This window comes from Streptomyces sp. NPDC007929 (assembly GCF_042959065.1).
In the GTDB taxonomy this organism is placed as follows: Bacteria; Actinomycetota; Actinomycetes; order Streptomycetales; family Streptomycetaceae; genus Streptomyces.
Genome location: NZ_JBIBKD010000007.1, coordinates 230686 through 345231 on the forward strand (window position 1 = coordinate 230686; position 114546 = coordinate 345231).

Annotated in this window: 97 protein-coding genes and 2 pseudogenes (2 of these 99 cut by a window edge); 45 read left to right on the plus strand and 54 right to left on the minus strand. The window is 72.7% G+C overall.

Annotation, left to right across the window (positions count from 1 at the left end):
- The 3 genes in view from ACFZDE_RS24460 to ACFZDE_RS24470 are tightly spaced (at most 37 nt apart) and all read left to right on the plus strand, a layout consistent with a single transcriptional unit that may run on beyond the window.
- Window positions 1–715, plus strand: partial view of an aldehyde dehydrogenase family protein gene (locus ACFZDE_RS24460; RefSeq protein ID WP_391202982.1) — the 3' end only. The gene continues 752 nt to the left of window position 1, outside the view; only the last 715 of its 1467 coding nucleotides appear in the window; its start codon lies beyond the left edge, outside the window; its stop codon occupies window positions 713–715.
- A gap of 37 nt (window positions 716–752) precedes the next feature.
- Complete coding sequence (locus ACFZDE_RS24465; protein WP_391202985.1) at window positions 753–2309, plus strand: GMC oxidoreductase; 1557 nt, start codon at window positions 753–755, stop codon at window positions 2307–2309.
- Window positions 2306–3802: an amino acid permease gene (locus ACFZDE_RS24470; protein ID WP_391202988.1), complete on the plus strand. Its 1497-nt coding sequence runs from the start codon at window positions 2306–2308 to the stop codon at window positions 3800–3802. Before ACFZDE_RS24465 ends, ACFZDE_RS24470 begins: the two co-directional genes overlap by 4 nt.
- 64 nt (window positions 3803–3866) lie before the next feature.
- On the opposite strand, the gene ACFZDE_RS24475 is transcribed toward ACFZDE_RS24470, so the two are convergent.
- Window positions 3867–5333 carry a DUF692 family multinuclear iron-containing protein gene (locus ACFZDE_RS24475; protein WP_391202991.1) on the minus strand — a complete coding sequence of 489 codons (1467 nt, stop codon included), beginning with the start codon at window positions 5331–5333 and terminating at the stop codon, window positions 3867–3869.
- 182 nt (window positions 5334–5515) lie between these two features.
- Here ACFZDE_RS24475 and ACFZDE_RS24480 point away from each other — a divergent pair, with 182 nt between their 5' ends.
- On the plus strand, window positions 5516–6127 hold the full coding sequence (locus ACFZDE_RS24480) for an ion channel (RefSeq protein WP_391202994.1): 612 nt from the start codon (window positions 5516–5518) through the stop codon (window positions 6125–6127).
- On the opposite strand, the gene ACFZDE_RS24485 is transcribed toward ACFZDE_RS24480, so the two are convergent.
- The 9 genes from ACFZDE_RS24485 to zapE form a co-directional block, all read right to left on the minus strand.
- Window positions 6099–6557, minus strand: coding sequence for a hypothetical protein (locus ACFZDE_RS24485; protein WP_390994149.1), 459 nt, complete (start codon window positions 6555–6557; stop codon window positions 6099–6101). The genes ACFZDE_RS24480 and ACFZDE_RS24485 overlap by 29 nt on opposite strands.
- A 69-nt stretch (window positions 6558–6626) precedes the next feature.
- Window positions 6627–7394 (minus strand): peptidyl-tRNA hydrolase, encoded by a 768-nt coding sequence (locus ACFZDE_RS24490; RefSeq protein ID WP_391202997.1) that lies wholly within the window; start codon window positions 7392–7394, stop codon window positions 6627–6629.
- A gap of 384 nt (window positions 7395–7778) precedes the next feature.
- Window positions 7779–9299 carry an FAD-dependent oxidoreductase gene (locus ACFZDE_RS24495; RefSeq protein ID WP_390994146.1) on the minus strand — a complete coding sequence of 507 codons (1521 nt, stop codon included), beginning with the start codon at window positions 9297–9299 and terminating at the stop codon, window positions 7779–7781.
- Window positions 9300–9393: 94 nt separating this feature from the next.
- On the minus strand, window positions 9394–10800 hold the full coding sequence (locus tag ACFZDE_RS24500; protein WP_391203000.1) for an alkaline phosphatase PhoX: 1407 nt from the start codon (window positions 10798–10800) through the stop codon (window positions 9394–9396).
- Between the two features lie 90 nt (window positions 10801–10890).
- A complete protein-coding gene (locus tag ACFZDE_RS24505; protein ID WP_391203003.1) occupies window positions 10891–11847 on the minus strand; it encodes an SPFH domain-containing protein in 957 nt (318 codons plus the stop codon).
- Between the two features lie 184 nt (window positions 11848–12031).
- A complete protein-coding gene (locus ACFZDE_RS24510; protein ID WP_391203006.1) occupies window positions 12032–13516 on the minus strand; it encodes a SulP family inorganic anion transporter in 1485 nt (494 codons plus the stop codon).
- 8 nt (window positions 13517–13524) lie between these two features.
- Window positions 13525–14106 carry a carbonic anhydrase gene (locus ACFZDE_RS24515; RefSeq protein ID WP_391203009.1) on the minus strand — a complete coding sequence of 194 codons (582 nt, stop codon included), beginning with the start codon at window positions 14104–14106 and terminating at the stop codon, window positions 13525–13527.
- 83 nt (window positions 14107–14189) lie between these two features.
- Window positions 14190–14618, minus strand: a complete 429-nt coding sequence (locus ACFZDE_RS24520; protein ID WP_391203012.1) for a hypothetical protein — start codon at window positions 14616–14618, stop codon at window positions 14190–14192.
- A 199-nt stretch (window positions 14619–14817) separates the two neighbouring features.
- Entirely contained in the window at window positions 14818–15921 is a 1104-nt protein-coding gene (zapE, locus tag ACFZDE_RS24525; protein WP_391203015.1) for a cell division protein ZapE, read from the minus strand.
- Between the two features lie 37 nt (window positions 15922–15958).
- Here zapE and ACFZDE_RS24530 point away from each other — a divergent pair, with 37 nt between their 5' ends.
- From ACFZDE_RS24530 to msrB, 4 genes are all read left to right on the plus strand, one after another.
- On the plus strand, window positions 15959–16774 hold the full coding sequence (locus ACFZDE_RS24530; protein ID WP_391203018.1) for a pyrimidine reductase family protein: 816 nt from the start codon (window positions 15959–15961) through the stop codon (window positions 16772–16774).
- 248 nt (window positions 16775–17022) lie between these two features.
- The gene (locus ACFZDE_RS24535) at window positions 17023–17496 is read left to right on the plus strand and encodes an indole-3-glycerol phosphate synthase (RefSeq protein ID WP_390994139.1); all 474 of its coding nucleotides are present in this window, start codon (window positions 17023–17025) and stop codon (window positions 17494–17496) included.
- A 146-nt stretch (window positions 17497–17642) separates the two neighbouring features.
- Window positions 17643–19034 carry a UDP-N-acetylmuramate--L-alanine ligase gene (gene murC / locus ACFZDE_RS24540; protein ID WP_391203021.1) on the plus strand — a complete coding sequence of 464 codons (1392 nt, stop codon included), beginning with the start codon at window positions 17643–17645 and terminating at the stop codon, window positions 19032–19034.
- Between the two features lie 14 nt (window positions 19035–19048).
- Complete coding sequence (gene msrB, locus ACFZDE_RS24545) at window positions 19049–19456, plus strand: peptide-methionine (R)-S-oxide reductase MsrB (protein ID WP_390994137.1); 408 nt, start codon at window positions 19049–19051, stop codon at window positions 19454–19456.
- Here the strand turns inward: msrB and ACFZDE_RS24550 are convergent.
- Genes ACFZDE_RS24550 through ACFZDE_RS24585 form a run of 8 tightly spaced genes read right to left on the minus strand, consistent with a single transcriptional unit; the run spans window position 19437 to window position 33195 of the window.
- A complete protein-coding gene (locus ACFZDE_RS24550) occupies window positions 19437–23651 on the minus strand; it encodes a hypothetical protein (RefSeq protein WP_391203024.1) in 4215 nt (1404 codons plus the stop codon). The two genes, msrB and ACFZDE_RS24550, sit on opposite strands and share 20 nt — an antisense overlap.
- Window positions 23648–25375: a TIR domain-containing protein gene (locus tag ACFZDE_RS24555; RefSeq protein ID WP_391203027.1), complete on the minus strand. Its 1728-nt coding sequence runs from the start codon at window positions 25373–25375 to the stop codon at window positions 23648–23650. Before ACFZDE_RS24555 ends, ACFZDE_RS24550 begins: the two co-directional genes overlap by 4 nt.
- On the minus strand, window positions 25372–27297 hold the full coding sequence (locus tag ACFZDE_RS24560) for a hypothetical protein (protein ID WP_391203030.1): 1926 nt from the start codon (window positions 27295–27297) through the stop codon (window positions 25372–25374). Before ACFZDE_RS24560 ends, ACFZDE_RS24555 begins: the two co-directional genes overlap by 4 nt.
- Entirely contained in the window at window positions 27294–27623 is a 330-nt protein-coding gene (locus ACFZDE_RS24565) for a hypothetical protein (protein ID WP_391203033.1), read from the minus strand. Before ACFZDE_RS24565 ends, ACFZDE_RS24560 begins: the two co-directional genes overlap by 4 nt.
- The gene (locus ACFZDE_RS24570; RefSeq protein WP_391203036.1) at window positions 27604–29154 is read right to left on the minus strand and encodes a hypothetical protein; all 1551 of its coding nucleotides are present in this window, start codon (window positions 29152–29154) and stop codon (window positions 27604–27606) included. The genes ACFZDE_RS24565 and ACFZDE_RS24570 overlap by 20 nt, the downstream gene beginning before the upstream one ends.
- Complete coding sequence (locus ACFZDE_RS24575) at window positions 29151–30650, minus strand: hypothetical protein (protein ID WP_391203039.1); 1500 nt, start codon at window positions 30648–30650, stop codon at window positions 29151–29153. Before ACFZDE_RS24575 ends, ACFZDE_RS24570 begins: the two co-directional genes overlap by 4 nt.
- Complete coding sequence (locus ACFZDE_RS24580; protein WP_391203042.1) at window positions 30647–32770, minus strand: Hsp70 family protein; 2124 nt, start codon at window positions 32768–32770, stop codon at window positions 30647–30649. The genes ACFZDE_RS24575 and ACFZDE_RS24580 overlap by 4 nt, the downstream gene beginning before the upstream one ends.
- A gap of 17 nt (window positions 32771–32787) precedes the next feature.
- The gene (locus ACFZDE_RS24585; RefSeq protein WP_391203045.1) at window positions 32788–33195 is read right to left on the minus strand and encodes a hypothetical protein; all 408 of its coding nucleotides are present in this window, start codon (window positions 33193–33195) and stop codon (window positions 32788–32790) included.
- A 360-nt stretch (window positions 33196–33555) separates the two neighbouring features.
- Between ACFZDE_RS24585 and ACFZDE_RS24590 the strand changes: the two genes are divergently transcribed.
- Together ACFZDE_RS24590 and ACFZDE_RS24595 are read left to right on the plus strand one after the other, a co-directional pair.
- On the plus strand, window positions 33556–34041 hold the full coding sequence (locus tag ACFZDE_RS24590) for a hypothetical protein (protein ID WP_391203684.1): 486 nt from the start codon (window positions 33556–33558) through the stop codon (window positions 34039–34041).
- 52 nt (window positions 34042–34093) lie between these two features.
- Entirely contained in the window at window positions 34094–34606 is a 513-nt protein-coding gene (locus tag ACFZDE_RS24595) for a hypothetical protein (RefSeq protein WP_391203047.1), read from the plus strand.
- A gap of 9 nt (window positions 34607–34615) precedes the next feature.
- Here ACFZDE_RS24595 and ACFZDE_RS24600 read toward each other — a convergent pair whose 3' ends face one another.
- Window positions 34616–37531 carry an ABC transporter substrate-binding protein gene (locus ACFZDE_RS24600; RefSeq protein ID WP_391203050.1) on the minus strand — a complete coding sequence of 972 codons (2916 nt, stop codon included), beginning with the start codon at window positions 37529–37531 and terminating at the stop codon, window positions 34616–34618.
- A 63-nt stretch (window positions 37532–37594) separates the two neighbouring features.
- Between ACFZDE_RS24600 and ACFZDE_RS24605 the strand changes: the two genes are divergently transcribed.
- Window positions 37595–37759 (plus strand): hypothetical protein, encoded by a 165-nt coding sequence (locus ACFZDE_RS24605; RefSeq protein ID WP_391203053.1) that lies wholly within the window; start codon window positions 37595–37597, stop codon window positions 37757–37759.
- 74 nt (window positions 37760–37833) lie between these two features.
- Here the strand turns inward: ACFZDE_RS24605 and ACFZDE_RS24610 are convergent, their stop codons facing one another.
- Genes ACFZDE_RS24610 through ACFZDE_RS24620 form a run of 3 tightly spaced genes read right to left on the minus strand, consistent with a single transcriptional unit; the run spans window position 37834 to window position 40278 of the window.
- Entirely contained in the window at window positions 37834–38568 is a 735-nt protein-coding gene (locus tag ACFZDE_RS24610) for an FAD:protein FMN transferase (protein ID WP_391203056.1), read from the minus strand.
- 5 nt (window positions 38569–38573) lie between these two features.
- Window positions 38574–38978: an FMN-binding protein gene (locus ACFZDE_RS24615; protein WP_390994124.1), complete on the minus strand. Its 405-nt coding sequence runs from the start codon at window positions 38976–38978 to the stop codon at window positions 38574–38576.
- A 13-nt stretch (window positions 38979–38991) separates the two neighbouring features.
- On the minus strand, window positions 38992–40278 hold the full coding sequence (locus ACFZDE_RS24620) for a ferric reductase-like transmembrane domain-containing protein (protein ID WP_391203687.1): 1287 nt from the start codon (window positions 40276–40278) through the stop codon (window positions 38992–38994).
- A 206-nt stretch (window positions 40279–40484) separates the two neighbouring features.
- On the opposite strand from ACFZDE_RS24620, the gene ACFZDE_RS24625 reads away from it, so the two are divergent.
- From ACFZDE_RS24625 to ACFZDE_RS24650, 6 genes are all read left to right on the plus strand, one after another.
- A complete protein-coding gene (locus tag ACFZDE_RS24625; RefSeq protein ID WP_390994123.1) occupies window positions 40485–41183 on the plus strand; it encodes a response regulator in 699 nt (232 codons plus the stop codon).
- Window positions 41180–42637, plus strand: coding sequence for an ATP-binding protein (locus ACFZDE_RS24630; RefSeq protein ID WP_390994122.1), 1458 nt, complete (start codon window positions 41180–41182; stop codon window positions 42635–42637). The genes ACFZDE_RS24625 and ACFZDE_RS24630 overlap by 4 nt, the downstream gene beginning before the upstream one ends.
- An 80-nt stretch (window positions 42638–42717) precedes the next feature.
- Window positions 42718–43839, plus strand: coding sequence for an ATP-binding cassette domain-containing protein (locus ACFZDE_RS24635; RefSeq protein WP_390994937.1), 1122 nt, complete (start codon window positions 42718–42720; stop codon window positions 43837–43839).
- Entirely contained in the window at window positions 43836–44540 is a 705-nt protein-coding gene (locus ACFZDE_RS24640; RefSeq protein ID WP_391203059.1) for an ABC transporter permease subunit, read from the plus strand. Before ACFZDE_RS24635 ends, ACFZDE_RS24640 begins: the two co-directional genes overlap by 4 nt.
- A complete protein-coding gene (locus ACFZDE_RS24645) occupies window positions 44537–45202 on the plus strand; it encodes an ABC transporter permease subunit (RefSeq protein ID WP_390994120.1) in 666 nt (221 codons plus the stop codon). The genes ACFZDE_RS24640 and ACFZDE_RS24645 overlap by 4 nt, the downstream gene beginning before the upstream one ends.
- A 94-nt stretch (window positions 45203–45296) precedes the next feature.
- A complete protein-coding gene (locus tag ACFZDE_RS24650; protein ID WP_391203062.1) occupies window positions 45297–46253 on the plus strand; it encodes a glycine betaine ABC transporter substrate-binding protein in 957 nt (318 codons plus the stop codon).
- Between the two features lie 48 nt (window positions 46254–46301).
- Here ACFZDE_RS24650 and ACFZDE_RS24655 read toward each other — a convergent pair whose 3' ends face one another.
- The 5 genes from ACFZDE_RS24655 to ACFZDE_RS24675 all read right to left on the minus strand — a co-directional run bounded on the left by ACFZDE_RS24655 (window position 46302) and on the right by ACFZDE_RS24675 (window position 51302).
- On the minus strand, window positions 46302–46886 hold the full coding sequence (locus ACFZDE_RS24655; protein ID WP_391203065.1) for an ATP/GTP-binding protein: 585 nt from the start codon (window positions 46884–46886) through the stop codon (window positions 46302–46304).
- Entirely contained in the window at window positions 46873–47232 is a 360-nt protein-coding gene (locus ACFZDE_RS24660; protein WP_390994117.1) for a DUF742 domain-containing protein, read from the minus strand. Before ACFZDE_RS24660 ends, ACFZDE_RS24655 begins: the two co-directional genes overlap by 14 nt.
- Before the next feature lies 1 nt (window position 47233).
- Window positions 47234–47665, minus strand: a complete 432-nt coding sequence (locus ACFZDE_RS24665) for a roadblock/LC7 domain-containing protein (protein ID WP_390994116.1) — start codon at window positions 47663–47665, stop codon at window positions 47234–47236.
- Between the two features lie 14 nt (window positions 47666–47679).
- Window positions 47680–50106 (minus strand): nitrate- and nitrite sensing domain-containing protein, encoded by a 2427-nt coding sequence (locus ACFZDE_RS24670; RefSeq protein ID WP_391203067.1) that lies wholly within the window; start codon window positions 50104–50106, stop codon window positions 47680–47682.
- Between the two features lie 191 nt (window positions 50107–50297).
- Entirely contained in the window at window positions 50298–51302 is a 1005-nt protein-coding gene (locus tag ACFZDE_RS24675) for a substrate-binding domain-containing protein (protein ID WP_391203070.1), read from the minus strand.
- Window positions 51303–51692: 390 nt separating this feature from the next.
- Here ACFZDE_RS24675 and ACFZDE_RS24680 point away from each other — a divergent pair, with 390 nt between their 5' ends.
- Together ACFZDE_RS24680 and mgtA are read left to right on the plus strand one after the other, a co-directional pair.
- Window positions 51693–52040: a metalloregulator ArsR/SmtB family transcription factor gene (locus ACFZDE_RS24680; protein ID WP_390994113.1), complete on the plus strand. Its 348-nt coding sequence runs from the start codon at window positions 51693–51695 to the stop codon at window positions 52038–52040.
- Complete coding sequence (gene mgtA / locus ACFZDE_RS24685; RefSeq protein ID WP_391203073.1) at window positions 52030–54522, plus strand: magnesium-translocating P-type ATPase; 2493 nt, start codon at window positions 52030–52032, stop codon at window positions 54520–54522. Before ACFZDE_RS24680 ends, mgtA begins: the two co-directional genes overlap by 11 nt.
- On the opposite strand, the gene ACFZDE_RS24690 is transcribed toward mgtA, so the two are convergent.
- Window positions 54513–56072, minus strand: coding sequence for an LCP family protein (locus ACFZDE_RS24690; RefSeq protein ID WP_391203076.1), 1560 nt, complete (start codon window positions 56070–56072; stop codon window positions 54513–54515). The two genes, mgtA and ACFZDE_RS24690, sit on opposite strands and share 10 nt — an antisense overlap.
- A gap of 77 nt (window positions 56073–56149) precedes the next feature.
- On the opposite strand from ACFZDE_RS24690, the gene tatA reads away from it, so the two are divergent.
- Window positions 56150–56371 (plus strand): Sec-independent protein translocase subunit TatA, encoded by a 222-nt coding sequence (tatA, locus tag ACFZDE_RS24695; RefSeq protein WP_391203079.1) that lies wholly within the window; start codon window positions 56150–56152, stop codon window positions 56369–56371.
- A 103-nt stretch (window positions 56372–56474) separates the two neighbouring features.
- On the opposite strand, the gene ACFZDE_RS24700 is transcribed toward tatA, so the two are convergent.
- Both ACFZDE_RS24700 and ACFZDE_RS24705 read right to left on the minus strand, forming a co-directional pair.
- The gene (locus ACFZDE_RS24700; protein WP_390994109.1) at window positions 56475–56906 is read right to left on the minus strand and encodes a DUF6114 domain-containing protein; all 432 of its coding nucleotides are present in this window, start codon (window positions 56904–56906) and stop codon (window positions 56475–56477) included.
- Window positions 56906–57577: a DUF6230 family protein gene (locus ACFZDE_RS24705; RefSeq protein WP_390994108.1), complete on the minus strand. Its 672-nt coding sequence runs from the start codon at window positions 57575–57577 to the stop codon at window positions 56906–56908. The genes ACFZDE_RS24700 and ACFZDE_RS24705 overlap by 1 nt, the downstream gene beginning before the upstream one ends.
- A 639-nt stretch (window positions 57578–58216) precedes the next feature.
- On the opposite strand from ACFZDE_RS24705, the gene ACFZDE_RS24710 reads away from it, so the two are divergent.
- Window positions 58217–58858, plus strand: coding sequence for a Tat pathway signal sequence domain protein (locus ACFZDE_RS24710; RefSeq protein WP_390994107.1), 642 nt, complete (start codon window positions 58217–58219; stop codon window positions 58856–58858).
- Between the two features lie 12 nt (window positions 58859–58870).
- Here the strand turns inward: ACFZDE_RS24710 and ACFZDE_RS24715 are convergent, their stop codons facing one another.
- Window positions 58871–59809 carry a lytic polysaccharide monooxygenase gene (locus ACFZDE_RS24715; RefSeq protein ID WP_391203082.1) on the minus strand — a complete coding sequence of 313 codons (939 nt, stop codon included), beginning with the start codon at window positions 59807–59809 and terminating at the stop codon, window positions 58871–58873.
- Between the two features lie 361 nt (window positions 59810–60170).
- Between ACFZDE_RS24715 and ACFZDE_RS24720 the strand changes: the two genes are divergently transcribed.
- The 6 genes and pseudogenes from ACFZDE_RS24720 to ACFZDE_RS24745 all read left to right on the plus strand — a co-directional run bounded on the left by ACFZDE_RS24720 (window position 60171) and on the right by ACFZDE_RS24745 (window position 68432).
- Complete coding sequence (locus ACFZDE_RS24720; protein ID WP_390994105.1) at window positions 60171–61970, plus strand: S8 family serine peptidase; 1800 nt, start codon at window positions 60171–60173, stop codon at window positions 61968–61970.
- 280 nt (window positions 61971–62250) lie between these two features.
- A complete protein-coding gene (locus ACFZDE_RS24725; protein ID WP_390994104.1) occupies window positions 62251–62898 on the plus strand; it encodes a ScbR family autoregulator-binding transcription factor in 648 nt (215 codons plus the stop codon).
- Window positions 62899–62953: 55 nt separating this feature from the next.
- A pseudogene (locus ACFZDE_RS24730) lies at window positions 62954–64143 on the plus strand (damage-control phosphatase ARMT1 family protein).
- A 121-nt stretch (window positions 64144–64264) separates the two neighbouring features.
- The gene (locus ACFZDE_RS24735; RefSeq protein ID WP_391203085.1) at window positions 64265–65227 is read left to right on the plus strand and encodes an IS481 family transposase; all 963 of its coding nucleotides are present in this window, start codon (window positions 64265–64267) and stop codon (window positions 65225–65227) included.
- Between the two features lie 291 nt (window positions 65228–65518).
- Entirely contained in the window at window positions 65519–67681 is a 2163-nt protein-coding gene (gene cyc2, locus ACFZDE_RS24740) for a germacradienol/geosmin synthase Cyc2 (RefSeq protein ID WP_391203088.1), read from the plus strand.
- A 184-nt stretch (window positions 67682–67865) separates the two neighbouring features.
- Window positions 67866–68432 carry a PDZ domain-containing protein gene (locus ACFZDE_RS24745; RefSeq protein ID WP_391203091.1) on the plus strand — a complete coding sequence of 189 codons (567 nt, stop codon included), beginning with the start codon at window positions 67866–67868 and terminating at the stop codon, window positions 68430–68432.
- 9 nt (window positions 68433–68441) lie between these two features.
- Here the strand turns inward: ACFZDE_RS24745 and ACFZDE_RS24750 are convergent.
- Window positions 68442–68898, minus strand: a pseudogene (locus tag ACFZDE_RS24750) (metallophosphoesterase); the annotation flags it as partial.
- A 168-nt stretch (window positions 68899–69066) separates the two neighbouring features.
- Between ACFZDE_RS24750 and ACFZDE_RS24755 the strand changes: the two are divergent.
- Both ACFZDE_RS24755 and ACFZDE_RS24760 read left to right on the plus strand, forming a co-directional pair.
- A complete protein-coding gene (locus ACFZDE_RS24755; RefSeq protein WP_391203094.1) occupies window positions 69067–70194 on the plus strand; it encodes a M24 family metallopeptidase in 1128 nt (375 codons plus the stop codon).
- 46 nt (window positions 70195–70240) lie between these two features.
- The gene (locus ACFZDE_RS24760) at window positions 70241–71167 is read left to right on the plus strand and encodes a phosphotransferase (protein ID WP_391203690.1); all 927 of its coding nucleotides are present in this window, start codon (window positions 70241–70243) and stop codon (window positions 71165–71167) included.
- An 18-nt stretch (window positions 71168–71185) separates the two neighbouring features.
- Here the strand turns inward: ACFZDE_RS24760 and treZ are convergent, their stop codons facing one another.
- The gene (treZ, locus tag ACFZDE_RS24765) at window positions 71186–72931 is read right to left on the minus strand and encodes a malto-oligosyltrehalose trehalohydrolase (RefSeq protein ID WP_391203097.1); all 1746 of its coding nucleotides are present in this window, start codon (window positions 72929–72931) and stop codon (window positions 71186–71188) included.
- 173 nt (window positions 72932–73104) lie between these two features.
- On the opposite strand from treZ, the gene ACFZDE_RS24770 reads away from it, so the two are divergent.
- Together ACFZDE_RS24770 and ACFZDE_RS24775 are read left to right on the plus strand one after the other, a co-directional pair.
- Complete coding sequence (locus ACFZDE_RS24770) at window positions 73105–73656, plus strand: FHA domain-containing protein (RefSeq protein WP_390994098.1); 552 nt, start codon at window positions 73105–73107, stop codon at window positions 73654–73656.
- 160 nt (window positions 73657–73816) lie between these two features.
- On the plus strand, window positions 73817–75193 hold the full coding sequence (locus tag ACFZDE_RS24775) for a M14 family zinc carboxypeptidase (RefSeq protein ID WP_391203100.1): 1377 nt from the start codon (window positions 73817–73819) through the stop codon (window positions 75191–75193).
- Between the two features lie 33 nt (window positions 75194–75226).
- Here the strand turns inward: ACFZDE_RS24775 and ACFZDE_RS24780 are convergent, their stop codons facing one another.
- The 3 genes from ACFZDE_RS24780 to glgX form a co-directional block, all read right to left on the minus strand.
- The gene (locus ACFZDE_RS24780; RefSeq protein ID WP_390994096.1) at window positions 75227–76477 is read right to left on the minus strand and encodes a M14 family zinc carboxypeptidase; all 1251 of its coding nucleotides are present in this window, start codon (window positions 76475–76477) and stop codon (window positions 75227–75229) included.
- Window positions 76478–76675: 198 nt separating this feature from the next.
- Window positions 76676–79045, minus strand: coding sequence for a malto-oligosyltrehalose synthase (gene treY, locus ACFZDE_RS24785; protein WP_391203103.1), 2370 nt, complete (start codon window positions 79043–79045; stop codon window positions 76676–76678).
- A 107-nt stretch (window positions 79046–79152) separates the two neighbouring features.
- Complete coding sequence (gene glgX / locus ACFZDE_RS24790) at window positions 79153–81285, minus strand: glycogen debranching protein GlgX (RefSeq protein WP_390994094.1); 2133 nt, start codon at window positions 81283–81285, stop codon at window positions 79153–79155.
- A 179-nt stretch (window positions 81286–81464) separates the two neighbouring features.
- Here glgX and ACFZDE_RS24795 point away from each other — a divergent pair, with 179 nt between their 5' ends.
- The 4 genes from ACFZDE_RS24795 to ACFZDE_RS24810 all read left to right on the plus strand — a co-directional run bounded on the left by ACFZDE_RS24795 (window position 81465) and on the right by ACFZDE_RS24810 (window position 85958).
- A complete protein-coding gene (locus ACFZDE_RS24795; protein ID WP_391203106.1) occupies window positions 81465–82310 on the plus strand; it encodes a Tat pathway signal sequence domain protein in 846 nt (281 codons plus the stop codon).
- A gap of 91 nt (window positions 82311–82401) precedes the next feature.
- The gene (locus ACFZDE_RS24800; protein WP_391203109.1) at window positions 82402–83718 is read left to right on the plus strand and encodes a copper amine oxidase; all 1317 of its coding nucleotides are present in this window, start codon (window positions 82402–82404) and stop codon (window positions 83716–83718) included.
- 72 nt (window positions 83719–83790) lie between these two features.
- Window positions 83791–85062 carry an SAV2148 family HEPN domain-containing protein gene (locus tag ACFZDE_RS24805; RefSeq protein ID WP_391203693.1) on the plus strand — a complete coding sequence of 424 codons (1272 nt, stop codon included), beginning with the start codon at window positions 83791–83793 and terminating at the stop codon, window positions 85060–85062.
- Window positions 85063–85235: 173 nt separating this feature from the next.
- Window positions 85236–85958: an exonuclease domain-containing protein gene (locus ACFZDE_RS24810; RefSeq protein ID WP_391203111.1), complete on the plus strand. Its 723-nt coding sequence runs from the start codon at window positions 85236–85238 to the stop codon at window positions 85956–85958.
- A gap of 25 nt (window positions 85959–85983) precedes the next feature.
- On the opposite strand, the gene ACFZDE_RS24815 is transcribed toward ACFZDE_RS24810, so the two are convergent.
- Window positions 85984–86847 carry a phosphotransferase gene (locus tag ACFZDE_RS24815; RefSeq protein WP_391203114.1) on the minus strand — a complete coding sequence of 288 codons (864 nt, stop codon included), beginning with the start codon at window positions 86845–86847 and terminating at the stop codon, window positions 85984–85986.
- A gap of 159 nt (window positions 86848–87006) precedes the next feature.
- Here ACFZDE_RS24815 and ACFZDE_RS24820 point away from each other — a divergent pair, with 159 nt between their 5' ends.
- From ACFZDE_RS24820 to mgt, 4 genes are all read left to right on the plus strand, one after another.
- Window positions 87007–87960 carry an ABC transporter permease subunit gene (locus tag ACFZDE_RS24820; RefSeq protein WP_391203117.1) on the plus strand — a complete coding sequence of 318 codons (954 nt, stop codon included), beginning with the start codon at window positions 87007–87009 and terminating at the stop codon, window positions 87958–87960.
- A complete protein-coding gene (locus ACFZDE_RS24825; RefSeq protein WP_391203120.1) occupies window positions 87957–88790 on the plus strand; it encodes an ABC transporter permease subunit in 834 nt (277 codons plus the stop codon). Before ACFZDE_RS24820 ends, ACFZDE_RS24825 begins: the two co-directional genes overlap by 4 nt.
- Window positions 88790–90064 carry an extracellular solute-binding protein gene (locus tag ACFZDE_RS24830; RefSeq protein WP_391203123.1) on the plus strand — a complete coding sequence of 425 codons (1275 nt, stop codon included), beginning with the start codon at window positions 88790–88792 and terminating at the stop codon, window positions 90062–90064. Before ACFZDE_RS24825 ends, ACFZDE_RS24830 begins: the two co-directional genes overlap by 1 nt.
- 91 nt (window positions 90065–90155) lie before the next feature.
- Window positions 90156–91358 (plus strand): macrolide-inactivating glycosyltransferase, encoded by a 1203-nt coding sequence (gene mgt, locus ACFZDE_RS24835; RefSeq protein WP_391203126.1) that lies wholly within the window; start codon window positions 90156–90158, stop codon window positions 91356–91358.
- A gap of 25 nt (window positions 91359–91383) precedes the next feature.
- On the opposite strand, the gene ACFZDE_RS24840 is transcribed toward mgt, so the two are convergent.
- Entirely contained in the window at window positions 91384–92334 is a 951-nt protein-coding gene (locus tag ACFZDE_RS24840; RefSeq protein ID WP_390994084.1) for a M43 family zinc metalloprotease, read from the minus strand.
- Between the two features lie 203 nt (window positions 92335–92537).
- Here ACFZDE_RS24840 and ACFZDE_RS24845 point away from each other — a divergent pair, with 203 nt between their 5' ends.
- The 3 genes from ACFZDE_RS24845 (at window position 92538) to ACFZDE_RS24855 (ending at window position 95279) form a co-directional block, all read left to right on the plus strand.
- Complete coding sequence (locus ACFZDE_RS24845; protein WP_390994083.1) at window positions 92538–92855, plus strand: hypothetical protein; 318 nt, start codon at window positions 92538–92540, stop codon at window positions 92853–92855.
- 169 nt (window positions 92856–93024) lie between these two features.
- Window positions 93025–93417 (plus strand): hypothetical protein, encoded by a 393-nt coding sequence (locus ACFZDE_RS24850; protein WP_391203129.1) that lies wholly within the window; start codon window positions 93025–93027, stop codon window positions 93415–93417.
- Entirely contained in the window at window positions 93414–95279 is a 1866-nt protein-coding gene (locus tag ACFZDE_RS24855) for a caspase family protein (RefSeq protein WP_391203132.1), read from the plus strand. The genes ACFZDE_RS24850 and ACFZDE_RS24855 overlap by 4 nt, the downstream gene beginning before the upstream one ends.
- 44 nt (window positions 95280–95323) lie before the next feature.
- On the opposite strand, the gene ACFZDE_RS24860 is transcribed toward ACFZDE_RS24855, so the two are convergent.
- Window positions 95324–97576: an MMPL family transporter gene (locus ACFZDE_RS24860; protein WP_391203135.1), complete on the minus strand. Its 2253-nt coding sequence runs from the start codon at window positions 97574–97576 to the stop codon at window positions 95324–95326.
- A 341-nt stretch (window positions 97577–97917) separates the two neighbouring features.
- Here ACFZDE_RS24860 and ACFZDE_RS24865 point away from each other — a divergent pair, with 341 nt between their 5' ends.
- From ACFZDE_RS24865 to ACFZDE_RS24875, 3 genes are all read left to right on the plus strand, one after another.
- Complete coding sequence (locus tag ACFZDE_RS24865) at window positions 97918–98466, plus strand: DUF1697 domain-containing protein (RefSeq protein ID WP_391203138.1); 549 nt, start codon at window positions 97918–97920, stop codon at window positions 98464–98466.
- Window positions 98459–98833, plus strand: a complete 375-nt coding sequence (locus ACFZDE_RS24870) for a DUF4440 domain-containing protein (RefSeq protein ID WP_390994078.1) — start codon at window positions 98459–98461, stop codon at window positions 98831–98833. The genes ACFZDE_RS24865 and ACFZDE_RS24870 overlap by 8 nt, the downstream gene beginning before the upstream one ends.
- A gap of 180 nt (window positions 98834–99013) precedes the next feature.
- The gene (locus ACFZDE_RS24875) at window positions 99014–99841 is read left to right on the plus strand and encodes a GvpL/GvpF family gas vesicle protein (protein ID WP_391203141.1); all 828 of its coding nucleotides are present in this window, start codon (window positions 99014–99016) and stop codon (window positions 99839–99841) included.
- Between the two features lie 4 nt (window positions 99842–99845).
- On the opposite strand, the gene ACFZDE_RS24880 is transcribed toward ACFZDE_RS24875, so the two are convergent.
- The 15 genes from ACFZDE_RS24880 to ACFZDE_RS24950 form a co-directional block, all read right to left on the minus strand.
- Complete coding sequence (locus ACFZDE_RS24880) at window positions 99846–100586, minus strand: CbiX/SirB N-terminal domain-containing protein (RefSeq protein ID WP_391203144.1); 741 nt, start codon at window positions 100584–100586, stop codon at window positions 99846–99848.
- 5 nt (window positions 100587–100591) lie between these two features.
- The gene (locus tag ACFZDE_RS24885) at window positions 100592–101488 is read right to left on the minus strand and encodes an ABC transporter permease subunit (RefSeq protein ID WP_391203147.1); all 897 of its coding nucleotides are present in this window, start codon (window positions 101486–101488) and stop codon (window positions 100592–100594) included.
- Window positions 101475–102263, minus strand: a complete 789-nt coding sequence (locus tag ACFZDE_RS24890; protein ID WP_390994931.1) for an ATP-binding cassette domain-containing protein — start codon at window positions 102261–102263, stop codon at window positions 101475–101477. The genes ACFZDE_RS24885 and ACFZDE_RS24890 overlap by 14 nt, the downstream gene beginning before the upstream one ends.
- 46 nt (window positions 102264–102309) lie before the next feature.
- The gene (locus ACFZDE_RS24895; protein WP_391203150.1) at window positions 102310–103413 is read right to left on the minus strand and encodes an aliphatic sulfonate ABC transporter substrate-binding protein; all 1104 of its coding nucleotides are present in this window, start codon (window positions 103411–103413) and stop codon (window positions 102310–102312) included.
- 250 nt (window positions 103414–103663) lie between these two features.
- Window positions 103664–104998 (minus strand): GTP-binding protein, encoded by a 1335-nt coding sequence (locus tag ACFZDE_RS24900; protein ID WP_391203153.1) that lies wholly within the window; start codon window positions 104996–104998, stop codon window positions 103664–103666.
- 2 nt (window positions 104999–105000) lie between these two features.
- Window positions 105001–105936 carry a sulfate adenylyltransferase subunit CysD gene (cysD, locus tag ACFZDE_RS24905; protein ID WP_390994072.1) on the minus strand — a complete coding sequence of 312 codons (936 nt, stop codon included), beginning with the start codon at window positions 105934–105936 and terminating at the stop codon, window positions 105001–105003.
- Window positions 105933–106511 carry an adenylyl-sulfate kinase gene (cysC, locus tag ACFZDE_RS24910; protein WP_390994071.1) on the minus strand — a complete coding sequence of 193 codons (579 nt, stop codon included), beginning with the start codon at window positions 106509–106511 and terminating at the stop codon, window positions 105933–105935. The genes cysD and cysC overlap by 4 nt, the downstream gene beginning before the upstream one ends.
- On the minus strand, window positions 106508–107218 hold the full coding sequence (locus tag ACFZDE_RS24915) for a phosphoadenylyl-sulfate reductase (protein ID WP_391203156.1): 711 nt from the start codon (window positions 107216–107218) through the stop codon (window positions 106508–106510). Before ACFZDE_RS24915 ends, cysC begins: the two co-directional genes overlap by 4 nt.
- Complete coding sequence (locus tag ACFZDE_RS24920) at window positions 107215–107394, minus strand: hypothetical protein (protein WP_391203159.1); 180 nt, start codon at window positions 107392–107394, stop codon at window positions 107215–107217. Before ACFZDE_RS24920 ends, ACFZDE_RS24915 begins: the two co-directional genes overlap by 4 nt.
- The gene (locus ACFZDE_RS24925) at window positions 107391–109088 is read right to left on the minus strand and encodes a nitrite/sulfite reductase (RefSeq protein WP_391203162.1); all 1698 of its coding nucleotides are present in this window, start codon (window positions 109086–109088) and stop codon (window positions 107391–107393) included. The genes ACFZDE_RS24920 and ACFZDE_RS24925 overlap by 4 nt, the downstream gene beginning before the upstream one ends.
- A 129-nt stretch (window positions 109089–109217) precedes the next feature.
- Window positions 109218–109301: a putative leader peptide gene (locus ACFZDE_RS24930; RefSeq protein WP_311241247.1), complete on the minus strand. Its 84-nt coding sequence runs from the start codon at window positions 109299–109301 to the stop codon at window positions 109218–109220.
- A 126-nt stretch (window positions 109302–109427) separates the two neighbouring features.
- Window positions 109428–110000, minus strand: coding sequence for a GNAT family N-acetyltransferase (locus tag ACFZDE_RS24935; RefSeq protein ID WP_390994067.1), 573 nt, complete (start codon window positions 109998–110000; stop codon window positions 109428–109430).
- 66 nt (window positions 110001–110066) lie between these two features.
- Window positions 110067–111377, minus strand: a complete 1311-nt coding sequence (locus ACFZDE_RS24940) for a hypothetical protein (protein ID WP_391203165.1) — start codon at window positions 111375–111377, stop codon at window positions 110067–110069.
- A gap of 175 nt (window positions 111378–111552) precedes the next feature.
- Window positions 111553–112830: a GAF domain-containing protein gene (locus tag ACFZDE_RS24945; RefSeq protein ID WP_391203168.1), complete on the minus strand. Its 1278-nt coding sequence runs from the start codon at window positions 112828–112830 to the stop codon at window positions 111553–111555.
- 302 nt (window positions 112831–113132) lie between these two features.
- Window positions 113133–114546 carry the 3' portion of an acyl-CoA dehydrogenase family protein gene (locus ACFZDE_RS24950; protein ID WP_391203171.1) on the minus strand. Its footprint extends 221 nt past the window's final position, so only the last 1414 of its 1635 coding nucleotides appear in the window; its start codon lies beyond the right edge, outside the window; its stop codon occupies window positions 113133–113135.

Below are 114546 nucleotides of genomic sequence, written 5' to 3' on the forward strand. Positions count from 1 at the left end.
GAACCCCAACATCGTCTTCGCCGACGCAGACTTCGACGCCGCCGTCGACTACGCCCTCGACGCCGCCTTCCTGCACTCCGGGCAGGTCTGCTCGGCCGGCTCACGCCTGCTCGTCGAGGACTCCCTGCACGACCGGTTCGTCGAGGCCTACGCCGCGCGCGCCCGGGCGATCCGGCTCGGCAACGGCCTGGACGAGGGCACCGAGAGCGGACCCCTCAGCTCCGCCGAGCACCGCGAGAAGGTCGAGGGCTACATCGCCGTCGCCAAGGAGGAGGGCGCCCGGCTCGTCACCGGAGGCACCCGCCCCGACGACCCGGCCCTCGCCGACGGCTTCTTCCTGCTGCCGACGATCTTCGCCGACTGCGACCGGTCCATGCGGATCGTCCAGGAGGAGGTCTTCGGCCCGGTCGTCACCGTCGAACGCTTCCGCACCGAGGACGAGGCCGTGGACCTGGCCAACGACACCCGCTACGGCCTGGCCGGCGGTGTGTGGACCTCCGACGCGAGCCGCGCCCAGCGCGTCGCCCAGCGGCTGCGCCACGGCACCGTGTGGATCAACGACTTCCACCCCTATGTGCCGCAGGCCGAGTGGGGCGGCTTCGGCCGCTCCGGCGTCGGACGCGAACTCGGCCCCACGGGGCTGCGCGAGTACCAGGAGGCCAAGCACATCTACCAGAACCTCGCCCCCGCCCCCTCCGGCTGGTTCAAGGGCTGACCCGCACGCCCCACCGCACCACCACGAAAGGCACGGCATGGCCACCACCCCCGCGCACGGCGCCGAGTCCGCCTACGACTACGTCATCGTCGGCGGCGGCACCGCAGGCTGTGTGCTCGCCGCCCGGCTCAGCGAGGACCCCGACTGCCGCGTCTGCGTCATCGAGGGCGGCCCCAGCGATGTCGGCGACGAGCGCATCCTGCGCCTGCGCAACTGGATCAACCTGCTCGGCTCGGAGTTCGACTACGGCTACACCACCGTCGAACAGCCCCGCGGCAACTCACACATCCTGCACTCCCGGGCCCGGGTACTCGGCGGCTGCTCCTCGCACAACACCCTGATCAGCTTCCTGCCGCTGCCGCAGGACCTCGACGACTGGGTGAGCCACGGCTGCTCCGGCTGGGACCCGGCGACGATCCTGCCCTACCGCGACCGGCTGCTCACCCGGATCGTGCCGGTGGCCGAGGCCGACCGCAATCCCATCGCCAAGGACTTCGTCACGGCCGCGTCCCGCGCCCTCGGCGTCCCCGTCGTCGACGACTTCAACGCCGAACCCTTCGCCGACGGCACCGGATTCTTCTCGCTGGCCTACCAGCCGGAGGGCAACCTGCGCTCCTCCGCGTCGGTCGCCTACCTCCACCCGGTGCTGGACCGGCCCAACCTCACCCTGAAGCTTCAGACCTGGGCCCACCGGCTGCTCACCGACGACTCGGACCGGCTGACCCGCGTCGCCGTCCGCGACGCCGAAGGGCAACCGGCCACCGTCCGGGCCGAACGCGAACTCCTGCTGTGCGCCGGTGCCATCGACACCCCGCGCCTGCTGATGCTCTCCGGCATCGGCCCGGCCGACGACCTGCGCGCCCTGGGCATCGACGTACGGGCCGACCTGCCCGGCGTCGGGGAGAACCTGCTGGACCACCCCGAGTCCGTCATCGTCTGGGAGACAGCGGGGCCCCTGCCGCCCAACTCCGCGATGGACTCCGACGCCGGTCTCTTCCTGCGCCGCGACAAGGACCAGCCGCGCCCCGACCTGATGTTCCACTTCTACCAGGTGCCGTTCACCGTCAACACCGAACGCCTGGGCTACCCCGTACCGCGGCACGGGGTGTGCATGACGCCGAACGTGCCGCGCGCCCGCTCCACCGGCCGCATGTGGCTGCGCAGCGCCGACCCCGCCGAGCACCCGGCCCTGGACTTCCGGTACTTCACCGACCCCGGCGGCCACGACGAGCGCACCATCGTCGACGGCCTCAAGGTGGCCCGCGAGGTCGCCGCGACCGACCCGCTGCGCGACTGGCTCGTCCGCGAGGTCGCCCCCGGCCCGGACGTCGTCTCCGACGCCGACCTGTCGGAGTACGGCCGCCGCGTGGCCCACACCGTCTACCACCCGGCCGGCACCTGCCGGATGGGCGCCGCCGACGACCCTGCGGCCGTCTGCGACCCCGAACTGAGACTGCGGGGTTTCGAGGGTGTGCGGATCGTCGACGCGTCGGTGTTCCCGACGATGCCCACCATCAACCCGATGGTGACCGTACTGCTCGCCGCCGAACGCGCCGCCGACCTGATCACCGCGGAACGAGGGGCACGACGATGACCGGTACCCAGCCTCCCGCACCGGCGTCCGGCGCCCCCTCGGGCGAGCCGGGCTCCGAGTTCCGCAAGGACATGGGCCCCTGGGCCAACTTTGCCCTCGGCTTCACCTACCTCTCCCCGGTGGTCAGCACCTACACCCTCTTCGGTATCGCGATCGTCGACGGCGGGCCGCCGATGATCTGGGCGTTCGTGCTGGCCGGCTGCGGCCAGTTCCTCGTCGCGCTGATCTTCGGCGAGATCGTCGCCCAGTACCCGATCGCGGGCGGCGTCTACCCCTGGGCCCGGCGGCTGTGGGGCAAGCGCTGGGCGTGGATGACCGGCTGGGTGTACATGTGGGCGCTGCTGGTCACCATCACCTCCGTCGCCTACGGCGCCGGGCCCTACATCGCCATCCTCTTCGGCTTCGACGCCACCGTGCACACCACCGTGCTGTGCACCGCCGTGCTCATCGTCGTCGCCATCCTCATCAACTACCTGGGCACCAAGGCGCTGTCGGCGGCGGCCATCATCGGCTTCGGCGGCGAGCTCATCGGCGCCCTCGTCGTCGGCATCTACCTGATGGTCACCCACCGACACCACAACGTCGGCATCATCTTCGACACCTACGGGACCGAGGGGGACGGCTCCTACCTGCCCGCGTTCCTGGCGGCCGCGATCATCGGCTTCTACCAGTACTACGGCTTCGAGGCCTGCGGGGACACCGCCGAGGAGGTCGCCCACCCGGGGCGCGTCATCCCCCGCGCGATGCGGCGCACCATCTACATCGGCGGCGCCGCGGCCACGTTCACCTGCATGTCGCTGCTGCTGTCGGTCACGGACTTCAACGCGATCATCGCGGGCGAGGTGGCCGACCCGGTGGTGGACGTGCTGTACGACGCCATGGGGGAGACCGGGGCCCGGCTGGTGATGGCCGTGGTGCTCATCTCGTTCCTGTCCTGCACGATCAGCCTCCAGGCCGCGGCCGGGCGGCTCATCTACTCCTACGCCCGGGACGAGATGATCGTCGGGCACCGGCTGCTGCGGCGGTTCGCCCACGCCCGCGCGGTGCCGAGCTGGGCGCTGTTCGTGTCCGCCGCGGTGCCGCTGCTCATCGCCTTCGCGTCACTGCTGTCGGAGGACGCCCTCACCAACATCGTCTCGTTCGCGATCCTCGGCATCTACGGCTCGTTCCAGATGGTGGTCCTGGCCGCGCTGCGCGCCCGGCTCAAGGGCTGGCGCCCGGCGGGGGAGTTCACCCTGGGCCGCGCGGGCCTGGCCGTGAACATCGCCGCGCTGGCCTACGGGATCTTCGCCATCGTCAACATCTGCTGGGCCCGCACGCCAGAGAAGCCCTGGTGGGAGAACTGGATCGTCCTGCTGTGCGGCGGCGTGGTGGTCGGCACGGGCGTCATCTACATGTTCGCCACGCACCACTACGGCCGAAGCGACGCGCCCGCCGGCGACGCGGTACCGGAGAAGCGGCCCGCCGCTTCCGGAGGGTCGCGGATGAAGTGACCGGCCGGTGGGCCCACGCGGCCGGAGGGGCCGCCCCAAAGGGGTGGCCCCAGGGGGTCCCCCCTCAACGCCGCAGCAGGACCCTGCGCGTGGCGCGGGCCAGCCGGCCGGCCGGGCGGTGGGAGCGCGGCTTCGGGCCCGAGCGCTCCAGCCACCACTCCCGCAGCTCCCGCCGCGCCCGCGGGTCCCCGGGACGCCCGGCGGACAGCAGGTGCTCGGCGAAGGCGAGGGCGTCGCGCCGGTAGCCGCCGGTCATCGGGTGGTTCTGGGCGTAACCGAGGAACGCCGTGCGGTACTCGTCCCCGAGGATCACCGGCAGTTCGAGGGCGACCTTCGCCACCACGTCCGCCCGCTTGGCCGCGAGCGCCCGCGCCTGCACCCCGATCCGCGCCCGGTCGAACCCCTCGGGCACCGGCGTCCCCGCGACCAGCGCCGACAGCAGCGCCGCCTGCGCCAGTCCGAGCCGCTGCCGGGCCTCGTCGACGCCTCGTGGATGGGGCCGGCCGAAGGCGCCCCGTGTCGCCCCGGCCGCCCCGGTCTCCTCGCCCCGCCGTGCCGCCTCGGACCCTGCCGGTGCCTCGTCGTGGGCGCCCCGGGGCGCCTCGCGCCTCGCGGGGGCGGCGGCACCGAGCAGTTCACCGTCGTCGCCGGGGGTCCGCTCCTGCCGTCCGGCGGCCGAGCGGAGTTCCGTCTTCACGCGTTCGACGGCGCCCGCCCTCAGCGCCCCGCGGATCGCGTCCAGTTCGCTCTCCAGCTCCGCGGGCTCGGGGAAGTTCTCGTCCCGTTCCAGGAGGACACCCGGCGGCGCGACGCGGGAGGCGAGCTCCGTGAGGATGTCGAGGACCGGCCCGGGGACCGGGTGGGCGTGGCTGTCGTGCCAGACGCCGTCGCGTTCCACACCGCCCGCGACATGGACGTAGGCGACGGCCTCCAGCGGGAGCTCCGCGAGGGCCTTCGAGGGGTCCTCGCCGCGGTTGACGTGGTTGGTGTGCAGATTGGCGACGTCGATGAGCAGGCGGACGCCCGTGCGGTCGGCGAGGTCGTAGAGGAACTGGCCCTCCGACATCTCCTCGCCCGGCCAGCAGACCAGCGCGGCGATGTTCTCCACCGCCAGCGGCACCGGCAGCGCGTCCTGCGCGATCCGTACGTTCTCGCACAGCACGTCCAAGGCGTCCCGGGTCCGCGGGACGGGCAGCAGATGGCCCGCCTCCAGGTGCGGGGACGCCGTCAGCGGCCCTCCCGCCCGGACGAACGCGATGTGCTCGGTGACCAGCGGCGAGCCCAGCGCCTCGGCCCGCTCGGCCAGCGCGGTCAGCCGTCCCGCGTCGGGCCGGTCCGCGCCCCCGAGGCCGAGCGAGACACCGTGCGGTACCACGGTGACGCCGCGCTCGCGCAGCCGCCGCAGCGAGTCGGGCAGATGCCCCGGGCAGAGGTTCTCGGCCACCGCCTCGACCCAGTCGATCCCCGGCATCCGCTCCACGGCGTCCGCGATCTCCGGCCGCCATCCGATGCCCGTCCCCAGTCGCTCCATCGTCCCCTCCTCCGCCCGGCCCGTTCCTCGAACGTGAAGGGGGTATGGCCCAGCCGCCGGCGCCCGAACCGCGCCCCGCCCTCCTTCAGAGCAACATTTGAGGTTCGCGGGCCCCGCACCCCGCCCCCACCGACGGACGCACCGGGCTCGCGTCCCGCCCCGGGACGACATAGACCGGACCCATGCCCGAAGGCAGCGAGCCGCCCCACCACCCCGCGCGGCGGCGGGAACCGCACGCGGGGCCGGCCGGTCCGCGCCGGCTGCGGATCGGGGCCGGGGCCCTGCTCGTGGCGGCCGGCACCGCCTACTTCCTGCTGCCCCTCGAAGGGCTCGGCGCCGACCGGCCCTGGCTCGGCTGGCCCCTGTTCGTGATCTGCCTGGCGCTGGTCGCCGCGCTGCTGCTGCGCCAGGTGCGCGACGTCGTCCTGGAGACCCCGCAGGCCCGCTCGGGCATCATGATCTCGCTGCTGATGTGCCTGGCCGTGCTGGTCTTCTCGTCCGGCTACTACGCACTCGCCCGGCAGCCGGGCCAGTTCACCGGCCTGCACACCCGGGTCGACGCGCTGTACTTCACCGTCGTCACGCTCGCCACCGTCGGCTACGGCGACATCACCCCGCGCGGGCAGGAGGCCCGCCTGGTGACCGTCACCCAGGTCGTGTACACCTTCGTCTTCCTCACGGCGGCGGCCACCGCGCTGACCCGCCGGCTGCACAGCGTGGTCGCCGGGCGCGACCGCCACCCGCCACCGAACCCGCCCGGGAGCTCTACACCGGGCGGGAGGAGCGGTAGTTGAACACCGACCAGAGGACGAACAGGCCCGTCACGATCATGATGATCGACCAGAACGGCTGGTACGGCAGCCACAGGAAGTTCGCGATCAGCGCCAGGCCGACCACGACCGCGCTCGCCGCCCGGGCCCAGTCGGCCCCGGTGAACAGGCCGAGCCCGGCCACCACCACGAGCACGCCGACGATGAGGTGGATCCAGCCCCAGGCGGTCAGGTCGAACTCGAAGGAGTACTGGCCGAAGCTCGTGTACACCTCGTCGCCCGCGATCGCCGCGATGCCCTGGAGCACCGCGAAGAGGCCGTAGACGACCATCAGGACGCCCCCGAGGACGAGGCCCCCGGCCGCCCAGTCGCCGGGACCGCCCGCTCCGGAGCCGTCGGGCGTCCGGTCACCGGGGGCGGGCGGGGCGGGGGGAGGGGGCGCGGCGCTGGTCATGGCTGCCTCCGGGGTCGGGTCGGCTGGTAACCCCACTGGAGCACTCGCCGGGGACAGGCGCGCCCGCGACTACTGCGAACGGGTGGCCGCCGCGCGGCCGGACCCGTGCCGCTCCCGGCGCAGCGCCGGGTGGTCCGCGACCACCGTGCACGAGCCGGGCGCGATCTCCGTGAACCCCGCGTCGCGCACCAGCGGCAGCCCCAGGCCGGTCAGTTCGGGCCAGCGGGCCGCCTCGGCCGTCCGTACGGCGAGCGGGAACCCCGCGGCGCGCCAGGCGGACCGCTGCTCGCCGGACAGCTCCCACCAGGCCAGCTGCGCGGCGTGCCCGGCCTGGGCCATGGCCTTGCCTGCCGACATGCCGAGGCCGGGGTTCAGCCACAGCACGGGGGCCGCGGGGTCCGCGTCCACCGGCGGCTGCGGGTCGTCGAGGTCGGTGCCGGACACCTGGAGCCGGGCCAGATCCTTGGGCCAGCCGTCCAGCGGGACGGGCGGGAAGACCCGCACCTCGGCCGACGCGCCGGTGACCGTGATGCCGGGCAGCGCCCCGGCCCGCCGCCACTCCGCGCCCCGGGCCCGCCGCACCACCTTGCGGATCCGGGCGTCCTGCCAGTCCCGCATCGCCCCGGCCCACTCGCCCTCGCCGGCCGACCGCTCGTCGGCCAGGATCGTCAGCACGCCCCGCGCGGCGGTCTCCAGCGCGTCCGTGCGCGCGGGCGGCTCGGCCTTCTCGATCCGCACGACCAGCGGCAGCACGAACTGCGGTGCCTCGTCGCGCGCCGAGGGCTCGGACCGGAAGGGACTGTCGCTCTGGCGCGGGGGCGTGGGGTCTTCGCTCACGAAACCCAGTGTGCCAGCAGGGAGATCGTGCAGGTTGGCCGCATGCGACCCGGCCCGTGCCTGCGCGACGCGGGCCATCGCTATGGTCCGCGCGGGCCCTGGGTGCTGAGCGGTGCCGACCTGGCGGTGGCTCCGGGCCGGTTCGTCCGCATCGAGGGCGCCGACGGCAGCGGCACGTCCCCCGCTGCCGCGGCGGCTCGCGGCGCCGCTGTCCCTGGTGGCGACCGGCTCACTCGCGCAGGCGGCCGTGCGGGGCCTGGTGACCGGCGCGCAGAGCGGTACCGTCCCGCTGCCGCTGCCGCTGCCGACCCTGGCCGGGGCGGCCCTGGTCATCGCCGCGGCACCGCCCGGCCGGTGCGCCCAGCGCAGGCCCGGGGCGAGCCGTCACAGGTCCCGCTGTTCCAGGGGTTTGGTGGCCGGGCCCTGGATCACCTTGCCGTCGGTGTCGAAGCGGGAGCCGTGGCAGGGGCACTCCCAGGCGCGTTCGGCGGCGTTGAAGTCGACCAGGCAGCCCAGGTGGGTGCAACGGGCGGACACGGCGTGCAGGCCGCCCTCCTCGTCCCGGTACACCGCGACCCGGTGGCCGTCGGCCCGGACCACGGCGCCCTCGCCGGGCGGCAGGGACTCCACCGGCGGGGAGGGCCGCAGCCGGTCGCCCACGAAGTGCCCGGCGACCTTGGCCTGCGTCTTGAGGAACGCGGGCGCCTCACGCACCGCGCTCTTGAGCCGGCGCGGGTCGTACAGCCCGCTCCACGCGCACTCCTCGCCCGTGATCTGCGCGGTCAGCAGCCGGCCGGCCATGATGCCGCCGGTCATGCCCCAGCCGCCGAAGCCGGTGGCCACATAGGCGTGCCGGGCACCGGGGTGCAGCGGGCCGACCATCGGCACGGTGTCCGTGGGCTCGGTGTCCTGGGTGGCCCACCGGTGGGTGACCTCCAGGTCGGGGAAGTGGCCGGTGGCCCAGGCGGTGAGGCGTTCGAGCCGGGCCCGCGGGTCGGACGTGCCCGGCGTGAAGTGCTCACCGGTGACGATGAGCAGCCGCCGGTCGTCCCTCTCGTGGGGCGCGGTGCGCACCGAGCGGGTGTCCTCGTCGGGCGTGATGAACATGCCGTCCGGGTCCTGCCCGGCGGGGATCGTCCCGGCGACGACCAGCTCGCGGCGGGTGGACAGCCGGGCGAACAGCAGGGCCCGGTCGAAGATCGGGTAGTGCGTGGCGACGACGACGTCCCGGGCCCGGACGGTCGCCCCGGTCGCGGTCGACAGCCTGCACGGCTCGCCCTCGTCCAGGCCGAGGACGGTGGTGTCCTCGAAGATCCGCCCGCCGTGTGCGACGAGGTCGGCGGCGAGGGCCAGGAGGTACTTGCGCGGATGGAACTGGGCCTGCCCGGTGACCTCGACCGCGCCCGCCACGGGGAAGGGCAGGCCGGTCCGTGTCACGAACGAGGCGGGCAACCCGGCCTCGGCCGCGGCCTCCGCCTCGGCGCGCAGTTGCGGCACACGGCCCGGGTCGCGCGCGTAGGTGAAGGCGCTCCGCGTCTCCCACTCGCAGTCGACGCCCAGGTCCTGGGCGATCCGGGCCGCGTGATCGATCGCCTCGGACTGGGAGCGGGCGTACAGCCGGGCGCCCTCGGGGCCGCGGGTGCGCCGCAGCTTGTCGTAGACGAGCGTGTGCAGCGCGGTGACCTTGGCGGTGGTGTGCCCGGTGACACCGGCCGCGACCCGCCCGGCCTCCAGTACGGCCACGCTCCGCCCGGCCCGCGTCAGCTCCCACGCCGTGCTCAGACCGGCGATCCCGGCGCCGATCACGGCGACGTCGACCTCCAGATCCTCGTCCAGTACCGGGTGGTGCCCGTCCGGTGCGGTCTCGAGCCAGTACGAGCTGCTGACCTGCTGTTCTTCGCCCATGACCGCCGAGTACCCCGCTGTGTCCGCTTCAGTGGCGGGCGGATCGCCCCACCGCGGGAGGTCCGCGGTGGAGCGATCCGCAGCGCTCAGCCGATTACCGGCACCAGGGGCCCGTCACCGCGAACGTGGTGCCGGGCGTGTAGCAGTTGACGTACATCGTGTCGCCGTCCGGCGAGAAGGTCACCCCGGCGAACTCACCCCACTCGGGCTCCTCGGGGGCGCCGCCCGCCGCGGTAGCGGCTGATGTGATCACCTGCCGGTTGCGGGCCATCGCGTAGACCTGGCCGCGCCGGGTGACGCCGAAGACGTACTGGGCCCCGTTGCCGTCCTCGCACACCATGAGGCCGCCGCTGGGGGCCAGACAGATGTTGTCCGGCGACTCGCCGGGCAGTTGTACATCGGTGTCCGGGCCGAAGACGATCACCAGGGTGAGCCGGCGGCGCTCCGGGTCGTAGCGCCAGACCTGCCCGTAGTGGTCGGCGGCCGAACCGTCGGACCGGCGTGCGAAGGACGACACGAAGTACACGGACCGGCCGCCCCAGTAGCAGCCCTCCAGCTTCTGCGCGTGCGTGATGCCGCGCGGGCCGAAGTCCTGGAACCGGATGGGCGTCCGCGCGGCCTGCGGGTCCGGGACGTCGACCCACTCGATGTGGTCGAACTCGGCGCCGACGTCCTGGATGGACGACAGGTCGGGCACCCCGGGCACCCGCATGGCCTGGAGCCGCCCGCCGGCGCGCAGCGAACCCCTGCCGCCCAGCGGCCGTTCCGGCAGGAAACGGTAGAAGAGACCGAAGGGCTTCTCGAAGGCGTCCTCGGTCTCGTACACCACGCCCCGCCGGGGGTCGACGGCGATCGCCTCGTGCGCGAAACGGCCCATCGCGGCCAGCGGCACGGCCCCGGTGCGGTGCGGGTCGGCCGGGTCCACCTCGAAGATGAAGCCGTGGTCCTTGGTGTAGCCGTTGGTGCCGGCCTTGTCCTCGGTCTCCTCGCAGGTCAGCCAGGTGTGCCAAGGGGTGGGCCCGCCCGCGCAGTTCACGGCCGTACCGGCGATCGCGACGCGCTCGGACTGCACCCGGTTGCGGGAGTCCAGCGTCAGCGCCGTACAGCCGCCCTTGCCGGCCGGGTCGTAGGTGAGGCCCTCGACGGTGGGGACCGGGTTCCGGCCGTCGGCGCGGTTCTCGTGGTTGCGGACCAGGTGGACCCGGCCGCCCCGGCCCGGGAAGGCCGACATGCCGTCGTGGTTGGAGGGCACCTTGCCCTCGCCGGAACGGAGTTGGTCACCTTCGCGGGAGAGGATCCGGTAGGAGAATCCCTCCGGCAGGTCGAGGACGCCCTTGGGGTCGGGGACGAGCGGGCCGTAGCCGGTGCGGCCCATGCCCTGGGCGGCGGCGGTGCCGGTGAACAGCTCGGACAGGGCGCCGGAGAACGCGATCCCGACGCCCAGGGCGCCTGTTCCGGCGAGCATCTGACGTCGTGTTGCGGAGCGACCGGATGCGGTCATGGGGAAACCTTCCTGCTGGCGGACAGGAACTGTGATCCCGCTGTGTCTATCACCTGGTGCGGGCAGCGGGAACCACGCGCGTAGCGCGGGTCACTGCTCCACCGCGCGCCGCAACCGCTCCATCGCCTCTCCGGCCTGCTCAGTGAGGCCGACGGCGCGCTCCGTGATCTCCGCGCGCTCCGTGGCCCCCGCGTGTCCCGCCTCCTCCAAGTGGTCCTGGGCCCGCGCTTGTCCCGGCGCCTCCCCGTGGTCCGTGCCCTGCGCCCGTGCCGGGCCCTGCGCGGGAGGCTGCCCGCCGCGCTCCAGGAACCGCAGGAGCTCCACCGGAATGGGCAGGACGAGGGTGGAGTTCTTCTCCGCCGCCACCGCCATGACGGTCTGGAGCAGCCGGAGCTGGAGCGCCGAGGGCGTGTCGGCCATCTGACGGGCGGCCTGAGCCAGCTTCTTGGAGGCCTGGTACTCGGCGTCGGCGTTGATGAGCCGGGCCCGCCGCTCCCGGTCGGCCTCGGCCTGGCGGGCCATGGAGCGCTTCATGGTGTCCGGCAGGGAGACGTCCTTGATCTCCACCCGGTCGATCGTCACGCCCCACTCGACGGCCGGGCTGTCGATCATCAGCTCCAGGCCCTGGTTGAGCTTCTCGCGGTTGGACAGCAGGTCGTCCAGCTCGCTCTTGCCGATGATCGAGCGCAGCGAGGTCTGCGCCATCTGCGAGACGGCGAAGCGGTAGTCCTCGACGTTCACGATCGCCGCCGCCGGGTCCACGACCTTGAAGTACACCACCGCGTCGACCCGCACGGTCACGTTGTCGCGGGTGATGCCCTCCTGGGCCGGGATGGGCATGGTCACGATCTGCATGTTGACCTTCCGGAGCCGCTCCACCCCCGGAACGATCAGGTTGAACCCGGGCAGCCGCACGTCCCCGCGCAGACGCCCGAGCCGGAACACGAGCCCCCGCTCGTACTGCTTGACGACCCGCGCCGCGGAGGCCAGATACACCAGCGCACCGGCCCCGACCGCGGCCACCACACCGAGCACCTCTTCGACCATGCCGACCTCCCCGTTCAGAGGTCCGAATCCGTCTGCTTCTGTAACGATATGCCCGAACCCGGACGCGGGGCCATGCCCGGTGCCCGGGCCGGAATCGGGGGCGGAACGGGGGCGGACACACGCAGGTCCGGGACGCGCAGGCCGCGCGCCCCGGACCTGTGCCGGGTGATCCGTAGGACAGACGTCAGACGGCGGTGGCCTTCTCCGCCGGGGCCGCCTCGGCTTCCGTGACCTTCACGGGCTCGGTGCCCGTCGCGCTGTGTCGTGCGGCCCAGTTCTCCAGGGCCGTGCGGCAGGCGTGGTCGAGGTGGTGCAGGCCCGAGAGGTCCAGCTCGACCGGGCGGTCCTGCGGCAGGCTCTCCAGGCTGTCGAGGATCTTCGGCAGCCGCAGGAAGGTCGCGTTGCCGGACAGGTGGGCCTGGATGGGACCGGCCCCCTTGTCTATGATCTCGAGCTTGATGTGCGAGGCCTCCCAGGCGGTCTTGACGACCGACAGGGCCAGTCCGATGAGCACGCCCTCGAACATGTTCACCGCGACGATCGACACCGCGGTGACGATCAGGATGAGCGCCTCGCCCCGGTGCTGCCTCCACAGCGGCACGATCTTGGCGAACGGGATCAGCTTCCAGCCCGCGTGGACCAGGATGCCGGCGAGGGCGGGCAGCGGGATCAGGGCCAGCGTGGACGGCAGCAGCGCGGCGAACAGCAGCAGCCACACACCGTGCAGCACCCGCGACGCCTTGGTCCTGGCGCCCGCGCTGACGTTGGCCGAACTGCGGACGATGACCGCGGTCATCGGCAGCGCGCCGAGCACACCGCAGACGGTGTTGCCCGCGCCCTGCGCCATCAGCTCCTTGTCGTACCGGGTGCGCGGGCCGTCGTGCAGCCGGTCCACGGCGGCGGCGCTGAACAGGCTCTCGGCGGAGGCGATCAGGGTGAAGGCGACGATCGTGCCGACGATGCCGATGCCCACACTGCCGAAGGCGTCCAGGCCGGGCGGCTGGACGGAGTCCAGCAGGCCCTTCACCTCGACCGTGGCGACCGGCAGGTCGAAGACGGCGTTGGCCGCGATCGCCAGGATCACCGCGGCGAGCGCGCCGGGCACGGCCTGGGCCTTCTTGGGCAGCCTCTTCCACAGCACCATCACCGCGATGGTGGCCGCGCCGAGGGCGAGGGAGGTGAGCGCCGCCGTGCTGCCGGCCGCGTCGACGGCGGCACCGGGCAGGCCCAGGATCTTGTCGACGCCGGAGGCGGGTGCCTTCAGCCCGGCCGTCGCATACAGCTGCCCCGCTATGAGGACCAGACCGATTCCGGCCAACATGCCCTCGACGACCGAGACCGAGATGGCGCGGAACCAGCGGCCGAGCTTCAGCGCGCCCATGAGGAGCTGGAGCAGGCCGGCGGCCAGCACGACGACGCCGAGTGCGGGCAGCCCGTAGGTGTCGACGGCCTCGAAGACCAGCACGGTCAGCCCGGCGGCCGGCCCGGACACCTGAAGGCTGCTGCCCGGCAGGAATCCGGTGACGAGTCCGCCCACGATGCCGGTGATCAGGCCCAGTTCGGCCGGGACACCGGAGGCGACGGCCACCCCCACGCACAGCGGGAGCGCGACCAGGAACACCACGAGCGAGGCGGTGAAGTCCTGCCTGAGGTAAGGGAACTTGGTCATGGTGCCCCTCACAGCTTCTCGAAGGAGTCGGTGTCGCCGCGGTGTTCGCGCACGATGCCGGTGTGCACTTCGTAGAACCAGGCGTGCAGGCCGAGCCGGCCCTCCGCCAGCCGGCGTTCGATGCAGGGGTACGACCGCAGGCGCAGGACCTGGGCGAGGGCGTGGTTCTGCACGCCCTCGGCGACGGCCGGGTCGGCGGGGTCCGCGCAGGCGGGCTCGTCGGCGGCGCGTGCCAGCCAGTCGCGCACCGCCGGTACGGCGTCGAGGTCGTCGCCGCGTACCACCGCGCCCACGGCGCCGCAGTGCGAGTGGCCGCAGACCACGATCTCCTGGACGCCGAGGACCTCCACGGCGTACTCGATCGTGGCGGCCTCCGAGGTGGGGTGTTCGAAGGAGTGCGGGGGAACGACGTTGCCCGCGGTGCGCAGTTCGAAGAGCTCTCCGGGGCGGGCGCCCGTGATCAGGGCCGGGACGACCCTGGAGTCGGAGCAGGTGATGAACAGGACGTCGGGGGACTGGCCCTCGGCGAGATGGGCGAACTCCTCAGGGCGCTGTCCGAAGGTGCGGGCGTTGTCGATGAGGGGTTGCATGAGTGTGGTGACTCCTCCTGGCGCGCGAGTGGGGGCGCGTCGGACGGGCATGACAAGGGTGGTGGTGGGGGGTGCCGTACCGCTCAGCAGCGGAATATCTGCAGGGCCGCCGGTGTGTGCGAGGCCGGGGATCTCGACGCGTGGTGGTGCGCGGCGCCGGGCCGGGCCTGTTCGGGATCGGCCGGACGTAGGTGCCGGCGCAGGGGCCGCTGCGGCGCCGAGGGCGCGAAGCCGGCGGTGTGGGACCGGTCGCGGGTCCGCAGGGGGCCGGTCGGGTCCCCGTGGTGTCCTGAGCGGCAGGTGGCCGTCTCGTCGTGCAGGGCCTTCCCGATGGGCTTGTGTCCGGGGCGCGAGGGTGTGCCCGAGGGGTGTGTCCCGGGCTGAGCCTTGGCCTTGGCTTGGCTGTGGGTGTACGCGGTTGCGAAGGACGCGGTCGGTGCGAAGAGCTGGAGGGCGAGCAGGGCGGCGGCGAGGACCGCGATCACGGTCCATGCCGTGCGACCTCGGTGCATGCGCCCCCCTCCCGGTGATTTCACGCCTCTAGCGCGGACCAACAGATGGTCAACGGCTGGTCAAGAAACACGTTAACCCTGCAAGGTCGTTTGCAGGGTTAACTTAACGTTTCAAGCTGAAGAGAGCCTGAAAACCGCAGGGGGTATGGCTTGAACAAGCCCTGCCCGCCGGGTGGTTGGCGCGGTAATGGAGTTGTGGCTACCGGGGGTCCACGAGTCGGCCCGCGTCGCGGGCCAGCGCGGTCAGCCGGGAGATGGCCCGGAAGTACTTCTTCCGATACCCGCCGTTCAGCATCTCGTCACTGAACAGCTGGTCGAAGGGCAGGCCCGAGGCCAGCACGGGCACCTCGCGGTCGTAGAGCCGGTCCGCGAGGACGACCAGTCTGAGGGCCGTCGACTGGTCCGGGACGGGCCGCACACCGGTGAGGCAGACCGTCCTGATCCCGTCGGTCAGAGCGCCGTACCGGCTGGGGTGGACCCGGGCCAGATGGTCCAGGAGGGGCGAGAACGCGTCGAGGGAGGCGCCCTCGGTGGCGTGCGCGGCGCCGGTGACCTGTTCGTCGGAGTACGGCGCCGGCGCCTCGGGCAGACCGCGGTGACGGTAGTCCTCGCCGTCGATGCGCAGGGCCCGGAAGTGGGCCGACAGGCCCTGGATCTCGCGCAGGAAGTCGGCCGCGGCGAACCGGCCCTCACCGAGCTTGCCGGGCAGCGTGTTGGAGGTGGCGGCGAGCGCCACGCCCGCGTCGACCAGCTTGCCGAGCAGCGTGGAGACCAGGACGGTGTCGCCCGGGTCGTCGAGCTCGAACTCGTCGATGCACAGCAGGCGGTGACCGGACAGCGTCCGCACGGTCTGCTGGAAGCCCAGCGCGCCGACCAGGTTGGTCAGCTCCACGAACGTGCCGAACGCCTTCAGCTCCGGCTCGGCCGGGGTCGCGTGCCACAGGGACGCCAGCAGGTGCGTCTTGCCGACGCCGTACCCGCCGTCGAGGTAGACGCCGCGCGGGCCCGCCGGAGCCTTCTTCGGCGCCTTGCCGAAGCCGAACAGCCGCCGCTTGCCGGACCCCGCGGTCCCGCCCTGGCCGAGGCCCGCCGCGAAACCCTCCAGGACCCGGACGGCCTCCGTCTGGCTGGGCTGGTTCGGGTCGGGGAGGTACGTGCTGAAGCGGACCGAGTCGAACCGCGGCGGCGGCACCATCTCGGCGACCAGCCGGTCCGCGGGGACATGCGGCTCACGGGCGCACAGGGACAGCGGGGCCGGGTCGGTTATGGGGCCGGATCCGGAGGGGGCCAGGGGAGAGGACACGGTTCACCATGCTACGGCGCGTGGAACACTGCACGGCATGCGACGTCTGTTCCCTGTGACCGATGAAACAGCAGCTCCGGCGCCGGGTGGCGGGTCCGGTGAGGGCGCCGGGCGGGAGTGGGGCCTGGCGGAGCTGGCCGCCGCGTACGCCTATCCCGGGCCGGGGCCCGGCGGGCCGGTGCCGTGGCTGCGCGCCAACATGGTGTCCACGCTGGACGGCGCCGCCCAGCACGACGGCCGTTCGCAGCCCATCTCCTGCGCCACCGACATGCGGATCTTCGGCACGCTGCGGGCGCTCGCGGACGTCGTGGTCGTCGGCGCGGAGACGGTACGCAAGGAGGGGTACCGCCCGGCCCGCGTGCGGGAGGACTTCGCGGCGATGCGGCAGGCGGCCGGGCAGCGGCCCGCACCCGCGATCGCGGTGGTCTCCGCCAGTCTCGACCTGGACTTCTCGCTCCCGCTGTTCACCTCGCCCCTGGTGCCCACCCTCGTCCTCACCGGCGCCGCGGCCGCCCCGGACCGCGTCGCCGCCGCCGAGAAGGCCGGCGCCCGGGTGGTGACCGCCGGGGACGGCGTCGGCGTCGACCCCGCCCGTGCCGTCCGGGCCCTGGCCGACCTCGGTCACACCCGGCTGCTCACCGAGGGCGGCCCGCGGCTGCTCGGGCAGATGGTCGCGGCGGACGTGCTCGACGAGCTGTGCCTGACCCTCTCCCCGATGCTCACGGCGGGCGACGCCCAGCGCATCGCCGGGGGGCCCGCCGTCACGGTCCCGCACCGCTTCGGCCTGGTGTCGATGCTGGAGGAGGACGGCTTCCTGTTCACGCGGTACGCACGGGCCCGTGAGGCGTACTGAAAGTCCGCACCCGGGGTAGGAGGTGTCGGCGGCCGGGCGACGGGCCGGCGGCCGGTTCGTCCGCAAGCGGGGGTGAATCTCACCGTCGGTCCGTTCATCGGTGGAATATGCCGTTCCGTTCGGTTTCCGGAAGGCACACTGGATCCGGCAGTGCCCGTGCGAGCACGGGGCAGGATGGTTTCCGCAGGCCCGTTGCGGCCCGCGCAGGAGTTGGGGGCCATAGGCTCCCGGAGCAGAAGGGGCGCCTGGTGTTCACAAGCGTTTTGATGATCGAGAAGGCGCTGACGTCGGCCGACGTGGAGTTCGTCACCACCTTGCACGGCGAGGAGCAGGTCTCCTTCCACGTGCTGCTCCAGCCGCGCGGTGAGCAGGCGGACCGCCTGCTGCGCGCCATCGACGACGTGGCGCTCGGCGAGCTCGACGAGGCCGTGCGGGAAGGGGAGACACCGGAGGGCGAGGAGGCCCTGAGCGTGGGGCAGCGGGCGCTGGAGGTGTCACTCGCCGCGTTGCGCACCTCGGGCCATCCCGCGCAGGGGCGGCTGATCGAGGACCATCCGCTGGACGCGCTGAAGTCCCTGGTGGAGGAAGCCGGGGCGGACGAGGTCATCGTGCTGACCGATCCCCACTACGTGGAGGAGTTCTTCCATCGCGACTGGGCCTCGCGGGCCCGGCACAAGGTGGGGGTGCCGGTGCTGAAGCTGTTCTCCCACAGCAAGGCGTAGGCAGGGGCGGGTCGCGAGGGGTTCTTCCGGGTGCGGGCCGTTCGTGACCGTTCGCGCAGTTCCCCGCGCCCCTGATGGGCAGGCCGGCTCCGCGCACGCAATAGGCTGGGCCCCGCTAACCCCGTCACCCGGACTTGGAGACACGCATGGCAGCCGGCCTTCCTCCCGCCATGGACCGACCGCACTTCATCGGGATCGGTGGGGCCGGCATGTCGGGGATCGCGAAGATCCTCGCGCAGCGCGGCGCCGCCGTGGCGGGCAGCGACGCCAGGGAGTCGGCCACGGCCGGGGCGCTGCGGGCGCTGGGCGCGACCGTGCACATCGGGCACGCCGCCGGGCACCTCGCCGACGACGCCAGCTGTGTGGTCGTGTCGTCGGCGATCCGGCAGGACAACCCCGAGCTGGCCCGCGCGGCCGAGCTCGGCATCCCCGTCGTGCACCGCTCCGACGCGCTCGCCGCCCTGATGGACGGGCTGCGGCCGATCGCCGTCGCCGGAACGCACGGCAAGACGACCACGACGTCGATGCTGGCCGTGTCGCTGAGCGAGCTGGACCTGAAGCCCTCCTACGCCATCGGCGGGGACCTGGACGCGCCCGGCTCCAACGCGCTGCACGGCGAGGGCGAGATCTTCGTCGCCGAGGCCGACGAATCGGACCGCAGCTTCCACAAGTACGCCCCCGAGGTCGCGATCGTCCTCAACGTCGAACTCGACCACCACGCCAACTACGCCTCGATGGACGAGATCTACGCGTCGTTCGAGACGTTCGTGGACCGGATCACCGAGGGCGGCACCCTGGTGATCGCCGCCGACCACGAGGGCGCCCGGGAACTGACCCGCCGTGTCCGGTCACGCGACGTGACCGTGGTGACCTACGGCGAGTCCGGCGACGCCGACGTGCGCGTCCTGTCGGTCGTGCCGCAGGGGCTGAAGAGCGAGGTCACCGTCATGCTGGAGGGGCAGGAGCTGACCTTCACGGTCTCCGTCCCCGGCCGGCACTACGCGCACAACGCGGTCGCCGCGCTGGCGGCGGGCGTGGCCCTCGGGATCCCGGCGGCCGAGCTGGCGCCGGCGATCGCCGCGTACACCGGCGTGAAGCGCCGGCTCCAGCTGAAGGGCGAGGCCGCGGGCGTCCAGGTCATCGACTCCTACGCGCACCACCCCACCGAGATGACCGCCGACCTGGAGGCCATGCGCGCCGCGGCCGGTGACGCCCGGATCCTGGTCGTCTTCCAGCCGCACCTCTTCTCGCGGACCCAGGAGCTCGGCAAGGAGATGGGCCAGTCCCTCGCCCTCGCGGACGCCTCCGTCGTGCTGGACATCTACCCGGCGCGCGAGGACCCGATCCCGGGCGTCACCAGCGAGCTGATCATCGAGGCGGCCCGGGCCGCGGGCGCCGACGTGACGCCGGTGCGCGACAAGGCGGACGTCCCGGCGGTCGTCGCGGGAATGACGAAGCCGGGTGACCTCGTTCTCACCATGGGAGCGGGCGACGTCACCGACCTCGGCCCGCTCATCCTGGACCGTCTGTCGAACTGAGGGGCTGGAGGCTCATGCCGTACGACGTGGAGAAGCCGGACGAGCAGTGGCGCGCGGAACTGACCCCGGGCGAATACGCGGTCCTGCGGCAGGCGGCCACCGAGCCCGCCTTCACCGGTGAGTACACCGACACCAAGACCCGGGGCGTCTACTCCTGCCGCGCCTGCGGAGCGGACCTGTTCACCTCGGACACCAAGTTCGAGTCCCACTGCGGCTGGCCGTCCTTCTACGACCCCAGGGACACCGACGCCGTGGAGCTGATCGAGGACCGGTCGCACGGCATGGTCCGGGTCGAGGTGCGCTGCGCCCGGTGCGGATCGCACCTCGGGCACGTCTTCGAGGGCGAGGGCTACCCCACGCCCACCGACCAGCGGTACTGCATCAACTCGATCGCGGTGCGGCTCACCCCCGACCCGAGCTGAGCGAATCCGGCGGTTCCTCCGGGCGGACGGCCCGGAGGAACTCGCGGATCCGCCCGCGGCGCTCGTCGTCGGTGAGCAGATCGGACTCCAGCAGGTCCGTCGCTCGGTCCGCGCACCGCGCGCGGATCTCCTTGAGCCGCTCACCCAGTGCCGCGCGCGCCCTGCCCGTGGTGGACCGCATCTCCTTGCGCACCGCCACCGCGTGCCCGTAGAGCGCGGCCACGTGCTGTTCGTGGGCGCCCACGTCGCCCGGGTCCAGCGCGCACACCCGCCCCAGGTCCTCGGCGACCGAACGCGCGGCGCTCACGGGGTCCAGTCCGCTGCGGTCCTTGGCCAGGACGGCCTTCACCACCAGCGTGCGACGGTCCCGCACGGTCTCGGCATCCGTCCACCGCCCGAGTTCCGCGGCGATGGCCGACGGCTCGGGTACGTCCCTCCCCGATGTGATCCAGCTGTCGTACGCATCGATCAGCAGGCGGCGCAGCGGGGTGTCGTCGGGATCGTGGAGCAGGAGTTCCCGCACCCGGTCCACGGCCTCGGCGAACCTTTCGCGGGTGAGGTCGAGACGGACCTGCGACAGGGCGACCTGACGTCGCCCCCGCGCGCTGAACGCCTCGCGCAGGGCCCGCGCCAGCACCCGCCCGGCTTCGTCGTGCCGGTCGAGGGCGCCGAGGACCACGGCCAGGGTGCGGGCGGGGCCGGTGGCGCCGGGGAGCCGTTCCACCCAGCGTTCCAGGGCGGTCGCGGCGGCCGTGAGGACGCCGCGTTCCCTCTCGTCGGCGAGACGGCGGGCCGTGCGCAGCTTCTCCAGGAGCGCGAACGCCGACTCGATGGACGGGTGGTAGAGACGCTGCGGGTCGTCCAGGGCGGCGGACCAGCGCTCGGGGATGACGTCGTCGTTGCGCCCCCAGGAGCGGGTCGTCCGCCGGAACCGGTCGGCGAAGTGCCGCGTCGCGGGCCCGGACGCCGCCTGCTCGGCGGCCTCGTGGATACACGCCAGGGCGAAGTCCGCGGCGTGTTCGGCCAGCCGGTTGTACTCCTCGACGACCTTCCCGGCGTCGCTTCCCAGCCCCAGCTTCTGCGCGCTCACGAGCAGCCCCGGGTCCGCCGGGTCCAGGGGCAGGGAGTCGACCCGGCGCAGCCCCGCGAGCACGTCACCGGAGTACTCGGTGAGCGGCCACTGTGAACCCTGGCCCCGCACCGCGCCGTCGAGCCGGTGCTTCCACCGGATCCGGTCGCGCGCCCACGCGAGGTGCGCCTCCTCCTCGGCCTCGTCCCCCGCGCGCCGGGTACGCCCCCGAGCCGTGGACGCCGCCTCGTACGCCGCGTCGATCATCTCCTCGCACAGCTTCCCGAAGCCCGCCCTGGTCCTCGCCGGGAGCAGCCGTACGGTCTCCGCGACGGTGGCCTTGCGACGGTCCCGGGCGGCCGCCAGAGCGGTCTCCTCGACGGAGCGGCCGACGCCGAGCAGCAGGGTCGGGCCGCGCTGGGCCAGCATGTGGTTGAGCTCCTCCAGCCGCAGATGGGCGACGGCGGCCGTGACCTTTCCGGCACTGGCCAGCACGGGCACCACCTGCTGCGTGTCCTGCTCGGTTGCCCGGTCGTCCGTGGAGCGCGGGCAGAGCGGGGCGGTGCCGAAGGACGCGGCCAGCACGCGGTGCAGCTCGGCGCGTTCGGCGGCGCCGCGGCGCAGATCCCCGTCGAGCACGGCCCCCAGGTACAGCGCTTCGAGGTGACGCCGCCAGGCGTGCGCGGCCTGGCCGAGGTCGCCGGCCGTGGTGTGCGCGACCGCCAGGTTGCGCAGTACGGCCGGATGCAGGGGGTCGTCGGCGAGCATGGCGTTCCAGCCCCGCCGGGCCGCTTCCGATCGTCCCAGCCGCTGGTCGGACTCGGCCTGCAGTCCGCCGAGCCAGGTCCGCAGCATCACCACCGCGTCACGGTGCCTGAGCCCGGCCGGATAGCGGTCCAGGGTCCGCCGGGCCTCGGCGAAGTTGGCGTCGAGAGCCTGCTCGGCGACGGCCAGGGCGTGGCGCACCCGTTCGCGCGGACCGGCCTGGGCATCCGGCGGCGGGGGAGAAGGGCGTGGGGCGGCGGGCGGCGGTGTGACGGCCGTGGCGGGGGCAGTGGAGGACGACGGGCCGGGGGCCTGCTGGAGTTCCGAGCCGACGTCCGAGCCGAGGTGCGAGTCGACGTCCGGGGCGAGGGCGGTGAGCCGCCGCGTGAGATCCAGGGCGGCCGGTGAGGGCGCGGGGGCGGTGTCCGCGAACTGCGCACGCCTCGGTGCGAGGATCTTGCGGACCCGCTTGCTGAGAATGTTGCGCAGTCCCCCCGGCCCCTCCTGGAACCGTGTCTCGCACTCCTCCACCCGCCGCTGGAACTCCGCGAAGGACATCACCAGGCCGTTCGACGGCGCCTCGGCGGTCTTGAGCTGCTGCACCGCCCCCAGCCGGTCCAGCCGCACCGCTTCCAGCCGGTCGACCAGCCGGAGGAGGACTTCCTGGTCGCCCAGGACACGGGCGTAGTCCGGCTCCTGGGCGACAGTGGCCCTGGCGAGTGCCTTGGCGTGGTCGAGGGCGTCCGTGGTGAGAGCGGCCAGCCGGGCGGCCGTCTCCTCCAGGAGAGCCAGTTGGTCGTCGGGGGCGGGCGTGCCGTCGGGGCCCGTCTCCAGGGCGGACAGGCGCTGCCGGAGCGCCAGCGCCTCCGGGCCCGGGGCGGGCTCCGCCGTACCGAACTCCCGTTCCTTCGGCGCCAGTCGCTTGGCGACCCGCTTGGTCAGGATGGTCCGCAGACTGCCCAGCGGCTCCTGGAACGAGGCCTGGCACGCGCCGAGCCGCCGCTGGAACTCCTCGAAGGCCATCACCAGACCCGAGGGATCACGGTCCTGGAACCGCTGGAGCTCCTCCAGCCGGTCCTGCCGTACGGCCTCCAGACGCTCCAGGAGATCGGTGAGCACGTCCCGGTCCCCGGCGACCCGGGCGTAACCGGCCGGGTCCGCCACCTGGGCGGCGGCCAGGGCCTTGGCATGCGCCCGGGCGTCCGCCGCGAGGGCGGTCAGAGCGGCGGCGGCCTCCTCGAACCAGGCCAGCCGCCCGTCGGGGTCCCGCGGGCCCTGTTCGCCGGGGCCGTCCGGTGGCGCGACGTCCGCCATCGGGGCGGCGGGCTCGGCCGAGAGCTGGCGCGCGGCCGACAGCAGCGCCTTCTCGTGCCGGTCGGGATCGCCGTCGTCGAACTCCCGAGCCGCCGCGTGCGCACCGGGGTCCGGGAAGCGCAAGGGACGGCGGAACAGGCGCCTGCGGTGGATCAGCGCGACGAGGACGTCCGGCAGGGAACGCTCGGCGAGACAGACCGCCAGCCGGTCCGGCAGCTCCTGGAGGTCCGCCTCGAACAGGTCGCACACCAGGTGCAGCATCCGCGCCGCCGGGCCGTCGTCCGGCGGGAGCCGCTTCGTCAGGCGGCGCACGGTCGCCACCGGGTAGCCGTACACCATCCACTGCACGGCGAGGACGGTGAACGCCGCCGTCCGGCCCCGGTGGCGGCCCGACAGGTCGGCGATGCCCTCCAGTTCGGCGGCGAGCACGTCCCGGGTCTGGGTGGTGGTGTTGCCGCGCAGCCGGCTGTCGGCGGCCATGTCGTGGACACCGGTCCAGCGGCAGGCGCCGGGGCGCAGCAGCGGCCGGCCGGACGCCGGAGGGCCGGCCTGCGCGCTCTGCCCGTCCTCGCCGGGCAGGGTGTCCTCACCGTCCTCCGGCAGGAAGTCGTGGCGGCCCTCGCGGACCTTGGCCGCGATCGTCTCGGCCCGCGACCGGTGCTCGCCGTCCGCGCTCTCGCCCTGCCGGCCCATGATCCGGTACGCGAGGCTCAGATGGGCCCAGACCCTGTGGTTCCCGGGGGACAGTTCCGCCGCCGCCGTGAACCAGCGCACGGCGGCGTCGGGCCGGCCGTGGCGCAGGTAGAGCAGCCCCACGTGGTACGGGTGTTTGGGGTTGGTGCCGTCCAGCCGGTGGGCGCGGGTCAGCAGGGTCAGCGCCGTCGCCGGGTCGGTGGCGGGATGCACACCGATCCGGAAGGCCGCCTCGACGGCCGCCTCCGCCTGGCCCTGGGTGAGCGGCCGTCCCTCCTCCAGATCGGACCACAGCCCGTCGGCCAGGCGGCGCAGCACCTCCGGCCGGTTCTCCAGAGTCCCACCGGACGTCATGACGACTCCTCCAGCTCCTCGGGAGACAGGATCAGCAGCCGCTCGCCGTCCGACACCGCCGCCCGCCGCCCGTCGGGGGAGACGGCCATCGGAAAGCCGGAGACATAGGTGGTGCGGCCGTCACGGACGAGGGTGTGGGAGCCGTCGGGGCACTCCATGACCAGCAGCCGCCCGTCGGCACCGGTGCCCACCGGCCGCGCGCCCGGCACGGTCGCGAACCCGGTCCGCACCGCCAGTTCGGCGTCGAAGCAGACGCCCTGCCCGGCCGCGTCGACGATCGCCGTCAGTTCACCGCCCGGCAGCGTCCCGGTGATCGCCGTCACCGGCTGGGTGACCCGGAGCAGCCGTCCACCGGTCAAGTCCAGCCGGTACACCTGGTGTTCCCCGACGACCAGCGCGAAGTTCCGTATCCGCGTGGCCGCCAGGAGCACCGGTTCCAGCAGGTGCGCGCCGTCCGCCCGGCCGTCCGTGTACCGGGTGAGCCCGCCGTCCAGGCCGCCCACCAGCAGGCCCGGGCCGTCCGCCGCCAGGACCTGGACGCCCGCCGCGTGGTGCAGCACGGGCTGCGGCTCCCCGGCGTCGAGCGACACCGACCAGACCTGCCCGCTCCACATGCCCGCGTACAGCACGTCCCCGTCGAAGGCCAGGGCCCCCGGCACGTTGAGCCGCCCCCCGTGCGGCGCCGGGAGGTCCACGGCCCGGATCCGGCCGTCGGGTGCCGCCAGCACCACCCGCCCCGACCAGTCGGCGACGGCGACACAGCGCTCCCCGCGCGCCCACAGCCGCGGCCGCTCCCTCAGCTCCGCCGTACCGGCCACCTCGTGCTCCGCGGTGTGCACGGTCAGGGTCCGCCCGTCGCGCACGGCCAGGGCCCGGCCGTCGGGGAAGAAGACCGGGTGCCCGCGCGCGGTGAGGACGGGGCGGTCCGGCTCGTCCCAGGACGGCTGTTCGTCGGGGGCCCGCACCTCGAAGGGCGGGCTCGTCACCGGTTCGCAGCCCGGGGCGGTCGCGACCAGCCGGACCCGCGCCCCGGGCGTACGGAACGCGAGGTCGGCGAAGACCGCCGTGCTGCCGGTGGCCGTCGCGGAGAGGGTGCCGGTCAGGTCCGCGGTGGGCGGTTCGGCGGTCAGGGTGACCGTGGCCCCCGACGGCCACGGGGACATGCCGTCCGGCGTCGTGCCGGTCACCCGCAGGGGCGGCAGCGTGTGACCGGCGACCGCGCCCGTGACCGGGGTGTCGAAGCGCAGGACGGCACCCGTCTCGGCCGGGCGCAGCCCGACGGCCTTGCACACCTCGTCGATCCAGTGGGGCCGGGCCGCGGAGATCCAGTTGATGCGGTGCACGCTGTACGGCACCTTCGCCACCGCTCCCGGATCGATGAGCAGCGGAATGAGCCGGCCGCCCTCCGGCGGGTTCAGCTTGAGCGCCTCGTGCAGCTCCCACTGGCAGACGTGCTTGTCGAAGTACGTCGACGAGTAGAGCGCCACGACACGGCGGCTGCGCGGGAGCGCGTCCTCCAGGAAGCCCTGCCAGTCCGCGCCGACCGGGGTGCCGCTGGTGGTGGACACGTCGAGGTAGATCTTCGGCGCGGCACCGTCCGCGGTCACACAGCCGCTCAGGGCGTCGAACAGGTCCTTGGCGTGGATGTAGTCCTCGCGCGCGTAGCTGATGAACACGTCCCAGTCGTCGGTGCCGGACGCCGTGGCCGTGGTGTCCGTCGTCATCCCAGTACCTTCGAGATCGTGGCGATCAGCTCGTCGAGCAGCTGGGTCTCCCGGGCCGTGAGCGTCTTCTTGTGGGTGCGGCGGAGCCCGCGGGCCTCCTCGCGGATCCCGGGCAGCCGCGTACGCAGGGTGTACGGGTCCGGGCGCAGCGGCTGGAGGGCGTCGAGCACGGCCGGGGGCAGGCCCGAAGACCCGGGGTGCCGGGTCGGCTGCACCAGGTCGTTGAACCGCTCGACGAGGTCCGACACCAGCAATCCGGTGCGGACCCGGGCGAGTTCCGCCCGGCGCGTGGCCACCAGCTCCGCCAGTTTCCCGATCGGGTCCTCAACCGTGCCCTTCCCGGCCGCCCGGCGCACGTCCCCGATCCGCGTGGCCAAGCCGTCCAGGTCGCGGGCCAGCCGGTCCGCCGCAGCCAGGCCGGTGACGCCCCCCTGCACCGGGGCCATCACGGCCTCGTACCTGTCGTAGAGCTCGGCCACGGTCATGGCGTCCCCGATCTCCCCGAGCCGCTGGCCGATCGCCTTCTCCAGCTCCCGTACGACCTGCCGGCCCTGCTCGGTCAGGGCCGCCGCCCGGAGTGTGGGCAGGCCGCCGCGCAGCACGGTCAGCCGGGTGCGCAGCCGGGCCAGACCGTCGGGGGACGCCCCGCCGCTCACCGACTTCATGGCGGCGACGTACTCCTCCACCGCCGGGTTGATCACCGTGGCCTCCTGCCAGCCCCGGATCGCCGCCAGCAGCTCACCGGCCTGGGTGAGGCCGGCGTCCCGCGCGGCGATCTCCGCGCAGGCCGCCGCCCGTTCGGGATCGCGGCCCAGGCGCAGCAGGCAGGCCGCGTAGAGGAAGTTGAGCCAGCGAAAGCCCGGCACCAGGGGCAGTACCCGGGCCAGCGCCTGCTCCGCCGCCTCCGCCAGACCGGCCCGCAGCAGCGTCGCGGCGGTCTGGCCGTCCGCCTCGGCGATCAGCGAGTAGACGTCGTCGGCGCGGTCGTCGGGCAGCCGTGGCGCCGGCGGTGAGGTGCCGGCCCAGCCGGTGCCGCACAGCGCGAGGTAGGCGTCGAAGTCCTCGATGACGGCGCTGTGCCGCCAACGCGGCTCCATCCGGGAGAGTTCGGCGCGCGCCAGCCGTGGGTCGCGGGCCTTGAAGGCCGCCACGGCCGGGGCCGCCGCCGGGCGCAGATACGGCAGCAGCAGCCTGCGGGCCAGCGCCGCGATCTGCTCCCGGTCGGCATCCGCTTCCGCGGCGCCCCGGGTGGCGGTCTCCAGGGCCTCGTCCAGCGCGCCGCCCCTGGCCTGGCCGAGCGCCACCAGACAGGACAGAGCCCCTTCCTCCGGGGCCAGTTCCCAGTACGCCTGCGCACGCTCCAGCGCCGCGCGGGGGTCCGAGCGGGCCGTACGGGCGTAGGCGCCGACCTCCGGCGGGGTGAGCAGCCGGCGCAGTTCCCGGCGCAGCTCGCGGACCTGCTCGCGCAGGCCGTCCGCCATCGGCTCGTCGCGCAGCGGACGCAGGATCCGCAGGGCCTCCATCCGGTCCTGCCCGTCCAGGCGGTACATGCAGAACGCCCGCAGGTAGCGGGCCTCCTGGTGGCCGGGGCGACCCTGGAGGTACTCGGTCAGCAGCTCCAGGGCCGTGCCGTACTCACCGGCGTGGGCGTTCGCCCGGCCGTCCTCCAGGAGGTCCTCGCCGTCGTCGCCGATGACGAGGGACATCTCCTGGAGCGTGTCGGGGGCGACGGCGGACAGCTCCAGCAGGCGGTCCACGACCGGCGCGGTGCTCGCCCGGCGGGCCAGTTCGTCCAGCCGCCGGTCGTGCTCGGCGAGGTCGGTGTGGCGGGTGACCTCCGCGAACTCGAAGGACGGCGTCCGCAGCGACTGGACGGCGCCGACGTCCCGGAACGAGTGGCGGTCGTCCGACGGACCGGTCATGCGTACTCCCCTCCGAACTCCGACGACTCCCCGAGCCCCGGCACCTCGCCGGGGTCGGGCACCGAACCCAGCGCGTGTGCGGCCAGCTCCCGGCAGAGCAGGTACTCGGACTCCTGGTCGACCTTCACCATCAGCAGCAGCACCCGGGCCAGTCCGGCCTGTTCGAAGAGCTGCTTCTCGTCCGCCGCGGGCCGGCTCTCCACCGCCGGGAGCCGGTCGAGCAGCGCGGCGCGGTCCAACGTACGGCCCCGCCCGGGCAGCAGGCCCGCCGTCCACCCGGGCGTGCGGCGCCTGGGCGTGATGCGCTCAGGCACGATCCTGGTCATCGCTCTCCTCGGGCAGCAGGATCTCTCCTGTGGTGGTGATGAGCTTGTGCTCCGCTCGGTGCAGCACCTCGGCGCCGTCGCCGTACACCCGGGAAGCGGCCTCGAGTTCCTCCATCAGCGCGCGCAGGGCGGCCTTGGCGGGGGCGTCCTCGGGGAGGTCGCGCAGGCGCGGGTACACGATCAGTTCGACCCGGCGGCGCAGTGCCTCGTTGCGGCGCCGCAGGTCGTCGTGGGGGGCCCGCTGGCGGGGGACGGGCGTCGTGTCGAGGTCGTCCGCACCGCGGAACTGCGCGAACCTCTCCTTCAGCCGCCGGTAGTGGGCCCGGTCCTCGGCCGAACGGTCCGGGTCGTCGAGGAACTCGCTGACCAGGGCGAGGTAACGGGAGAGGGCGTCCCCGTCGTCGCCCAGGGCACGCTCGCGTTCCATCAGGTCCAGCACCTCGGGCAGCGTGATGCCCCGGGCGAGGTTCCTGCCCTTGTCCAGCACGTCCAGGGCCTGCTCGCGCTCGGGCCGGCTCAGGGCGAACCAGTAGCGGACCAGGCCCTCGACGAGCGCGGCGTCACCCAGGTCGGGATCGGCCTCGCGCACCGCGGCCGCCCGCCGTTCCAGCTCCTCGACGTCGGACGGCGACGGGGCGCCGGACAGGGCGGGCCTGCCGAGCCACTCCCGCACCAGCGCGACCAGCCGCAGCACCGCGACGCCCGAGCGCAGCGGTCCCGTCGCCGGTTCGTCGGCCGGGAGATCCGCCACCAGGCGGCTCAGCCGGTCCAGCCGCTCGCCCAGCTCCGCGGGGTCCCCGTCCGCCCAGTCACAGACCAGAACCCCCAACTCGGCCTCCACCGTGGGCAGTCCACGGGACCGGGCCCGCTCGCGGGCGCCGGTGAACGCCTCGCGGGCGTCCTCGGTGCGCCCGTCGAACACCGACTGCACGCCCTTGACCAGTTGCAGGTCGTTCACCTCCGGCGGGATCCGGTCGGTGAGTTCGCCGAGCTCCCGGACCCGGTCGAAGTGGTGCAGCGCCCCGTCGGTCTCCCGCCGCCGCCAGTGTTCGACGGCCAGCTGGAGGTGGGAGACGGCGGCGATCCGGCGGCTTGGCGCACGGGAGTCCAGCAGCGCGGTGTGCTCCGCGTAGAGGTCGGTGACGCGGTCGTGGTTCTTCAGCTGTGCCTGCACCCACAGTTCGAGGTAGGCGGTGTCCGCCGTGCGGCCCTCGGAGGCGATCAGCTCGTCGACGACGGTCGCGGCGGCGGCGTAGCGGGCCGGCTCGTAGCGCCCCAGCATGGCCCGCGCACAGGCCTGGGCGAACCGGATCCGGTCCAGCGCCCGGCCCCGTGGTCCCGCGTTGACGGCCTGGCCCAGCAGCCGGTCGGCCCGCTCCAGTTCGTCGCGGTCGTCGCTGTCGAGCAGGGCCAGCGACTGCTCGTACGGCAGCCGCCAGCGGCTGGGCAGCACCAGGAGGAAGTACCCGGCACCGGCCAGCACGAGGAGGAGCAGCACGGGCAGGACGACCGTCGTCAGCATGGTGGTCATCCGCGGCTCCCGCCGTCGCGCCGGTCGTGCAGTTCCCGGACGAACTCCGCGTACCGCATGCCGTGTTCATGGATCTCGCGTCGGCCCATCTGACCGTTCTCCCTCAGACGCCGCAACCCGGCGCCGACCTGCTGGGCGACCTGCTCCGCCTCGTCCAGCCTGCCGAGCAGCAGGAAGGTGTCGGCGTAGTCGAGCATGAGGTCCAGCCGCCACCACATCAGCGTGGCGCCGTCGTGCAGCCAGCGGTGCGCGAACGCGTTGGCCTCGGCCAGTTCGCCCTGCCCTATGAGACACACGGCCATCTCGTGGGCGTGCTCCCGGCGCCGGTCGGGCGGCAGCCGGTCGAACGCCGTGCGGGCCGTGGTCAGCAGCCGGTGGGCGAACGAGCCGTCCGTGGCCCCGGCGAGCCGTCCCTGGACGACCGCCCACAGACCACCGATGATCGACAGCTGCGCGGTGTACGCCTCGCTGCGCGCCGGGTCCGTCTGCACCGCGCGCTCCAGCAGCGACAGCGCCTCCAGTGGGTCGCCCAGGTCCTGGTGGGCGATCTCGGCGGCCAGGATCAGCAGGGGGTAGCCCGGGCTGTCGACCAGGGCCGCGTGCGCGAGTCCGACGGCCTTGCGCGGCCGGCCCTCGGCACGGAGCGCGGCCACCGCGACCAGGGGGTCCATCGCGCGCCGCGCCTCGTCGAGGATGCCGGCCAGGCGCGGCGCATCGACGGTCCGCGTCCCCGAGGTGAGGGCGCGCAGCTGTTCGTGCGCCGCCCGCACCGGCTCCACGCGCCGCGTCCAGGACGGCAGCCGGCCGCCGTGCGGCCGGTCCGCGAACACGGCGGCGCAGGCGGCCCGTTGCAGGAGCCGTTCGGCATCGGCGTCCCGCGGCGCCTCGAAACAGCTCAGGGCCGCGACGCCCAGGGCGTGCAGCGCGGGGTCCCGGTCGCCGGCCGGCAGACCGCGCGCGGCCTGTGGCGCGAGGTGCGCCAGCCGTTGCGGCTCCGCGAAGAGCTGACCGACCGACGGTGCTCCCCAGGCGGGCAGCGGCAGCAGCAGCGGGCCGTGCCCGCTCAGCACGATGTCCGCGGGCAGGGCCACCAGTTCGGGGCCGATGGCGGCGCGCCAGGCCGGGAGCGCGCGCAGTGCCGCCGCCACGGACGCGAGCCGCGCGGCGGCGCTGTCCTCGGCGAGGGCGTCGGCGAGCGCGCGGGGCGCGTCGGTCTCGTAGCTGACGACCTGGAACCAGCGCCCCGCGAGCTGCCGTTGCTCACCCTGCTCGCCGGGTACCACGGGAACCAGTTCGGGCCTGCGCGGCCGGGTGTGCCAGGCCAGCAGTTCCGAGCGCTGGTCGCCGTCGACCTCCTCGACGGGGATCAGCCGGTACCACCGGCGGCGGTGCGGCGCGCGATAGAGGGTGCCCCACCAGCCGACACCGGCGTACTCGGCGTCGAGCTCCGCTGCGACGGCCGTGTGCGCGTGCGAGTCCCGCACGGCCGTGATCAAAGCTCGTCCTCCAGCACGTCGGCGAGCTCGTCCAGCGTGTCCTCGTCGGCCCCGGCCCGCACCGCGTCCCAGAACGCGCCCAGCGCGGCGGTGAGCGCGGGCGGCGCCTGACCGTCCCGGCCCGCGCGCAGGGCCTTCTTGACCATACGGCGGTACTCGGCGGGTACGGCGGCGGGGTCGATCCCGCCGCCGGCCGCAGCCGCGGGGGAGGGAGCCGCCGTGCCCTGAGCGGGGACGGCCGCGGTTGCCGTGGCCGGTGCGGCCACGGTGGTGGTGACGGGGCCGGGCAGGCCGGTGGAGACCGGGTCCGGGAAGCCGTTGACGGCCGGGCCCGGAACCGCGCCGGCAGCCGGAGGCGGAACCGTGGCCCCGGCCGGGCCCGAGCCCGCGCCCACGACCGGGCCCGAGCCCCCGACCGGCGGGGGGACCGTGAACTCCGCTGAACCACCGTCCTGTTGACCGGCAGCCGGATTCCCCGTCCCGGGGCGGTCCGGGTCCGTCGCGAACAGTCGTGCCAGTGCCGCTCGCCGTTCCGCCAGTTCGTCCAGTTTGCCGATGGTCGTGCTCTGGTCGAACGTCGCCTGGTACTCACGTCCGGTGTTGGTGTGGGTGACCTGGACCCCGAGCAGCCCGTTCACGTCGAGCCTGAACTCGACCTCGAACTCGTGGTAGCCCTGCGGACGGCGCTCGATGTCGTCGAGGTGGATCGTGCCGATCAGGGTGTTGTTGTAGACGTACTTGTCCTCGCCCTGGTAGATCACCGCCTCGATACGGGGCGCCTGGTCGGGGTTGGTGTACGTCCGCACCTGGCGCGCCGGGATCTTGGTGCCGCGCGGGATCAGCGTGCTGAGCTCACCGTCCTGCACACCGACGCCCAGCGTGTGCTCCGTGATCAGCGTGACGGCGTAGTCCTGCTCGTCCGCGGACCGCTCGGCGGTGGGCCGGCTCGCGAGGTCGAAGGCCGGCGAGGCCTCGAACCGGTTGGCGACGATCGCCGCGCCCCGGGCGACCAGGGTGTCCGGGTTCGCGTCGCCGCGCACGAACCCCTCGTCCCGGTCGAAGTGCTCCAGCAGCATCCGCTTGACCTGCGGGATGCGTGTCGAACCCCCCACCAGCAGGACGGCGTTGACGTGCTCGGGCAGCACGCCCTTGGTGCTCCGGGCGAACGTCAGCGCCTCGTCGACCTGCTTCAGGGACCGGTCGAGGATCGGCTGGATCAGCGTCTCGAAGGTGCCCCGGTCGAGTTCCAGCGCGCGTGTCCCGCCACCGAGGTCGACGGTGGTCGCCGAACGCAGCGACAGCTCGCGCTTCGCCGCCTCCGCCGCCGCCTTGACCTGGAGCGGCTGGATGCCCTCGGGGAGGGTGTCGCCGAGCTCCCGGACGATCCACTCCGCCACGGCGTCGTCGAAGTCGCCGCCGCCGAGCCGCTGGTCACCCGCGGTGGCGATGACCTCGATCTCGTCCTCCCGGGTCTCGATGATCGACACGTCGAACGTGCCGCCGCCCAGGTCGAAGACGAGATAGACCTGCCGCTCGGACTCGGCCCGGTCGACGCCGTAGGCGATGGCCGCGGCGGTGGGCTCGGGGATGAGCTGGCGCGGGTACAGACCCGCGAGCAGCGCCGCCTCCTCGGTGGCCTTCTTCTGCCGTTCCATGAAGTACGCGGGCACGGTGACCACCGCGTCGTGGATCTCCCCGCCCAGCGACCGCTCGGCGATCCGCTTCATCTTCATCAGGACCAGGGCGCTGATCTCCTGCGGGCGCAGCCACTCGTCGCCGAGCCGGGCCCGCACCGGGTCGTCCACCTGGTAGACGCCCCGCGCGCCGAAGCGGTCGAGCAGCTTCTCGTCGAACACCGCTCCCATCTCGCGCTTGATCTCCACCAGGGTGCCCTCGGCGCCCGGCCCTTCGCTGATCGCGTCCTTGGCGTCGTGACCGACGACCAGCACCCCGGTGGCGGTGTCGAGCCGCACGACCGAGGGCATGGCGACGGCGGCGGCGCCCTCGCGTCCGGGATCGGCGAGGATCTTGGGCGCGTAGTCCTCGGCGTGGTAGGCGGCCACGGCCGAGTAGGTGGTGCCCAGGTCGATGCCGACGACCCGGTGCATCTCGTCTTCCATGGGGGGACCTCCGGGGTTCACTCGTCGGCGAAGCCGTCGAGCAGATGGGTGCGGGTGAAGTCGCCGGTGAAGTCGGTGCGGGTGGTGTCCATGGGGTGGTGGACCGGCTCACCTGCCGTGGCGAGGAAGGCCTCGATCTCCCTGCGCAGCACGGACAGGCCGATCGCCTTGTCGTCCGCGTCCAGGATCGGCTCCCAGGTCGGTACGAGGCGCAGCAGGGCAAGGGGTGGGAAACGGGCGTCGTGCGCGGCGCGGGCCTCGGCGTTCTCGATACTGGCGGCGTGCGCGGCGGCGATCTCCTCGTCGCTCGCGCCGCGGGCCCTCAGCCGGGCGTCGTTGCGGTTGGCGGCCGCACGGATCTCGTCGGCCGTCGCCTCGGGCGGCACGCCGAGGCGGGTGTACTCGGTCGTTCGGGGAACGACCATGGGTAACGAGAACAGCGCCCCGTCGGCCCTCTCGGCAGCGGGCATCCCGGCATCCCCCGTTCGCGAATGTCACGCACCGGGGGACGAGGCTGGGAGGCTCGCGCCCGGCGCAGTAGGTCCTGTCACAGGACGACCGTGTGCGGTCGTGATGGTGCGCCGATTCTAGGGGGGCCGGGGAGCAAGCCGTAGCCGTTCCGCACCAGTTGGGAGGACCGGGATCGAGTTGACCGGAATCGACACCCGCACCGTCTCCCGAGGCCTGGGCGGGTCCCGGGGCGCCGCATAGGATCAACGCCGGATGTGGCCCGCTGTCACGCGGAAGGGGGACGGGACGTGACGACCCAGGTGACGACCCACCTCATGACCCTCGCGGTGACCGGGCACATGGACCTGACCGAGGACAGCGTCCCCCTGGTGCGCGCGGCCCTCGACACAGTGCTCCGGCGGCACTCCGCCGAGGCCGGGCTGGTCGGGGTCTCGTGCCTGGCCAAGGGCTCCGACGCGCTGTTCGCCGAGGCCGTCCTGGCCCACGGCGGGCGCCTGGTCGTGGTCGTGCCGTCCGAGGACTACCGCCGCGACCACGTCGGGGCCGACCACGCCCCGGTGTTCGACCGTCTCGCCGCGGCCGCCGACGAGGTGGTCGTGCTGCCCTACCGCACCGCCGGGCGACCGGCCTACGACGCCGCCAACGCCGTCCTGCTGCAACGCGCCGACCGGCTCGTCGCCGTGTGGAACGGCGAGCCCCCGAGCGGCATGGGCGGGGGCACCGCCGACGCGGTCCTCGAAGCCCGGGAGACCGGACTGCCGGTGGACGTGGTGTGGCCGGAAGGCGCCCGTCGCGGCTGACCGGTCGCGCTCCCCGCCCTCGCGCCCGGGCGCCGTTCGCCATGCTGGGGGCATGAGCGACCTCGGGGATGTGCTGTGGAACGAAGCGGTCGGCCCGGCCGCGTACACGGAGGCGCAGGAACGGTACCGGCAGGCGGTGCTCGACCAGTACAAGCTCTGCGTCGAGATGGCCGACCGGGTCAGCGCCCGGCGCAATCTGACCAACACCTTCTTCCTGTCGCTCAACAGCGCGGTCGTCGCGGCCGTGACGGCGGTCGCGGGCCGGGGGGTGGCCGGCCTGCCGGTCGCGCTGCTCCTGAGCGGCCTGGTCATCCTGCTCGCCCAGTGCGCGGCGTGGTACGTCATGGTGCGCTCGTACCGGCAGCTCAATTTCGCCAAGTGGGCGGTGATCGGGGCTCTGGAGGAGCGGCTGCCCGCGTTCGCCTACTCCCGGGCGGAGTGGAAGGCGTCCGGAGAGGGCCGCGACTGGCGCAAGTACCTTCCCCTGACCCATGTCGAGCAGTGGGTACCGGTCATCTTCGCCCTGTCGTACCTCGTGGGCTTCTGCGCCGCGGTCTTCCGGTGAGGGCCCGGCTCAGCGGCTGATCCGGCACTCCTTCTGGGTCAGGGGCGCGGTGTGCCCCGCGGTGCGCCTGCACACCACGCGGGGTGTGGACGTGCCGTCGGCGGTGCGGCGGACCTCCTTGAGGACGATGCTGTGCCCGGTGCGGTCGCCGTACAGCGGGGCGCCGGTGAAGTCGATGGTGCCGGTGGCCATGCCCTCGATCTTGACGCTGCGCAGGTTCACCCAGGTCGAGGCACGGTTCTGCGGCCGGTCGCCCCGGGTGGCAGCCCAGAACAGGGCGCGGGTCGCGTCATGGGCGAGGGCGGTCTGGCCGCTGGCGAGGGCCGGGCTGTCGTAGCGCAGACGGTGGCCGCGCAGCCCGGGCAGGTGCTGGGCGGCGTCCAGGTAGAAGGCCGTTCGGGTGGCGGCGGTGCGCAGTTCCGCGAGGGCCGCGTGGTACAGCGTGACCTTCGGTGCGACGGACTGGCCGCCGCCGGCGAAGTCGGCCTTGGACAGGTCGTCGCCGGTGAGGATGGCCAGGGGCTTGCCGGCGCAGCCCGGTTCGGTGCCCAGCTGGGTCATCAGGGGGTCGATGTCCTCCACCCGGCCCGCGAAGTAGATCACCGAGGGGACCCGGCTGCCGCGGCAGATCTCCTGGGCGTGCGAACGGAGTTCGGGCTTGCCGCCGGTCAGGGTGTAGCGGCGCTGGGGGAGCGGGGTGAAACCCTGCCGGCGCAGCATCCCCTGGCCGTAGCGGGCCTGCTCGTCGGTGTAGAGGTCGTCGGTCCTCGCCGTGTCGCGGGCCAGGACCAGGGCGTACTGCCGCCGGTCCGGGGTGCGCAACTGGGCGGCGATCAGGCCGAGTTGGCGGGTCTGCCACTCGTCCGTGGCGGCCAGGCTGAACCAGTTGGCGAACTCGCGGGGCAGATACGTCGCGGAGTTGGTGCCCGAGACGACGGGCAGGCCGGCCTCCATCAGGATGCGGGTCGTCGCCCGGCTCGACTTCAGGTCGCGGCCGGTGCCGACGACCCCCACCACGGTCGGGTCGTGGGCGGCGTACCCGGCGATCGCCTCGGCCATCTCCTCCTGGTGCCCGAGGTCCACCCCGCCGTTGGCGATCAGCACGCGCAGCTTGACGCTGGAGTTCTCGTTGATGACGGCCTGGGCCAGATACACGCCGGCCAGCTCCTCGGCGCCCTTCACAAGGGAGGAGCCCGCCGAGGTGTCGGCGCTGAGCGGCCCGGCGTAGACGACGGTGACGTACGTACCGGCCGGGCCGTCGAGGACCCTGGCGTTCTGGGCGGCGATACGGTCCTCCAGGTCGGCCACCGTCCAGGGTGTCTCGTCGCCGGCGGTGAGCGCCTTGACGTCGTCGCCGGGGTCGGGTGCGGGCAGCCAGTCGGCGAATCTCAGTCCGTCCGTCGCTATGCCGATGCACTCGGTGCGGCCGTCGGGTGCCTGCGCGCGCCGGGTGTCCCGGTTGGCGGTCAGCACGGACGCCGAGCAGTACCGGTCGTGCAGGGCGTCGGCCCGCATCACGGTGGCCGCGGACAGCAGGGCGATCACCAGGACCAGGGTGTGCAGGGCCCACACCAGCCGGGCGAGCGTCGGCCGGGAGGAGGCCCGCAGATGGTGACGGCCCTCCTCCACGGGGCCCAACTGGTCGTGCGGCAGCGGGATCTTCATCACCCACGGCAGCACCGACCGCTCCCGGCTGGGCGACTGCTCGGCGCGCAGATCGCGACCCCACTCCCGGTACCAGGTGCGCAGCCGCACCCCGAACGTGGGCGGTGCCGCGTCCGGGGCGGGCGCCGTCCGGACGACTCCGCGGTCCAGCCGCGGCACGTCCTGCGCGCGCACCGCGGCGACCACGAGCAGCGGGTCGAGCTCGCTGCGCCGGCTGCGCACGTCGCTTATGGCCCGGATCAGCTCGACGCCGCCGTTGCGATCGTCCGCGTGGGGCAGGAACAGCATCGGCGGGCGCGGCCGTTTGAAGCCGCGCAGGTCCCAGCTCCAGCGCCGGTGGTTGTCCCGCAAATCCTCGCGCAGCGCCAGCACGCACAGCTGGAGATGGAAGTCGCCGCCCGCCCTGAGCGCCTCGGCCACGTCGTAGGCGCGGGCCGCGATCGCCTTCCAGGAGCCCACCGGCCGCAGCAGCGACACCTCGGTGGACTCCTCCTGGTCCGCCGCCCTCAGGAAGGTCGTCGTCATGAACCAGCGGCTCTCCCGGCGCAGCCACAGGAAGATCGGCGCCCGCCCCGGCAGCACGTAGTTGAGGACGGTCAGCAGCAGCAGGAAGACGAGGCCGGCGCCGACCGCGACGTACCACTCGCTGCGGGCCAGCAGTGCGGCGAGCACGGTCACCAGGCTGGCCGGGAGGATGTGCGCCATGTCGAACAGAGGCAGGCCCGAGCGCCAGCGCGCGGTGTTCTTCGGCCGCCAGCGCTGCTGCGCCAGCTCGTTCAGCAGTCGCTGCCGCTGGTCCTGCCCGGCCTCGGGGCTGCCGGGGGCGGGCGACGGCCAGCTGTCGCCGAGCGCCGCGACCGCGTCGTCGATGGCGTGCACCAGCCGCAGCCGGGGGAAGGCGTAACGCCGGTAGAGCGCTTTCGGGCCGCCCCACTTGCGCGGGTCGCTCAGCGCGCGCACCAGGGCCGCGGCCCGGCGGACCTCGGTGGCGCCCTCGTAGGCGTCCTGGGTCACCACCGCGCAGCGCGTGCCGTGCGCCTCCTGTCCCGCGTGCAGTTGTCGGACCAGCCCGGCCACGGCGTCGTCGTCCCGGTCCTCCTGCGCGTGCACGACGAACACCGGCATCGGCGGTTCGGTGCTCCTGCGGAAGTCCTGGATGAGGATCTCGAGCTGGTTCTGCAGATGGCGCCCGGCGTCGCTCTCCGGCATGCCGTCGTGGCCCCCAGGGCACTCCGGCGGTGTGCGATCGGCGTTCACCATGGGTAACCCCCGTTAACCTTCGGCGACCTACGAGGTTAACCGGTGCCGTTGGTGTGGGAGTGGGTGACGCGCGAACTCTTGTTCCGGCCGGGGCCCCGCCGGGTGGGGCTGCGCACCTACCGGCTGCTCGCCACCGACATCGGCTTCCACCGGGCCCTCGGCAACACCGCCGTGTTCGCGCTGGTCGCCCTCTGTCTGCTCGTCCCGCTCGCCCTGGTCATGCTGTGACGCTGGACCGGCTACCTCGTACCGCCCCCGGGCTTCCTCGACGACCTGCCGGACGGCTGGCCGCGGCACCCGGCTCAGGCCGCCGCGACCGGCTCGGCCGTCCTGGGAAACCCCGCGCTGCGCAGGACCCGCCGGTCGGCGTCCACCGCGAACACCTCGCAGTTCTCGCGGGCGGCGGCCCAGGCGACGCCCTCCGCGCCGAGGGCGAACGCAGCCGTGGCGACCGCGTCCGCCTCCGTCAGGGTCGGGGCGAGCACGGTCATGCCGAGCAGGCCCCGTGCGGGGCGGCCGGTGCGGCCGTCGAGGATGTGATCGCCGCGTTCGTAGCGGGCGGAGGTCGCCACGGCCCGGTCCGTGACGTCCAGGACCGTGCAGAGCCGGCCGGCGTGCTCGGGATGGCGTACGCCCACGCGCCAGGGGCCGCCGGAGACGATCACGTCGCCGCCCGCGTTGAGGCAGAAGCGCTTGGCCCCCGCCGCCGACAGCAGCTCCGCGCCCTTCTGCACCGACCAGCCCTTCACCACCGCGCAGGGATCGAGGCGGCGGCCCGGGAGGCGGACGTCGAAGGCGCCCCCGGTCGCGATCCGGTACTCCTCGCACAGCTCCAGGACCTCGCGGAGTTCCGGACTCGGCGTGCGCACCTCGCCCCGGTCCAGCCGGGCCACCTCACTGCCGGGGCGGAACGGGCTGAACCGCGCGTCGACCTCGCGAAGCCACGCGAACAGGTCGTCCACCGGTGCCCGGGGGAAGTCCTCGTCGTCGATCCGCACCGACACCGGGAACCCCATGACGTGCTCGACGCGGCGCATGCCTCTCAGCCCTTCGCGTCGATGGCGGCCTGGAGCGACTCCCGGTAGCCGTCGCTGGTGATCGTCGCGCCGGACACGGTGTCGATGTCGGCGCTCTGTGCCTGGAGGGTCTCCTCGATCAGCTGCGGCACGGCGGCCGTGGTCTGCGGATGGTCCGGCTGCCGGAGCATCCGCACCGAGGCGATCTCGTCGCCGTCGAAGGTGACCTCGACCCGCACCGGCCCCTTCTCGGTGTCGACGGTGGAACCCGCCACCACCGTGGTGGTGGTGCCGCCCGACGACGAGACCGAGGGGGTCGAGGCGGGCGCCGCGGCGGCCGGGGACGAACCGGCCTCCTGCGAGGGGGCGTAGCGCCAGAGCGGGATCAGTCCCGCGACGCTCAGGACGAGGACGGGCAGTGCTCGTTTCACGACGGTCTCCTCGTCATCCGGCCAGGCTGAAGCGTTCGAAGTGGGTCTGCGGCCCCGGCACGCCCAGCTCGCGCAGGCTGCCGAGGACGGCGTTCATCATCGGCGGCGGACCGCACAGGTAGACGTCCCGCTCGGCGATGTCCGGCACCAGCCGGGCCAGCTCCCGCGGCGCCAGCCGGTCCGGCACCGGCGGGCCGGTGACCAGGTGCAGTTCGGCGCCCCGGGTGAGCGCGAGGTCGCGCAGTTCGTCGTAGAGCACCGCGTCCCGGTCGGTGGCCACCCGGTAGATCACGACCGCGTGGCCGTGCAGCTCCTCCAGCAGGGCACGGATCGGTGTGACACCGACACCCCCGGCGATGAGCACGGCGTCCGGGCGGGTGCGGTGCAGGGTGGTGAAGGCGCCGTAGGGGCCCTCGGCGAAGACGCGCGTGCCGACCTTCAGATGCCGCAGTGCCGCGCTGCCGTCCCCGGCCCGCTTGGCGGTCAGGCGCAGGGTGCGGCCGTCGGGGGCGGCGGACAGGGAGAACGGGTTCGCCTGCCACCAGCGGTCCTTCGTCAGGAAACGCCACAGGAAGAACTGCCCGGCCCGGGCGGGCAGCCGGTCCAGGTCGCGCCCCGTGATGTAGATCGACACCACGTTGTCGCTCTCGGGTACGACGGCCGTCACCCGGAACCGGTGGCGGAAGTTGCGCCACAGCGGCAGCACCAGCCGGCCGGCGCACACCGACGCCAGCGCCAGGCCCCACACGCCGTACCAGTACGCGGTGGCCACCGGTGACGAGGCGAACGTCGTGCCCGCGGCGACCTGGTGCGTGAACGCCAGCACCACCGCCACGTAGGTGTACAGATGGACGAAGTGCCAGGTCTCGTACGCCAGCCGGCGCCGGGCCCAGCGGGCCGAGACCGCGCCGACCACCAGGATGATCGCCAGGGCGGCGATCGCCCGCAGCACGCCCTCGACGGTCTCGGCGAGGTCAACCAGCTGGTTCACCGGGTCCAGCGACGAGGCCCGCGCGTAGCCGAAGACGATGAACACGGCGTGCGACAGCAGCAGCCACAGCACCGAGAAGCCGGTCCAGCGGTGGAAGGACGTCAGCCGGTCCATGCCGATCCGCCGGTCGAACCACGGCAGCCGCGCCACCAGCAGCAGCTGGAACGCCATGAGCAGCGCCGCGTACAGGCCGGTCAGCCGACCCAGCACGATCAGCGCGTTCGAGGCGAAACCGGCCTGCGCGAAGAACACGGCCACCACGACCGCGTTCGTCAGCAGCACCGCGTACAGGCCGGCGCGGCCCACCACTTTCGGGCGCACACCGGGGCGGGTCGCCACGGGGGGTTGTCGGAGGGTCGTCACGATCGGCAGCTCCTTGATCGGCTCCTGGGACACCGAGCTTGGCGCGGGGGAGCTGTCGGGAAGCTGTCGCCCGACTTTCGAGTCCTTATCGATCTCGCGGCCAGGGGGCACGCGGCTATGGCGGCACGGGAGCCGTGCAGCACTATGAGCTCGTGGAAAAAGTACGACTTCTCGTCGTCGACGACGACCCGCCCATCGCCGATCTCGTCGCGACCGTCGCCCGCTACGAGGGCTGGGAGGCGGTCACGGCGCACACCGGTGAGGACGCGCTGAAGCGGGCCGCCGAGTTCCACCCGGACATCGTGGTGCTGGACCTGATGCTGCCCGGTGTGGACGGCTTCGGCGTCCTGGACCGGCTGCGCGCCTCCGGCACGATGGTGCCGGTGGTGTTCCTCACCGCGCGCGACGGCGTCGCCGACCGGGTCGCCGGCCTCACCCGGGGCGGCGACGACTACCTGGTCAAGCCGTTCGCCGTGGAGGAGCTGATGGCCCGGCTGCGGACCGTGCTGCGGCGCAGCGCCGGACCCGCCTTCCAGCGGTCCGTGCTCCGGGTCGGCGACCTCACGATGGACGAGGACACCCGCGAGGTGCGGCGCGGCGCGCGGCTGCTGTCGCTGACCCCGACCGAGTACGAGGTGCTGCGCTATCTCATGCGCAAGTCGCCCACCGTGCTCACCAAGGCGCAGATCCTCGACCACGTGTGGGAGTACGGCTTCGGCGGCCGGTCCAACGTCGTCGAGCTGGTCGTCAGCCGGCTGCGCCGCAAGCTCGACGAGACCGACGACGGCGGCGCGCCGCTCATCCACACCGTGCGCGGCTTCGGGTACGTGCTGCGGCAGGCCGCCGAGTGATCGCCCGGCTGCGCCGGGCCTATCGCCGTATGCGGCTCGGCACCCGGCTGGCCCTCGGCCTCGGCGCCCTGTCCCTGGTCGTCTTCGCCGTCGTCGGCACGGCGCTGACCACCTACATGCGGGACTACCTGTCGGCCCAGCTCGACACCCAGCTCGCCCAGGCCCAGATCGCCCAGTCCAAGAGCATCGCCGACTACGGCACCCTCTCCGGCAAGAAGTACTACAGCTGGTTCTACGCCGTGTACGACGTGTCGGACGGCAGGACCGAGCTGCGCAGGCCCGAGGACCCGGCCGACCTGCCCGCGGACGTCGGCGACTTCGCCTCTCTGGCCCGGGCGCAGACCGCCGCGCACACCGAACTCCTGCGCACCGAGCACCTCAAGGGCGCGGGCTTCTACCGGCTGCGCGCCTGCGAGGTCGAGCCCGGGGTGGTCCTGGTCAGCGCCGCGCCCCTGGAGGACATCGAGGACACGGTCGGGCAGCTGATCACCATCCAGGTCGTCACCTTCGCCCTCGCGCTGCTCGCCCTGGTCGTCTTCGGCCGCCGGATGCTGCGCCGCGGTCTGAAGCCGCTCAGCGACATGGCGTCCACCGCGCACGGCATCGCCTCGCACGACCTGACCGAGTCCGCGGCCCGGCTGCCGCTGCGCGCCGACGGCCGGGACGGCGGGCCCGAGGTGGACGAACTGCGCACCGCCTTCAACACGATGCTGGAGCACATCGACGACTCCCTCGCCGTGCGCGCCGAGGCCGAGCAGCGGCTGCGCCGCTTCGTCGCCGACGCCTCCCACGAACTGCGCACCCCGCTGATGTCGGTGCGCGGCTACGCCGACCTCTTCCAGTACGCCGCCGCCAACGCCCCCGAGGAGCGCGACCGGCACCTGGCCCGGCTGCGCGCCGAGGCCGCCCGCATGGGCGTCCTCCTGGACGACCTGCTGCTGCTCGCCCGGCTGGACGCGGCGGAGGTGGAGGCGCCGCTGAGGCTGCGGGAGGCCGACCTGGTGGAGCTGGTGAACCAGGCCGCCGACGCCTTCCGCGCGGGCCGCCCGGACCATCCGCTGACGGTCCTGGCCCGTCCGGGGCCGGTGCCGCTGCCGATGGACCCGCTGCGCATCCGGCAGGTCGTCGACAACCTCCTGACCAACGCCGCGGTGCACACCCCGGCCGGCACGCAGGTGTCGGTGGAGGTGGCCGTCGTGCCCGGCGCCGCCGAGGTGCGGGTCGCCGACACCGGGCCGGGCATCCCGCCCGACGACCGGGACCGGGTCTTCGACCGCTTCTACCGCGTCGACAAGGCCCGCAGCCGCGACCGCGGCGGCAGCGGGCTCGGGCTCGCGGTCGCCCGGTCGCTGGTCCGCGCCCACGGCGGGCGCATCGAACTGACCAGCACGCCGGGCGCGACGATGTTCACCGTGCGCCTGCCGGTGACGGACGTACGCCCTGCGGACCGGTGACCGCCGCCCTCTAGACTCGTCCGGAAACAGCCCGTACGACCATGGCCATTGCTTCCGCCAACCCGAAGGGCTCCGGCGCCTTGATACGGATCGAATCAGTCACCAAGCGATACCCGGACGGCACGGTGGCTGTCGACCGGTTGTCCCTGGAGATACCCGACCGCTCGATCACCGTCCTCGTCGGCCCCTCGGGCTGCGGCAAGACCACCACCCTGCGGATGATCAACAGGATGGTCGAACCCAGTGAGGGAACGATCCTCCTCGACGGCGAGGACATCCAGCGCCGCCCCGTCACCACCCTGCGCCGGTCCATGGGTTACGTCATCCAGAACGCCGGCCTCTTCCAGCACCGCACGATCCTGGACAACATCGCCACCGTGCCCCGCGTCCTCGGCTGGGGCAAGCAGAAGGCCCGGGCCCGGGCGGCCGAGCTGATGGAGCGCGTCGGCCTCGACACCGCGCTCGCCAAGCGGTACCCCTACCAGCTCTCCGGCGGCCAGCAGCAGCGCGTCGGCGTGGCCCGGGCCCTCGCGGCCGACCCGCCGGTGCTGCTCATGGACGAACCGTTCTCCGCGGTCGACCCGGTGGTGCGCAAGCAACTCCAGGACGAACTGCTGCGCATCCAGGACGAGCTGGGCAAGACCATCGTCTTCGTCACCCACGACATCGACGAGGCGATCAAGCTCGGCACCATGGTCGCCGTGCTGCGCGAGGGCGGGCACCTCGCCCAGTACGCACCCCCGGCCGAGCTGCTGGCCGGCCCCGCCGACGCCTTCGTCGAGGACTTCCTCGGGGCCGACCGCGGCATCCGGCGGCTGTCGTTCTTCCCCTCCGCCGAACTCCCGCTGACCACCGGCCCGGTGATCCCCGTGGACGCCACCGCCGAGCAGATCACCGCGGCGGACGCCCCCTGGCTCCTGGTCACCGACGGCGCGGGACTGCCCCTCGGCTGGGCCGAGCCCGAGAACCTGACGGCAGGCGACATCGACCCCGCCCGGCTCCTGGCGCACGGCCGGCCCTTCGTCCCCGGCACCGACTCCCTGCGGGCCGCCCTCGACTGCGCCGTGCTCTCCCCGTCCGGCTGGGCCGTCGCCGTGGACGACAGCGGCCGGGTGACCGGCGTGGTCGCGCAGCAGACCATCGGCGAGGCCATCCGCAGCGCCCACGCCGGGCACGCCGACGCCGCGAAGGTCGCGTCGTGAACGGCTTCTTCGACATCCCGAGCGACCTCCAGCACAGCTACACCGGCCTGATCGGACTGCATCTGCGCGAGGCCCTGCTGCCCGTCCTGGCCGGACTGCTGCTCGCGCTGCCGCTCGCCCAGCTCTGTGTCCGCTTCCGCTGGCTGTACCCGCCGGTGCTCGGCGCCACCACCATCCTCTACGCCGTCCCGTCGCTGGCCTTCTTCGTGGTCCTCATCGACTACACCGGCCAGACCGAGCTGACCGTGATGATCCCGCTGGCCGTGTACAGCCTCGTGGTGCTCGTCCCGGCCATCGTCGACGGAGTGCGCTCCGTGCCGCAGGAGACCCTCGCCGCGGCCACCGCCATGGGCTTCGGACCCGTACGCCGTTACGCGCAGGTGCAGTTGCCGATCGCCGTGCCCGCCATCATCGCCGGGCTCCGGGTCGCCACCGTCTCCAGCATCTCCCTGGTCAGCGTCGGCACCCTCATCGGCAACCAGGGCGCCCTCGGCAACCTGCTCGCCGACGCGCAGAAGTACGACCGCCCCGAGCTGGCCGTGAACTCCGTGATCACGACCGCCGTCCTGGCCATCCTCTGCGACGCCGTGCTGGTGCTGCTCCGGGTCGTGCTGACCCCGTGGATGCCGAACGGCGCCCGCAGGCACCCCAGGCCGAGCACACGGCGCAAGCAGCCCGTCACCCAGGACGTGACCCGGTGAACGTACTGAACTTCGTCAACGCCTTCTTCAGCGACAGCGCCCACTGGCACGGCTACGACGGCATCCCGCAACGCCTGCTCGAACACCTCCAGTACTCGGCCCTGGCGCTGGCCCTCGCGGCCGCGATCGGCCTGCCCGTCGGTCTGCTGACCGGACACACCGGCAAGGGCGGCAACGCCCTCGCGTTCATCGCCACCGCCGCCCGCGCGCTGCCCAGTTTCGGCCTGCTGGTGCTGATCGTCATCATGATGGGCTTCGGCCTGCTGCCCGTGATGATCCCCCTGGTCGTCCTCGCCGTGCCGCCGATCCTGGTGACGACCTACGAGGCCGTCCGGACCGTCGACCCGTCCCCGGTGGACGCGGCGCGCGGCATGGGCATGCACGAGTCGCGGATCCTCTTCCAGGTCGAACTGCCGGTCGCGCTGCCGCTGATCCTCAGCGGCCTGCGCTCGGCGGCCATCCAGATCGTCTCCACGGCCACCATCGCCGCGTACGTCAGCCTGGGCGGCCTCGGCCGGTACATCGTCGACGGGCTCTACCAGCGCGACTACGAGAAGGTGGTCGGCGGCGCCACCCTGGTGGCCGTCCTGGCCCTCGTCACCCTGGCGCTGTTCTGGGCGGCGGGCCGGTTCGCCGTGTCGCCGGGCGTGCGCAGACGCTGAGACGCGCCGACGCCGAGAGCCCGCCCCGGGTCTGTAACAAACCGTGACCAGCACGCTCTTGACTGATCACAAAGCGGCTGGATTGGATCGTCGAATGACTTTCACCGCGAAGAGCAGCAGGTCCAGGACGAGGCACACCAGCGCGGCGGCCGTCGCGCTCACCGCCGCTGCGGCGCTGCTCGCGGGCTGTTCGTCCGGCGACTCCTCCGACAACCCCCTGGAAGGCGACAAGGCGAAGGCCGGCACCGTCGTCGTCGGCTCCAACAACTTCGCCGAGAGCACCCTGCTCGCGGACATCTACGGCGAGGCCCTCAAGGCCAAGGGTCTCGACGTCACGTACAAGCACAACATCGGCAGCCGCGAGACGACCTACGGGCTGATGAAGAACGGCTCCGTCACCGTGCTGCCGGAGTACAACGGCTCGCTGCTGGCCTATCTGGACCCCAAGGCCGAGCAGAAGTCCGCGGAGGCGGTGAACGCGGCCGTGAAGGCCAAGCTGGACAAGAAGCTGACCATCCTTCAGTCGTCGCCGGCCGAGGACAAGGACTCGGTGAGCGTCAACGCCGAGACCGCGAAGAAGTACCAGCTCACCTCCTCCTCCACCCTCGCGGACCTCAAGGACGCCGCCCCGGACCTGGTGATCGGCGGTTCCCCCGAGTTCCAGACCCGGCAGCAGGGACTCAAGGGCTTGAAGTCCGTGTACGGCCTGGAGTTCAAGTCCTTCAAGGCGCTCGACGCGGGCGGCCCGCTGACCCAGGCGGCGCTGACCAGGAACACCGTCCAGGCCGCCGACATCTTCACCACGGACCCGACCATCGTGAAGGAGAAGTTCGTCGTCCTGAAGGACCCGGAGAACCTCTTCGGGTTCGCCAACGTGACGCCGCTGATCAACAAGAGCGGCCTGCCGCAGAAGGGCGTCGAGGCACTCGACGCGGTCTCGGCGAAGCTGGACACCAAGACGCTCCTGGAACTCGACGCGCAGGTGCAGCTGGAGAAGAAGGACCCGCTGGACGTGGCGACGGCCTGGCTGAAGTCGGCCGGCCTGAGCTGACGCGCTGACGTCTCACCGGCCCGGGCACGCCACCGCCCGGGCCGGCCCCTACGCCTGCACCGCCGACGCGATCAGCTGGTCGATCAGGGCGATCAGCACGTCCCGGCACGACTCCCGGTCCCGGGCGTCGCACAGCAGCACCCGCACGTGGTCCGGCACCGCGAGCGCCTCCCTGATGTCCTCCGGCGGATAGGGGTGTTCGCCGTGGAAGCCGTTCACCCCGACGACGAACGGGATGTCCCGGCGCTCGAAGAAGTCGATCGCCGCGAAACTGGACTCGGGCCGGCGGACGTCGACCAGGACCACCGCGCCGAGCGCGCCGAGCGCCAGGTCGTTCCACATGAACCAGAACCGCTGCTGCCCCGGCGTGCCGAACAGATACAGCACCAGTTCCCGGCTGATGGTGATCCGGCCGAAGTCCAGGGCCACCGTGGTGGCCCGCTTCTCCTCGATGCCGTCCAGGTCGTCGATGCCCAGACCGGCCATGGTCAGGGGTTCCTCGGTGCGCAGCGGGACGATCTCGCTGACCGACCCGACCATGGTGGTCTTGCCGACGCCGAAGCCCCCGGCGATGAGGATCTTGACCGTGTCGGGTGCCGAAGACGCGTCAGTGGCAAGGTCAGAGCCGGCCAAGGCCGTCCCTCACTTTCTGCAGCAGGTCCAGGTCCGGAGTGGTACGGGAGACGAGGCGCGGCGGGCGCACGGTGATGCGGCCCGCCTCCAGCAGGTCGCACAGCAGGATGACGACCACGCTCACCGGCAGATCGAGCCGGGCGGCCAGCTCCGCCACCGCGACCGGCTCCGCGCACAGCCGGAGGATCCGGGAGTGCTCGGGCTGGCACCGGAGCGCCGTGACGGGCGGCGGATCGACCGCCGTGACCGTCGAGATGAGTGTGAAGTCGGCGCGGCTGGGCCGGGTCCGGCCACCGGTCAGAGCGAACGGCCTGACCAGCCGCCCCGCCGCATCACCTGCGCCCACCTCACACGCCGGGATCGGCGACGGGTCCGGCCACGCCCCGCGGAGCCGCGCTCAGGTGCTCGCCGATCTTCTTGACCAGCATGTTCATCTGGTACGCCACCACCCCGACGTCCGCGCCCGGGCCGGTCAGCACGACCAGATGCGCACCGGGTCCGGCGGAGGTCAGGATCAGATAGCTGTTGGCCATCTCGATGAGCGCCTGGCGCACCGGACCGCCCCGGAAGTCCATGCTGACGCCCTTGCTGAGGCTCATCAGCCCGGACGCGGTGGCCGCGAGCCGCTCGGCGTCGTCGCGCAGGAATCCGGTGGACTTGCTGACCACCAGGCCGTCCTCGGAGAGCACCACGGCCTGGTTCACGTCGGCGACCCGCTCCACGAGACCGGTGAGCAACTGGTCGAGCTGGGTGTGCGTGGCGGGGATGGGGCGTGTCATGGGGGTGTCCTTCGTCAGCGGTCGGCGGGCGGAGTCGAGGGGACGGGGCCGGCGGCCTGCCGGGGGAGAGCGGCCGCCTCCTCGTCGTGGGGCGGCTCGGCGTCGTCGCCACGGGCCCGGAGTGTGCCGCGCTGGAAACCGGCCAGGGAGGACGCGGCGGCCTCCGCGGTGAAGTCGTCGAGACAGCCGTCGTCCTCGGTGGGCGGGGCCTCCTCGCGCAGCTCCTCCACCAGGCTGGTCTGCGGCACCCGGCGGGGCAGCGGGGCGAGTCCGTCCCGGCGGGGCACGACTTCGCGCGGTGCCTCCGGGGCGGCCGGGGCGGACGGGACGGCGGAGGCGGTGCGGGCCGTGACGAGGGGCCGGGGCTCCCGGGCGGGCCCGGCGGCGCTCGCGGATTCCCCCTCGCCCTCGCCTGCGTTCTCGCTTCTCCCGCCGCTCCGCGCGTCGGTTTCCCGTCCGGTCGCCATCGGCCCGTCCTGCGGGGTGCCGCCGTCCGTCGCCGTGCCGTCGGCAAGCTCCCGCACCACGATCTCGTGCGGGATCAGCACGATCGCCGTGGTCCCGCCGTACGGCGACGAGCGCAGGGTGACGGTGATGTCGTGCCGGTGGGCCAGCCGGCCGATCACGAACATGCCCAGACGCAGGTCGTCGGCGAGCGCCACCACGTCGAACTGCGGGGGCACCGCCAGCTGCTCGTTGAAGGACGCGTAGTCCTCCTCCGACATGCCGAGGCCACGGTCCTCGACCTCGACGGCCAGGCCCTTGGCCACCATCTGGGCCCGTACCGTGACGGGGCTCGGCGCGGGGGAGTACGCCGTCGCGTTGTCGATGAGCTCGGCCAGCAGGTGGATGACGTCGGCGACCGCGGGCGGCGCGACGTACACCTCCTCCTCGGTGAGCACCTCCACCCGCTGGTACTCGGCGACCTCCCCGACCGCGCTGCGCAGGATGTCCATGAGCGCGACCGGCTCGGTCCAGCTGCGGCCGGGCCGTTCGCCGCTGACGATGACGAGGTTCTCCTCGTAGCGGCGCAACTGGCTGGCCGTGGAGTCCAGTTCGTACAGGCCCTTGAGGATGTCGGGGTCGGTGTGCTCGCGCTCCAGCGTGTCCAGCTTGCTCAGCTGGAGGTTGACCAGGTTCTGGCTCTGCCGGGCGATGCCCAGGATGATCTTCTGGAAGCCGCGCCGGGTGTCGGCGAGTTCGACCGCGGTGTGCACGGCCGTGCGCTGGGCGGTGTTGAACGCCCGGGCCACCTGGCCGAGTTCGTCGTGGCCGTAGTCCAGTTCGGTCGTCGCCGACTCCGCGTCGACCGTCTCGCCCCGGTCCAGACGGGCCACCACGTCGGGCAGCCGCTCCTGCGCCAGGCTGACGGCGGCCCGGCGCAGACCGCGCAGCCGCCGGGACAGCGAGCGGGTGATCCGCCACGACATGCCGGCGCACAGCAGCAGCGCGAGGAGCCCGCCGGTGCTCAGCAGCGCCGCCTTGAGCAGCAGGGCGTCGGCTTTCTCGGCACTGCGCTCCAGCAGTGCCGACGTCTGCTTCTGGATGAGGGCCGCGTACCGGTCGGACAGCTTGTCCATGGCGGCGTTCCACCGCTGCTGCGCGTCCGGCAGGGCGATCCGGTCGGCCGAGGGGCTCGCGTTGCGCGACGCGAGCACCTGGTCCTCGACGGACTGCAGCGTCTGCCACTCGCGGCTCGCCAGGATCCGCTCCGTCTGCGCCTTGGCCTCGCCCGTCAGCTGCGGCAGGACCTGGTCCTGCACCAGCCAGCGCCGGGTGTTCACCAGCTCCGTGAACTGCGTCCACGCCTTGTCGTCCAGATGCCCGGTCGGCCACGCCAGCGTCAGCTGCGCGTCCTCCCGGGAGACGAGCTCCGCCCCGTGCTCCAGTCCCACCAGCGGTCCGGCCTGGGAGGTGAGGTCCCCGTCGTCGACCTGGGACAGTTCCTGGAACGCGTGGATCTGGTCGTCGATGATCGACGAGTACTGGTCCAGCGCCTGCTGCGGGGTGATGTCGGTCGGGTTGTCGACCTGGTCCCGGTAGTACTCCAGGCTGCCCACCGAGCCCAGCACCGAGTACAGCCGGTCGGAGACGCGGGAGGGCGCCTTCTCGATCGCGCTCGCCTGCCCGACCAGCTTGGCGACCGCCTCGTCGGTCTCCGCGCGCTGAATCTCCAGGGCGGCCCGCGAGCCCTTCGGAGAGGCCAGCCAGGCGGCCGACAGGCTGCGCTCGCGTTGCAGCGCCAGCGTCGCGTCGGTGCCCATGGCGCCGGTCGACCGGCTGAGGTCCGTCTGGTCGCGCAGCCGCAGGCCTTCCGAGAACATCTGGATCGTCGTCACGCCCCACATCGCGGCGAGGGTGACGCTGGGCACGAGCGCCAGGAGCACCAGGGAGAGGCGTATGGAACCGAGACGGCGCCGGGCACCTGTCCGTCGAGACATCGTCGTCCTAGGGCGATCAGCGGGGGGTGGTGAGCGGGGGAGCGGAGCGGTAGGGGCGGGTGGGGGACGGGCGCGGGGGTGGTGCCGTCCCCGGCACGGCACAAGGGATGGGCAGGATGTTATCCGCCCAAGTGGGCGCGCGCGCCGGGCCTGACCGAATCTTTGGCGACACCGTCACAGGAAGGCGCCGGTCACCGGGTTCCGGCGGCCGCGAACCGCGCCACCGCGGACACGTTCGACCGCGTCACGAAGGCGGGTCCGGTGAGCACCGGGGCCGTTCCGCCGCCGCTGACGTTGCCGTTGGTCCGGTACAGCCACAGGGCGTCCACCGCGAGATAGCCCTGCAGATACGGCTGCTGGTCCACGGCGAACTGCACGTCGCCGTCCTCGACCGCCTCGACCAGGTCCTTGTTGAGGTCGAAGGTGGCGACCTTCGCCCGGCTGCCGGACTGCCGTACGGCCGTGACCGCGCTCAGCGCGAACTGGGCGCCGAGGGTGACGACCTGGTCGATGCTCGAATCCTGCCGCAGCCGGGAGGCGATCGCGGCGGTCACCGCGTCCGGGTCGGTGCCGTCCACGTACAGGTTGTCCGTCTCGCCGCGGAAGGTCTTGCGCACTCCCGCGCAGCGGGCCTCCAGCGCGACGTTGCCCCGCTCGTGCACCACGCACAGGGCGTGCTCGGCCTTGAGGCCGTCCAGCTTGTCGCCGACGGCCCGGCCCGCCACGGACTCGTCCTGGCCGAAGTACTCCAGGAGCCCGGCCGGACGCCAGGCGTCGATGCCGGAGTTGAGCCCGACGACGGGGATGCCGGCCGCCTTGGCCCGGGCGACCGGACCGCGCATCGCCGCCGGTTTGGCCAGGGTGACCGCGATGCCGTCGGCCTTGTCGCGGACCGCCTCCTGCACCAGATCGGCCTGCGCGGCCGGGTCCGCGTCACCGACGTACGTCAGCGCGATCCCGTCCTTCGCGGCCGCCGCCTCGGCGCCCCGGCGCACCAGGTCCCAGAAGGCGTCGCCCTTTCCGCCGTGTGTCACCAGGGTGACCTTCATCCCGTCGCCGGACCCGCCCGCCGCGTCCGGGGTGTCGTCGGAGGCGCCGAGCACGGAGCAGCCGGACACCAGCAGGCACAGGGCGAAGGCCAGCGCCGCGACACGGGTGCGTCTCACGGGAGGGTGCGGCGGGGGAGGAGTGTTCATGAGGGGCGGACCTCGCTGTGCGGCCGAGCAAGAGCAGGGTGAGAGAGCGGGCGGGGCCGCAGGGTGCACCGGCCGCGTCACTCTCGCTGGCCCGGAGCCAACCGTGTGTGACCACCGGTCGTCAAGTGAGCGGCCACATGCAGTGAGTTGCCGCTGCCGCATCGTGATGATCTGTCCGGCCGGTCGAACGACGGGGCGTCACATCCGCTCTCACCTCGGCTTTCCGTACCGTCCGTGCGGTTCGGCGTCTCCCCGGGGCGGCCCGGCCCGATGCCTTGCCGCGGGGCTCTCCGGGCCCGCCTAGACTGGCTCGGCGCACGAGTGCACGAGTGCACGAGGTGCCCGAGGTGCCCGAGGTGCACGAGGCGGACGACGGAAGAGGCGGAGACGGTGGCGGCAGCCGGCAGTGGCTTCGAGGACCCCTCCGAGGACGTGCTCGGCCAGGCGGCCGCGGCCTTCGGTCTGCTGGCCTCGCCCGCGCGGCTGCACATCGTCTGGGCGCTGGCCCAGGGCGAGAGCGATGTGACGGGGCTCGCCGAACGGGTGGGCGGCGCCCTGCCCGCGGTCAGCCAGCACCTCACCAAGCTGAAGCTGGCCGGACTCGTACGCTCCCGCCGTGAGGGCCGCCGCCAGGTGTACTACGTCGACGACCCCGATGTCGTCGAGGTCGTACGGCTCCTGGTCGGCCGGCTCACCGACCGTGCCGCGCCGGCGCGGCGGCGCCTCCATGGCCTCTGAGACCGCCGAGGGCACCACCCTGGAGGTGCTGCGGCGGCTGGAGTCGGGACCCCGGGGGCTGACCGAGACGGAGGCCGCCGCCCGGCTGGCAGCCGTCGGCGAGAACACGCTGCCTCAGAGCCGCACCCCGTCCTGGCCCCGCCGGTGCGCGGGCGCCCTGCGCGACCCCTTCACCGCCGTCCTGCTCTGCCTCGGCCTGGTGTCGGCCGCCGTCGCCTCCTGGGGCACCGCCGTGGTGATCTCCGCCCTGGTCGCGGTCAGTTGTGCGCTGCGGGCGAGCGGGGAGCACCGGGCCGACCGGTCCCTGGCCGCGCTGCGCGACCTGGTCGCCGGCACCGCCACGGTGCTGCGGCGACCCGGTCACGCCGAGCCGCCGGAGCCCCGCGAGGTGCCGGTCGCCGAACTCGTCCCGGGCGACGTGCTCCGGCTCGGTCCCGGCGACCTGGTCCCGGCGGACGTACGGCTGCTGCGGGCCCGGGGACTCACGGTGCACCAGGCCGCGCTGACCGGGGAGTCGGCGCCGGTGGCGAAACGGGCGGTCGACGACGACGCCCCCGACGAGCACCCGCTCTGCTTCCAGGGCAGCACGGTCGCCTCCGGCAGTGCCACCGCCGTCGTGGTCGCGACCGGCACCGGCACCCGGTTCGCCGCCGCACACCGGGTGCCGGACGCGCCCCGGCCGGGCGGGGCCTTCGACCGGTCCGTGCACGGCATCTCCTGGGTGCTGATCCGGTTCATGCTGCTGACACCGCCGCTGGTGCTGATGGCCAACGCGACCCTGCGCGACCGCGGCCTGGAGACCCTGCCCTTCGCCGTCGCGGTCGCTGTCGGGCTGACCCCCGAGATGCTGCCGGTGATCGTCACCACCTGCCTGGCCCGGGGCGCCACCCTCCTCGCCCGCGCGCACGCCGTGATCGTCAAACGCCTGCCCGCGCTGCACGACCTGGGCGCGGTCGACGTGCTGTGCGTCGACAAGACCGGCACCCTCACCCAGGACCGTCCGGTCGTCCACCAGGCCCTCGACCCGGCGGGGCGGGACGACCCGGAGGTGCTGCGCTGGGCCGCCGTCGGCGCATGGTGGACCCTCCAGCTCGCCGAACTGCCCGCCCCCGACGCCCTCGACGAGGCCCTGCTGGAGGCGGCCGGGGCGGTGGGCGAGGAGTACGACGGGGTGGACGCGGTGCCGTTCGACCCCGTACGGCGGACCGCGACGGCGGTGGTGAGAGGCGGACTCGGGCGGCACACCGTCGTCGTCACGGGCGCCGCGGAGGCCGTCCTGGAGCGCTGCGCGACGCGGCCCGGCGAACCCGGCCGGCTGCTCGCGCTCGCCGCCCGGGAGGCGGACGCCGGGCTGCGGGTCCTGGCCGTCGCCACGGCCGACCGCCCCGCCGGTGCCCGCACGGCCGACGCCCACGGCCTGACCTTCCGGGGCCTGGTGACCTTCCGGGACGCCCTCGCCCCCACCGCCGCCGAGGCGTTGGGCGCCCTGGCCGACCGCGGCGTCACCGTGCAGGTCCTCACCGGTGACCACCCCGCCACGGCCGCCCGGGTCTGCCGGGACCTCGGCCTGGACCCGGGCGAGGTGCGCACCGCCGACCGGCTCGGCGACGGCCCCGGCGGGGTGACGGTCGTCGCCCGCTGCACCCCCGAGGACAAGGCCCGCCTCGTCACCGCCCTGCGCGCCGCCGGGCACACCGTCGGCTTCCTCGGCGACGGCGTCAACGACGTGGCCGCGCTGCGCGCCGCCGACGTCGGCATCGCGCCCCGCTCCGCCGTCGCCGTGGCCCGGGAGAGCGCCGACGTGGTGCTCGCCGCGAAGGACCTCACGGCGATCGGCCACGCGATTACGGCGGGCCGGCACGCGAGCGGCAACATCGCCTCCTACCTGCGCGTCACGCTTTCCTCGAACCTGGGCAACGTCGTCGCCATGCTCGGCGCCGGACTGCTGCTGCCCTTCCTGCCCATGCTCCCGGCCCAGGTGCTCGCGCAGAACCTGTGCTTCGACGCGGCCCAGCTCGCCTTCGCCCACGACCGTCCCGGCGCGGCGGCCCTGCGCGGCCCCGCGGTGCTCGGACCCCGCTCCTTCCTGCGGTTCGCCGTCGGATTCGGGATGCTCAACGCGCTCGCCGACCTGGCCACCTTCGCCGTGCTCGCCCTCGCGCTGAACGGCCCCGACGCCGTGGACGACGAGGCGGTGTTCCACTCCGTCTGGTTCACCGAGAACCTGCTCACCCAGGCCCTGGTCATGCTGCTGCTGCGCACCGGCCGGGGCGAGGGGCCGGGTCGCGCGCCGGGCCCGGTCGGCCTGGCGGCGGCCGGACTCGCCGCCGTCGGCCTGCTGCTGCCGCCGAGCCCCCTCGGGTCGGCCCTCGGCATGACCGCCCTGCCCGCCGCGTACTGGCTGCTGCCGGTCGTCGTCCTCGGCGGGTACGCCCTGGCCCTGACGGCGGTTCGGGCCCGGCAGCGGCGTCGTCAGCCGTAGGTGAGGTTCGTGCAGGGGTTGTCGTCCGCGGAGCGGGCCCCGTCGGCGACCTCGGACGGCACGGCGGTCGGCGCCGGGGACGCGGATCCTCCCGCCGCCGGGCGGTCCGCGTAGGCCCGTCCGAGGACGACGCTGATCCCGGCGCCGGTCACCGACCGGAGCTCGGCCCCGGGAAAGGCCCGCGCCACGGCCTGGGCCCGGTCCTCCTGGCCCGGCCCGAACTCGACCAGCGTGGTGGGACGGTCCTGGTCGGCGGCCGTGGCCGTGCCGGTGACGTTGAAGCCGTCCTCGGTGAGCATCGCCGCGGCGCGGGCCGCCAGGCCGGGGACGGTGGTGCCGTTGTACACGGCGACGTCGATGCCCTCACCGGAGACGGGAGCGGGGGAGGGGGAGGCCCCGGAACCAGCGGCTTTGTTCCGCTTCCCGGTGGCGTTCTGGCCGTCGATCGTGCGGTCGGACCTGAGCGCGGCGAACAGGGCGTCCGCGTCCGGCTGGACGATCGCCACGCGGGACCCGTCGTAACGCCAGGGCAGGGTGACGAACTTGGTGTTGTGCAGGTCGATGTCCTTCAGGGACATCGCGAAGGAGATCAGTTTGCCGGCGGTGCCGAGGCCGGGGTCGACGGTGAGCGACTTCGTGGCGGCTTCGGCCAGCGGCAACAGCCGCGTGGGGGTGAGGCCCTTGCTCTTGATCTCCGTCAGCAGGCTCGCCACGAACGCCTGCTGGCGCTTGATCCGGCCGATGTCGGAGCCGTCGCCGATGCCGTGCCGGATCCGGACGTAGTCCAGCGCCTTCCGGCCCGACACGGTCTGCTCGCCCTCGCGGAAGAGCAGCTTGCCCCGGGCGGTGAGATGCGGGTCGAGGTCGTTCTCATAGACGTTCTGCGGCAGGCACACCTTCACCCCGCCCACCAGGTCGGTCAGTTCCGCGAAGCCCTCGAAGTCGACGACGACGGTGTGGTCGACGCGCAGCCCGGTGAGCCGCTCGACCGTGTTCTGGGTGCAGGCCGGATTGCCCGCGGGGGTCTGGCCGACCGAGTACGCCGCGTTGAACATCGTGTGCGGCTGCGCCTTGGTCCAGGTGCCGTCGGGCAGCTTGCAGGGCGGGATGGTGACCAGGGTGTCGCGGGGGATGGAGACGGCGATCGCGTGCCGGTGGTCGGCGTAGACGTGCAGCAGGAAGGCGGTGTCGGAGCGGCCCACGTCGTCCTTGTCGCCGCCGCCCAGCGCGTGGTTGCCGCCGGTGCGGGTGTCGGAGCCGATGACCAGGACGTTCTCGCCCTTCGAGGCGGCGGCGTCGGGGCGGTTGTCGGAGAGTCCGCCGGAGTCGAAGGTGCTGATGTCGCCGTCCAGCCGCAGATACAGCCAGCCCGCGCCGCCCGCGGCGAGCACGAGCAGGGCGAGCCCGACGAGGAGGGTGGTGCGTATGCCCCGGCCACGCCGGCGCGCCCGGCGGCGCCCGCGGTCCCGGGGTGCGCCTCTGGTGCCGTGGGCGGCGCCCCCGCTCCGGTGCCGCGGCGGGTCCGTCTTTTGATTGCTGGTGACCGTCATCGGCGTCTGCTTGCCTCTCGCCCGGGGGTTGTACAGTTGCGCAATGTAGCAACTGTCGGCGAGAGGAAGGGCATGACATGCTGCGCAACGGACTGGAGCCCTGGCATCTGCTGATCGTGGCGATCGTCGTGATCGTCCTGTTCGGCTCGAAGAAGCTGCCCGACACGGCACGTTCACTGGGCCGGGCGATGCGCATCCTCAAGAGCGAGACCAAGGCCCTGAAGGAGGAGCCGGGTTCGGCCGCGGCTCCGCCACCCGGGGAAGAACCCCGCCCCACCGCCCCGGCGGACGCCGCATAGAGCCCCGGGCGGGGGCCCGCTCCGCCGGCGGCTGGGAGGGTCGACGGACGCCGCCGCCCGCCCCGTGGGCAGGCGGCGTTGCGTCACGTGTGCCGTGTGATCCTCAGTGCTGGCCCGCCGGTGTCGCCGCCCGGGACTGCTTTCGGCGTTGTCTGCGGCTGATGCGGGGTTCCTGGTCCGGGAGCCAGCCGAAGGTGAGGCAGCTGCCGGTCACGCCCAGGAGGAGGCCGATGAAGAAGCCGCCCAGGTTGGAGGTCAGCCAGGTGCCCAGGGAGACCAGTACTCCGATGACCGAGTAGAACAGGCGCTGGGAGGGGTTGACCAGGATCAGCACGCCGCACAGCAGCATCACGACCGGCAGCAGATAGCCGGCCAGGCCTTGCATGCCGACGTGCAGGATGACGTCCAAGGACGCCTTCAGTGTGAGCAGGACCTCCGCCCCGCCGAGGGCGAGCAGCAGCCCGCCCCAGAACGGGCGGCCGGCCCGCCACCGACGGAAGGCGGGCCGGACCCCCTCGCGCGGACCGCGCGGCATCAGCAACCCGATCCGCTGAAGCCCAGCTTCAGACCCGGCAGCTTGAACACACCGGCGGTCGTCGCGTAGTTGGTCTGCCGCAGGTTGGCGATGTGCACGGTGTCCGACTGCTGGCTGAACACACCCTTGGGTCCGCGGCCCTTCGGCCCTGCCTTGTCGAGCGTGCTGGCGTCGTTGCCGATCTCGATGTTGTTGAACGCCGCGTCACCGGTCAGCTCGGTCGAGTCGGTCGTCAGGTCGCTGGCGGTGACCTTCTGCGCGCCCTCACCCGCCCTGATGACCAGGTTCGTGCCGCCCAGGTCCACGCTCTGGCACAGCTTGGAGAGCGTCGCGTTCTTGATCACGGACGTGACGACCAGCACCTGACCGCCGGTGTCACCGGCGTTGGGGCTGCCCTCGGCCATCTCGTCAAGACCGCCGAACTGCGCGAAGCCGGTGCCGTTCAGCTCGGTCGCGGTGACCGTGAACGGCATGCCGGAGATGGCGAACTGCACACCCAGCGCCCCTTGGGCGGTGAGCACCGCGAGCCCCGCGGCGGCCAGCGTGGCCGGCACCGCCATCACCGCGGCCCGGCGCGCCCGGACCCGCCCGCGTCGCGCGGGAGCGGCACTGGCGTCCGGGGCGGCGGCGCCGTCCGGTCTTTCGGGGGTGTGCTCGGCGGAGGAGGTCATGTCTGCTCCAGGTGCGTGTCGGTGCGGATCGGACTTCGGTGGCACGTTGCCCTGGCGCGGACATCGACCGCGTGCGTACGGCTCCCGCAACTCCCGGTGGTTGCAAGGGCTTTCTGGTTACGCCGCAGTAGCCAACGGTGAAGTTACCGGCGGTTACATGAAGGGTCAAGGGAAGTGTGAACAAAGAGTGTTCATTGTGCGCCGCCGGTGAGCCGCCACTCTTCCGAAAGGCTCAGCTCGCTTACAACTCCCTTGCCAAGCCTTGACGTTGACCAAGGCGCAGGTCTACAACTCTCCTCGTCCCACCGGATCCGTGGCGCCGGATCCGCCACGCGGCACGTCCCTGTGTCCCGGACCCGCCCGTCCCGGTACGGGCATCTCGTCGCCCGGTGCGTCCGCACGGGCTTTCCACGCCCGAGTCCCCCCGCCACGGCATGGCCGCCTCCGATCGACGCCGTGCCACAGCCACCCCCCGCCCGGCCCGGCCGGCGGCCCCTTCCCGTGTGGGTCTCCGGCCGGTGCCGACCTGCCGTTGCCGGCCCGTCACGTACGGAGAAGGCGTGACGAGCCGGCAACGGCGGACGCCCTCGCGCCAGCCCCCCACCCCTCACCCCCCGCTATGGAAAGAGGTACACCCGCATGCGTACTCGCACCCTCCTCACCCTCACCGCCGCCGTCGCCGCCCTGGGCCTCGCCGCCCCCGCCTCCGCGGCCGACACCCCCGTCCTGACCACCACCGACGGCGCGGCCGTCGCGGTCGGCGACGTCCTGGACGCGTCCCTGGCGACCGGCACCGCCGCCACCTTCTACTCCAGCGCGACCGGCACCAGCGGCATCTCCTGCACCAAGTCGGCGTTCTCCGCCACCGTCACCGACAACCCGGCCGCCCCCGGCACCGCCACCGAGACCCTGACCAGCCACAGCTTCGACACCAGCGCCTGTACCACCAACGTCGTCGGGGTGCTCGGCGTCAGCGGCATCACCGTCGACAACCTGCCCTACACCACCAGCGTGTCCTCCGACGGCGCCGTCAGCGTGACCCCGGCCGCGGGCTCCACCGTCCAGTCCACGGTCAAGCTGCGCACCCTGCTCGGCTCCATCACCTGCGTCTACCAGGCTCCCGGCCTGAACGGCACGGCGAGCAACGCCGACAACAGCATCTCCTTCACCAACCAGCAGTTCACCAAGGTCTCCGGCTCGTCGCTCTGCTTCGCCAACGCCTTCTTCACCGCCAAGTACGCCCCGGTGACCAAGGGCGGTCTCGCCGTGAACGTCAACTAGGCGCAGGGAGGTTCAGCGTCGCCGTAGCCGTACGGCCAGGGCGGCGCCGCCGGTGAGCAACAGCACCGCCGCGGCGCCGCCCGCCAGCACGGGCGCGGACGGGCCGGAGGCCGGAGCGGACGGACCGGCCAGGGGCGTCTCATCGTCACCCCGGGGCCGCGCGGCGGGGGAGCCGGACACAGCGGCGCTCGCCACCGGCTCCTCCTTCTCCGGCTCCTCCTGCTCCGGCCCCTCCTTCTTCCCCGGCTGTGTCTTCTGCTCGGGCTCCGTCTTCCGCGCAGGCTTCTCCTGAGACCGCTGCTCCCGCTTCGCCTCCGGGAACACCACGTCCGAGCACGAGTAGTAGGTGTCCGGCGTGCTGCTGTTCTGCCAGACCGTGTACAGCACGTGCCGCCCGCTCCGGTCGGACGGCAGCGTGACCCGGAGCCGGTACGCGCCGTCCGTCAGCGCCGGGTCCGTCACCGTGGCGAACGGCTTCTCGGGCAGGTCGGACCAGCTCAGCGGCCCGGACGGGTCGTAGCCCGGCTTGGTCAGATACATCCGGAACGTACCGGTGTGCGGGATCGTCGAGACGTACCGCATCGTCAGCGACGCGCCGGGCGTCATCCGCGTCGACGGCCAGTCCGCGCGGGCGAGATCGAGGCCCCGGTAGGCGGGCAGACCACCGCTGCACAGCTTCCCGTCCGGGACGACCTCCCGGTCCCGGCCGCCGACGTTCGCCACCCGCAGGTTGTCCCACGCCGTGAAGGGAGCGCCGTTCGCGGCGAGGGCCGCACGGCACGCGGCCGTGCCCGCGCGCTCACCACCCTCCGGGGAACAGGCCACCACCCGGCTCACCGGGTCCGTCGGGGCCCCGTGCGCCCGTGCCGGCCCCGCAGCCCACAGCGGCAGCAGCACAGGAGTCACCAGGGCGGCCGCGAAGGCGGCGCGATATGCGGTCGTACGGGGCATCCGGCTGCTCTCCTCGGCCCGGGGTGGCGCGTTCGGTAGTGCAGTACGGGAAATCGGCCCGACGCGTTCATCACGCCACGACCTGCTCGAAAAGGGGTCATTGAGCTCTCAACTGCCCGCCATAGAGGGTGGGTTTCCCGCTTGATCGAGGGTTTCCCCCGTATCCCGCTGACCACCCCTTTGCCTATCGTTCGAGCACCGCTGACCCACAGGTAACCCCGAACGGGTCCGCTCGCACCCCACGCCTGGCCGGCCTTCGCGTCGCTCTTCGCTTTTCGAACCACCCCCCTGCGCTTCGACGACGAAGCGAGTCCACCGCCGCTCCGTCCAGCCCGGAGTCCGGCCACGAAAGGCAACGACCGTGCGTACCTCCCCAGAGCTCAGACGGAAGCTGATATCCGTCGCCGCAGTCTCCGCCGTCCTGCTGACCGCAGCCCCCGCCTCGGTCGCCGTCGCACAGGAGGCCGCCCCCCGCCCGGCCGCCGTGCCGGCCGTCCAGACCGAGGCCGCCCCCGGCATCCAGGCCGAGCGCCTCATCGTCGGCTACAAGTCCGGCGCCACCGAGGCCGAGTCCAACAAGGCGGCGGCCGCCGACGCCGAGTCCAAGGCCGAGAAGACCGGCGAGGACGTCGACTTCCAGCGCCGCCTCGGCACCGGCGCCGCCCTCGTCGAGCTGGGCACCAACCCCACCCGTGCCGCCGTCGCCGACGTCGTCGCGCAGTACCAGGCCGACCCGCAGGTCGCCTACGTCGTCCCGGACCGTCTGAACAAGCCGACGGCCGTCACCCCGAACGACACCGAGTACAGCAAGCAGTGGGACCTGTTCGAGTCGACCGCGGGCATGAACGTCCCCGGCGCCTGGGACACCACCACCGGCAGCGGCGTCACCGTCGCCGTCATCGACACCGGCTACGTCGCCCACTCCGACCTGGCCGCGAACATCGTCGGCGGCTACGACTTCATCTCCGACACCGCCGTTTCCGTCGACGGCAACGGCCGTGACAGCAACCCGGCCGACCCGGGCGACTGGTACAACGCCAACGAGTGCGGTGCGGGCATCCCGGCCTCCACCTCCTCCTGGCACGGCACCCACGTGGCCGGCACCATCGCCGCCGCCACCAACAACGGCAAGGGCATCGCCGGCATCGCCCACGGCGCGAAGATCTCCCCGGTCCGCGTGCTCGGCAAGTGCGGCGGCTACGACTCCGACATCATCGACGCCATCACCTGGGCGTCCGGCGGCAGCGTCTCGGGCGTGCCCGCCAACACCAACGTCGCCAAGGTCATCAACATGAGCCTCGGCGGGGGCGGCGCCTGCTCCAGCGCGACCCAGAGCGCCATCAACGGCGCCGTGAACCGCGGCACCTCCGTCGTCGTCGCGGCGGGCAACGAGAACACCAACGCCTCGTCCTCGTCCCCGGCGAACTGCAACAACGTCATCACCGTCGCCGCGACCAACCGCGCTGGCAGCCGTGCCTCGTACTCCAACTACGGCTCGGTCGTGGACATCTCCGCCCCCGGCGGTGAGACCCGCACCTCGACCGCCAACGGCATCCTCTCCACGCTGAACTCCGGCACCAAGACGCCGTCGAGCGAGAACTACGACTTCTACCAGGGCACCAGCATGGCCACCCCGCACGTCGCGGGTCTCGCCGCGCTGATGAAGTCGGCCAACTCCGCCCTCACCCCGGCGCAGATCGAGTCGGCCATCAAGGCCAACGCCCGTGCCCTGCCCGGCACCTGCTCCGGCGGCTGCGGCGCGGGCCTCGCGGACGCCGCCAAGACGGTCCAGGCCGTCAAGGGCGGCACGTCCACCGGCACGACCTTCTCCAGCACCACCGCCGTCGCCATCCCGGACAACGGGTCCGCGATCGAGTCCCCGATCAGCGTCACCGGCCGCAGCGGCAACGCCCCGTCGGCCCTCCAGGTCGGCGTCGACATCACCCACACCTACCGGGGCGACCTCGTCATCGACCTGGTCGCGCCGGACGGTTCGACGTACCGCCTGAAGTCCGCCGCGTCGGACTCCGCCGACAACGTGAAGACCACCTACACGGTGAACGCCTCCGGCGAGACGGCCAACGGCACCTGGAAGCTGCGCGTCCAGGACACCGCCGCCCAGGACACGGGCACGCTCAACAGCTGGAAGCTGACCTTCTGATCCTCCTTCGGGAACGCTGAACGAGGCAGGCCACAAGCGGGCGGGCCGGCCGGTGCGGATGGGGCACCGGCCGGCCCGCCTTTACGTCTGGCCCCATATCCCCCACAGTTAGATACCGAACGCGCTGTTTTCTTTCACCAGTTGCGCTTGTTTTGCCGGATGTGCACCCGCACTCCGGCACACTGGTGTGGTGAGCGCCGTCTGAGGGTGAGTTATCGTGTACGGGGGGTAAAAACAAACGGCATGACCCGTTCATTTCCGTCCCGGGAGAGTTCAGCCGATGGCGAGGCAGTTGCGAGCCGAGCAGACCCGCTCGACGATCATCACGGCCGCCGCTGACCTGTTCGACCGTCGCGGCTACGAATCGACCAGTCTCAGCGACATCGTGGAACACGCGCGGGTGACCAAGGGAGCCCTGTACTTCCACTTCGCGGCGAAGGAGGATCTCGCCCACGCGATCCTCGAACTCCAGTCGCACACCGCCCGCCGGCTGGCGACGGAGACCGACAGCCGCGGCCACACCTCCTTCGAGTCGCTGATGCGCCTCACGTTCGGCATCACCCGCATGTCCGTCGAGGACCCGGTGCTGCGGGCCGGGCTGCGGCTCGCCACCGGCGGGATCCGGCCCCGGCCGCCACTGAGCCACCCGTTCACCGAGTGGCTGGACATCGTCACCGCCCGGCTCGTCGGCGCGGTCAAGGAGTCCGACGTCCACCCGGACATCGACATCGACGTCGTGGCCCACTCGTTGGTCTGCTTCTTCGTCGGCACCCGCGTCGTGGGCCGCTCCCGCGAACCCGTCGCCCGCCAGCCCCGCCGGACGGCCGAGATGTGGAACATACTCATCCGCGGCCTGGTCCCGGTGACCCGCCGGGCCCGCTATCTGAGCCTGGCGGCGCGCCTGGAGCGGGAGATCGCCCCCGTGTGACCGGCGCGCGGGCGGTCCGGCCCGTGCGAGGGGCACGCGCGTTACGGTGAGGCCCATGCCCGACACTCCCTCCGCGCCCCTGCTCCTCGGCAACCAGCCGGGCTCCTTCCCGCACAGTGTGCTGGCCGAGCGGCACCCCGCGATCATCAAGCAGGTCCGCGAGGCCTTCCCGTACGAACCCGCGCAGCACCGCGCCCTGGACGAACTGCTCACCGAGTGCACCGAGGGCGAGATCGCGCCCCTCCCCGCCGACGCGCACGACCGGGACCTCTGGGAGGCCTGGGGGCTGGTCGCGTACACCGGTCGGTCCTGGTTCGACGTGCCGTGGCTCTGGTCCGAGAGCTGGTTCTACCGCCGGCTGCTCCAGGCCGTGGGCTACTTCGCCCCGGGCCCCTGGCAGGGCATCGACCCCTTCCGCCCCTTCAAGCTCGCCGAACTCGACTCCGCCGAGACGAGCGAGGAACTCGCCGCCCTCGACGACCTCGCCGCCCGGCCCGCCGCCGAACAGGCCCGGGCCCTGCTGCACGGCTCCCTGTGGGGCAACCGGGCCGACCTCGGCTTCCGCCTCTCCGCCGAGGGCGCCCGGGCCGCGGACGCCGCGCCCGGCCTGGTCGCCGACGGCAGCGACCGGCTCTGGTCCTGCTCGACGCCGCCGGGCCGGACGCCGGCCCGCTGTGCCTGGTCGCCGACAACGCGGGCCGCGAACTCGTCCCCGATCTGCTCCTCCTCGCCCACCTCCTGGGCAGCGGCCGCATCCGGCGGGCGGTCCTGCACGTCAAGCCCTACCCCTACTACGTCTCCGACGCGACCACCGCCGATGTCGTCGACGCCCTGCGCCGGCTGACCGGCGCCGGGGGAGCGGCCGCCGCGTACGGCGGGCAGTTGTGGTCCGCCCTCGCCGACGGACGCCTCGCGCTGCGCGCCCACCCCTTCGCCGCCGCCCCGCTGCCCTTCGAGGAGATGCCCCGCGACCTGCGTGAGGAGTTCGCCTCGGCCACCCTCACGATCGTCAAGGGCGACCTCAACTACCGCCGCCTGGTGGGCGACCGGCTGTGGGCCCCGACCACGCCGTTCGCCGACGTCACCGCCCACTTCCCCGGCCCGGTCGCCGCCCTGCGCACCCTGAAGTCCGACGTGATCACCGGCCTCGACGCGCGGACCGAAGCGGCCCTGGTCGCGGCCGAGGAGCAGCGCTGGCGCACCGGCGGCACGCACGCGCTGATCCAGGTGAGGGTCCCCGGCTAGGTGTGCTGTCCGGGGACGTTGGTGACGGGCGACACGGCATTGGCTGGTCCTTGAACGGGGCGAGGGCCTCTGGGTTCGGTGTGGATTGCGACATCTACAACCGGCACCCAGGAGGCCCTCGTTGTTCCACCGTAATGCCCCGCTGACCGCGACCGGCAGGCTGCGTCTGGCCCGGTGTGTCGTCGAGGACGGATGGCCGTTGCGGCGGGCCGCGGAACGCTTCCAGGTCAGCCACACCACCGCCGCCCGCTGGGCAGAGCGCTACCGCAGGCACGGGCCCGCCGGGATGCAAGACCGCTCCAGCCGCCCGCACCACCAGCCCGGCCGCACCCCGGCCGTCCTCGAAGAACGGGTGGTGCGCCTGCGGCGCGAGCACCGGATTGGACCGGTACGGCTGGCCGCCCGCTGCAACATCGCCGCCTCCACCGCCCACCGCATCCTCGCCCGGCGAGGCATGCCCGCACTCGCCGCCTGCGACCGCGCCACCGGCGAACCCGTGCGCCGTTACGAACGGCGTCGGCCGGGCGAGCTGGTCCACATCGACGTCAAGAAGCTCGGCCGCATCCCCGACGGCGGCGGCCACAAGGTCCTCGGCCGCGCAGCCGGCCGGGCCAACCAGGACCGCCGCAACGGCACCGGATACGCCTACCTGCACACCGCCCTGGACGACCACTCCCGCCTGGCCTACACCGAAGACCTGCCCGACGAGAAGGCCGCCACCTGCGCCGCCTTCCTCCAGCGGGCCACGGCCTGGTTCGCCGCACGCGGCGTCACCGTCGAACGGGTCCTGACCGACAACGCCTGGGCCTACACCAAGAACACCTGGCGCGAAACCTGCCGCGAGCTGGGCATCAGCCCGCGATGGACCCGGCCCTGGCGGCCACAGACCAACGGCAAGGTCGAGCGTTTCCACCGAACCCTGCTTGACGAGTGGGCCTATCAGAGGCCCTACACCTCAGACGTCGAACGACAGGCGGTGTTTCCCGACTGGCTGGACTGGTACAACTACCACCGACCCCACACCGGAATCAGCGGCAACACCCCAGCCAGCCGCGTCACCAACCTCTCCGGACAGCACAGCTAGGGCCTGTCGTTTGGATCAGGTCGCAGGGAATCGGCGCTGCTGATCAACGCCGGTGAGCGGGGCTTGGTGCGGGTAGCTGCAAGGCGGAGGAGGGAGTCGATGCGGAGCATCGGCGAGTGACGACAACGCGGCAGATGCGCGTGCCAGGCCCCGCGTCTGCGGGCTGATCCAAACGACAGGCCCTAGGTCAACTCCACGCCCCCGCACCCGCGTTCGCGTTCGATTCACGCGATGGTGTGATCATGTCCCGCCCCGCGGATGCCGCCGCGGGCCGCCGGGTAGGGCCCGGCCATGACGCAGCCGTTCGAACTCCCGGACTTCTACCTGCCGCACCCCGCGCGGCTGAACCCGCATGTCGACGAGGCACGGGCCCATTCGACCGCGTGGGCACGCGAGATGGGCATGCTGGAAGGTTCCGGCGTCTGGGAGCAGGCCGACCTGGACGCGCACGACTACGGTCTGCTGTGCGCCTACACCCACCCCGACTGCGACGGCCCCGCCCTGTCCCTCATCACCGACTGGTACGTGTGGGTCTTCTTCTTCGACGACCACTTCCTGGAGATGTACAAGCGCAACCCGGACCGCGTCGCCGGCAAGGCACACCTGGACCGGCTGCCCCTCTTCATGCCGCTGGACCGGTTCGCTCCCGTCCCGGAACCCGAGAACCCGGTCGAGGCGGGCCTCGCTGACCTGTGGGCGCGCACGGTGCCGGCGATGTCCGAGGACTGGCGCCGCCGCTTCGCCGTCGCCACCGAGCACCTCCTCAACGAGTCGATGTGGGAGCTGTCCAACATCGACGAGGGGCGGATCGCCAACCCCGTCGAGTACATCGAGATGCGCCGCAAGGTCGGCGGCGCCCCCTGGTCGGCGGGGCTCGTGGAGTACGCGACCGCCGAAGTGCCCGCCGCCGTCGCCGGGACCCGGCCGCTCAGAGTGCTGATGGAGACCTTCTCCGACGCCGTGCACCTGCGCAACGACCTGTTCTCCTACCAGCGCGAGGTCGAGGACGAGGGGGAGAACAGCAACGGCGTGCTCGTCCTGGAGACCTTCTTCGGCTGCACCACCCAGGAGGCCGCCGACACCGTCAACGACGTCCTCACCTCCCGCCTGCACCAGTTCGAGCACACGGCGTTCACCGAAGTGCCCGCGGTGGCCCTGGAGAAGGGACTCGGGCCGGACGAGATCGCGGCCGTGGCGGCCTACACGAAGGGGCTGCAGGACTGGCAGTCCGGCGGCCACGAATGGCATCTGCGCTCCAGCCGCTACATGAACGAGAACACGGCGCGCGGCGGGAGCCCCTGGCCGGGATGCTCCGGCATCGGCACCTCGGCCGCCGATGTGCGCGCGCTGCTCACCGCGGCCGGGGCCGAGCGGGTGCGTGCGCATGCGCACGTGCCGTACCAGAAGGTCGGCCCGGCGCGGATCCCCGACATCCGCATGCCGTTCCCGCTGGAGCTCAGCTCGCACGTCGACGGCGCCCGGCGCAATCTGCGCGAGTGGGCGGGGCGCATGGGCGTCCTCGCCGAGGGCGTCTGGGACGAGGACAAGCTGCGCGCCTACGACCTCGCCCTCTGCTCGGCCGGTCTCGACCCGGACGCCACACCCGAGGCCCTCGACCTCAGCGCCCAGTGGCTCGCCTGGGGCACCTACGGCGACGACTACTACCCCCTGGTGTACGGCCACCGCCGCGACCTCGCCGCCGCCCGGCTCACCACGGCCCGGCTGTCCGACTGCATGCCGGTCGAGGGCGCCCCGCCGCCGCCGGCCAACGCCATGGAGCGCGGCCTGGCCGACCTGTGGGTGCGCACCACCGCGGGGATGACGCCCGAGGCGCGGCGGACGCTCAAGCAGGCGGTGAACGTCATGACCGAGAGCTGGGTGTGGGAGCTGTCCAACCAGTTCTTCAACCGGGTGCCCGACCCGGTCGACTACCTGGAGATGCGCAGGGCGACGTTCGGCTCCGACCTCACCCTGAGCCTGTGCCGGATGGGACACGGCCCGGCCGTCCCGCCCGAGGTCTACCGCAGCGGCCCGGTCCGCTCCCTGGAGAACGCCGCGATGGACTTCGGGTGCCTCGTCAACGACGTGTTCTCGTACCAGAAGGAGATCGAGTTCGAGGGCGAGATGCACAACGCGATCCTCGTCGTGCAGACCTTCTTCGGCTGCGACTACCCGACCGGGCTCGGCATCGTCCACGACCTGATGACCCGGCGCTTGGAGCAGTTCGAGCACGTCGTGGCACACGAACTGCCCGTCCTGTACGACGACTTCAAGCTCGGCGGGGAGGCACGCGAGGCCATGGGGACCTACGTGGCGGACCTGCGGAACTGGATGTCGGGCATCCTCCACTGGCACCGCGAGGTGGACCGTTACAGGGCCGAGTGGCTGTCCCGCCGCGCCCACGGCTTCCTCCCGGACCGCCCCCCGGTCGTGCCCGTCCCGGTGCTCCGCTGACGGCGCGCCCCACGCCCCGCCACCTGGAGGCCGGACCGGCCGCTCCGGCTGATCCCTGACCGCGCCGGGCCCCGGTCAGTCTCACTCGTTCGTGGCTCGTCGGCCGACGGTGCGCCGGGTAGAGCACCTGCCGTGATCGTTCCGGGATCCGCCGGAGGCGATCGGCACCATCCGGAGGCGAGCCATGGAACAGACAGCGCTGCGACCCAAGCCGATGCCGGGTCAGGAGCCCGAGGGGGCCGCGCGGGCGACGGGCCCCGGCCCGGCACGGCCCCGTCCGCACGCCGCGCGGCGACGGGGGCGGCGGCTGCTGAACGTCCTGCTCGCCGGGTTCGCCGGCGCGGTCCTGGTGCTCTCCGGGATCGGCCTGGGGGCGATGGGCGCCGCGGTGCTCGGCAAGGGCGGGCGCCTCGATCCGCGAGGCGGGCAGCACATGTCCCCGCCGCCCGGCCCCACGCCCGCGGTGGCGGCACCCTCCGCGCCCGCCGCCGCGACGCTCGGCGTGCAGGTCATGGACGCCCGCAAGCCCGGGGCCGTGGTGGTGGGACTGCACGTCCCCGGGCCCGCGCAGGCCGCCGGTGTGGTGCGCGGCGACGTCCTGCTGGCCTTCGGCGCGACCCGGATCGACACCGCCGCCGATCTCGTCCGGGCCGTGGCCCGAGCCCGTCCGGGCTCCGAGGTCAGGCTGACGGTCCGCCACCGCAGCGGCGGCTACGAGCAGCTGACGCTCGTACCGGCCGTCTCCGCCTGAGACACGCCCTCACGGCACGACGCGGAAGTGGCTGGTGAGCCGCCCCGAGTCGTCCAGGGCGTGACAGGCGAACCCGGGCGGCGTCTCCCGGTCGGCGACGGGCTCGCCCTCCCTGGGCAGCCGCAGCGGCCACGTCACACCGGGCCCGACGACCAGCGACCCGCCCGCGAACCAGGTGGCGGCGGGCGTGTGGGCGTGGCCGGTGATCAGCCCGGCGATCCCGGGCCGCCGGGCCGGCAGGTCCGCCAGTGGGCCGGGGCGGCGCAGCGTGCGGGAGCCGGGCAGGTGGTGCACGTCCAGCTGTCGTGGTTGCCCGGACAGGTCAGCACCGGAACGGGGCGACGCCGGTGCCCGGCCCCAGGATGCGGGCGGCCTCCTCGTACTCCGGCTCCGTGCCGTGATCGGCGGTGTCCCCGGTCACCAGCAGCGCGTCCACCGGGCCCGGCCGCTCCCACAGCCGGTCGCGGTCGACCGGATAATGGATGATCCGCATCTGAGCATGAGGTGTAACGCTTGGGTGATCCGCTGCCGTTAGGCGGGTTGCCCGGGGTGAATGCCCGCAGACGGCTCGCGCCGCCCCCTCCGGCCGGGCAGGATGCTGCCCGTAGCCCCTTCGCCGTACCGGGAGGCCCGGATGACCACGAGCACGGCCGCGTCCTTCACCGCCGACGACTACCGGGCCCGCATGGAGCGCGCCGCGCGTACGGCCGCCGACGCCGGTCTCGCGGGACTGCTGGTGGCCCCCGGCCCGGACCTGGTGTGGCTCACCGGCTACACGCCCCCCGCGGTCACCGAGCGGCTCACCCTGCTGGTCCTGGCCGCCGGGCAGGACCCCGTCCTCGTCGTCCCCGCCCTGGAGGCCCCCGACGCGCATCGCGCCGCCGGGGCGGCGGCCCTGACCCTGCGCGACTGGACCGACGGCAAGGACCCCTACGCCGCCACCGCCGCCCTCCTCGGCGGCGCGGGCCGGTTCGGCATCAGCGACAACACCTGGGCCCTGCATCTGCTGGCCCTCCAGCAGGCCATGCCCGCCAGCTCCTACGCCTCGCTCACCGACGCCCTGCCGATGCTGCGTGCCGTCAAGGACGCGGCCGAGCTGGACCTCATGGCCGCCGCCGGAGCCGCCGCCGACGCCACGTTCGAGGAGATCCGCACCGTCCGCTTCGCCGGGCGCCGGGAGGCCGAGGTGGCCGCGGACCTCGACCGGCTCCTGCGTCGGCACGGCCACGAGCAGGTCGACTTCACCATCGTCGCCTCGGGCCCGAACGGCGCCGACCCGCACCACGAGGCGGGCGACCGCGTCATCGCGCGCGGCGACATGGTCGTCCTCGACTTCGGCGGACTGCGCCGCGGCTATGGCTCCGACACCTCCCGCACGGTCCACGTCGGGGAGCCCGCCGACGAGGAGCGGCGCGTGCACGACATCGTGCGCGAGGCCCAGGAGGCCGGCTTCCGCGCGGTGCGCCCCGGCGCCGCCTGCCAGGACGTCGACCGGGCCGCCCGTGAGGTCATCGCCGCCGCCGGTTACGGCGAGTACTTCATCCACCGCACCGGACACGGCATCGGCGTCACCACCCACGAGCCGCCGTACATGATCGAGGGCGAGGAGCGGCCCCTCGTGCCCGGCATGTGCTTCTCCGTGGAGCCCGGCGTCTACCTGCCCGGCCGGTTCGGGGTCCGCATCGAGGACATCGTGACCGTCACCGAGGACGGCGGACGGCGTCTGAACACCACCACGCGCGAGCTGGTCATAGTGGAATGAGGCCCCGATGTCCCCAGCCCGCCTCCCGAACGGCAACGGCGCGACCATGACCCAGGCACCCACACCCACCGCGGACACCGTCCGCCGGCTGGTCCTGTCCCTCCTCAAGGACACCAAGGAGGGCCCCGGCCCCGACATCCGGCCCGCCACCCCCGGCGCCGAACCCGTCACCTGGTGGGTCGGCAGCCGCCATGTGCTGCGGCTCGCCCCCGACCGCGAGGCCACCGCGCGCCAGCGCCGCGAACTGCGCCTGCGCGAACTCGTCCGCCCGCACGTCCCGGCGGCGGTGCCCGCCAGTGTCGCGCACGGTGAGTGGGCCCCCGGGCTGGCCTACACACTGGACACCAAGGTGCCCGGCGGCTCGGGGGAGGAGCACGACGTGTCCGCCGTCGGCGAGGCCGACCTCGCCGCGCTCCTCACGGGTCTGCGCGAGGTGCCGGTCCGGCAGGCCGAGACGCTCGGCGTGCCGCGGGCCGCCCCGCGCTCCCTGGAGGCACTGCGCCGGGCCGCCGTACGCGCCGCCGAACGGCTCGCCGCCGCCGACGAGTTCGACGCCACCCGGCTGCACCAGCTCACCCCGCCCGCCGCGTCCCAGCTCGCCGCCCAGCCCGCCTCGGCGGTCCTCACCCACCACGGCCTCACCGGCGGGCACCTCGTCGTCGGCGCCGACGGCCGGGTGCGCGGGGTGCTCGGCTGGGCCGGCGCGGTCGTCGGCGACCCGGCCGAGGACATCGCGGGCCTCGCGTCGGCCGTCGGCTCACCCGCCGCCGTACGCGCCGCCACCCTGGCGGGTTACGGCGCCCGCCCCTGCCTGCGCGGCCTGTGGCTGGCCCGCTGCGACAGCGTCGTACGCCTCGCGGAGGACCTCACCGGCAAGGACCCCACCCCGCTGCGCACGAGACTGCGCCGAGCCTGGGAGCCGATCCTGCTGGAACGGGTCACCGACCTGGGGGAGACGGACGACGCCCTGTAGCGGTCTCTCCCGCGTGGGTCAGTCCTGGGCGAGCACCACGGCCGACTCCCCGGCCAGCCGCACCACCCCGTCCGCCCCCGGCTTCTCCACCGGCTCCCACGCGGCCAGCACGCGCGCGTGGGGCACACCGAGCGGCAGGTCGGCGGGCTCGGCGGCCAGGTTCACCGCCACCAGGACGTCCCCGCGCCGGAACGCGATCCAGCGGCGCTCCTCGTCGAAGGCCACCTTGGTGTCGGCGAGGTCGGGGTCGGTCAGGTCCGGCTGTTCGTGACGCAGGGCCAGGAGTTGCCGGTACCAGGCCAGCATCCGCGCGTGGGGCTCGCGTTCCGGCTCGGACCAGTCGAGGCAGGAGCGGTCCCGGGTCGCCGCGTCCTGCGGGTCGGGCACCTCCTCCTCCTTCCAGCCGTGCGCGGCGAACTCCCGCCGCCTGCCCCGCCGTACGGCGTCCGCGAGCTCCGGGTCGGTGTGGTCGGTGAAGAACTGCCAGGGCGTGCCGGCCGCCCACTCCTCGCCCATGAAGAGCATCGGTGTGAAGGGTGCCGTCAGCACCAGCGTGGCCGCGCACGCCAGCAGCCCGGGGGAGAGCAGGGCCGAAAGCCGGTCCCCCTGGGCGCGGTTGCCGACCTGGTCGTGGGTCTGCGCGTAGCCGAGCAGCCGGTGCCCGGCCACCCGGGCGCGGTCCAGCGGGCGCCCGTGGTGACGCTCCCGGAAGCTGGAGTACGACCCGTCGTGGAACCAGCCGCCGCTCAGGGTCTTGGCGAGCCCGCCGAGCCCGGCGCGCGCGAAGTCGGCGTAGTAGCCCTGCGACTCACCGGTCAGCGTGGTGTGCAGGGCGTGGTGGAAGTCGTCGTTCCACTGCGCGTGCAGCCCGAGACCGCCCGCCGCGCGGGAGGTGATGAGCCGCGGGTCGTTCAGGTCCGACTCGGCGACCAGGAACAGCGGCCGGTCCGTCTCGGCGGCCAGGGCGTCCACCGCCTGGGACAGCTCCTCCAGGAAGTGGTACGCGCGCGTGTCCACCAGCGCGTGCACCGCGTCCAGGCGCAGCCCGTCGATCCGGTAGTCGCGCAGCCAGGCCAGCGCGCTGCCGATCAGGAACGCGCGCACCTCGTCCGAGCCCGGCGCGTCCAGATTGACCGCGGCGCCCCAGGGCGTGTGGTGGGTGTCCGTGAGGTACGGCCCGAAGACGGGCAGGTAGTTGCCGGACGGCCCGAAGTGGTTGTGCACCACGTCGAGCACCACGCCCAGGCCGAGTTCATGGGCCCGGTCGACGAAGCGTTTCAGCGCCTCGGGGCCGCCGTACGGCTCGTGCACCGCCCAAAGCGAGACACCCTCGTAGCCCCAGCCGTGCGTGCCCGGGAAGGGGCACAGGGGCATCAGCTGCACATGGGTGACGCCGAGTTCGGCGAGATGGCCGAGCCGCCCGGCGGCCGCGTCCAGGGTGCCCTCGGGCGTGTACGTCCCCACGTGCAGCTCGTACAGCACCGCCCCGGGCAGCGCACGCCCCCGCCACCGCGCGCGCCACGCGTACCGCTCGTGGTCGACGACCGCGCTCAGCCCGTCCGGGCCGTCCGGCTGCCGCCGCGAGCGCGGATCGGGCAGCACCGGCCCGTCGTCCACCGCGAAGCCGTACCGGGATCCCTCGCGCGCCTCCGCCTCGCCCCGCCACCATCCCGCCCGTTCCGGATCACGCTCCAACGCGTAGGTGACGTCGTCGCACCGGAGCGTCACCCGGCCGGCCTGTGGTGCCCACACCTCGAACTGCACGGACGGTTCCCCTTCGTCTGCTCACCGTGATGTAGCCCGTCCATGGTGCGTCAAAAGAGATCAATCCGCTGGTGCATCCACCCATTTGCGGCGGGTCCACCCGGCTCCGCGCGCGGGGCGGCCGATCTCCCGTTTCCTGGACAGCCCGGCCGCACTGTCCGACAATCACCAGCGTGACGTCGTCCTTCGAGTTCAACACGTTTCCCGCGCGGCTCTCCGACGCGGAGCGGGACCGGGTGCTCAAGGTGCTGCGGGACGGCGTCGCCGTGGGCCGCCTCTCCCACGACACGTTCGTCCACCGCATGGAGCTGGCGCTCGCCGCCCGCCGCCCCGACGAACTCGCCGCGCTCACCGCCGACCTGCCCACCGAGAGCCGCCTGGCGCGCCTGGTGTTCGGCACCGTCGAGGCCGTCTCCGGGTTCTCCGTACGGCTGCGCAGGGCCTGGCAGGCCGAGCGGCTGCCCAAGCTGCAACTGCCCCACCCCTCGCTCGGTCATCCGCTGCGCATAGGGCGCGACCCCGCCAGCGGACTGCGCCTCAACCACGAGACGGTCTCCCGCGTGCACGCCGAACTGCGTCACCAGGGTGGCATGTGGGTCCTGCGCGACCTCGGCTCCACCAACGGCACGACGGTGAACGGCAGGCGCGTCGTCGGCGCTGCCGTCGTCCGCGAGGGCGACCAGGTGGGCTTCGGCCGGATGGCGTTCCGGCTCTCGGACGGCTGACCGGAAACGGAGCCACCCCCACCTCTGGCCTGGGGGTTACCGAACGCCGGTCCCGGGAGGCTGGCCGAAAACCCATTGCCGTTCACGGTGTTGACGTACCCCTGAAGTCGTGACTGACTGTGCGTACGCCATCTACACCTGGTGAACCGACGGCACCGCATTGGGGAGGTGTGCCCTGCCGCCCCTGCCGCGCTATCCGACCGTCGACGAACTGGGCGCCCGGGCCGCCGCCCTCGTCGCCCGCCACCCCCGGGGCGCCCGGCTGCGCCGGGTCGGCACCTCCCGCGCCGGCACCCCCCTGTGGCTGCTGTCCGTCGGCCACGGCAGCCGCCAGGCCCTGGTCGTCGCCGGCCCGCACGCCAACGAACCGGTGGGCGGCGCCACGGTGCTCCGCCTGGCCGAGCGGGCCCTCGCCGACCCGCGGCTCACCGAGGGCGCGGACGCCACCTGGAACCTGCTGCTGTGCCTCGACCCGGACGGCTCGCGCCGCAACGAGGGCTGGCTGACCGGCCCCTACACACTCGGCCGCTACGTCCGCCACTTCTTCCGGCCCGGCTTCTACGAGCAGCCCGAGTGGCTGCCCGACGGCGAGGCCGGCGTCGCCCTGCCGGAGACCCGCGCCCTGCTCGGCCTCCAGGACGAACTGCGCCCGTTCCTCCAGTGCTCCCTGCACGGCGTCGACATCGGCGGCGGCTTCGTGGAGCTCACCCACGACCTGCCCGGACTCGACCGGCGTCTCGCGCACATCGCCGCCCGGCTCGGCGTCCCTCGCGAACTCGGCGCGTACGACGCCCTGTACTGGCCCGGCCTCGGACCCGCCGTCTACCGGATCCCGCCGCCGCGCCGCGCCGATCTGGTCGCGGCCATGACGGAGGCCGCCGTCGAGTCCACCTGGTACCACCCCTGCCGGCACGGCACCGTCACCGCGGTCGTCGAGGCACCCATGTGGGGCGTCCCGGCCGTGGCGGACGACTCCCCGCCCGTGGACCGGGACGCCGTGCTCCGGGCCGTCAGCCGCACCCTGCGCCACGACACGGACGCCCTGCGGCACCTGCTGACCCGGATCCGGCCGCACCTGGCCACCGTGCCCGACGCGGTCCGCCTGCTCGCCCCGGTCGACGACTACCTCCTGGTCTGCCCCGGCCTCGCCGACGCCTGGGACCCCGACACCGGTGACAGCCCGGGCCACCCCCTGCCGGCCCTGAGCACCGCCCATCTGGTCGCCCTGCGCATCTCCGGGCGCCGCCTCGCGCTGCGCACGGCCGGACTGCTCCACCAGCTGGTCCGGGCCGCGGGGCGCGACCCGGGCGGGGTGCTGCCGGAGCTGGACCGGCTGATCGACGCGTGGTGCGCCGAGTACCGCGACGGCTGCGGGGCGCGCTGGATCCCGGTGGCCCGGCAGGCGGAGTACCAGGCCCGGGTGGTGCTCGCCGCGTTCGAACTGGCGGGGCGGCACACCCGCGCGTGCACGGGCTCAGGGTCGGGCCCGGGGCCGGGCTCGGGCCCGGGCGAGCCGGTGCCGCTGCAACGGGACTGACGCACGGGGCCGGTCCAGGGGATCCGATCCCGGCTACGACGTCCTCTCGCGCGCGTGCAGCGCCGCCGCGACGACCGTGCGGGACTGGTGCTCCACCTGGTGCTCCAAGGGCACCCAGCGGGCGCGGAAGCGTTCCGCGAAGGCGTCGCTCCAGGTCGAGACGAGCCCCTCGAGCTGCTCGGCCGCCGCGTCGTCCGTCCCGCGCAGCACCCGCAGCAGCATGGCCGCCGCCCGCAGCGGCACGCGGCGCGCGAACGCGTCCACGCTGCCGACGTACGCCCGGGTGCGGTCGGCCGGCGGCGTGTGGAGCAGGTCCGCGGCCAGGCCCGGCACCAGCTCCAGCCCCCACCGGGCGGCCCGCAGCAACGGCCCGTCCAGGTCCGCCAGCCGCGGCAGCACGCCGTCGAGCACCCGCGACACCTCCAGCGCGTCCCGTTGCAGCCGCTGCGCCAGCAGCCCGATCGCCGCCGCCGGAGCCGGATGCGGAGCCGGGTCGTCGACCAGGTCGCTCGCCCACATCGGCACCTCGACGACCGCGGTCAGCCCGCCGTAGCGGTGCGCGTGGAACCAGGTGCTGTGCCGCGCGTCGTCCGGCAGGCTCGGGTACGCCGGGCCGATCCCCGGTGCCGGCATCACATGGACGCCCGGCCCCGACGCGGGCCAGCCCGCGGCGTCCGAGGCGCCGGTCTCCACCGGGATGTGCAGCTCGGCCGCGGACTTGGCGAACGGCTCGGCGAGCCCCGGCACGTCCCTGGTCAGCTGCACCCAGCTGCCGCCCAGGTCGGTGCCGTGCAGGGTGACCTGGAGGTAGGGGCGCAGCTCGTCGATGACGCCCGTCAGGGCCCGGGTCTCGGGCGGCAGCCGGTCCGGCGGCAGCACGGACGGCGCCCACTCGGGCTGCTCCGGGCCCGCCGGCCGGAAGAAGCCGAGGTGGTAGTCGAAGAGGCTGCGCGGCGCCGGTGTGACATGCAGGCTCGCCCCGTCGGGATCCGCGCACAGCAGGAAGTGCCAGGAGATGCCGTCGCGCAGCTCCCGCTGCTCCAGGACCCGCCGGGCGAGCGCGAGCAGGGTGCAGGAGCCGGTCGGCTCGTTGGCGTGGGCCCCGGCGACCACCAGCACGGCCCGGTCGGCCCGGCCCACGGACAGCAGGTGCAAAGGCCTGCCCGCCCGTGAGACACCCACCTGCCGCAGGGTGCACACACCGGGCCGCTGAGCGGTCAACGCCCGGGCAGCAGAGACCTGTTCGGTCACCGTCGGGTAGCGCAGCTCCGGCAGGACACTCACCCCCGTCACATCCGCCCGAGTTCGCCATCGCAGTACCCCACGGCCATGGTGCGGTGTCAAGGGCGCGACAGGGTGGTCCCCAGGGGGCGCCCGGAAGCACCGGGCAACCACCTGTGGCGGGTGCCGCCCCCGCGCCGACGGCGGCACCGCCGGAACCGGCCGACCGGCCCCCTCGTCCGCGACGCGGTCGCCTGAGACTCAGTCACCCACCCGCTCCAGCAACGCCACCGGCAGCCCGCCGAAAAGCTCCTCCACGCGCGCGTGCCCCGAGAACGCGCGCCCCGGCTCCAGCACGTCCGCCCAGCGGCCCGGGGGGAGCGGCAACAGCGTGTCCCGCCAGCCGCCCGCCTCCGCGAGCCGCAGGGACAGGCGGGTCACCGCCGTCAGCACCTCACCGGAGCGGACGAAGGCCAGGCAGTGCGCGGCCGCCGGTCCCTCCGCCGGGAGCGCCTGGTACGTCGCCGTGTCGCCGAAGGCGCCGGGCCGCCGGGCCCGCAGCCCCAGCGCCGCCTTCGTCACCGCCGTCTTCTCCCCGGAGATGCCGCCGGACTCCGCGGGCGGGAAGTCCACCGCCCGCCGGTTGTCCGGGTCGACCAGTGCCCGGTACTCGGCCTCCGTGCCCTGGTAGACATCCGGGACGCCCGGCATCGTCAGCTGCACCAGGGCCGTGCCCAGCACGTTGGCCCGGATGTACGGCGCCAGCGACTCCCGGAACGCGGCGACCCGCTCGCCCGGCGCCCCGCAGGGCCCGGCCGCCACGAACCGCTCCACCGCCTCCTCGTACGGCGGCTCCTGCTCGGTCCAGCTCGTGTACAGGCCCGCCTCGCGCACGTGCTTCAGCAGCGCACCCTGCACCCGCTCCCGCACCCCGGAGGCCGGCCCCAGCCCGAACACGGTCTGCCAGGCCGCCCACGCCAGCTGTGCGTCCGGCACACCCTCGCCGGTGCGGGTCACCTCGGCGAGCACGTCCGCGAAGCGGTCCGGGCACTCGGTGAGCACGTGCAGCGCCGCCCTGACGTCCGCACTGCGCTTGGTGTCGTGCGTGGTGGCCACCGTCCCGGTGACGGGCCAGTCGCGCTGCACGCGCGCGCAGTACGCGTGGAACTCCTCCGGCGGCAGGGCGGGGGCGCCAGGGTTCCCGCCCACCTCGGTCGCCGACAGCAGCGGCACGTACCGGTAGAACGCCGTGTCCTCCACGGACTTGGCCCGCAGCGCCGAGGAGGTCTGCGCGAACCGCGTCCGGAACTCCAGATGGCCGGGCCCGTCGCCGTACCGTCCCAGGACCAGGTCCCGCACCACGTCCACCGCGCCGGCCTCCTCGGGCACGGCGAAGGCGTGCCGGGCGTCGGCGGCGGCCTCCTCGGTGACCACGGACGCCGCGTCGGAGGACTCGTAGGGCCGGTAGACCTCCATACGGACCAGCAGCTCCTGGAGGGCGGTGCGCAGCGCCCAGGGAGCCCGGTCGCGCAGGGCCGGCTCCGGGGAGGTCGCGCACAGCCGGCTCGCCACCCGGGTGAGCCGGTCCGTCTCGGTCGCGAGCTCGTGCGTGAGGACCTTGTACGCCGCCCTGCGCACCGTCGCCTCCCACTGCCCGCCCCGGTCCGTCTGCGGGGCCGCGAAGCGCCGGTACCGCCCCAGCAGGTCCCCGAATCCGGCCGGGTCCGTGAACACCCCGTCCACGTGCCGCAGGGCGTCGTAGCCGGTGGTCCCCGCGAGGGGCCAGGACGCCGGCAGCCGCTCGCCGTCGGCGAGGATCTTCTCCACGACCGTCCAGCGGCCCCCGGTCGCCTCGTGCAGCCGCCGGAGGTAGTCGTCGGGGTCGGCGAGCCCGTCGGGGTGGTCGACGCGCAGCCCGTCGATCACGCCCTCGTGCAGCAGTCCGAGGATCTTGTCGTGGGTGGCCTCGAACACCTCCGGATCCTCCACCCGCACCCCGATCAGCTCCGAGATGCTGAAGAACCGCCGGTAGTTGAGCTCGGTCCGGGCCAGCCGCCACCACACCGGGCGGTACCACTGCGCGTCCAGCAGATGCGGCAGCGGCAGGTCCTCGGTGCCCTCGCGCAGCGGCAGCACGTGGTCGTAGTAGCGCAGCACATCCCCGTCGACGCGCAGCTCGTCGAGCACCTCGCCCAGCGGCCCGCCGAGGACCGGCAGCAGCACCTGCCCGTCCCGCGCCTCCCAGTCGATGTCGAACCAGCGCGCGTACGGCGACTTCGGGCCCTCGCGCAGCACCTCCCACAGGGCGCGGTTGTGGCGCGGGGACATCGCCATGTGGTTGGGGACGATGTCCACCACCAGACCGAGACCGTGCTCACGCGCGGTGCGTGCCAGCGCCCGCAGCCCCTCCTCGCCGCCCAGTTCCCCGCGCACGCGCGCGTGGTCGACCACGTCGTAGCCGTGCGTCGAACCCGGCACCGCCTCCAGGACGGGGGACAGGTGCAGGTGCGAGACGCCGAGCGAGGACAGGTACGGCACGACGGCCGCGGCTGCCGCGAACGGGAACTCGGGCTGCAGCTGCAGCCGGTACGTGGCCGTGGGCACCACCGGGTCGGGTCGCTCAGGTGTCATGGAACGTACGTACCCGCCCTGCCGCCGTTCGTGTCATCCCCCGCGCCAGGTGCGCCGCGCGTCGCCCGGACGAGTGTCTTTCCGGACGGCGCGCAGGCGCCGGGCGGTCACACGGGCCGCTGGAGCACCGTCATGCTCCGGTCGGTCAGGGTCAGCCGGTCCCCGGCCTGCACCTTGGCGCCCGTGTCCGCAGGCACCCCTTCCGCGAGGGCGGTGTCGACCACGACCTCCCACTGCCGCCCGTGGTTGACCGGAACCACGAACTCCAGCGGCTTGGGCGAGGCGTTGAACATCAGCAGGAACGAGTCGTCGGTGATGCGCTCCCCGCGCGCCCCGGGCTCGGAGATCGCGTTGCCGTTGAGGAACACCGTCAGGGCCGACGCCCGCGCCGAGTCCCAGTCCCGCTGGGTCATCTCCCGGCCCTCCGGGGTGAACCACGCGATGTCGGACAGGTCGTCGTGCGTGCCCTCCACGGGCCGGCCGTGGAAGAAGCGCCGCCGGCGGAAGACCGGGTGGTTGCGGCGCAGCCACACCATCGCGCGCGTGAAGCCCAGCAGCTCCCTGCTCGCGCCCCCCTCGGCGTCCTCCGGCTCCTCGGGCCACTCCACCCACGCCAGCTCGTTGTCCTGGCAGTAGGCGTTGTTGTTGCCGCCCTGGGTGCGGGCGAACTCGTCGCCGTGGCTGATCATGGGCACGCCCTGGGACAGCATCAGCGTCGCGATGAAGTTCCGCATCTGCCTCGCCCGCAGCCGCAGCACGTCCGGGTCGTCGGTCTCGCCCTCGGCCCCGCAGTTCCAGGACCGGTTGTGGCTCTCGCCGTCCCGGTTGTCCTCGCCGTTGGCCTCGTTGTGCTTGTCGTTGTAGGCCACCAGGTCGTGCAGCGGGAAGCCGTCGTGGCAGGTCACGAAGTTGATCGAGGCCAGCGGGCGGCGCCCGTCGTCCTGGTACAGATCGGAGGAGCCGGTCAGCCGCGAGGCGAACTCCGCGAGGGTGCGCTGCTCGCCCCGCCACAGGTCGCGCACGGTGTCGCGGTACTTGCCGTTCCACTCGGTCCACAGCGGCGGGAAGTTGCCCACCTGGTAGCCGCCCTCGCCCACGTCCCACGGCTCGGCGATCAGCTTGACCTGCGAGACCACCGGGTCCTGCTGCACCAGGTCGAAGAAGGACGACAGCCGGTCCACCTCGTGGAACTGCCGGGCCAGCGTCGCGGCCAGGTCGAAGCGGAACCCGTCGACGTGCATGTCCGTCACCCAGTACCGCAGCGAGTCCATGATCAGCTGGAGTACGTGCGGGGACCGCATGAGCAGGGAGTTTCCCGTACCTGTCGTGTCCATGTAGTAGCGCGGGTCGTCCGTCAGCCGGTAGTAGCGCGCGTTGTCCAGGCCCTTGAAGGACAGTGTCGGGCCCAGGTGGTTGCCCTCGGCGGTGTGGTTGTAGACCACGTCGAGGATCACCTCGATCCCGGCCTCGTGCAGCGCCTTGACCGCCGACTTGAACTCCAGCACCTGCTGGCCCCGGTCGCCCCAGGACGCGTAGGCGTTGTGCGGGGCGAAGAAGCCGATGGTGTTGTAGCCCCAGTAGTTGTTCAGGCCCATGTCGACCAGACGGTGATCGTTCACGAACTGGTGTACGGGCATCAGCTCCAGGGCGGTGACCCCGAGCTCGGTGAGGTGCTCGATGATCGCCGGGTGCGCGAGGGCCGCGTAGGTGCCGCGCAGCTCCTCCGGGAGGCCCGGGTGCCGCATGGTGAGGCCCTTGACGTGGGCCTCGTAGATCACCGTGTGGTGGTACTCGGTGCGCGGGCGCCGGTCGTCGCCCCAGTCGAAGTAGGGGTTGACCACGACCGACGTCATCGTGTGCGGCGCCGAGTCGAGATCGTTGCGCCGGTCGGGATCGTCGAAGTGGTAGCCGTAGACCTCCTCCCCCCAGCGGATCGAACCGCTGATCGCACGCGCGTACGGGTCGAGCAGCAGCTTCGCGGAGTTGCACCGCAGCCCCCGCTCCGGCGCGTACGGGCCGTGCACCCGGAACCCGTAGCGCTGCCCCGGCATGATGCCGGGCACGTACGCGTGCCGCACGAACGCGTCGCTCTCCCGGAGCTCGACCGCCGTCTCCGAGCCGTCGTCGTGCAGCAGACACAGCTCTACTCGGTCCGCGGCCTCCGTGAAGACCGCGAAATTGGTACCGGCGCCGTCGTACGTGGCACCGAGTGGATACGCCTCGCCAGGCCAGACCTGCATGGATACGACTCTTTCAGGTGTGCGGCGCCGGTGGGGACGCCTTGGTCCCGAGTCTCCCCGAAAGTGAGGGAACCTCCTATGACTTATCTCCCTCTTACCGAGTGACCAGTGCATACGCGGTATGCCGAATAAATGGGGCAGACACATACTCCCGGGGCTTGGGGGAGTAGGGGGACTACGTGCGCGACACAGTCCGCCGCCATCTGGGGAAGATGGTGGCCGGTACGGCCATCGCGGTGGCCGGGACCGCCGTGATGGTGGCGGTGACCCTGCCGGGCACCGCCGGGGCGGACGACACCGGGGCCCGGGCGGGCCGCTCCGCTCAGCAGGAGGGTGGCGCCGCGGGGGCGGGCGCCGCGGGGAAGGGCGCCGGGGGCGCGGGCGGCCGGGCCGTGTCGCCGGGCGTCGTGGAGGCGCCCCCCGCCGAGGGCCGCAAGGGCCAGGGCCGCGACCCGCTGACCGACGACGAGCTGAGGCGGGTCGAGAAGATCGCCCTCAGCAAGCAGCTCCTCCGCGGCGGCGAGAGCGTCGACGGGGACCGCGGCCCGCAGCGGCTCGGCGTCGACCTCGCCGAACCCGAGGCCGACGAGGCCGGCCGGCCGGACGCGCCCCGGCGCGCCGACGTGACGTTCTACGACTACCGGGACGACACCCTCGTCACCCGGACCGTCGATCTCGGCACCGGCAAGGTGGTGCACAGCGACACCCAGCGCGGCGTCCAGCCGCCGCTGAGCCGCGCCGAGAAGGCCGAGGCGGCCGCCCTGCTGATCGCCGACCCGCTGGGCTCGGATCTGAAGGCCGACTACCGGGACGCCACCGGCAAGGCGCTCACCTCACCGGACCAGCTCCAGCTCAGCGGCGCCGTCTACCGCGCCGCGCCGGGCGCCCAGCCCGCCGTGCTCGACCGGTGCGGGGAGCACCGCTGCGTCCGGCTGTTCCCGAAGATCAAGAACGGCCCGTGGGTCGACGCCCGGTCGCTGGTGATCGACCTGAGCGCCCGCGACGTGGCCCGGCTCGACCGCTGAGCCGGCCCCTCGCTCATCGGCCCTCCTGGCTCATCGGCCCTCCTGGGTCACCCGTCCACCTCGCTCCTCCTCGTCAGGGAGTCATCTCGTCATGCGCGTGAACAGCAGTACCAAGGTCCGCACCCGGGCCGCCGTGGGCCTGACCGTGGCCGCGCTGGCCGCGGGCGCCACGGCCGGCGCGGGCCCGGCCACCGCCGAGCCCCAGGCCGCCCCCGCCGCGGCCGCCGACTGCAGCACCGCCTACCGGATCGAGCAGAAGCTCTCCACCGGCACCACCTGGCGGATGTGCTGGCGCTACGACGGCAAGGCCGGACTCGTGCTGGAGAACATCTCCTACCGGCCCAAGGGCGAAGCCAAACCGATCAAGGTCCTCAACAGTGCCCGCCTCGGTCAGATCCACGTCCCCTACGACGACGGCAACATCGAGTACGACGACCTCACCGGCTTCGACTTCGCCCAGGGCCTGATGAACCTGGCGCCGGGCGAGTGCCCCGGCGGCACCATCAAGACGGTCAAGGTCCCGGACTCCTGGAACGAGAACCCGAACGTCAAGGGCCTGTGCACCACCACCCGCTCCCGCGGCCACGCCTACCGCATGCAGGGCGACACCGGGAACAAGGTGTTCCAGACCCAGGGCAAGGACCTCCTCGTCTACACGGTCAACCAGGTCGGCTGGTACGAGTACATGACCGAGTGGCGCTTCCAGGACGACGGCACCATCACCATGAACGTCGGCGCCACCGGCAGCCTCTCCTGGGACGACTACGACGCCGGTGACGGCCGCGGCTGGCCCATCGGCAAGGGCGCGAGGGCCAAGGCCACCAGCCACAGCCACAACGCCTTCTGGCGGCTCGACTTCGCCCTGGACGGCTCCACCAGGAACAAGGTGGAGCAGTACGACTCCACCGTCACCGCGCCCACCCGCGGTCAGCGCGCCCCCACCACCAAGACCACCCGCAAGAAGGTCACCAAGGAACTGGCTGGAGACAGCAAGTCCTACCGCTGGTGGCGGATGGTCAGCGCGACCGGCAAGAACAAGGACGGACACCCGCGCTCCTACGAGATCGTCCCCGGGCCCACGACCAGGTACCCGGGCCGCAGCTACACCAAGCACGACCTGTACGTCACGCAGTACAACAAGTGCGAGCTGTTCGCCAGCCACAACCCCGGCAACTGCGGGGCCGGAGCCGGGAAATCCGTCGACAAGTGGGTGAACGGCCAGACCCTGACCCACCCGGTCGTCTGGACGAACATCGGCTTCCACCACATCGCCCGGGACGAGGACCAGCAGCCCATGCCCGTCCACTGGCAGGGCTTCTCCATCGTCCCGCGCGACGTCACGGCTATGAATCCGCTCACTCCGGCCGAGCTCGGGTGGCAGAACGGCCAGTGGCGGCCCCGGAGTTGAGAACGACCCTGCCCATCCGGCTGCACCGCCGACCGCTCCCGGAGTACCCTTCCTTGATCGTTGACAAGGGGAGTGCTCGGGGGAGCGGAAGGCGGTGCGCGGGTGGGCTCGGGAGGGCTGGAGCTGCCCCCTGGTGACGAGGGTCACGAGGGGAACTCCACTGACGTCCCGACCGGTGCCGTGTCCCTGGCGCGGCCGATGGACGCGACGGGCTCGATCGGCCCGGAGCTGGACTGGGACGCCGACGCCTGGCGCGAGGTGCGCACCCGCGCCCAGCGGGCCGGTCGCGCCTACATCTGGCTGAACCTCGTCGAGCAGCGGCTGCGCGCGGTCGTCGCCGCCGTGCTGCGGCCCGTCTACGAACCCGTGCACGGCGAGGACTGGGTGGTGGCCGCGGCCGGGCCGGCCGGCCAGGAGTGGGTGCAGCGCGCGGTCGCGGTCCGCGAGGTCAGCCGCCGCAAGGGCTATCTGCTAGACCCGGCCGACGACAACGTGCTCTCCTTCCTCACCCTGCCGCAGCTGCGCGAGCTGATGGTGCAGCACTGGCCCTGCTTCGAGCCGTACTTCGACGACCGCCGGGACGTCGAGCTCGCCCTGGACGAGCTGGAGGTCACCCGGAACGTCGTCTCCCGCAACCGGGCCCTGTCCGAGGCCGTGCTGAACCAGGCCGAGCGGGCCTCGGCCCGGCTGCTGGAGATGCTCGGCGCGGGCGGTGACGTGCCCTCCGCGCGCAGGCTGCCCGTCGACGCCGTCGAGGACCTGGTCGGTGACCGGTACGCCGACGTGGTCGCCGTCCACCCGGACCGGGTGCGGCTGATGCGGCAGTTCCCGGCCGAGGACATCTTCGGCGGCGCCCGCCGTCTGGACGCCATCGGCATCGGCCTCAACCTGCTGGTGCAGAACTTCTCCGGCCGTCGTCTGGTGCGGCTGGCCGAGTCCGGCTGCCGGGTGCGGCTGCTGTTCCTCAACCCGGCCTCCAGCGCGGTCAAGCGCCGCGAGCGGGAGCTGGGCATCAAGCGCGGTGAGCTCAGCCGGGCCGTGGAGATGAACATCCTGCACATGCGCCGGGTGCGGGCCCGGCTGCGCGACCCGGGTGCCTTCGAGATCCAGGTCTTCGACGAGACGCCCCGCTTCACGGCGTATCTGGTGGACGGCGACGGCGCGGACGGCATCGCGGTCGTGCAGAGCTATCTGCGCCGCACCCGGGGCATGGAGGCACCGGTGTTCGTGCTGCGCAACGGCAGCAAGGTGGTCAAGTCGGGCGAGACGGATGAAAGCGGCCTGTTCCCTACGTACCGCGAGGAGTTCGAGGTGATGTGGGCGGATTCGCGGCCGGTGTCCTGAACGGGGCCCGGGTGCGCGGTGGTTCCGCGGCCCGTCGACGGGCCCGAGCCGAGCGTCGACGGGTCCGGGCGGAGTGCCGGCGGGGCTGAGCGGAGCGCGGTCCTTCGATTGTCAGTGGTGCGTGGGAAGGTGGAGACCACTGGGGGAACGCACCACAAGAAGGGGGACCGCCCATGGGCTGGCACCGGGAGCTGCTGGTCGGCTTCGACCTGGAGACGACGGGCACGGATCCGCGCGAGGCGCGCATCGTCACGGGGGCCGTGATCGAGGTCAGGGGCGGGGAGCCGATCGGGCGCCGGGAGTGGCTGGCCGACCCGGGGGTGCCGATCCCCGAGGACGCCGTGGCGGTGCACGGCATCAGCAACGAGCGCGCGGCGGCCGAGGGCAGACCGGCCGACCAGGTGGCGGACGCCCTGGCCGACGTCCTCACCTCCTACTGGAAGACGGGCGTGCCGGTCGTCGCCTACAACGCGACCTTCGACCTCACCCTGCTCTCCGCCGAACTGCGGCGGCACGCACTGCCGTCCCTGCGCGACCGGCTGGGCGGTGTGGACCCGGCGCCGGTCATCGACCCCTACACCATCGACCGCTGGGTCGACCGCTACCGCCGCGGCAAACGCAACCTCGAAGCGGTCTGCGCCGAGTACGGCGTCGTCCTCGACACCGCCCACGACGCCCTGGCCGACGCCCTGGCCGCGGCCCGCCTGGCCGGAGCGATAGCCGACCGCCACCCCAAGATCGCCATGCTCGGCCCGGCGGCCCTGCACCACCGCCAGATCGAGTGGTACGCGCAGTGGGCGGCGGACTTCCAGAGCTTCCTGCGCGGCAAGGGCGACCCGACCGCCTTGGTCGACGGTGCGTGGCCCCTGCGGGAGTTGGCGGACGAACCCGTCTGAGACGGCCCCGGCCGGTGTCCGGCGGTCAGAAGGGGTACCAGCGCACCGTCTCGTCCCCGTCCCTCAAGGACCGCACCCGCCGCTCGAACTCGGCCCGTGCCTTCGGGTTGCTCGGCGCGTGCTGCGCCACCCACGCGCAACTGGCCGTCTCCCGGGCGCCGCGCAGCACCCCGCAGCCGTCCCACGCGCGGACGTCCCAGCCGTAGGTCTCCGTGAACGAGGCGTACGCCTCGTCCGGCATTCCGTACCGGTCGTGGGAGAGCGCCATCACCACGAGATCGTGCTCGCGCAGATCCGCGGACACCGTCTCCAGATCCACCAGCACGGGTCCGTCGGGTTCGACCTGCACATTGCGGGGCAGCGCGTCGCCGTGGATGGGCCCCGGCGGCAGGTGCGGCGTGAGCGCGGCGGCCCGCGCGGCGAACCCGTCCCGCCGCTCGCGCAGATAGGCCGCGTCCGCGGGATCGATCGCGTCCCCCGCGAGCCGCAGCCACCGCTCCACCCCGCCCAGCAGATCGCGGGCCGGGAGTTCGAAGGGAGGCAGGGGCGTGGCATGCACGACCCGCAGCAGTTCGGCCAAGTCCCGCGGCTCGGCGGGCCGCACGGCGTCCGGCAGCCGATGCCACACCGTCACCGGATGCCCGTCGACCAGCAGCGCCTTCGGCTCCGCCGCGCGCACCGCCGGCACGCCCGCCTCGGCGAGCCACACCGCGATGTCCAGTTCGCGGCGGGCCCGCTCCAGGAGCTCGGCGTCCCGGCCGACCTTGACGACCAGGTCACCGGCGGCGAACACCGCGTTCTCGCCCAGGGCGAGCAACCGTGCCTGGCCGACCGTGCCGGGCAGCACCCCTGCCGCGGCCAGTACGTCCCGCGCCCGTGCCTCGTCCATCGTCCGCCTCCGTCACTCACGCCTCGACCGTCGGGTTCTGGCCATCCACCGGCCAGTGTCGCATCGGCACAGGTCGGGCGGCGTACGCGGTGCCTTGACGAGGCACCTGGCCTTCATGAGCATGACCAGGCCGGACGAGTGGGCGAAGGGGCTGATTTTGTGACGACGGTGACCGAGGCGTCCTCCCCTTCGCCGCCCACGGGACGGGCGGGCCGCAGACCTGGCAGGGGGCGGCCCCGGCACGGCGTCGACCACGGCGCGTGGTTCCTGGTGCTGCCCGCCCTGATCCCGATCCTCGTCCTCAGCGTCGGGCCGCTGCTGTACGGGATCCTGCTGGCCTTCACCGACGCCCAGTCGGGCCGCACCGCACCCACGCGGTGGATCGGCGCCCTCAACTTCCGGGACCTGCTGCACGACACGCTGTTCTGGGAGTCGTTCCGGATCGGGCTGGTGTGGGCGGTCGGCGTCACCGTGCCGCAGTTCCTCCTCGCGCTGGGTCTCGCCCTGCTGCTCAACCAGGACCTGCGGCTGCGCTGGCTCGCCAGGGCGCTGGCGATCATCCCGTGGGCCATGCCCGAGGTCGTCGTCGGCATCATGTGGCGGCTCGTCTACAACCCCGACGCGGGCATCCTCAACGAGACCCTGCGCGACATCGGCCTGGGCGGCGGCCGGGACTGGCTCAGCGGACTGGCGACCGCACTGCCCGCCGTGATCCTCGTCGGCGTCTGGGCGGGCATGCCCCAGACGACGGTGGCGCTGCTCGCCGGGCTGCAGAACACCCCGCGCGAACTGCACGAGGCGGCGGCGGTCGACGGAGCCGGTGCCTGGCGCCGCTTCCGCACGGTCACCTGGCCCGCCCTGAAACCCATCGCCCTCGCCGTCACCGCCCTCAATCTCATCTGGAACTTCAACTCCTTCGCCCTGGTCTATGTGCTGACCAGCGGCGGCCCCGGCGGCCGGACCCGGCTGCCGATGCTCTTCGCCTACGAAGAGGCCTTCCGCTACGGGCAGTTCGGCTACGCGGCGGCGATGGGCTGCGTGCTGGTGGCCGTCATCTCCATCGCCCTGGCCGTCTTCCTCGCCGGCCGGCTCAAGGGAGGTGACGACGCGTGAGGACCAGCACACCGGCCCGCGCGGGTCAGTACGCCGCGCTGCTCGCCTACCTCGTCTTCCTCGCCTTCCCGTTCCTCTGGCTGGTCTCCACCGCGTTCAAGCCGCCGCGCGAGCTGGGCAGCCTGCACCCGACCTGGATCCCGAAGGACCCCACCCTCGCCAACTTCCGGCAGGCCTTCGGCGAACAGCCGCTGCTGCACGCCGCCCTCAAATCCCTGCTCGCGGCCCTCGCGGCAGCGGTCCTCGCCGTGCTGATCGCGACACCGATGGCCTACGTCGTCGCCCGCCGCCGCACCCGGCTCGCGAAGGCCGTGACCGGCTGGGTGGTGGTCAGCCAGGCCTTCCCGTTCGTCCTGCTGATCATCCCGCTGTTCCTCGTGCTGAAGCACCTCCGGCTGATCAACTCCGTGCCGGGGCTGGTGCTGGTGTACGTGGTGTGGGCGCTGCCCTTCGCCCTGTGGATGCTCGCCGGATACGTACGGGCCGTGCCGCCCGAGCTGGAGGAGGCCGCGGCGGTCGACGGGGCGGGCCGGGTGCGGACGCTGGTGTCGGTGACCGCGCCACTGCTCGCGCCGGGCATCGTGGCGACCGCGCTGTTCGCGTTCATCACCGCCTGGAACGAGTTCTTCTTCGCGCTGGTGCTGCTCAAGACCCCGGAGAAACAGACGCTTCCGGTGATCCTCACCCACTTCATCGGCGCCGAGGGCGTCGCCGACCTCGGCCCGCTCGCGGCGGCGGCGTTCCTCGCGACCCTGCCGTCGCTGGTCGTCTTCGCGCTCATCCAGCGGCGGATCACGGGCGGCATGCTCACCGGGGCGGTGAAGAGCTGATGCGCACCCGACTGCTCGCCCTGGTCCTCCTGCTGCTGCTCGCGGGCTGCTCCTCCGGCGGCACCCGCGACGACGGCCGGATCACCCTGCGCTTCCAGTCCCTGGCCTGGCAGGAGGAGTCCGTCGAGGCCGGCAAGGACCTGGTGGCGGAGTGGAACGCCATGCACCCGGACGTCCGGGTCGAGTACGTCCAGGGCTCCTGGGACAGCGTCCACGACCAGCTCCTCACCGCCTTCGAGGGCGGCGAGGCGCCCGACATCATCCATGACGCCTCCGACGACCTCGCGGACTTCGCCTACGGCGGTCACCTCGCCGACCTCACCGGCCTGCTGCCCGCGAGGCTGAAGTCGGACATCCCGCGGCGCAGTTGGCAGACCACGACCTTCGGGGACGGCGTCTACGGCGTGCCGTTCCTCCAGGAACCCCGCGTGCTCATCGCCAACGCGACCTGGCTCAGGAAGTCCGGCGTACGGATCCCGACCCCCGGCGAGCCCTGGAGCTGGGCCGAGTTCCGGCGGATCACCGAACGTCTCGGCGGCCGGGGGAAGTACGGCGTGGCCTGGCCACTGAAGGAACCCGTCTCCGCCACGCTCAACCTCTCCCTGTCGGCGGGCGGGCAGCTCTTCCACCGGGGTGCGGACGGCAAGGTCACGGTGCGGTTCGAAGAGGGAGACCAGGTGGTTCCGCGCACGATCCACGCCCAGACGAACACCGACCGCAGCGCCTCGCCCACGACCCTGGGCAGCGGCGGTTCCGACACCCTGCCCGGCTTCTTCGCGGGCCGGTACGCGATGGTCCCGCTGGGCTTCTCCTACCGTCAGCAGATCGTCCAGCAGGCCCCGGAGGGCTTCGACTGGCAGGTGCTGCCCGCCCCGGCGGGGTCCGGCGGACTCACCCAGGGCGTCAGCCCGCAGACCCTCTCCATCGCCGAGGACTGCCCGCACAAGAAGGAGGCGGCGGAGTTCCTCGACTTCCTCCTCAGACCGCCGAACATGGTCCGTCTCGCCCTCGGCGACTGGATGCTGCCCACCGGTACCGAGGCGCTCGAAGACCCCGCCCTGCACCGGACGAAGGACGGCTGGGCCACCGGCACGGCCCTCGCCGGGCACCTGAGACCGGCACCGGCCCAGTCCGTGCGGGGCTACCCCGAGTGGAAGGACAAGGTCGCCACCCCGGCGCTCCAGGAGTACTACAGCGGAGCGATCGGCATCGACGAACTGGGCCGGCGGCTGGAGGAGGACGGCAACCTGGTGCTGGCGCGCTACCAGCGCTGACGTTCAGCGGCTGCCGGCCCCGGCGCCAACGGCTGCCCGCTTCGACGTTCAGATGTTGCACGAGACGTCTCGTCTCGCGTAGGGTCGGCGCATGACCAGTCGCGCCCATGTCGCCATGTTCTCCATCGCCGCCCACGGACACGTGAACCCCAGCCTGGAGGTGATCCGCGAACTCGTGGCACGAGGCCACCGGGTGACCTACGCGATCCCGCCCGTCTTCGCGGACAAGGTCGCGGACACCGGCGCCGAGGTGAAGCCCTGGAACTCCACGCTGCCCTCGCCCGACGACGACCCGGAGGCGTGGGGGAGCACCCTGCTCGACCACGTGGAGCCGTTCCTCGCCGACGCCGTCCAGGCCCTTCCACAGCTGATCGAGGCCTACGAGGGCGACGAGCCGGACCTCGTGCTGCACGACATCGCCTCCTACCCGGGCCGGGTCCTCGCCCACCGCTGGGGCGTCCCCGCGATCTCCCTCTCGCCGGCCATGGTCGCCTGGGAGGGGTACGAGGAGGAGGTCGCCCGGCCCATGTGGGAGGAGCCGAAGAAGACCGAACGGGGCCGCGCCTACTTCGCCCGTTTCCAGACCTGGCTGGAGGAGAACGGCATCACACAGCACCCCGACGACTTCGGGGGCCGGCCCGACCGCTCGATCGTCCTGATCCCCAAGGCGCTCCAGCCGAACGCGGACCGTGTGGACGAGCGCGTGTACTCCTTCGTCGGCGCCTGCCAGGGCGACCGCACCGCCGAGGGCGAGTGGCAGCGCCCGGCCGCCGCCGAGAAGGTCGTGCTGGTGTCCCTCGGCTCGGCCTTCACCAAGCAGCCCGACTTCTACCGGGAGTGCGTCAAGGCGTTCGGCGACCTGCCGGGCTGGCACCTGGTGCTCTCGGTCGGCAAGCACGTCGACCCGGCCGAGTTCGCGGACGTCCCGGCCAGTGTCGAGGTGCACTCCTGGGTGCCGCAGCCGGCGATCCTGAAGCAGGCCGACCTGTTCGTCACGCACGCCGGCGCCGGCGGCAGCCAGGAGGGCCTGGCCACCGCGACGCCGATGATCGCCGTACCGCAGGCCGTGGACCAGTTCGGCAACGCGGAGATGCTCCAGGGCCTGGGCGTCGCCCGCGTGGTCGCCACGGAGGAGGCGACCGCCGAGACCCTGCGGAAGGCGGCACTCGCCCTGGCCGGGGACCCGGAGGTGGCCCAGCGCCTGAAGGAACTCCAGGCGCAGACGGCCCAGGAGGGCGGCACCGGGCGGGCGGCCGACCTCATCGAGGCCGAACTGGCCGCCGCCCGGCGGTAGGACGCCGAGCCGCGTCAGGTCGTCGTCACACCGAGACGGCCTGGCGGGTCAGGGTCAGACGGGCGTTGTCGAGCGTGGCGTCCATGCGCGCCGACTGGCCCTTGGTGAACATGAACATCGCGGCGTCGTCGGTGTAGTCCATGTAGTTCATGAACATGTCGCCGTCCGGGCCGTTGCTGCACGTCACATGGGGGAAGGCGGGCGAACCGGTGTTGGCGCCGCCCTGGTTGGGGGTGTCCGCCACGAAGTCGCTGCCGCTGCACCCCTCGTCGTCGTCGCCCCAGATGTGCCGCAGGTTCAGCCAGTGCCCGATCTCGTGCACGGCGGTACGGCCACCGTCGAACGGCGCCCTGGCGGTGCCCGTGGTCCCGAGGGCGGTGTGGGTGACGACCACGCCGTCCGTGGAGGCCGCGCCGCCCGGGAACTGCGCGTATCCCAGCAGTCCGCGGCGCAACTGGCAGACCCAGAGGTTCAGGTAGATGTCCGCGGGCCAGGCGTCCTGGCCGCCGCTCAGGCTGAACTTGACCAGGTCGTCGGTGTCCCAGTCGTCGACCGCGCTCTCGGTGCGGGTGATGCCGTCCGTGGGGCGGCCCAGCGGGTCGGTCCGGGCGAGGTGGAACTGCAGGCGCGCGTCGGCCACCAGGTCCTGCCAGACCGCGGGCACCTTGCTCACGTCCGGGTTGCTCGCGCGGAAGTCCTGGTTGAGGACGTCGATCTGACTGTGGATCTGGGCGTCGCTCACGTTCTGCTCGGGGCTGCTGTGCACGACGTGCACGACGACCGGGACGTCGATCAGGCCCTGCCGGGCGGTGACCTGGTCCATCGACTCGTAGGCGAACGCGGTGTTCTCGATCAGGGCCCGGTTCTCGGCGTACTCCGGGTTCAGGGTGAGGAGTCTGCGGTGGACCTCCATGGCGCCGCACCAGCGGCTGTATTCGGGCGAGGTGGCGCGAAGGAATGCCTGCGCATCGGACATGGCTTGCCCCCGGGGGGAGCTGGGGTGTGCCGCACGGGCGGCGGCTGCGGAAGTGCGCGTATGACACGCGCCGCGAGGGCCGGGCGACGCCGGGCGGAGCGGTCGGTTGCCCGTTCCCTCCGAACCCATACACTGATAATTCTAGTCACTTCGGTATCAGAGCGGCAATGCGTGTGAACTCGGATGAATGGGGTGGCCGGATCATGCGAGAGCCCCCGCCGGGCCTGTTCCGGTCGTGGTTCCACTCCTATGAGGAGGACCACGAGGACGTCCGGGTCTACCGGCCGGACGACTTCCCCTTCCCGCCCGCGCGTGGGCGCCGCGGCATGGAGTTCGCGCCCGACGGCGGCTTCGTCGACCATCCGCTGGGCGGCGGTGACGCCCCCGGAGCGGTGCCCGGCCGCTGGCGGCTCGTGTCGGACCGTCACCTCGCGCTCTCCTTCGGCGGCGCCCGCCCGGACCGGGAGCTGGAGATCGTGCGCTGCGACGAGCGGGTGCTCCAGGTGCGGCGGCTGGTGTAGGGCCCGATCGCGTACTTGGGGCCAGCGCAAGTTGAACGAACAACCTTACGGTTGATCCGTCAACTTCACTGTGTCCCAGATGACTTGCCACACCGCTCTGAGCAGCGGAAACTGAGAATACGGACCCTGTGAATGCGGAAACCGACAGCGCGACCACGGGGGTGACCCGGTGGAGAACGAACTGCACATCCTCCTCACCGAGGAGGACGCGGAAGCAGAACACGTCGCGGAGCTGACCGCCCACCTGCGCGAGGAACTGCTCGATCTCGACGTGGACGACGTCATCCCGCTCCCCGGTGGCCCGGCCCCGCCCGGCACGCGGGCCGTGGACGTCACCCAGATCGGCGCCCTGCTGGTGACCCTGGGCAGCTCGGCGACCGCCCTGAACCAGGTGGTGACCGTGATCCGTTCGTGGCTGGGCCGCCGCCAGGACACCCACCCCTCCCTGCACCTGCGGATGGGCGACGACGTCCTGGAGGTGTCCGAGGCGACCGACGAACAGGTCACCGAGGCGTTCAAGCTCTTCGTCGAGCGCCATTCCAGGGCCGGAGCCGCGCCATGACGGATTCCAGACACGCGCTGATCATCGCCAACGACCGCTACACCGACCAGGGGCTCAAGAAGCTCAGGGCACCCGCCGAGGACGCCGCCGCCCTCGAACGGGTGCTGCACGACCCGCAGATCGGCGACTTCGAGGTGGAGATCGTGCACAACGCCTCCGCCGACGTCATGCGCAGACGCATCCAGGGCTTCTTCAAGGACCGCCGCCGCGCCGACACACTCCTGCTGCACTTCTCCTGCCACGGCCTCAAGAGCGAGTCCGGCGAGCTGTACTTCGCCGCGAGCGACACCGAGCCCACGCTGCTCGCCGCCACGGCCGTGCCCTCCCAGTTCGTCCGCGGGTGCATGTCCGGCACCCGGGCGGGCCGCAGCGTCCTGTTCCTCGACTGCTGCTACGGCGGCGCCTTCTCCCGTGGCTCGGCCTCGGTGCGCGCCGCGGGAGAGGTCAACGTCCTCGAGTCGTTCGCGAAGGACGAGCCGGCCGGTGGACGGGGCTGGGCCGTCATCACCGCGTCCGACTCCATGGAGTACTCCTTCGAGGGCGACGAACTCGCCGAGAACTCCGCGCCGCGGCCCTCGCTGTTCACGCACGCGGTGGTCGAGGGCCTGGAGACCGGCGAGGCCGACCTCGACGCGGACGGCAACGTCTCCCTCGACGAACTGTACGAGTACGTCTACCAGCACGTCCGGGAGCAGAACCCCCACCAGACACCGAAGAAGGCGGCGGAGCTGCAAGGGGAGCTGCATCTGGCACACAGCAGGCGCGGCGGCATCAAGATCGTCGCCGTCGACTCGCCACCCCATGTGCGGGCGGCCCTGAACAGCGAGGAGTTCCTGACCCGGCAGGGCGCCGTCACGGAGTTGTGCCATCGGCTGCGGCGTCCCGAGCTGCCCGTGGCGGAAGGCGCGCGTCAGCACCTGGCGGAGGTCACCCGCAACGAGGTCCAGCCGCTCGCCGACCAGGCGGCGAACGCCTTGAGCGAGATCCGCCTGGCCCCGTCACCGGACCGTCTGGACTTCGGCCGGATACCGAGGGGCTCGACCTCTCCCCAGCGGTCCGTGACCATGCAGGGCCCGCCGCTGGCGAGGCACTGCGTGGCTCAGGCCACACAGCCGTGGCTGCGGGTCGATCCGACCCGCGGCGGTCTGGAGGTCCAGGTCGACACGACCGCCACGGGGCACCTCTCCGGCGACATCGCGCTGAAGGGCGTGGCCGACGAGTCCGTGATCCACGTCGAGGCGGAGGTGGCCCCGGCGGACGGCACCCCGGAACCCGAACCGCACCGCTCGAACGACTCCACGACGCCCGGGCCCCGGCAGGAGGACAAGCGGCCCACGGTGCTCATCGATCCCTCGCGCATCCCGACCAGGCCGACGGAGCCGCCGAGCACCACGGATCCGACCAGGACCACGGATCCGACCAGGACCACGGATCCGACCAAAACCACGGAAACGGCGAAGGAAACGCGGGGGAAACCCCCGCCCCGGCGCGCTCCCGCCCTCGCCGGTGTCGCCCTCGCCCTCGCCGTCACCGCGCTCGCCATGCTCTTCATGACCATCCAGCGGGGAGCGGTGGCCATCGCGGCACGGGCGGACGCGGGGGTGAACGGCAATGTCGAGGACAACATCCGCGAGTACGGGGCGCTCACACCGCTCATCGTGTGTCTGATCACCGGTGCCGGGGCGCTGGTCGTCGGCGCGTTCGCCCGGCACGACCTGGGCGCGCGGCGGGAGCGGTACACGGAGCAGGCGGCGGGCGGTACGCAGACGCTGACCTCGGTGGCGAAGGGGCTGGCGATCCCCGCGCTGGCCCTGGCCGTCCTCGCGGGCATCGCCTACCTGGTGGGCAGCGCGCACTGGTGACCGGCCCACGCCACCGCGGAGATCAGACGGAGATCAGACGGAGGTCAGACCCTGAGGGGCTCGCCCTCGTCGTCCCGCTCCGCCGGGGCGGCGACCGCCCGCGGCGTCTCGTCGTGCGTGAGGTCCGGCAGCCGGTGCAGCCACTTCGGCAGATACCAGTTGCGCTCACCGAGCAGCGCCATCACGGCCGGCAGGAGCACACCGCGGATGATCGTCGCGTCGATGAGCACCGCCGCCGCGAGGCCGACACCCATCTGCTTCATGGACTGCATGGACAGCGTCCCGAAGATCGCGAACACCGCGACCATGATGACCGCGGCACTGGTGACCACCCCGGCCGTGGTGACCACGCCGTGCCGGATCGCGTCCTTCGTCGCCAGGCCCCGCAGCCGCGCCTCGCGGATCCGGGAGACGACGAACACGTGGTAGTCCATCGACAGGCCGAACAGGATCACGAAGAGGAACAGCGGCAGCCAGGTGATGATCGCGCCGACACCCTCCGCGCCCACCAGGGAAGCGCCCCAGCCGTGCTGGAAGACCGCGACGAGGATGCCGTACGCGGCACCCACCGACAGCAGGTTCAGCACGATCGACGTGACCGCGATGGTCAGCGAACGGAACGACAGCAGCATCAGGACGAAGGCGAACACCACGACGAACGCGAACACCGGGACGACCGCGCCCGCCAGCTGGTCGTTGAAGTCCTTCGACCCGGCCACCTGCCCGGTGATGGGCGCCTCCACCCCGTCGACCTTGCCCAGCGTGGCCGGACGCACCTCGTCCCGCAGCAGGTCCAGGCTCGCGCCCGCCCTGTCCTGGTCGGAGCCGCCCACGAGCGGGACGTAGACGAAGGCGACGTTCTGCGCGTCGTGCAGCTTGATCTCCACCGGGCCCCGCGAGGCCCCCGAACTGATCGCCCGGTCACGGAAGTCGGCGAGCGCGGACTTCACCTCCGGCGCGTTGATGTCGTGCGCCTTGACGATCACCTCGGCCGGCTCGGAACCGCCCGGGAAGGCGTCGTTGAGCCGGTTGTACGTCTGCACGATGGGCAGCGAGTCGCCGAACTCCTGGTCCAGGGTGAGCTGTTGCGTCTTCATGCCGAGCGCGGGAGCCGAGATGGCCAGCAGCGCACCGGCCGCCACGACGACGGCGAGAACCGGCTTGGCCAGCACACGCCGCAGCACGGCCGTCCAGAACCGGCTGTCCTGGGTGCCGCCGCTCCGCTTGCGCCGCCGCAGGAACGGCAGACGGCCCTTCTCGACGCGCTCGCCCAGCAGCGACAGCAGCGCGGGCAGCACCGTCACGGACCCCACCATGGCCACGGCCACCACCATCAGCGAGGCCAGGCCCATCGCCTCGAACTCGGCGAGCCCCGTGAACAGCATGCCCGCCATCGCCACGCACACCGTGACACCCGAGACCACGATCGCCCGGCCACTGGTCGCGGCGGCGATCCGCAGGGCCGTCCGCGCGTCCCGCCCGGCCTCGCGCTCCTCGCGCTCGCGGCGCAGGTAGAACAGGCAGTAGTCGACCCCGACCGCCATGCCGACCAGCAGCATCACGGAGTTGGCGGTGTCGCTCATCGGCATCACATGGCTGACGACGCCCATCAGGCCCATCGTCGCCATGATGGCGGTGAGGGCCAGCATCACCGGCAGCAGCGCGGCGACCAGCGCGCCGAACGCGATCAGCAGGATGCCGAAGGCCACCGGCACCGCGGAGTACTCGGCCTTCTTGAAGTCGTCGCCGAACGCGTCGGCGAACGTCTTCATCATGCTGGCGCCGCCGATCTCCTCGATCCGCAGCGCTCCGTGATCGCGCTGGACGCCCTCGACGGCCTCCAGCACCGGCTCGACCCGCTCGCCGGCGGTGTCCGAATCGCCGCGCATGTCGAACTGCACCAGCGCGCTGCGCCCGTCCTTCGAGATCGTCTTCGTGTCGTACGGCGAGGTCACATCGGTGACCCGGCCGGTCCCCTCGACGGCGCGGACGACCGCGTCGACGGCGTCCCGGAACTCCGGGTCCGTCGCCTTCAGGTCACCGCCCCTGGCCTGGATCAGCACGGTCTCACCGGCCGGCTCGTCGATGCCGGCGTCCTCGACGATCCGCGTGGCGGTGTGCGTCTCGCCCTTCAGCTGGTCGCTCTCGTTGACGTCGACCCGGCCCGCGGCCGAACCGAGCCCCATCGCCAGGACCACGAACAGCACCCAGATGCCGACGGCAGCCCATCGGTGCTGGGCGCTCCAGCCGCCGGCCCGGGCGGCCAGGCCCCGCACCCGTATGTCTCCGTTCCCCATGACGGGCTTGCCCCCTCGTGATGCGGCGACGGCCCCCTGCCGCCCCCTTTCGCTTTCGAAGGTAGGGGCCGGATAAGGCCATCTCGTCGTGCTGCCCGGTGACGTGGGGGAGCCGGAACTCATCCCGACGGAGCGAGCCCCCTCCCCACTGGGGAGGACCCGCACCGACCGTGGTCCCTTACACCTATCGCGGGACATGTCCGGCTCCCCGGGTGTGTGGATCCTGGGCAGACGGTTGTGCCCCACAACGACCGGTGAGTAATTTACGGGCCCGGGCAGCTGCCCGGAGCGGCCGTCGTGCCCACCCCCACGGGGCACGACGGCCCGCTTATCGTGAGCGGATGACGACGACATACGCGGCCCTGCTGCGCGGCATCAACGTGGGCGGCAGCAGAAAACTCCCCATGGCCGATCTGCGCACGCTCCTGGCGGACCTCGGCCTCGACGACGTCCGCACATATCTGCAGAGCGGCCAGGCCGTGTTCGCCTCCGGTCACGGCGACGCGGAGTCGCTGGCCGGTGACATCGCCCGGGCGATCGAGAAGCGCTTCGGTTTCGGCGTCGACGTGATCGTGCGCGACCACGCCTATCTGCGGGCGATCGCCGACGCCTGCCCGTTCCCGGCCGCCGACCTGGAGCCCAAGCAGCTCCATGTCACCTACTTCTCCGCCCCCGTCACCCCCGACCGCTTCGCGGAGATCGACCAGGAGGCCTGTCTCCCCGAGGAGTTCCGCCTCGGCGACCGGGCCCTGTACCTGTACGCCCCGGACGGCCTCGGCCGCTCCAAGCTGGCCGAACGCCTTTCGAAACCGCGCATCACCAAGGGCGTGATCGCCACCACCCGCAACTGGAACACGGTCGTCAAGCTCGTGGAGATGACAGGTGCCTGACCACAACGCGGCCGTCGAGTCCGCGATGGAGGGCGAACTCGCCCTGCTCACCCCCAAGGTCCGCCGCTCGCCCGACCGGGTCGGGGCGCTGCTGCACCCCGACTTCCACGAGTTCGGCGCCTCCGGCCGGCACTGGAGCCGGGCCGCCATCATCGCCTCCCTGGCCGCGACCACCGAGACCGACGCCCGGCCCGTCGCCGTCTTCGCCCTCCGGGGCGTCCAGCTCGCCCCCGACCTGGTCCACCTCACCTACGACACCGAGTACGACGGCAGCCGCGCACACCGCAGTTCGCTGTGGCGGCGCACGGAGGGCCGCTGGCTGCTCTGGTTCCACCAGGCGACCCCGTTCACCGAACGGGCGACGTGACACCGGGCCCCGCGGGCAGGGCGGGCACGACGACGTGCCGGCCCTGCCCGCGGGGCCGGGCCGACCCGTCGGTCGCCGCCGTGAACGACTCCGCCGTCCGCTGCGTACCTACTCGCGGACGGCACGAGAACGGAGTCTCGCGAGAGGAATCGCAACGGCCACCGACAGGAGCCCGCAGTCATGAGCGACACGAACCCCGTCTACGCCTACGCGGTCCTGCGCCGCACCCCCGAGGCCGCCGCGGCCGCGGCCCCTCTGCGCGGTGTCGCCGGGGAGCCGATCCACCTGCTCGACCCGGCGGTCACAGGCCCGCCGCTCGCCTTCGCCGTCGGCCACGTCCCGCCCGCCGACTACGACGACGCTCCCCTCCAGGCCCACCTCGACGACCTGGACTGGCTGGAAGCCACCGTCCGCACCCACCACGCCGTGGTCGCCGCCCTGGTGGCCTCCGGTGCCGCCGTGCTGCCGCTGCGCCTGGCCACCGTCTACCCCGACGAGGACACCGCCCGGCACGCCCTGGACACCCGCCGCGGCTACTTCCTCTCCCTGCTCGACCGCCTCACCGGCCACGTCGAACTCGGCGTCAAGATCTACGCCGCCCCCGACATCACCCCGCCCGGAACCGACCCGGAATCCGCGCACGAACCCGCCCCCGGCCTCGGGATGGGCCGTGCCTACCAGGTGATCCGCCGCCGCAGACAGCGCAGGAACGAAGAGGCCTGGCGTACGGTCGCCCAAGCCGCAGCCCGCCTCACCGCGACGGCCCAGACCCTCGCCGTCGACCGCGTCACCCACACCCCCGAACGCGGCAGCCTGGCGGGCACCGCCCCCGGCACCAACATCGGCAACGACGCCTACCTCGTCCCGAAGGACCGGGTCACCGCCTTCCGCACGGGCATCCTCACCGCCGCCCGGGGCGTCCCCGGTCTGCGCGTGGAGATCACCGGCCCGTGGGCCCCGTACTCCTTCGCCCTCCAGCCGGAACCGCACGAGGAGGCGGCGGCGTGACGCGTCAGGCGCTCACGGCCGCCCGCCACGGCAGCCGGGCCGCCTCGTACCGCTGGAGCACCACCCGCGCCACCTCCGGCGCCGGGCCCAGCACATCCGCCAGGACGTCCGCCCCGGTCGCGCCCCGGGCGATGCGGTCCGGGAGGAAGCCGGGGGCCAGGACGTACGGGGAGACGGCGACCCGGGCGCAGCCGAGCGCGCGCAGTTCGCGCACGGCGTCCTCGGTGCGGGGCAGGGATGCGGAGGCGAACGCAGGCCGCACGGCGCACCAACCGGTGTGCCGCCACTCCCGCGCGATTTCTGCGATCACTGCGATCGCCTCCGGGTCGGTGGACCCCGCCGAGGCCAGGACGACCCCGGTCGAGGACTTGTCGGCGGGGCTCAGGCCCGCCTCGTACAGGCGCCGCTCCAGCGCCGTCAGGAGCAGGGGGGAGGGGCCCAGGACGTCCGCCTGGTGGATGCGCAGCTGCGGGGGCGCGTCCGCGAGCACCGCGGGGATGTCCGCCTTGGCGTGGAACGCCCGGGTCAGCAGCAGGGGCAGAGCGACGACGTCACGCACCCCCTGCACCGCCAGGGACTCCAGCACGCCCTGCACCGAGGGGACGTTGAAGTCCAGGAAGCCCGTCTCCACCCGTACGTCGGGGCGCGTGGCGCGCACCCTGCGCACCAGGGCGTGCACCGTCGCGGCATGGCGCGGGTCGCGGCTGCCGTGGGCGATGACGAGGAGGACGGGCTTGTTCGTCATGGGACTCAGCTCTTCACCAGCAGGCCGCGGCTGCGCAGCACCCACCGCTCCAGCGGGCTGAAGATCAGCAGGTCGATGGCGATGCCGACGATCAGGATGAGCAGGATCGCCTCGAACACCATGGCCATGTCGCTGGCGTTGCGGCCGTTCTCCAGCAACTGTCCGAGGCCGACGCCGAGATCGGGGAAGGACGCGATGATCTCGGCGGCCATCAGGGAACGCCAGGAGAAGGCCCAGCCCTGCTTCAGACCCGCCACATAGCCGGGCAGGGCGGCGGGCAGGACGATGTGCCAGGTGCCCTTCAGGCCCGTGGCGCCGAGCGTGCGGCCCGCGCGCAGGAACAGCGGGGGCACCTGGTCGACGCCGGAGACCAGGCCGTTGGCGATGGACGGGACCGCGCCGAGCAGGATCACCGCGTACATCATCGAGTTGTTCAGGCCCAGCCAGATCACCGCGGGCGGCACCCAGGCGACCGACGGCAGGGACTGCAGGCCCGACAGGATCGGGCCGATCGCCGCGCGGACGAACTTCACCCGGGCCACGATCAGGCCCAGCGGCGTGCCGATCAGCAGGGCGAAGCAGAAGCCGAGCAGGCCGCGCGAGACGCTGGTCCAGATGTAGCCGAGCAGCTCGCCCTGGAGCCATGCCGTGTGCACGACGTCCCACACCGCGGACGGCGCGGGCAGCTTGGTCGGGTCGTCGACGATCTTGAACGAGACGAGCGCCTGCCAGACCGCCAGCACCAGCGCGACGGCGAGGACGGGCGGCAGGATCTTCTGGGTGAAGGTCTGCCGGAACGGGGTCCGGCTCGTCTGCCGCGTCTCCAGCGCGTCGAGGCCCGCCTCCAGCCCGGCGAGATCGTTGCCGTCCTTGGCGACGGTCGTCGAATCAGTGCTGGCCATGGCGGCGGATCTCCCCACGCAGTTCTTCGGTGATCTCGACGGACAGTTCCGCCACGGCGGTGTCCTCGATACGGCGCGGGTGCGGGATGTCCACCCGCCACTCGCGGGCGATACGGCCCGGGCGGGACGACAGCAGCACCACGCGCTGCGCGAGCCGGACCGCCTCGCGCACGTTGTGCGTGACGAACAGGACGGACACCCGCGTCTCACGCCAGATGCGGGTCAGCTCGTCGTGCAGCACGTCCCGCGTGATGGCGTCCAGCGCCGCGAACGGCTCGTCCATCAGCAGCAGCTTGCTCTCCTGGGCGAGCGCCCGGGCCAGGGCGACACGCTGGCGCATCCCGCCCGACAGCTCGTGCACCCGCTTGCCGTACGCGCCCTTCAGCCGCACCAGTTCGAGCAGCTCCTCGGCGCGCTCCCGCCGCTCGGCCTTGGGAACGCCCCGCAGCTTCAGGGCGAGTTCGATGTTCTTGCCCGCGGTCAGCCACGGGAACAGCGCGTGCTCCTGGAACATCAGCGCCGGACGGCCGTCCGTGGCGATCTCGCCGGCGCTGGGGCGGTCCAGGCCCGCCACCAGGTTGAGCAGCGTCGACTTGCCGCAGCCCGAGGCCCCCAGGAGGGTGACGAACTCTCCCGGCCCGACATCGAGGGTGATGTCGTCCAGGACGAGCTGCTGTCCGGCGGGCCCCGGATACGACTTCGACACGTGGTCGATCCGGGCGGCGTGCGTGGCCGACTCGGTGCCGTCGGCGGCCCTGGCGAGGGTCGTGGCCATGGTCGTCACCTCCTGGGAACTCTTCATGCGGCTTCGGGATGCGGGCTTACTTCACGCCGAGACCGGCGTCGTCGACCGCGGGCTCGCCCTCGGCCTTGAGGACCTTGTTCAGCGGCGCGAGGTCGTAGATGCCGTTCAGATCCGGCTTCTGCAGCAGCCCCGCCTTCACCGCGTGCTCCGCCTCGGTGTCGAGGGTGGCGGCCAGCGGGTCGTCGGTGAAGCGGATCGACTTCCACGCCGGGTCCAGCACCTCGGCGGGCAGCGCCTTGCCGGAGTCCCGCTCCAGCTGCTTGTTCGCCGCTTCCTTCGCCGCGTCCGGGTTGGCGTTGATCCACTTGTTGGTCTCGATCGAGCCCTTGAGCACGGCCTCGACGACCTTCGGGTGCTCCTTCAGGAATTCCTGCCGCACGATGATGTTCGTGATCACGAACTTCTGGTCCGGCCACAGCGTCGACTCGTCGAGCAGCACCTTGCCGCCGTCGGCGACCAGCTTCGAGGCGGTCGGCTCCGGCACCCACGCGCCGTCGATCGACCCGGCCTTGTAGGCGCCCGGGGTGACCTTGTTGTCGCTGCGGACGACCGTGACATCGCCCTTGCCGCTCTGCGGGTCGACCTTCCAGCCCTGCTCCGCGGCCCAGTTGAGGAACGCCACGTCCTGGGTGTTGCCGAGCTGCGGGGTCGCGATCCGCTTGCCCTTGACGTCCTTCAGCGACTTGATCTTGTCGGGGTCGACCACGAGCTTCACGCCGCCGGACGCCGAACCGCCGATGATGCGCAGGTTCTTGCCGGCGGACTTGGTGTAGCCGTTGATCGCGGGGGAGGGGCCGATCCAGCCGATGTCGATCGAACCGGAGTTGAGCGCCTCGATCTCCGAGGGACCGGCGTTGAAGACGGCCGGTTCGGCCTTGGTGGCGCCGAGGGCCTTCTGGAAGAAGCCCTTCTGCATGCCCACCAGCGCGGTGCCATGGGTGAGGTTGCCGAAGTACCCGATCTTGACGGTGTCGAGACCGTCGATCTTCTTCGCCCCGGCGGCGACCTGGGCGGCACCGTCGTCCTTGGCCTCGGACCCGTAGCCGCAGGCGGCCAGGGTGAGCAGGGGGAGTGCGGCGACGACCGCGAAGCCGCGGCGCAGAGCGGATGATGCAGGCACGGGAGGTGGTCCTCTCGGAGGCCCGGCGGTCACGTCCGGTTCAGGTCGTGGCCGGGAGTTCGGCGGGTTTTCGTCTGTGGCGGTGGGGGGTGAGGGCGCGCGGGCAGTGCGCGTACGTCAGCGCACACATCGCGCCACTCCGCCCTGCCCTCCCCCAAACTCCGTTCGGGGGCACCCCCAGCCGAGAGCACCGCTGCCGACGCGGCCGCCCTCCTTGGCGAACATCGAGTAGAAGTCGGGGGACGTCATGTCAGAAGTCCCACCCGTCGTCCTCGGACTCGTCCTTGACCGGCTCGGGGGCCGCGAAGGACTCGCCGACCATGCCGGCGGTGAGGGTCTGGCCGTCGTTCGGGTCGATCAGGATGAACGAGCCGGTGCGCCGCGAGTCGGCGTAGGAGTCGACCGGCAGCGGCTCGGCGGTGCGGATCTTCACCCGGCCGATGTCGTTGGCGACGAGCTGTCCCGGGTGCGGGTGCAGGGACAGGTCGTCGAGCGTGAGGCGGGAGGGGATGTCCTTGACGATGGCCTTGACCGTGCGGGTGCCGTGCTTGAGCAGCACCCGGTGCCCGACCGTCAGCGGGGCGTCGGCGACATGGCAGACGGTCGCCTCGATGTCCTGCGTGGTCGCGGGCGCGTCCTTGCTCGGCACGATCAGGTCGCCGCGCGAGATGTCGATGTCGTCTTCCAGCAGGAGCGTCACCGACTGCGTCGTCCAGGCCACGTCCACCGGCTCGCCCAGCAGGTCGATGCCGGAGATCTTCGAGGCCCGGCCCGACGGCAGCACCGTGACGGACTCGCCCACGCGGAAGGAACCCGCCGCGATCTGACCGGCGTAACCCCGGTAGTCCGGGTGGTCCGGACCCTGCGGCCGGATCACGTACTGCACGGGCAGCCGGGCGTGGCAGTGGCTCAGGTCGTGCGCGACCGGGACCGTCTCCAGGTGCTCCAGCACGGTGGGGCCGCCGTACCAGTCCATGTTCGCGGAAGGCTCCACCACGTTGTCGCCGACGAGCGCCGAGATCGGGATCGCGGTCACCTCGGGCACGCCCAGCTCGGTCGCGTACGCCGTGAACTCCTCGGCGATGGCGGCGAACACCTTCTCCTCGTAACCGGCGAGGTCCATCTTGTTGACCGCGAGGACCACGTGCGGCACGCGCAGCAGGGCGGCGATGGCCGCGTGCCGGCGGGTCTGCTCGACCACGCCGTTGCGGGCGTCGACCAGGATCACCGTCAGCTCGGCCGTCGAGGCACCGGTGACCATGTTCCGCGTGTACTGCACATGGCCGGGGGTGTCGGCGAGGATGAACCGCCGCCGGGGCGTGGCGAAGTAGCGGTACGCCACGTCGATGGTGATGCCCTGCTCCCGCTCGGCCCGCAGGCCGTCGGTGAGCAGCGCGAGGTCCGGCGCCTCCTGGCCGCGGCTCGCGGAGACCCGCTCCACGGCCTCCAGCTGGTCGGTGAGGACCGACTTGGAGTCGTGCAGCAGCCTGCCCACCAGGGTGGACTTGCCGTCGTCGACGGAGCCGGCGGTGGCGAACCGCAGAAGGGTGGTCTCCGCGAGTTCCTCGGTGGTGATGGTGCTCATCTCTAGAAGTACCCCTCGCGCTTGCGGTCTTCCATCGCGGCCTCGGACATCTTGTCGTCGGCGCGGGTGGCGCCGCGCTCGGTGAGCCGGGAGGCGGCGATCTCCACGATCACCTTCTCGATGGTGTCGGCGTCGGAGTCCACCGCGCCGGTGCAGGACATGTCACCCACGGTCCGGTAGCGCACCAGGCGCTTCTCGACGCTCTCGCCGTCCTTCGGCCCGCCCCACTCACCGGCGGTCAGCCACATGCCGCTGCGGGAGAACACCTCGCGCTCGTGCGCGTAGTAGATCTGCGGCAGCTCGATGCCCTCGCGGGCGATGTACTGCCACACGTCCAGCTCGGTCCAGTTGGACAGCGGGAACACCCGGACGTGCTCACCGGGCGCGTGCCGGCCGTTGTAGAGGTTCCACAGCTCCGGGCGCTGCCGGCGCGGGTCCCACTGGGAGAACTCGTCGCGCAGGGAGAACACCCGCTCCTTGGCCCGGGCCTTCTCCTCGTCGCGGCGCCCGCCGCCGAAGACGGCGTCGAACTTCTCCGCCTGGATCTTCTCGGTCAGCGGCAGCGTCTGCAGCGGGTTGCGGGTGCCGTCCGGGCGCTCCTTGAGGACACCGCGGTCGATGTAGTCCTGCACGGAGGCGACGTGCAGCCGCAGCCCGTGCTTGTCGACCGTGCGGTCGCGGTAGTCCAGGACCTCGGGGAAGTTGTGCCCGGTGTCCACGTGCAGCAGCGAGAACGGCACCGACGCCGGCCGGAAGGCCTTCAGCGCCAGGTGCAGCATGACGATGGAGTCCTTGCCGCCGGAGAAGAGGATCACCGGCCGCTCGAACTCGCCCGCCACCTCGCGGAAGATGTGCACCGCCTCGGACTCCAGGGCGTCGAGGTGCGACAGCGCGTACGGGCTGCCGGTCTCCTCGGAAACGGTGGCGACGGTCGTCATGCCAGTCCCCTTTCGGTCAGCAGGGCGAACACGGAGGCCGCGGACTCCTGCACGGTCTGGTTCTGCGACTCGATACGCAGATCGGGCGACTCGGGCGCCTCGTACGGGTCGTCGACGCCGGTGAGCCCGGTGAGCTCGCCGGCCGCATGCTTGGCGTACAGGCCCTTGACGTCCCGCTCGCTGCACACCTCGACGGGCGTCGCGACATGCACCTCGACATACGCCGTGCCGTTCGCCCGGTGGCGCTTGCGTACCGCCTCCCGGCTGTCCTGGTAGGGCGCGATGACCGGGACGAGGGCCAGCACACCGTTGCGGGCGAGCAGTTCGGCGACGAAGCCGATGCGCTGCACGTTGGTGTGCCGGTCCTCGCGGCTGAAGCCGAGGCCCGCCGAGAGGAACTCGCGGATCTCGTCGCCGTCGAGCACCTCGACCCGGTGGCCCCGCTCGCGCAGCCGGCCGGCCAGCTCGTGGGCGATCGTGGTCTTGCCGGCGCTCGGCAGACCCGTGAGCCAGACGGTGGCTCCGGTCGTCACGTCACTCTCCTGAATCGTCTGGGTCGTCTGAGTCGTCGTCATCCGTGCAGCCCGCACTCGGTCTTGCTCCGGCCCGCCCAGCGCCCGGCGCGCGCGTCCTCGCCCTCCAGCACCCGCCGGGTGCAGGGGGCGCAGCCGACGGACGCGTAACCGTCCATCAGCAGCGGGTTCGTCAGCACGCCGTGCTCGGTGACGTAGGCGTCCACGTCGTCCTGGGTCCAGCGGGCGATCGGTGAGATCTTGACCTTCTGCCGCTTCTCGTCCCAGCCGACCACCGGGGTGTTCGCCCGGGTCGGGGACTCGTCACGGCGCAGCCCGGTCGCCCAGGCCCGGTAGTCCTTCAGGCCCCGCTCCAGCGGCTGCACCTTGCGCAGCTTGCAGCACAGGTCGGGGTCACGGTCGTGGAGCTTCGGGCCGTACTGCGCGTCCTGCTCGGCGACGGACTGGACCGGGGTGAGCGTGATGAGGTTGACGTCCATCACGGCCTCGACCGCGTCCCGGGTGCCGATGGTCTCCTCGAAGTGGTAACCGGTGTCGAGGAAGACCACGTCGACGCCCGGCATGGCGCGGGCGGCGAGGTGGGCGACCACCGCGTCCTCCATCGAGGAGGTCACGCAGAACTGCTTGCCGAACGTCTTCGCCGCCCACTGGAGGATCTCCAGCGCGGAGGCGTCCTCAAGGTCGCGGCCCGCCTGTTCGGCGAGCTGCTTCAGGTTCTCGGTGGTGCGCTCTTCCTGAGCGGTCGTCATATCTGTGCCCCTCCGGAGTCGGATCGCTTCACTCCCTGGGCCAGCAGCCCCAGGAACTTCAGCGAGAAGGCCCGGCTGCACGCCACGCATTCCCACGCGCCGTGCCCCTCCACGCTCGGCCGCAGGTCCTCGTCCCCGCAGTAGGGGCAGTAGAACGGGGCCATCCGCTCGCTCACGACAGGGCCTCCTCGCCGGCCCGGGCCGCCCAGGTGGCGAACCGCTCGCCGTCCTCGCGCTCGGCCTGGAACCGCTTCAGGACGCGCTCGATGTAGTCCGGCAGCTCGTCGGAGGTGACCTTCAGACCGCGCACCTTGCGGCCGAAGCCGGCCTCCAGGCCCAGGGCGCCGCCCAGGTGCACCTGGTAGCCCTCGACCTGCTCGCCCTGGTCGTTCAGCATGAGCTGGCCCTTGAGACCGATGTCCGCGACCTGGATACGGGCGCAGGCGTTCGGGCAGCCGTTGAGGTTGATGGTGAGCGGCTCGTCGAAGTCCGGCAGACGGCGCTCCAGTTCGTCGATCAGCTGCGCACCGCGCTGCTTGGTCTCGACGATGGCCAGCTTGCAGAACTCGATGCCGGTGCAGGCCATGGTGCCGCGCCGGAACGAGGAGGGCCGGGCGGTCAGGTCGAGCGCCTCCAGGGCCTCGACGAGCGACTCGACCTGGTTCTCCTCGACGTCGAGGACGATCATCTTCTGCTCGACGGTGGTGCGCACCCGGCCCGAGCCGTGGGCCTCGGCGAGGTCGGCGATCTTCGTGATCGTCGCGCCGTCGACGCGTCCCACGCGCGGGGCGAAGCCGACGTAGAACCGGCCGTCCTTCTGCCGGTGCACACCGATGTGGTCGCGCCACAGCTGGGACGGCTGCTCGGGGGCCGGGCCGTCGGTCAGCTTGCGCTTCAGGTACTCGTCCTCCAGGACCTGCCGGAACTTCTCCGGGCCCCAGTCGGCGACGAGGAACTTCAGCCGGGCGCGGTTGCGCAGGCGGCGGTAGCCGTAGTCGCGGAAGATCGAGATGACGCCCTCGTAGACGTCCGGCACGTCGTCGATCGACACCCAGGCGCCGAGGCGCACGCCCAGCTTGGGGTTGGTGGACAGGCCGCCGCCGACCCACACGTCGAAGCCGGGACCGTGCTCGGGGTGGACGACGCCGACGAACGCGACGTCGTTGATCTCGTGCACCACGTCCAGCACCGGCGAGCCGGAGATGGCCGTCTTGAACTTCCGGGGGAGGTTCGAGTACGCCGGGTTGTTGAGCACCCGGCGCTTCATCTCCTCCAGGGCCGGTGTGGCGTCGATGATCTCGTCCTCGGCGATGCCCGCCACCGGGGAGCCGATCATCACACGCGGGGTGTCGCCGCAGGCGGTGACCGTCGACAGGCCCACGCCCTCCAGCCGGTTCCAGATCTCGGGCACGTCCTCGATCCGGATCCAGTGGTACTGGACGTTCTGCCGGTCGGTGATGTCGGCGGTGCCGCGCGCGAACTCCTGCGAGATCTCGCCGATCACCCGCAGCTGCCGCGTGGTCAGCGCGCCCCCGTCGATCCGGACGCGCAGCATGAAGTACTCGTCGTCCAGCTCCTCCGGCTCCAGGACGGCCGTCTTGCCGCCGTCGATGCCGGGCTTGCGCTGGGTGTACAGACCCCACCAGCGCATGCGGCCGCGCAGGTCGTTCGGGTCGATCGAGTCGAAGCCCCGCTTGGAGTAGATCGTCTCAATGCGTGTCCGCACATTGAGACCGTCGTCGTCCTTCTTGAACTGCTCGTTGCCGTTCAGTGGGGTGTGGTGCCCCACGGCCCACTGACCCTCACCGCGGTGACGGCTCACCTTGCGGCGGGGAGTCGCGGCAGCAGGGTTCTGCGGGGTGGCGGCCATGGTTGATACGTCCTTCGGGACAGGCGAAAATGCGGCTCTGACCTGCGCATGCGTGCGCATGGGCATAGGGCGCGTCATTGCGCAGGGGTGAGGCAGGAAAGGAAGAAGTCGGGCGCGGGCTGAGTACGCTCAGTGCGCCGGACAGATGGCGCTGGACATGCGGCCGAGGTCGACGTGCCGCCGACTCACCAAGGCAATTCCAGTTCCAGACATGACGGAAGCGTGTCACGGCGATCTGGACACAGTCCAGCTTCGTCCAAGATGCGGACACCCTTGTCTCGCAGAGCAAGACAAGGGTGGTGTGGGTCACATCAGGGGCTCCCGAGGTGTCCGACCAGGTCAGACGGGGAACGCCCCAGGCCATGGTCCCGGAGCGGCGACGTCCGCCTCCTCCTCGACCTTGGTGTCGAACAGCTTGAAGCCCCGCCGCTGGTAGTTGTCCATCGCGTGCTCGCCGTCCTTGCTGCAGGTGTGCAGCCAGACCCGCTTCGTCGGGGTCAGCCCCGCCCAGCGGTCGGCGAGGTCCCAGGCCCGGGCCGCGCCGTACGACAGCAGGTGCCCGCCGATGCGCCGGCCCCGGAAGGCGGGCAGCAGCCCGAAGTAGACGATCTCCACCACCGCGTCGTCCTGAGCCTGAAGCTCCACGAACCCGGCGGGCGTGCCCCGGTCGTACGCCACCCACGTCTCCACGCCGGGCCGCTCCAGGTGCTCCACCCAGCGCGCGTACGGCCAGCCGAGCCGGTCCGTCCAGCGGATGTCGCCGCCCACCGACGCGTACAGGAACCGGCTGAACTCGGGCGAGGGCACCTCGGCGCGGACGACCCGGACGTCCCCGTCCGGCGCGAGGGCCGGCAGCAGGTCGGTCGGGGCGGTCTGCTCCAGGGACCAGGTGGTCACGGCGATGGTGGTCATACGGGCCAGAAAATCATCTGACCATGTGGTCTGTCGATCGGCCCCGACCCGGGCGACCGGCGCCGGTCAGTCCAGCGCCCGGTCGATCGACGTCAGCGGCAGCGCGAACAGCGTCCGGCCCGACTGGGACCAGACCTCGCCGGTCGACTCCCAGTAGGACAGGGAACCCGACCCACCGCTCCAGCAGTGCCGTGTCTCGTCCGGGCCGCACTCCGTGGCCGCCGCGCCCTCGGTGTCCTGGCGCCACAGCGTCCCGTGCCCGCCCGGGCTGCCCGCCGCACGGTCCAGGTACCAGCCCGAGCCCCGGGCCAGCACGCCCCGCACGTCGGCCGTCTTCGTCTCGTACGTCTCGACCGGGTCCGCCTCGCCGGAGAAGCCGGTGCTGAGCAGGCCGGCGCGGGCCGGATCCCGGCTCAGGGCGTAACGCCACAACCGCGTGCGCCGGTCGCTGTCCGCGGGCACCCACTCGCTCGCGACCAGACTGTCGGGGGAGGTGCTGCGGTCCAGGGAGACGGTGGCCGGACGGGACGTGTCCTCCCCGCGGGGCAGGGTGTACGAGCCGACGGCGGGCAGCACGAACCGGTAACCGTGCGCGGCCCAGCCGCCCCGGACCCGGCCCACCGCGCCGGACTCGACGGTGGCGCGCTGGATGCGGTCCATGTCGTACACATACAGCGCGTCCCGGTCGCCCTCGCGGGTCGTCACCAGCAGCTTGTCCTGGTACCAGACCATGCCGGACAGCGGGGAGACCAGCCCCCGATAGTCCCGCCCGCCGTCCACCGGCACGGCCAGCAGGGCCCAGGTGTAGCGCAGCGCGCGCGGGTCGTTCGCGTCGACGAAGGCGACCTTGGCCAGCCCCCGGCCAGGGGCCGGGCCGTCCATCGAGCCGCCCGCAGCGCCCCGGGTCCAGCCGGACAGGATCACGCGGTTGCCGTTCCAGAGACCGTCGTCGTCCGCGTCACCCGAGGTCGTGACCGCCCCGGCCCGCCAGCCGCGGGTGTCGGCCCCGCCGAAGCAGTACGCGCGCGTGGCCGCCGGCTCCACCGGCAGGCTGCGCCTCTCGGCCGATGAGCAGCCGGACGCGTTCCGCAGCGGCAGATCGGCGCCCTCCAGGACCGCGCCCACCCCGACCGGCCGGCCCATCTTCGACGCGAGCCGGTCCAGCCACCGCTCGGGCACCCGGTGCTCGGTCAGCGGCAGCCGCCCGGCCTCGCCGGACGCGGCGACCGGCTTCAGAGCCCCGGGGGCATCGGCGACGGTGGCCTGCGAGGCGCTGATCAAAGTGGCGGCGGCGGTGAGCGCGAGGGCCGTCCCGGCCAGGGTCGCGCGCAGCGCCCTGCCCCGCCTGCGCCGCCGGTGTCTGCCGCGATGCTTCATAACGTCCTCCCGAGACGGACCAACTGCTCCTGGTGATCCGCACGTTGACGGAGAAGCAGGTGGGGCGGTCCGTAGAGGGATGCTACGGCAGGCAAGGGGGTCGGCGGACGAAGACCCTGCAAATATGCGAAAGATGCACCCCTCGGGGCGGCTTGTGCGCCACACGCGGTGAACCTCAGGGCACCGCCGGGGCCCCGCGCCGCCCGCTCACCGCCGGTGCCGTCGAGTGCGGCAGCAGATCCCGCGGATCGTCCGGCAGCAGCACCTCCACCTCGGCCGCCTCGGCGAACCGGTACGGCCGGTGCTCCAGGAACGCCCCCAGATACCGCCGTACCCGGGACATCTCGGCCCGCACCGTCACCGTGCGGGCCGGGTCCCCGAACACGTCCCCGGCCAGACCCGAAGCGCTGCGGCCGGAGCGGTGGACCGCCAGGAGGTACAGCAACTCCGCGTGCCGGGGGCTCAGTTCCCGCGTCCAGGAGCCCGCACCGCCCAGCACCTCCACCGACCAGCGCCGCGGCTGCCTGAGGTCCAGCACGATCCGGGCCGGGCCGCGCCGCCCCGGCTCGTCGTCCACCACCCGCAGCAGCCAGCCCCCGGCCAGCGGCTCCACCGAGCACAGCCCGAGCCCCGGCAGCCATCTCGGGCCCGCCGACAGCGACTTCGGCAGCGCCACGCGCCGCGCGTACGGCATCCCGCTGACCGCGGCGGTCCAGCCGTCCGGGTCGACGACCAGGGCACGGCCGCCGAGCCGGGCCAGCACCGGCGCCGCCACCGCCCGCAGCCGCTCCAGCGACTCCGTGTGCATCTCCCGCAGCCGGGCCTCGGCGAGCTTGGCCACCGAACCCACCCAGGACAGCGTCGCCGGGTGCATCGTCTCCAGCGGGCCGCTCACGTCCACCACGCCGAGCAGCCGCCCGTCCCGCGGATCGGTCAGCGGAGCGCCCGCACAGGTCCACCCGGCCTGGGAGCGCACGAAGTGCTCGGAGGCGAAGACCTGCACGGGCCGGCGCACCACCGCAGGGGTCCCCAGACCGTTCGTGCCGACGACGTCCTCACGCCAGTCCGCGCCGAGCTCGAAGCCCAGCCCGTCCGCCCTGCGCAACACCGGCGCACTGCCCTCGCGCCACAGCACCCGGCCGTCCTCGTCGGCCACCACCATGATGTGGTGCGCCACGTCCGCCGCCGCCAGCAGCCCCTCCCTCAGCACCGGCAGCACATGGCGCAATACCGACGTCTCGCGCCGCCGCTGCACCTCCTCGCGGGGGAGCGGATCCACCCGGACGTCGTGGTCGGGATCGACACCGCTGCGCATCATCCGCTCCCAGGACCGCTCGATCACCGGACGCGGCGCCACCGGGGCGGGCTGCCCCGCCAGCCGGGCGGAACGCACCTGGCTGAGGACCCGGGCCGCACGCGTGCTGTCCACGGCTGCCAAGTGCGTGACGTCCATCCGCGTGCGCCCCCCGGAGTCGCTTTTGACTGTGCGTCTCATAGTGCCGTGTGCCCCGTGAACGCGTGCACAGTCCGCAGACAGTCAGCAGCAAGTTGCAACCCCCTGCAACCCTGGTGGACGGCCCCGCCGTGTCCGAAACTTGAGCGGCGCCGTCCCGAGCGGCGTTCAGTGGCTCGAACGGGCCAGTGCTGCGGGGGTGGTGCCGTGTCGGCGCAGCACCACCCCCGCTTTTCCCATACGCGCGACACTCGCTTTTCGCGCAGCATGTGCTGTCGCCGCCTGCGCAACGATGGGCCGGGTCAGGACACCGGGCGGGCCCGCTCCACCACCGACGCCAGGTCCAGCGTGTGCGGCAGCGTCCCGAACGCCGCGCCCGCGTCACCCCCGAGCCGCCCCGCGCAGAACGCGTCGGCGACCTGCGGTGGCGCGAAACGCACCAGCAGCGAACCCTGGAGCACCAGCGCGAGCCGCTCCGTCAGCCGCCGCGCCCGCCCCTCCACACCCTCCAGATCGGCCAGTTCGGTCAACACGCCCTTGATGGCCGCGTCGAGACGGTGATCGGCGCCGCGCGCCTGCCCGACCTCCCGCAGATACGCGTCCAGCGCGCCCGGCTCCCGCCGCAACGCCCGCAGCACGTCCAGCGCCTGCACATTGCCCGCGCCCTCCCACACCGAGTTCAGCGGCGACTCGCGCACCAGCCGCGGCATCCCGGACTCCTCCACGTACCCGTTGCCGCCCAGGCACTCCGCCGCCTCCACGGCAACCGGCGGGCACCGCTTGGTCACCCAGTACTTGGCGGCCGGCACCGCGATCCGCAGCAACGCCCGCTCCTGCTCCCCGCCGTCGTCGTACGCCGCCGCGAGCCGCAGCGCCAGCGTCGTCGCCGCCTCCGACTCCAGGGCCAGATCGGCCAGGACATTGCGCATCAGCGGCTTGTCGACCAGCTTCCCGCCGAACGCCTCGCGGTACGAGCAGTGGTGCACCGCCTGCGCCACGGCCTGCCGCATCAGCCCCGCCGAGCCGAGCACACAGTCCAGCCGGGTCGCCGCGACCATCCCGATGATGGTCCGCACCCCCCGCCCCTCCTCGCCGACCCGGCGCGCCCACGTCCCGTCGAACTCGACCTCGGCCGACGCGTTCGACCGGTTGCCGAGCTTGTCCTTGAGCCGCTGGATCCGGAACACGTTGCGCGTGCCGTCCCGCAGCACCCGCGGCACCAGGAAGCAGGTCAGCCCGCCCGGGGCCTGCGCCAGCACCAGGAAGCCGTCGGACATCGGCGCCGAGCAGAACCACTTGTGCCCGCTCAGCTCGTACGTCCCGTCCTCGGCGAGGGGCCGTGCCGCAGTGGTGTTCGCCCGGACGTCGCTGCCGCCCTGCTTCTCCGTCATGCCCATTCCGAACAGCGCCCCGGCCTTCAGGTGCGCGGGCCGCAGCTCGTTGTCGTAGATCATGGACGTCAGCCGCGGCTCCCACTCGGCGGCCAGGTCCGGGTCGGTGCGCAGGGCCGGCACCGCGGCGTGCGTCATCGACAGCGGGCAGCCGTTGCCCGCCTCGACCTGCGTCCACACCAGGAAGGCCGCGGCCCGCCGCAGATGCCCGGCCGGGCGCTCCCAGGCCGACGTCAGACCGGCCGAGACGCCCTTGCCGAGCAGCCGGTGCCAGGAGGGGTGGAACTCGACCTCGTCGACGCGGTTGCCGTACCGGTCGTGCGTG

Coding starts and splice junctions, on each gene's coding strand:
- ACFZDE_RS24755 (WP_391203094.1), top strand. CDS start 69,067: ATGACCACGAGCACGGCCGCGTCCTTCACCGCCGACGACTACCGGGCC.
- cysD (WP_390994072.1), bottom strand. CDS start 105,936: ATGACGACCGTCGCCACCGTTTCCGAGGAGACCGGCAGCCCGTACGCG.
- ACFZDE_RS24520 (WP_391203012.1), bottom strand. CDS start 14,618: ATGCACCGAGGTCGCACGGCATGGACCGTGATCGCGGTCCTCGCCGCC.
- ACFZDE_RS24885 (WP_391203147.1), bottom strand. CDS start 101,488: ATGGCCAGCACTGATTCGACGACCGTCGCCAAGGACGGCAACGATCTC.
- ACFZDE_RS24585 (WP_391203045.1), bottom strand. CDS start 33,195: ATGGTCGTTCCCCGAACGACCGAGTACACCCGCCTCGGCGTGCCGCCC.
- ACFZDE_RS24530 (WP_391203018.1), top strand. CDS start 15,959: ATGCGACGTCTGTTCCCTGTGACCGATGAAACAGCAGCTCCGGCGCCG.
- ACFZDE_RS24710 (WP_390994107.1), top strand. CDS start 58,217: ATGCGTACTCGCACCCTCCTCACCCTCACCGCCGCCGTCGCCGCCCTG.
- ACFZDE_RS24580 (WP_391203042.1), bottom strand. CDS start 32,770: ATGGAAGACGAGATGCACCGGGTCGTCGGCATCGACCTGGGCACCACC.
- ACFZDE_RS24555 (WP_391203027.1), bottom strand. CDS start 25,375: ATGACGACGGACACCACGGCCACGGCGTCCGGCACCGACGACTGGGAC.
- ACFZDE_RS24470 (WP_391202988.1), top strand. CDS start 2,306: ATGACCGGTACCCAGCCTCCCGCACCGGCGTCCGGCGCCCCCTCGGGC.
- ACFZDE_RS24670 (WP_391203067.1), bottom strand. CDS start 50,106: ATGTCTCGACGGACAGGTGCCCGGCGCCGTCTCGGTTCCATACGCCTC.
- glgX (WP_390994094.1), bottom strand. CDS start 81,285: ATGCAGGTCTGGCCTGGCGAGGCGTATCCACTCGGTGCCACGTACGAC.
- ACFZDE_RS24900 (WP_391203153.1), bottom strand. CDS start 104,998: ATGAGCACCATCACCACCGAGGAACTCGCGGAGACCACCCTTCTGCGG.
- cyc2 (WP_391203088.1), top strand. CDS start 65,519: ATGACGCAGCCGTTCGAACTCCCGGACTTCTACCTGCCGCACCCCGCG.
- ACFZDE_RS24570 (WP_391203036.1), bottom strand. CDS start 29,154: ATGACCACCATGCTGACGACGGTCGTCCTGCCCGTGCTGCTCCTCCTC.
- ACFZDE_RS24665 (WP_390994116.1), bottom strand. CDS start 47,665: ATGACACGCCCCATCCCCGCCACGCACACCCAGCTCGACCAGTTGCTC.
- msrB (WP_390994137.1), top strand. CDS start 19,049: ATGCCGTACGACGTGGAGAAGCCGGACGAGCAGTGGCGCGCGGAACTG.
- murC (WP_391203021.1), top strand. CDS start 17,643: ATGGCAGCCGGCCTTCCTCCCGCCATGGACCGACCGCACTTCATCGGG.
- ACFZDE_RS24915 (WP_391203156.1), bottom strand. CDS start 107,218: ATGACGACCGCTCAGGAAGAGCGCACCACCGAGAACCTGAAGCAGCTC.
- ACFZDE_RS24675 (WP_391203070.1), bottom strand. CDS start 51,302: ATGAACACTCCTCCCCCGCCGCACCCTCCCGTGAGACGCACCCGTGTC.
- mgtA (WP_391203073.1), top strand. CDS start 52,030: ATGGCCTCTGAGACCGCCGAGGGCACCACCCTGGAGGTGCTGCGGCGG.
- ACFZDE_RS24760 (WP_391203690.1), top strand. CDS start 70,241: ATGACCCAGGCACCCACACCCACCGCGGACACCGTCCGCCGGCTGGTC.
- ACFZDE_RS24465 (WP_391202985.1), top strand. CDS start 753: ATGGCCACCACCCCCGCGCACGGCGCCGAGTCCGCCTACGACTACGTC.
- tatA (WP_391203079.1), top strand. CDS start 56,150: ATGCTGCGCAACGGACTGGAGCCCTGGCATCTGCTGATCGTGGCGATC.
- treY (WP_391203103.1), bottom strand. CDS start 79,045: ATGACACCTGAGCGACCCGACCCGGTGGTGCCCACGGCCACGTACCGG.
- ACFZDE_RS24550 (WP_391203024.1), bottom strand. CDS start 23,651: ATGACGTCCGGTGGGACTCTGGAGAACCGGCCGGAGGTGCTGCGCCGC.
- ACFZDE_RS24600 (WP_391203050.1), bottom strand. CDS start 37,531: ATGGTGAACGCCGATCGCACACCGCCGGAGTGCCCTGGGGGCCACGAC.
- ACFZDE_RS24650 (WP_391203062.1), top strand. CDS start 45,297: ATGACTTTCACCGCGAAGAGCAGCAGGTCCAGGACGAGGCACACCAGC.
- ACFZDE_RS24595 (WP_391203047.1), top strand. CDS start 34,094: ATGAGCGACCTCGGGGATGTGCTGTGGAACGAAGCGGTCGGCCCGGCC.
- ACFZDE_RS24705 (WP_390994108.1), bottom strand. CDS start 57,577: ATGACCTCCTCCGCCGAGCACACCCCCGAAAGACCGGACGGCGCCGCC.
- ACFZDE_RS24830 (WP_391203123.1), top strand. CDS start 88,790: ATGCGCACCCGACTGCTCGCCCTGGTCCTCCTGCTGCTGCTCGCGGGC.
- ACFZDE_RS24700 (WP_390994109.1), bottom strand. CDS start 56,906: ATGCCGCGCGGTCCGCGCGAGGGGGTCCGGCCCGCCTTCCGTCGGTGG.
- ACFZDE_RS24500 (WP_391203000.1), bottom strand. CDS start 10,800: ATGACCGCATCCGGTCGCTCCGCAACACGACGTCAGATGCTCGCCGGA.
- ACFZDE_RS24590 (WP_391203684.1), top strand. CDS start 33,556: ATGACCCTCGCGGTGACCGGGCACATGGACCTGACCGAGGACAGCGTC.
- ACFZDE_RS24815 (WP_391203114.1), bottom strand. CDS start 86,847: ATGGACGAGGCACGGGCGCGGGACGTACTGGCCGCGGCAGGGGTGCTG.
- ACFZDE_RS24690 (WP_391203076.1), bottom strand. CDS start 56,072: ATGACGGTCACCAGCAATCAAAAGACGGACCCGCCGCGGCACCGGAGC.
- ACFZDE_RS24480 (WP_391202994.1), top strand. CDS start 5,516: ATGCCCGAAGGCAGCGAGCCGCCCCACCACCCCGCGCGGCGGCGGGAA.
- ACFZDE_RS24940 (WP_391203165.1), bottom strand. CDS start 111,377: ATGAAGCATCGCGGCAGACACCGGCGGCGCAGGCGGGGCAGGGCGCTG.
- ACFZDE_RS24515 (WP_391203009.1), bottom strand. CDS start 14,106: ATGCAACCCCTCATCGACAACGCCCGCACCTTCGGACAGCGCCCTGAG.
- ACFZDE_RS24845 (WP_390994083.1), top strand. CDS start 92,538: ATGCGAGAGCCCCCGCCGGGCCTGTTCCGGTCGTGGTTCCACTCCTAT.
- ACFZDE_RS24930 (WP_311241247.1), bottom strand. CDS start 109,301: ATGTCTGGAACTGGAATTGCCTTGGTGAGTCGGCGGCACGTCGACCTC.
- cysC (WP_390994071.1), bottom strand. CDS start 106,511: ATGACGACGACTCAGACGACCCAGACGATTCAGGAGAGTGACGTGACG.
- ACFZDE_RS24925 (WP_391203162.1), bottom strand. CDS start 109,088: ATGGCCGCCACCCCGCAGAACCCTGCTGCCGCGACTCCCCGCCGCAAG.
- ACFZDE_RS24475 (WP_391202991.1), bottom strand. CDS start 5,333: ATGGAGCGACTGGGGACGGGCATCGGATGGCGGCCGGAGATCGCGGAC.
- ACFZDE_RS24865 (WP_391203138.1), top strand. CDS start 97,918: ATGACGACGACATACGCGGCCCTGCTGCGCGGCATCAACGTGGGCGGC.
- ACFZDE_RS24945 (WP_391203168.1), bottom strand. CDS start 112,830: ATGGACGTCACGCACTTGGCAGCCGTGGACAGCACGCGTGCGGCCCGG.
- ACFZDE_RS24745 (WP_391203091.1), top strand. CDS start 67,866: ATGGAACAGACAGCGCTGCGACCCAAGCCGATGCCGGGTCAGGAGCCC.
- ACFZDE_RS24800 (WP_391203109.1), top strand. CDS start 82,402: ATGCGCGTGAACAGCAGTACCAAGGTCCGCACCCGGGCCGCCGTGGGC.
- ACFZDE_RS24485 (WP_390994149.1), bottom strand. CDS start 6,557: ATGACCAGCGCCGCGCCCCCTCCCCCCGCCCCGCCCGCCCCCGGTGAC.
- ACFZDE_RS24510 (WP_391203006.1), bottom strand. CDS start 13,516: ATGACCAAGTTCCCTTACCTCAGGCAGGACTTCACCGCCTCGCTCGTG.
- ACFZDE_RS24860 (WP_391203135.1), bottom strand. CDS start 97,576: ATGGGGAACGGAGACATACGGGTGCGGGGCCTGGCCGCCCGGGCCGGC.
- ACFZDE_RS24565 (WP_391203033.1), bottom strand. CDS start 27,623: ATGACCAGGATCGTGCCTGAGCGCATCACGCCCAGGCGCCGCACGCCC.
- ACFZDE_RS24890 (WP_390994931.1), bottom strand. CDS start 102,263: ATGGCCACGACCCTCGCCAGGGCCGCCGACGGCACCGAGTCGGCCACG.
- ACFZDE_RS24855 (WP_391203132.1), top strand. CDS start 93,414: ATGACGGATTCCAGACACGCGCTGATCATCGCCAACGACCGCTACACC.
- ACFZDE_RS24715 (WP_391203082.1), bottom strand. CDS start 59,809: ATGCCCCGTACGACCGCATATCGCGCCGCCTTCGCGGCCGCCCTGGTG.
- ACFZDE_RS24840 (WP_390994084.1), bottom strand. CDS start 92,334: ATGTCCGATGCGCAGGCATTCCTTCGCGCCACCTCGCCCGAATACAGC.
- ACFZDE_RS24505 (WP_391203003.1), bottom strand. CDS start 11,847: ATGGTCGAAGAGGTGCTCGGTGTGGTGGCCGCGGTCGGGGCCGGTGCG.
- ACFZDE_RS24880 (WP_391203144.1), bottom strand. CDS start 100,586: ATGACGAACAAGCCCGTCCTCCTCGTCATCGCCCACGGCAGCCGCGAC.
- ACFZDE_RS24610 (WP_391203056.1), bottom strand. CDS start 38,568: ATGCGCCGCGTCGAGCACGTCATGGGGTTCCCGGTGTCGGTGCGGATC.
- ACFZDE_RS24935 (WP_390994067.1), bottom strand. CDS start 110,000: ATGACCACCATCGCCGTGACCACCTGGTCCCTGGAGCAGACCGCCCCG.
- ACFZDE_RS24810 (WP_391203111.1), top strand. CDS start 85,236: ATGGGCTGGCACCGGGAGCTGCTGGTCGGCTTCGACCTGGAGACGACG.
- mgt (WP_391203126.1), top strand. CDS start 90,156: ATGACCAGTCGCGCCCATGTCGCCATGTTCTCCATCGCCGCCCACGGA.
- ACFZDE_RS24875 (WP_391203141.1), top strand. CDS start 99,014: ATGAGCGACACGAACCCCGTCTACGCCTACGCGGTCCTGCGCCGCACC.
- ACFZDE_RS24495 (WP_390994146.1), bottom strand. CDS start 9,299: ATGGGCGAAGAACAGCAGGTCAGCAGCTCGTACTGGCTCGAGACCGCA.
- ACFZDE_RS24560 (WP_391203030.1), bottom strand. CDS start 27,297: ATGACCGGTCCGTCGGACGACCGCCACTCGTTCCGGGACGTCGGCGCC.
- ACFZDE_RS24725 (WP_390994104.1), top strand. CDS start 62,251: ATGGCGAGGCAGTTGCGAGCCGAGCAGACCCGCTCGACGATCATCACG.